This is a genomic window from Ensifer sp. SL37, from assembly GCF_026672675.1.
In the GTDB taxonomy this organism is placed as follows: Bacteria; Pseudomonadota; Alphaproteobacteria; order Rhizobiales; family Rhizobiaceae; genus Ensifer; species Ensifer adhaerens.
The window spans coordinates 1-115343 of sequence record NZ_JAPPRN010000002.1; the positions used below are offsets into that span (position 1 = coordinate 1).

Below are 115343 nucleotides of genomic sequence, written 5' to 3' on the forward strand. Positions count from 1 at the left end.
AAAGAAGGCGAAGGTCGAGAATGGCATGCGTTTCGCCCAGAGCTGCATCCTCGGTCGCCTGCGCAAACAGACGTTCTTCTCGCTTGCCGAGGCAAACGCTGCCATCGCCGAGGTGCTGGAACGTATCAATACCCACGTCATGCGTCGCCTCGGCGTCAGCCGCAAACACCTCTTCGACACCGTCGAACGCGCCGCGCTCGCCAGCTTGCCTGCTGAGCAATACGAGTTCGCCGAATGGCGCTTTGCACGAGCTTCGACCGATTATCATGTCGAGTTCAGGAGCTTCTTCTATTCCGTCCCGCACACCCTCATCCGCCAGCAGGTCGACATCCGGGCGACAGCGCGGATGATCGAGGTCTTCCATCGCGGCAAACGTGTTGCGGTCCATCAGCGCCGCTATGGCGGGCCGCGCTATGGAACGGACCCGGCGCACATGCCGAGTTCCCACCGCCGCTATGCCGAGTGGACGCCGGAGCGCTTCCGGCGATGGGGCGCGTCGATCGGTCCGCAGACCGAAGGGCTGATCACCGCCATCCTCGCCAGCCGGCCGCATCCCGAGCAGGGCTTCAGAACATGCCTCGGCATCCTGCGCCTTTATCGCGACATCGGCCGCGAGCGCGCCGAGGCCGTTTCGGCGCGCGCCGTCGAGATCGGCGGCCTGACCTGCAAGACCATTGCCTCGCTCATCGCCACCCACAAGGCCGCCAGACATTCCACCGAACCCGCCGCCGTCATGGAACACGCAAACCTGCGTGGACCCGGCTACTTCCATTGAGGAGACACCTGATAATGCTGACCAATCCCGCCATCGACATGCTGCGCGAACTCGGCCTGACAGGCATGGCCAGTGCCTATCAGGAACTCGAGGCGCAACCGGAAGCCAGACACCTCGAGCATGGCGAATGGCTCGCGCTTCTTCTTGAGCGCGAGGGTAACCGGCCGATTGTTACCGCGGAGATTTCGCCTTGACGCGAGCGATAAGTTCTTCGTCGTCGACAAAGCTGTCGAGGAAGTCGTTCCAGGTTTCGGGCGAACGGCGAGCATCGGAGAGCATCTGGTTAAGCTCGTCGATGCCATCGTCGGTCAGTGCGGTGATTGTCTCATCGTCACCGTGCACAACGCTGATGATGTTTCCATAGGTCAGATTGTCGGAGTTTCTGACGATGGCCAGAAGGAGTTCTGGATCCTCTTCGAGCATTTCCGCGACATGGTTGATGGTGAACACATGGGTTATCGTTGCCATCAGGCGGCCTCGGCACATGTGATGATTGCAGGCCGCCAGTTCCACGGCAGCAGTTCATCGAGCCGATTGATCTTGTGATCATGGATACGGTCGAGCACGTCGGCCAGGTAGGCCTGCGGATCGATGCCGTTCATTTTTGCTGTCTCGATGATTGTCATGGCCCGTGCCAGGGTCTCCGCGCCGGTGTCGGCGCCAGCGAAGAGCCAATTTTTCCCGTTATGCAAATCTTTGCATAAAAGAAATTATGCGAAGCTTGGGATTATGCGCAGGTATCGTGGCGGAAGCAGCACGGCGGCCGTGTCCGCCACAACGATCTCAACATAATCAGAGCGACTGTAGAAAGGTCATCAGTTCGTCGGAAGCTCGGAAGCGTGCGGCAGAGGCGCCGGCGGGCTGCAGCTTCATCAGCGCTGCTCTTTCATCGTGAGGTCGGCTTCAACGTACATGTGCGTCGTTGCAGTGTCCTCGTGACCGAGCCAGAGGGCGATGACGGTGATATCCACGCCGGACTGCAGCAGATGCATCGCCGTCGTGTGGCGGATAACGTGCGGCGTTACTGCTCGACCGATGAGCGCCGGGTGCCTGCACCCAGCCACTTCGACCGCAAGCTGTAGCCTTTGCGTCACGTTCGAGCGTGTCATCCGGCCACCACTGCGGTTTGGAAGAAGCATCGCATCGGCAGGCGGCTCACCGAGCCGCCGACGCCAGCTACGAAGCAGCGAAGCCGTTGTTCGCCACAGCGGTACTGATCGATCCTTGCGACCTTTGCCATGTAAATGGACAGCCGGTTGTCCTTCGAGCACGACATCGCCCCAGCGCACGCCGATCATCTCGGAAACACGCGCGCCTGTATTGTAAAGGGTGCTGAACATGGCGCGGTCCCTCTGGCCAGCCCAAGTTCTAGCGTCCGGGGCCTCGATGATGGTGCGGATCTCATCTCTCGACAGAAAGCCGACCATGGGCCGGTCAAATCGCTTTTGCGGGATTGCGAGCGCCCGTTCGATGGTGGCCAGAGCATCGATGTCGTGGTGTCCAGCGTATTTTAGGAAAGTCCGTATTGCCGCGAGGCGCGCATTGCGACTTCGCACGCTGTTGCCACGTTCGTTCTCGAGATGATCAAGAAACGCCAGGAGCAACGGCGCGTCGAGGTCCAACAGCGCAATCGCGCTTGGTGTTCGGTGCAGTCGCTGTGCGGCAAATCCCAGGAGCAGCCTCAGCGTATCGCGATAGGCTGCAACCGTCTGACGACTGACGGCACGGTGTTGGCCAAGATGCTCGAGAAAGAAGCGCTGGACGAGGTTAGAGAGGGACGGCGCCTTGCGATCAGACATGGGCGTCCTCCCCGAGGGCGAAGCCTTCGAAACGCGATCCGGCGATAGCCATCAGATCGGGGATGCCAGTCATGTACCAATAGGTGTCTGACACTTTGGTATGACCGACATAGGTCGAGAGCGCCGCGATGGCGTTGTCGATGTCGCATCCGTCTGCTTGCCAGCGCTCCAGCCGGCGGCAGATGAAGGTGTGCCTCAGATCATGAATGCGAACGTGGGGATAGGAACCGCGCGGCACGATTCCGGCTGCGAGGCGAAGTCGTTGAAAGACGCCGTAAACGGTTCGCTTGTTGAGGCGTTGCCCACTTGCGATGGTGAAGAAAGCTTGCTCCTCCTCCAGCCTGACGAAACGCTCTCGAATATGCAGATATGAACCAAGCGCGTTGGCAACCGACAGATGAAACGGCACATGCCGAGACTTGCGGAACTTGGTCATGCGCACCGTTGCACAGCAGGCTTCGATATCGACATCGCAGCAGCGCAGGTTGATCGCCTCCGAAATGCGCAGGCCGGTTGCGGCGATCAATCCGATCAACGCCTCGAACACGACCGATCGCAGTTCACCTGCGATTGGAGCGCGCGGGCCGCGGCCATTAGGCCGAGGATCTCGTCGTCGGTATAGATATGGGGCGTCAGTCTCCGCCGCGACTTTCCGAATATCTGCGTTTCTGGAAACTCTGTCGCCGGATCCAGGCGCGTCATGTAGGCCGCAAAAGGCTTCACGACTGCCAGCCGTCCAGCCCAGGTGAAGGGGAGACTGATGCGCGACCGCTCCTTTGTCCAGCGGATGACAAGGTCGTTGGTCAGTGTGCCGCAGTCCTGCTCGTCGGCGAAACCTGCAAAGGACCTCAGCAGCCGAGCGTCGGGGCCGCTGCCCTGAAGCCGAGCATCGAGCGTTCCGCCAGATAGGCTGCGACATGCTCCGTCATTGTTGTCTTCATCGCCGTCACGCCCTCCCTGGCCAAGGAAGAGCGACAGCCGACAGCCGGTCGAAATCGATCTTGGTATAGATCTTTGACGTGTCGAGGCTGCGATGGCGTAGGATATCGGCAATGTGCTTCATCGGTGTGCCCTCACGTAGCAGTCAGAGGTGGCTCGGGAAAATTGGACAGGTCGTTAAGTGGAATTTCTGGCTGAGAGCGGCGAGAGTGCCGTAACAGGAGAATCACTTGAGCAGACGACCCCGCCGAAACCACAGCGCAGCCTTCAAGGCGCGTGTAGCCCTTGCTGCGATCCAGGGGGAGAAGACGTTATCGGAGCTTGCGCAACAATACGACGTTCACGCCAACCAGATCACGACGTGGCGAGATCAGGCGCTTGCGGGCATGACGGCGATCTTCGACACGGGATCAAAGCCGTCGGAGCCTGCGGTGGATGTAAAGACGCTGCACGCCAAGATCGGGGAGCTTTCGCTGGAGAACGATTTTTTATCCGGCGCGCTCACCAAGGCGGGACTGTTGGGGAGCGTAAAGAAATGATCGACCGCGATCACGAACTGTCCATCACCCGCCAGGCCCGAGCTTTGGGGATCAGTCGCAGCATCGTCTACTACATGCCACAACCGGCGTCGCCGGCGGATCTTGCGCTGATGCGTCGGATCGACGAGCTGCATCTGGACTACCCGTTCGCGGGCAGCCGGATGCTGCAGAAGCTTCTGACGCGCGAAGGCGTTTGACGTCGGCCGACTGCATGTGCGGACCCTGATGAAACGCATGGGGATCGCGGCGCTTTACCGCAAGCCGCGCACGTCAGCACCCGGCGATGGGCACAAGATCTATCCCTATTTGCTGCGCGCTCTGAAGGTCGATCGGCCCAACCAGGTCTGGGCAACGGATCTGACCTACATCCCGATGGCGCGCGGGTTCTGCTATTTGATCGCCATCATCGATTGGTTCACGCGCAAGGTTCTGTCGTGGCGGTTGTCGATCACCATGGACGCTGCGCCATGCGTCGAGGCTCTCGAGGAAGCGCTGGCCTGCTACGGCAAGCCCGAGATCTTCAACTCGGATCAGGGCAGCCAGTTCACCAGCCACGACTTCACAAAGGTGCTGCTCGACCACAAGATCAAGATCAGCATGGACGGCAAGGGTGCCTGGCGGGACAATGTCTTCGTCGAGCGGCTGTGGCGGTCGGTGAAATACGAAGAGGTCTACCTCATGGCCCACCGCACAGAATTCCTGACACTCCCAGGGTCGCTGTTGCACGAAAGCTCGCCGTCATTCTTCACAGCATGTGGCGTTCGCAAGCTCCATTCAAATGGGCGACCGAAAAAGAAGTGCTCGTTTAATCGCGTCTACCGTCTGCCGCTGAAACGCAGGCAGGCGGTCACGGTGTCCCGAGCGGGGACGAAGGTTGACTGAGTACGCATCTGCCAGAGTCGCTTCAAGCACGGGGTAGAGATTGTACCGTCCGCCTCCTTAGTTCGCATTTTGTGGCGGCAACGCCGACCACGGACAGAAGCATGGCCCTGCTCGTGGATAGCGAATTGACAGAACCTGCCCGATCACAGAAGCGGCATATGTTCGGAATGCTTGGAGACGGCAATCTCAGCCAGAAGGGCTTCAGTCGGCCAGCTCCCTTCCAAGAGATGCGCCGGCGCTCTGGCCTGGACGACGCCCGTTCGACCCTTGGGGCATGCGTATTTCGGGCGGATCGTGACGATCACCTCGTAGCGCGCCGGGACCCGGTCGAGCCGTTCCGTCCGATCCTCGCCGATCCGAACCATGGTGCCGCAACCGCAGGGACAAACGATGCTCTCGGGCTCGATCACGCGCTCGACCCGCGGCAGGTGTTCGGGCAGTGCACGGGCCTTACGCTCCTTGCGAGGAGCCGCCTTGTCCGGATCGGATGCGCTGGCTTCGATCTTTTTCTCGACGGCGGCGATCCGCGCCTGTGTTTCGGCAATTGCCGTTTCAAGGTCTTCCAGCGCCAGTTCCATCTGCGCCGGATCGAGCTTTTCCGATTTCGGCCCGAACTTCGTGCGCCTGTAGTCGTGAACCTGCCCCTCAAGCTTCTCGATCAGTTCCTTCAACTCGGCGATGAAGGCGTCCTTTTCGGCCACCACAGCCTGCTCATGCTGACGTGCAGAACGCTCGACCGACAGCTCGAACTGCATCGCCGCAAACGCCTTTACCACCTCTGGCGGAAGGTCCGGAAACAAGCTGAGATCAAGGGGTGATGACATGCGCCCTTATAGCAAGGCAGCACGAAAAAGCCAAACAAAACAATGCAAAGACGGCCGGATATTCACCCTGCCGCCGACGGCGCGATCACCCGTTGCACTATCACTCGCCGCCAGTCGAGCCCCTCGAACAAAGCCTCGTATTGCCCCCTGGAAAGGCGCATCGTCCCATCCTGCACCTTGGGCCAGGCAAAGCTTCCATGTTCAAGAATTTTGTAGGTCAGCACCATTCCTGTGCCATCCCACACCAGGATCTTCAGACGATCCCCGCGCTTCGACCGGAAGATCACCGTCACCCCGGAATGCGGGTCGAGCTTCAACTCGGTCTGCACCATCAGAGCCAGCGCCTGATGCCCACAGCGGAAGTCCACCGGCCGCGTTGCAATCAGGATCGGCAGTCGTTGGCCCGCGACGATCATGCCGTCCCTCGCATGGCTCGCACCAGAGCCGCCACACGTTCAACCGGCACATCGTTAGGAACCCGCATCACAACGTCTGAGCCAATCTCCAACGTCAAAACCTGCGCCTGCGGCCCGTCGGAGGCCAGCTTCGGAAGCGACAAACGATTGACAGGCTCAGGTGGCTCCGCAGCGATTGCCAGAGGCACGAATGCCGGCTCGATACCATCGTGCTCCGACAGCGTCGTTGTCGCTGCAAACGGCAGCACCAGAATGCCGTCACGCACTTGACGTCGCCAATCGGAAAGCTGGTTTGCTACAACGCCGTGACGGCGCGCGACATCCACTACTCGCACACCAGGCTCAAGGCTTTCCGCCACGATCCGAGCCTTCACATCATCCGGCCAACGCCGGTTACCGCGCCGCGGCTCAACAACCTCATAGCGACCAACAAATCCATCATCTGCCATGCAAATCTCCAGATAGTCCTGGAAACCTTCTCGCACACGCAGCAAGCCTCAAAATACAGCCAATCCAATGGGGCGGAGACGGCGCTTACCCCGAGCCCTTTGGGTCCGAAAGTACTGATCGAAGCTGCTTGGGCTCGCTGCCGGCTTCGAAATGCAAACCAAAGCGATTTCAAATCTTATTTGCCTATAGGCTAATACTTTATCAAAAGCTTACCAATCGAATACCAATATCAGAAGTGGTGGTGGACACTTACAGGTCATGAAGTCTTTGATAGGACCGAACAACGAAGGAGCGGTTGATTATCGAGCGCCTCCAGTCTTCGCGGCGAGCGAAGAACGGTTTGCTCAAACCGCTTTAAATGCGCGGTGCAGGCTCAATCATCGCGGCGTCAGACAGAAGCCTGGCCGACAAAGGATCCTTCAATGCGAAAAGCCGCGATCTCTGACGCGCGAAATCCTCATGCTGGAGACCGCGGCACCATTTTCGGTCTGTTCGGGCTGAACGGCTTGGACGTTTTCGACAACGGGAGAACGCCGATCCCGCGCATTTCGCCCCAAGAATAATTCGGTCGTGGTGGATGGCCTATGCCTCCTTAGAGCAAGCGTAATTTTGGCCAGGTGGCCTTGGAGTAAAAATGCGGAATATAAACATCAAGAAATGGAGTATTTTTGTTGCTTCGGTTGACTCTGGTAGTTTTACCAATGCAGCGCGTCGTTCAAACGTATCGCAACCTGCTGTAATAAACATCATAAGTGAAATAGAGGAAACGATTGGTTGCGAGCTTTTCGTCAGAAAAGGGAAGGTGCGAAGCTCAGAGCTCACGCCGCGCGGCGAAGAGGTTTATGAGTACGTTGTCAAGGCGATATCGACGTACGAACAAATCTTGAACACGATGACTGATGCGACGGGTAAGAAGAAGGCAATGACGATACTCATTCAGTCACCCTACACATCGATCGTATCCACTGAGTGGCTGACGGGTCTGTTCTCAAGCTATCAGGACCGGCAACTTTCTGTGCGTTCTGCGGACTGGCAGCAAATCACAAACGCACTCGAAAGCCGGGACGAGTGCGTCGCTTTGATTGAAGGCGATACTCATCCGAAAAGTGTTGAGTATTTTTCCCTCGCCTCGATCGAGACGATATTTGTCACTCCTGATCCTTCGTTCTGCGATGCCTCGATTTCATGGTCGGATGTGCCGCAAAATACACTGGTCTATTCTGCCGTCAGCCCGACAACGCTTAACAAGATACACGCCAATCTGACGCGAGCGGGATTTGCCAAGGGGAGTTTTACCGAAGTGAATTGCCTTGATATTTTGAAGAGGCTGGTTCGCGAAACATGTGCACCCGTCATCATGCCGAAGGTGATACTTGACAGTTGTCCGAGCATGCGCGGGTTTAAGTGTCTTCAGTTTTCTCATTCGAAGGTGCACACTCAGTTCGGGCTTGCCGTCCCTTACGGACATAGGATGCGCCGCAGCTTCACTGCGGAATCGCTTGAGAGAGTCCTGGTTAACGAACCCTAGTTGCGAGCGCATGAACCTTCATGCGACGCCTTGGAAACGGATACGATTTTTGGAAAGAAAGGTGATGATGTATGACGGATTTCAAAAAGTTCCCCAGCCATATGAACTTCGTGCGGGACGTATTCAGCTTCTCGTTCGAGGAAGCTTCGAAGATTAGCGGCCGATTTCGCACGAACGCAGAGTTGTTGGCGGCCCTCGACACCACATTGGAAGCGATAACGAATTCCGAATTGCCTGAAGCGGAACGTCGAGTGATCTACCGATTGATAGAAGAAGAAAAAAGCGTCATTTCCTATTCCGTGGTTTCAAGAAATAGCGTTGTCCCAATCTAACTGGAGCGTGAGCATCCAAAGGAATGCCTGCGACGTGGGTCGCACCATAAGGCGTTTTAGCCAGCGAACCCGAGGATCTGCCGGCTAAGAGCCTGATGCCAAATGGGGCGACACCTCGACTGTGGCGCGAAACGTCGCATTTGAATTGTAATGACGCCGTCAATGATTTCTGGACAGGAGCTTTGCCCGACATGACCGGCGATGCGCCGCCCGGCCGGATCGGTCGAGCTATGACGGAAACTGGGTGATGACGGCTTGATGAGGGCGGCGTATCGAGGCGGGTGACAAGCCTGCCAGAACCTCATGAAAGAGCGATACGCCATGAAGACAGATAGCACTGTTGTTTCCTTTCCGCATCCCGAGACGCTCGATGATCCCCTGACATCGGTTCTACGCGAAGGCGCGCGCCGGCTTCTGGCACAGGCCGTGGAGGCGGAAGCCGAGGCGTTTCTTGCGGCCATGGCCAGCGAACGCCTGAGCGATGGGCGGGACCGGGTGGTGCGGCACGGCCATGGGCCTGAAAGAACGATCCAAACGGGGATCGGTCCGGTTGCGGTGCGCCGCGTCAAGCTGCGCGACCGGGCTTTGGAGACTTGCGGCGAGGATCGCATCACCTTCACGTCGGCGATCCTGCCGAAGTGGGCACGACGCACGAAGAGCCTCGACGCTCTGCTGCCGGTCCTTTACCTGCGCGGCATCTCGACCGGCGATTTCCAGGAGGCGCTTGCCGCCTTACTCGGCAAGGACGCGCCGAACCTGTCACCCTCGGTGATTGGCCGGCTGAAGGAGGAGTGGCAGGCCGACTATGATCGCTGGCAACGCCGCGACCTGTCAGCCCGCCGCTACGTCTACATCTGGGCCGACGGGGTCTATCTTCAGGCACGCATGGAGGACGATGCCGCTTGCATGCTGGTCGTCATCGGCGCGACGCCGGAAGGCAAGAAGGAACTTGTCGGCTTTCAAGTCGGCGTGCGCGAAAGCACCCAGAGCTGGCGCGAGCTGCTCGTCGGGCTGAAGGCCCGCGGGCTTTCGATTGCGCCAGAAATTGCCGTGGGCGACGGCGCGCTCGGCTTCTGGAAGGCGCTGGAGGAGATATTCCCTTCGACCCGCCATCAACGGTGCTGCCAACACAAGCTCCTCAACATCCTCAACAAGGTGCCGAAGTCGGTGCAGCCGAACATGAAGGCCGATCTCAGGGAGGTCCGCGATGCCCCGGATCGGGCAACCGCCGAGGTCGCGATCGCCGTCTTCGTCGACAAATACAAGGCCAAATATCCCAAGGCCGTCAACTGCCTGACGAAGGACCACGAGGCATTGCTGACCTTCTTCGACTTCCCGGCCGAACACTGGGACCATCTGCGCACCTCGAACCCGATCGAAAGCGTCTTCGCCACCGTCAGGCACCGCACGGTGCGAACCAAGGGAGGCCTGTCCCACAACACAGCACGGCTCATGGTCTTCAAGCTCGTCATGAGCGCCGCCAAAACCTGGCGCCGGCTGAAGGGCGAAAATCAGTTGCCAAAGGTCATCGCCGGCGTCAAATTCACCGACGGTGTCGCCGAAACGACGACCCCTGACCATCGCGCCGCCTGATCGGCCTCGTCACCCATTTCCCGCCATAGCTCGGATCGGTCATCTGCAGGTTATTTCTGGCCGGCGCGAACCTTGTCGGGAGGTGATGTCGTCTGGACGATTATCGAGGACCAAAAGGGCCTTGCCACTTTGCGGATGGCGGAAAAACTGGCTTGATGGCAGGGCGACGACCTTTGCGAGCAATAGCCCTTCATCGATGACGCCCAACATCATTGGCTGTGACCTCAAGCAGGCAAGCGCCCGAGCGACGTCACCGTCAACAAGAAGTAGCAGGGTTTCAGTCCCAATCTCGTCGTGTCCGACGACGATCTGGATCGGCTGGTTGATCTGTTCTGCCAGGCGGGAAGGGTTAAGAAACACAGTTCCGACGCGAAGCAACGCTCCATGGCGACCCTGAAGTTGGAAACGGGGCGTTGCCAAGCCACAGGCGCACGGGCCGGGTTGCCAACGACCAAGGTCTCCGAGGTCGTAGCGCGATATCGGCTGGCCCTCCCGAGCAAGGGAGGTGAAAACGAGGCGGCCCGTCTGCAGGTTCTCCACTGGGCGGTCCGCGTCTTCGGCAAGGATCTCCAGCCATTGTGTATCGAGCAGATGGAACGTGCCGTCCGGGCTGTCGGTGCAGGCATGCCCGAGCGGGCCCGCGTCGACCGATCCGTAAATAGCGGAACGGATGAGCGAGACGCCAAATCCGCCGAAGTAGGAGCGCTGCGCTTCATTGACATGCTCGCCGCCAAGAAGGAGCTTTTCTACCCCGCGATAAGCGCGCAGTTGTCTTTCCTCGCTCACAAACAGACGGTGAATAGTGCTCGGCATACCGATCAAGGTGTTGATATCGTGAGCGACAATAAGATCTGCCAGGCGGCTATAGTCGCCGTCGGTCGGCCCACCCATCGGGAACTGGGTCACCGACAGCTTGTCGAGAATGGTGAAGAAACTTAGCATGCCCCCGTAGAGGTTTCCGCCGTACAAGAGATTGATCGCGCGATCCTTAGCCGGATCGATCCCCGCGGCAAACAGACCGTCGGCTGCGGCCTGCATCTGCCTGTGATAATCGCGATAGCTGAAGCCGGCGAGCCTAGGCTTACCGGTGGTGCCGCCGCTTCGGAAAAATAATTGTGATTTTGGCCCTATCGGCAGCAGCGAAAACTCGGCCTTACCGATAACAGGTTGGTCGTCGAGGTTTATGGGTGGAGCTGGCGCCTTTTCGAGGGCTGCGTGACGTGGCAACATTCCCGGCGGCAACGTCACGGAAACTCTGCGAGCAAGGCGTCCAAGCGCGTAGACCCCGTCGTGTGGTTCGCCCTGATAGCTTTCGTGCATCGTACCTGGCGGCACCACACGGGTTACGCCGCCGGCGAGCAAGGCAAGTGTCAACGACACTTGGTCGCTTGCCGTGGCGACAAGCCCGCAACTTTGCAAGTGCGTGCGCCAGGTTTGAAGACCAGAGCAAAGGTCGCCGCGCGGCATGGGGCGCAGCTGGACGGTGCGAAGAAGCGGTGAGGGGGCAAGCTCCCGTTGATGAACCCAGACGACGCGCCAACCTTCACCCTCCCAAACGTGCCCGGTTTCGCCGGCGAAGCTTTGAGCAAGTCGCGCCACGGCAACTTGCGTGGTAACCTCGGCGAATTCCTGCTGCGTTCTTTCGGTCGGTGGCCACACCGGTGCGCGACGCATCAACGCTTCGGCCAAGCGATACCCGATTTCCAGCATTATCTGCGGATCGTCACTGTCAACGAGTACGCACTGTGGGCTGGAGCAAGCGCGCTGGTCGATTTGGCAGATATCGTCTGCCAAATCGTCAAATTGGCTGCCATCGACGGCGTCTGGTACCACGTAGGCAAAACTGATTCGATGGCCCCAGTCGATCCACCGGCAGCCAGCGGGTACCTGCTGGCGGATAAGCGTGAGCGCAGCATCACCGCCCCACGCTGATACGCCGTCGGCTCGCGCAAACAAGCGATGGATCTCGTGGTGCGGCAAAGGCAAGACGCTGACGTAGTCTGCCAATTTGCCGCTCTGATCAAAGCTTAAGAATTCGGCCAGCAACTGGGCCATGAAGTCCTGGTCGTCATTGCTTGGACGCAGCCAGTTTACATTGCCCACAAGCAAACTTTCCAGCACTGCAAAAAATGGCAGTAGTTTGCTGTTGGAAGGCGTGATGTGCACGATGAGGCCGAGCGGCCGCCAGCCTTCGAAATGTGGTTCGGCATATGAGTTGCGGCGAATTGAAAGGCGGAACTGGCCTATTTCGCGCTCGAGCTTTGTTTCCAAGGCTTGCCGCTGACAGAACGAGACGAGCATCCGACAGGTGTCACTGTCGAGGTCGCGAGCGGTCGTGCCGCGTTGGATTGCATCTGCAAAACGGCCGGCGCAATCCAGTACTGTCTCGACCTCCGGCGCGTTGGCGAGAAGACGGGGCAAGTTCTCTTCCAGAGAGCTTAGCACTTGGAGGCTATCGGCTGCAGCGCCTAGCCTTCCTTGAGCGAGATACATTAACGGCTCCTGTGAAATCGATCTGAGAAAATCTGGTCTTGTTTCGTTGGAAACAAAATGGCTTTCAGCATCCGCGCAACGGGCTATATTGTCGGCAACGCATTCGTTCCGGCGTTGCTGCGCTCCGGTTGCCGTGGCGCCTATTGGATGAGCTCGGAGGCGGCGAGTGCACAACTGCGGCTTTTGCTGGTACCTGCACGACCAAGGAGTTCGAACCAATCCGTCTGTATGCCACAGCCACATGTCGCGCCCGGGCGCAATTTCGCCAGATCGCTCATGACAACGCTATGTGCCGGGCTCGATGTTATGTAAGGTGACACCAAATGCAGGAAGCCTGCTTCTCCGTAAGGCTGGCGCATCATTGTGGCCGTGTGGCGAATGAAAGCGCGTGAATAAACCGGTACATGGAAGTGGTGGTATTGGCACTCGACATAGGGCACGGGGTGCTCGACGGCACCATAGCCGTCTCGGCACCGTTGGCTTGGTAGACCGAGTTGTTCGTAAAGCCTTTGATGCAACAACGCTTTCGATATTGCTTTGTCGGCGTGGGTTTTCCATCCCCCCCCCAGAAAAACCAGGGATCCGGGATGCAGCTTGAGGGCCGGAAGGCCCATATCCCGCATTCGCTCAAGGGTAAACCATAAGAACGCTGGAAAGCCGAAGATGCGAACGGGCAGGCCTTCGGCAGCGTAGTCAATCAACGCCTTAATGGTGCCAAACGGGTCGAACTCATTGCCGACCCCGTTGTGACGAAGCGCATATGCTACTCGATTTACGGGTGCAAACTTGCACAGGAACTGATCGGTATAGGCTGTGCCGACGGTAATGGCGCCAGCCGGCTCATAGCTCAGCAGCAAGTAGTTGCAGGGCTCGTTGTCCGTGACCCAGCCGTAGCGGCTAAAAATGCTGCCCACCATAGATTGGGCGCGTAACATGCTGGGGCCATCATAGCGCATTCGGCTCTTCTGTCCTGTGGTGCCGGAGGACGTAAGTTCCAGCGCATCCTTTCCCGTCGCACTTATCAAGAGGTGCCGCTTGAAGTAGTTGGTAAAAATCGGTGGCAGAAAGGACCAGTCGGATGGGAGTGCTGCCTCCCGGTCGAAATCATTGGCATCGAGCCACTGGCTGTAGCCGGGGGTGTGAACGCAATGATACGCTGTCAGTTCGCGCATGGCGGCGTCGAAGAGATGAACGCTCTCTTCGTCTGCGCGATACGGGTCTTCAAGGGCGCACAGCGCCTCGACGTTCGGGAGTAAAACCATATTTGCTCCTATGGCGCTCAGAAAAAGGCAGACATCGTCATGCAACATCGTAACGCAGATGATGCTGCCAGCGCAGCTTGTTGACCTGCGGCAGCATCCCGATGAAGCGGCTTTCGTGCAGTGCGATTGCGATTGGGCAGTGCAGATCAAGTTTCGGCGTTCGGTGCCCTCGCACCATGAGGGCAAACCATTGCCGTTGCGGGCCAGGGGTCAGACCGGTGCAATAGTAGCCGGCGCGTCCAAGCTGCTTCAGTGCGAAAGGTGTGTCTCGGGCAAGAGCCAATCTGACGTAAGTCAATCGCCCGAAAGGTAAGTTTGCGACGTCTTGGACATGATGCGAACGCAGGTCCGACAGGGTTACGTCTATTCGCCGCTCTCGGCTTTCGATCGCAAGAGGCGCGACGGAAAAGTGGTTGTCTTCGGCAGGCGTGCTGCCAAAATTGCAAGAGAGCGGGGCAATCCAACCAGAATAATCGCCGGGCCAATCGATCGCCGGAATAGGGCGAGGCTGCAATGCCAGGCAACCGAGTATTATGCTTTCGCGATTTTTGCCGCCGAAAGGCGAATCGACGTAGTCAAACATCAACGCGGTCGTTTGAAAACCGAGGTTGCGCGCTAGGCGCTGGCTCTGTCCGTGGGAAGACACTTGTTTAATCGTAAGCGTTGCATAGCCTTGCCTGCGGGCGCGCTCGCACAGACTATGGGCAAGTTGGGTCGCTATGCCGTTGCCGCGAGCGGAAGGGTGGACCGTGTTCAGCGCGAACTCCACCTGATCAGGCAAGTCAATCTGATACCAAAGCGCTGCATGGCCTATCACGTGTCCGTTGGACACCGCCACCATCGACTGCCAGCACCTGGTCGCGTTTCGGCGACGGATCATGGCCGGCAGATAGACGTCGGGATATACATAGTTATCACCGTATACAGTGCGGAACAATTGGCTTATCCCCTCTGCATCGGTCTCCACAAAACTCCGGATCTCAAAATCGCAGACGCCCGTGCTCATGCTTCGACCTCGTAATACGGGCGTTGATCCACGACACGCACCAGCTTGCCTGACCTGGCATGGGTGAACATCGCAGAAGAGGGCAAATATCTTGCACAAAGTGCTATTTGCCCGCTGCTTTGTGCGTTCGCAAGAGCCGGGAAAGCGAGGCGAAGGCCATCAATCAAGGTGTCTTCTTTGATCGAAGGGGGGCCGACATCATCGGCGATTTGCAAGGTCAATTGATCCAGATCGTCCTGGCGTGTTAAAACCATTTGCCATGTCGTGGGGCCGACCAGTTGATTGAGGGCCTTGTCGATCATATCCGGGAACAGGGAAAGTGTGCCCACGCGAATGCGGTGGCCTCCACCAGCCCTTCCGCGCAGGGCAAATTTTCTGACAGCCGTATCGAGTGGACTGCGCCAGCAGGCAAGATCGCCCGTGGGGTAACGAACGATCGGCATCAGCAAGCGTTGTAGGTTTGTGACGACCAGTACACCGACACGATCGACGTCATCAATGACTTCACCAGTCGTCTCATCGACGATCTCGACCAAGATATCCCCGTCAAACACCCAATGTTCGTCCACCTCGCAATCAGGGAGACAAGCACCAATCAAACCTGCGTCGACGCTAGCACACCCGATTGAGGTAATGCAGGCCTTCGGGAAAGCTTTCTCCAATACCTCACGCTGATTGGCAAAAAGACTTTCCCCGCCATACATGATGCAACGGACCCCAAAGACAGAGCAGCCGGCCTGGTTCAGCCAGTTGGCGAAGCGCACCAGCTGTACCGGGACGCCGGCGAGTACTGTGATATTATACTCATTGATGGCCGACGCCAAAGACTGATCGTCAACTGCGCCAGTGAATGGAAACTCGCAGATCGGCACGGATGAGTAACGAAGGGCGCCGTGGATAAACAAGAGGCTCGCGTAAAGGTCTCCGGCGAAGAACAGATTGGCGACCCTGTCGCCTGCCTGGAGGCTCTTGCTCATGCCCTGTCCAAACTGCCGCACGAAGTGCTGCCATTCCTCACGAGCATAGATCGATAGCTTGCCGTCGCCTGACGAGCCTCCTGTCTTAAACACAAGGCCGTCCAGAACCGGACCTGTCAGTACGGGCCAATTATCGATGTTCGAGGAGCCCTGCCAGAAATTCTGTGGATCAATTAGCGGCAGGGCACGCAACTGCCACCCCGTCTGCGGCAGGTTGGCATAGAGCTGGCGATAATAAGGTGAATTTTGTCGAGCATATCTGACGATCGCTGCGAGCGGAGTTGGCATTGAGGCGGTCTCCTGAGAATTCTGGCACTGTCGCCAAGCGCGGAAAGACTTCTAAGAGGTGGGATTGACCCCCGGTTAGTCCGGCAATTTTCCGGTGTGCCGTTCAGACGATCTGATAACGGTTCGACGCCCGATAGGCTGGCAAAGCACTTATAAGAAAATAACCCGATCGCGCCACGTCGTCGGCCGTCTTAGAGGCGGATGGTTCTCGGGCGAGCAGTCGCGGCCAGGCGCATGCTGGTCTTTGCGTCGGGGGACCGCTCTTTCTGGCGCCGGGTGGCCGTCGGGCGTGGCAACGGGGAAGGTAAACGCGCCGTCTTGGTCTGCTGGAAACGCGTGCGAAGCGGGCAGATCTGACCGATGGGGCAGCCAGACGTCGCTCTTCGAAGGCGTCTTAGAATTCCCTATTTTCGCATAAGTAAAATAATCTTTAGCGTTTGGGATCGAATCGAGGTTTCAAGCTAGGCTCTCATGGACCCCGCAGCTGACATTTTGTTTATGCTCTCGTCGTTCAATCTTCGCGTTCAATTTGTCCGCAAGGCGCTGCTTTATGGGCGAGCAGGGGTGACTTTGTTTCCCCAGGACATTCGCTTTAGCGAAGTCTATGCATGCGCGCTGCTGCTTGACGGGCAAATAGACGAGGCGGCGACAGTGCTCGCGGCGGGCGGCGAGGTTACGCGCAACATGTCTTACTTGAGGGCTCGGGTAATGTTGCAGGAAAATCCCAGTCTTAACAACGCTCAGGTGGCGCTTCGCGCCTATCTTCACCAGGGAGATCTGTCTTGAGCACAATTGGCCGAGTTGACGCGCCGCTTTCTTTATCCAGGGCGGCAACCCCTGAGGCGGGGGAGGTTGCCAGTGAGCAGGCGGCGCCGAAACTGCACGCCGTTTCAAGGGTTGATCGGCGCAAAAAGCCGTCCGCAAGGTCGGACGATGCGGCCGGTTTTCTGGGGTCGGGTGCCGTTGATGGCGCAGCTGCGCTTGGTCCCGAGATTGGCGTTCCTGCGGCGGTAAAAACAAGGCATGAAGAGCTCATGCTCTTGGCGGGCGAAATGGGTTCTGCCCAAGCAGCGACGCATATCGGCTTTGGATTGTTTCTCAGTCTCGCAAGCATCTTGTCGCAACCCAATTGGGTGCGAGCGATGGGCTGCTACGACCAGCTTATGCGGCTTCAGATCGTCTCGGTGAAAGAAATGGTACAATGATCATCGCTCAGCCTCGCAAAACACGGTTTGCCCCAAATCGAACAAGGTCTCTGATGCGTTGCGCTGGACTGCTCTCATTCCTGTCTTGGCTCGTGTTTGCAGCTCCTGCTGTCGGGCAGCAGAACCTCGTGGTCGAAGTCGGCAAGGGGCTGCGGCTGGGCAGGGTGGCGAACGCCGAATCCGTTTTTGTAGCCGATCCGAGCATCGCCGATATCACCTCCTCGCCAGGAGAGGCAGTGTATGTCCATGGCAAAGCACCCGGCGAGACGACGATCATTGCTGCAGATATAGCCGGCAAGACGTTATTCCAGTACAATCTTGTGGTTGTCCACAACCTCAGCGAAATTCGTCGCGCGCTGAACAAGCGGTTTGCTGGCGAGGCTGTCACTCTGAGCTCGGCGCGAGGGAGTGTTTACGTTTCGGGGACCGTCAGCGATGAGCGCACGCACCAGGATGTCCTCGCAACAGTTCGCGCGGCAGTGCCTGACGGTGCCCTGATCGACGAGATTTCTGTTGCGCAGAGTCAGATTGTTCAGCTGGAAGTTAAGCTTTTGGAGGTCCGGGCCGACCAGCTGGAGCGCCACGGAATAAACTGGTCAATTCTCGCGGCCGCAAACACCAATAAGCAGTCTGGCAACCTGACCAGCGTCGACTCGGTCATCAGCCTGCTGATCGCCAACGGGGTCGCGACCGTCGCCGCAGAATCGACACTTGCAACGGTCAGCAACCGCAAGGCCAACTTTTCTGTTGGCGAGGAGCTTGCAATGCCGGTGTTTGCCGCTGGAGATGGTTCCGATGCGCGCAACTTCAGTGTCGATTTCAAGTTTGTCGGCATCGATCTGAGCTTCACGCCCGTCGTTCTGCCAAGCGGAAAAATAAGCCTCGAGATCGCTTCCGAGGCATCGAGCGCGCAGGCGACGGCTCGCCAAATCAATGGCAATAGCTTTCCGAACTTGGTAGCGCGCAAGTTTACCACAAATGTGGATCTCGAAAGCGGCCGCAGCTTCGTTGTGGCGGGTCTTTCCCGTCTTGATACGTCTGCCAACATACAAAAGCCGCGCGAAGGTTTCGGTGCAAACGCATTGCGAACGGTCATCGGAAAGGATCAGATCGAATCGGCCCAACGTGACCTGGTGGTTGTTGTCACGCCTCGCGTCGCAGAGCTGCAGAAGCCGAGTGTCAAGGAGCTTTTGCCATCATCGCAAACCAACCTGGAGTTCATTCTCGACAAAAAGGTGCACGCAAACCGGCGATCGGGATCTGCAAGTGTTAAGCTGGTTGGTCCGGCGGGGTTCGTTTATTGATGTTGAGACATCGCGCAGACGCGCTACTCGTTCGCCGGACCGCTTTGATCTGGAGCCTCATCGCAGCACTTTGCGCGTCCAGCGCTTTGGCGGAAGCTCCGCGGCTGCCGCGCGCCGGTCAGCGGTACGATTTTGTGAGCACGAGCCAGGATCTCGTCGCCGTTCTGCGGCTTATCGGACGAAATCTCGGGATCGCGGTGGATATCGATCCGACCATTTCGGGAAAACTGAGCAAGACCCATCGCACGGACCTTTCAACCAGCGCGTATCTGGAGGAACTCGCGGGTGAATTTGGCCTGGTATGGTTCTTCGACGGTTCCACCCTCCATTTCAGCCCCAGCAGTGCGGTCAGGACTGAAGTCTTTGCGCTTGAGTTCACCAATGGCGCCAGCGTTATTAAAGCGCTGTCGGGACTGGAGGTGTATCAACCCCAATTCATCCACCGCTACGACCTCAAAAATCATGTATTTCTTGTTTCCGGCCCTCCATCCTACGTAGATATGGTGAAAAAGGCCGTCGAGGCGGTTGAAAAGGCAAGCCGCACCGAAATTACCATCTTGCGGGGAGGCGGAAGCATTGTTGCTGCGGAAGCGGCGGTGCCGGAGGTTGTGACGAGCAACGGGGCTGGCGTTAATCAACCATGAGGCTATCGAAACTGATCCCCCTGTTGGGGCGGCAAAAAGACATTTATCTTGTTTCTGTCTTTGCGCTCGTCCTCGTGATGTTGATACTGCCACTCCCGGCAGTGTTGATGGACGTGCTGATCACGGTCAATATCAGCGCCTCCATTATCATCATCCTGATATCGCTCCAGCTTCATAACCCGCTCCAGTTCTCGACCTTTCCGTCGCTCCTGCTGGTCAGCACGCTTTTCCGCCTGGGAATCTCGATTTCCACCACCCGACTTATCCTCATCGATGGCAATGCAGGGGAAATTGTCGCGACTTTCGGCGAAGTGGTGGTCGGGGGAAACCTGGTTGTTGGACTGGTGATATTCCTGATTATCACGGTCGTGCAGTTCCTGGTGATCACCAAGGGTGCGGATCGGGTGGCAGAAGTCGGCGCTCGGTTCACGTTGGACGGGTTGCCAGGCAAGCAGATGAGTATTGACGCTGACCTGCGTGTTGGAAACATCGACCAGTTGCAGGCACGTGAGGCGCGGCAAAGCCTGGAGCGGGAAGCCAAGCTTTTCGGTTCCATGGACGGAGCCATGAAGTTCGTCAAAGGAGATGCGATTGCCGGTCTGGTGATCATTGCAATCAATCTTCTTGGTGGGATCACGATCGGCATGGCTCAACGCGGGCTAAGCTTTGGCGATGCTCTGGAGCTCTATGCGCTGCTGACGGTTGGCGACGGCCTGATTGCCCAAATTCCAGCTCTGCTGATATCTGTCGCGGCGGGCAATATCCTCACGCGTGTCGTTAATCCTGAGGGTATCGATCTTGGAACAGAGATCAGCCGCCAGGTGTCGGCAAACGGCAGAACCATTGTTATTGCCGGCCTCCTGATCGCTATGTTCGGTCTGGTGCCCGGATTTCCGACCGTCATCTTCGTGCTGATTGGGTCTGCACTTGCCGGGGGTGTCCTTTGGGGCAAGCGCAAACGAATCCAGGCCTCCGCGAACGCAGATCGAGACTGGTATTCGAAGTTTGAGGCCATCCGCAGACAGTATCGTGAATATCAGCTGCGCACCGGGTCGCAAGAGACTGTGAAGATCCGATTGCCCCCAAGCATACGCACGGGCGACGTCTCGCTCTTTTGTGCAACCATCGATCACGTCAGACGGATTCTGGAGGAAGAGTACGGTGTTCTGACGGGCTATTGGCTCTTGGAAATTGCCGAAGCGAGCGTGGATAGGTATGAGATTTTCATCCAACAGGAGATGGTTGGGGCCGGACAGCTAAAGCCGACCGAAGTATTTGTAAAAGCCAATCAAAGCTACCTCGAAATTCTCGGCATATCGTGCACATCTCACTTCGGCGCCCGCGAAGGCGCGTATGTCTCCGAGGCGTACGTTTCCAAATTGCGAGAAGAAGGCATTGAATATTGGAGTGCGACTGAGCAGCTCTGCTTGCACATAAAACGGGTTGTCGCGGAACAGCTGGAAAAGTTTGCATCTGTCCAGCATATCGCCAACATGCTTGCAGAAACTGGTCGCAGCCATCCAGCCTTGGCCAGTGACCTGCGCGATAATGTGTCGAACAGCCAGATCAGCGCAGTGCTGAAGATGCTCTTGCGAGAGCGCTTGCCCATCGTCAATCGCGTTCGAATCCTCGAGGCCATCTTGGAGTGGTCGCTAAAGCGACCGGATCCGTACTACATCTTGCAAAATGTCCGCGTCGAGATTTCCGACCTGATCAGCAAACGCTTCGCGCCGGATGGGTTCCTGCCGGCGATTGTCATAGCACCCACGTTGGAGTCGTGCCTTCGTGAAGGCATGCGCAACACCACCGATGGGAGTTTTGTTCTCGTCGAGCCATCAATTTCGACACATATGGCGAACCAGGCCAAGAGGATCGTAAGCGACGGCTTCATCCTCGGCCGCGATCCAGTCTTGCTCTCTCAAAAGGACATTCGCCAGGTCATCAATTCCATTCTTGCAGAATATGGCATCTACATACCCGTGTTGTCGTATCAGGAAATCGATCCAAACGTGGTCATCTATCCTGTAGGATATCTTTCGATAGAACCGGACGCGACGTCTACGGGCATGTAACGAGCGGCTGTAAACCCAGCGTCCCGGTTGTTGACCGCATCTTCGCATTTGCGCTTCACCGCAGCGTCCTTCGAGGGCCTTCCAACGCAAGGCCGTGATGGGTCTTTCGAACAAGAGTTGTGCAAATAAAGTCAGCTGCTGTGGTCGCACTTGTATCAGGCCGATGTGAGCGCACCGAAAGGCGAATCAATGGATGGACGTTGTTTGTTTCACCTTATTTGGCCATAAGTAAGGCCCCCTCTAGGCTCGCTGGCTAGAACGGTCTTCATGGGGCGCACGTAGAACTCATCTCGAATGGGTGCTTGCCCATATGAGGGTCTCGATTGTGAAGCAAGCGGGTCCAAAACGAAGAGATGAAAATACATAGTCTCCTGGCGAGAGTGCGGCCACAGGTTGAGCGGCAGGTGGTCGCGCTGTCTGGGCCTGGTCCGCGGTTTGTGCTGTTCTTTTCAATAAGCGATGGGAGGGCCCGTGCCGAGGTTTCTACCGCGACAGGGCAGGATTTTGCTGGTGCTTGGCGGCGCGGCGCGCGGGATGTCTATCGCTCGGCGCTCGCAAAAAAGATCGCCGTTCGGTGGCTGCGCGTCGATTGGGTGGAGGCCGTCGAGAAGACGACATGGGCGGATTTGCGTCTAAGGCTCGTGGCGACCAAGCGCAATTACTTCCGCTATGGGATCTCACTGGACCCTTCGTTCAGCCGAGCGTTCCTCGAGATGGAGCTGAACGCCAATGCCATGCTCTATGAAGGGGGCGCGACGAGCCACGCCGTACTCAATACTGCCAATTTTAGGCGCTATGCGAAAACGCGACATGGTCTGTTGAAGGTGGGGTTCGAGGCCGAGGGAGACGTTTTCGTCTTCTCGACGCGTGGCGCCTTTGCCACCGGTTCTGATCAGGATGTTCATTTGATCCACGGTGTCGGGCCGAATGCCGGCCGGCGTGTGCTTAGCCAGCTAAAGCCTGTGGATGTGCGCCTGTTGATCAAGAGCGCCAGTACCTACCTTTCCACGCAAGTTCTGCCAGACGGTCGATTTCAGTATGGCTGGCATCCATGTTTCGACCGCCCGATCCCGACCTATAATGTTTTGCGCCACACCAGCACGCTCTATTCGATGATTGAGGCATGGGAGGTGACGCAATGCAGCGACCTTAAGGCTGCGATCGACAGAGCGCTTGAATACCTGACGACGGTGATCATAAAAACCGTTGACGCGAACGGCGTTGCGGTCTCTGTCCTGGTCGATCAAGACGCGGATATTAAGCTCGGTGCGAGTGGCGTTTGCCTGTTGGCGCTCGTCAAGTACAGCGAACTGACAGGTACAAAGCGCTACATTGACCTGTTGCGGCAGGTTGCGGAAGGGATCGTGTACATGCAGGATCCGTCGTCCGGAAAGCTTCGCCACATATACAATTATCCTTCGCTCAGTCTGCGAGAAGAGTTTCGTACAATATACTACGACGGCGAGGCTGCTTTTGGCTTGATGCGGCTTTACGGGTTTACCGGGGAGGAGCGGTGGCTGGAACCGGTACGCAAGGCTTTCACCTGTTTTTTGGCTGGCGACCACTGGAAGGCGCACGACCATTGGCTGAGCTACTGCGTCAACGAGCTCACGCTCCATTGCGCGGAAGCAAAGTACTTTGAGTTCGGCCTCAAGAATTTCGTCGGGCATTTGGATTTTGTTCTCAACCGGATCACGACATTCCCGACGCTGCTTGAGTTGATGATGGCGGCGGAAAAAATGGTCACTCGCCTGCGGCTGCTGCCGGAGTTTGCCCATCTCATGGAAGCGGTTGACCTGGAAAAATTCTACGCAGCGCTGGACCACCGCGCGCACTACCTTCTCAATGGCTATTTCTGGCCAGAAGTTGCCATGTATTTTGCCAATCCGGCCAAGATCCAGGGCAGCTTCTTCATTCGGCATCATTCGTTTCGCGTGCGCATCGATGATGTCGAACACTATTTGTCCGGCTATGTTGCATATCTGGACTATTTGGAGCGTTCGTCGGGCCAACAAAGTTCGCAAGGGGATTTGCGCATGTCAGAAACAGCGGTCTGATGGGGATGGTTTCAAAACCCGGACCCGAGTGGACGGCAGATCGTCTGTGCGAGGCGACGCGCGGAGAGTGGATTGTGCGTCCTCCAGTAGGATTTAGCGCAACGGGGTTGTGCATTCATCCCCCAACGATGCAGCCCGGCGATATGATGGTGGTCCGATCTGGCGAACCGCAGGATAAAGGCGCGGCCCTGGAGGCGGTTAAAAGGTTGCGGCCGCCGCCGGCTGGCATCATTGCAAGTTCCATCGACGACAAGGCCTTGCCGGGCCTACCCTTGCTTCGGGTGGCAGATACGGGTGGTGCGATCCTTGCGATGGGAGAATACGCGCGCCTTAAATTTTCTGGCAAGGTTTTGGCAGTGACGGGAAGTGCGGGCAAGACAACGACAGTTGCAATGCTGCGCCACGCGCTTGTTCCTTGGGGCGGCGCCGAGCAAACCCGTCACAACGCCAATTTGCCCCACGGCGTGGCTTGGAATCTAGCTTCAATGGGCTGGACTGTGCCCCACATCGTTCTTGAGCTTGCGATCGGTCGGATGGGGCAGAGCGCCCGAATGGCGCGTCCGGATATTGCAGTTTTCACCAATGTCTTGCCCGCCCATCTCGGCGAGCACAGCTCTATCGCCGACATTGCCCGAACCAAGAGTGCAATTTTCTCAGGTATGTTGCCGGGCGGTATTGCTGTTCTCAACCGGGACATGAGCGCTTGGCGGATCGTCTACGAGGCTGCCCGGGCCAGAGGGCTGCGCGTTCTGCATTACGGCTCGAGCGATGAATGCGAGTTTCGTCTTGTTGATTATTCTGCCCGCAAGCGCGAAGTGACTGCGTTGGTCCACAGCGAAAAATTCACGTACGAGTTGGGGGCCGGCGGGTCCCACATGGCGCTCAATAGTTTGGCTGTGCTCGCTGCGCTCTACGGTCTTGGGTATGCCGTCGCACCTGCACTCGAGCAGCTTCGGAGCTTCTCGGCGCTCGAGGGACGTGGCACCGAGCACGTCATTCATGTCGGCGGAAAACAGCTTACGATCGTTGATGATGCATATAATGCGAACCCAGGCTCCATGGCAGCCGCCATTCACTACCTCGGGGAGCGCAAGAACGCCGGCCGCAAAGTAGCAGTGCTCGGAGAGATGGCCGAACTCGGTCCAGGGACGAAAGAATACCACAACGCCCTTGCCACCCTCGTTGAGCAATATGCTATCGACAAGGTCTATGTCGTGGGACAGCACTATGAAGGGTTTTGGCCGTTGATATCTGCCTCCAGGCAAGGGTGCTGGGCACACTCGCTCGATGAGCTCAAGAGCGTTTTGTTAAGCGACCTCACCGACGGTGATATGTTGTTGTTCAAGGGGTCGCATAGCACGCGCATCCACAGTGTGGTGGACTGGATCAAGCGTCTATCTGAAACGCCTAGTCAAGAGAGATAGCTTTTCCTTGGAGGCCTGGGAGCCAGGACGACAGCCTCCAGCAAGCACAGATAGTTCGTACCGTACGGGGTTCAGGCGTCGTTGCATCGTCTGGTCAATAGGATAGCTGTATATGGCCGCAAGCTTTGTTCGAACGAGACTGGCACGCGCATTGCGTTTTATGAAATGGTACGGCTTGCGCGGCCTGTTTGTCATGTTCGGCGTGCCGTGCTCCTCGGGAGGCGTTCTCGCCGATCAGCCCACGCTTGGCCCGTTTGAGCGCACAAATCCGCGTGAACTGGTGATGGCGTATGGAGCGGAGAACTTTAGCGCGACGGAAGCGCTCAACGGTTCGTTCAGTTCGCGTGAACATTGTGCCGACACAAACAATTGCCTATGGCTTGAAGTCGGGGGCAGGGGCGACTGTATCCGTTACTACCAACATGGACTGAAGGAGACCGGAAACAGGAGCGTGCTCGTCTACTTCGGTGGTGACGTCCTGATGCGGACCTCGAAAGGCGTCAGATACATAGCCTCGTCATATTCCTCCTCTTCGCCCGCCAAACTCACTTCAGACATGGTGGAATGGTCAAGCCAAGCGAACATCCCGGCAGTCTACATTGCCCGGCCCGGGATTTATGGTTCATCTGGCGATCACAATAAACGAAGAGATTATCGGGAGATCTCGCTGATGTCACGGGCGCTCGATTCGATAAAAGAACGATATCGGATCACGTCATTCATTTTGACGGGGCATTCTGCCGGCGGGCAGATCGTTGCAGCGCTCCTTAACGAGCGGTCCGACATTTCAGCGGCCGTGATTTCGTCGGGTCTTGTTTCCGTCAAGCAGGTCTCTTCCTTCTGGGAGCACAAGCGGCAGATCCCGGGAAAGATTCTCTACAATGCCAAGAGTTTTTACGATCCCGTTGAGGGCGTTGATCAGATCAGGAAAGACCACCCGCCCGAGATTTATGTGATCTCGGATCCGGAAGACCGCGTGGTTCCATTCTATAGCCAGCTTTATTACGTACGACGCCTCAGGCGATCTGGCCTGCACCCTGAGCATATCTATGCGCAGGCTCCGTTGCCTAGCCGGCACGTTCTGGCCCCAAACGCCAAGTTGGCGGCAGCTCTGCTTGCACAGGGCAAGACGGCTATCGAAATTCGCAAGGCGCTGCTGGAGTTTGAACTTCGCACAGCACACGAGTAGCGACCTTGAGAATGCAGGCTCCGCCAAAGAATGATAGCGCAGAACCGTGTGGGGTTCCAAGTCCGAGAGATATTGGCCCTTGCCACAGCCTGAGGCTTGGCATGACGAAGTTGACGTCGATCGGTGTCCTCGGCTGGTGACGCAAGCAAATGACTTAGCCCCCAGAGACTTGGGGGACAGCTCGTCTAGGTGGATGTCTCACCACCGACAGGGTCCTTGCCAGGGGCCGAGCGCTGAAGTGGGTGTAGTTGCCTGTCTGGCGGCTGTCTGTCTGCGCCGAGCGGATGAAGGGCATAACTGGCAATTCGTGCTCGCAGCCGCCTGTCTTTAAGGTTCATCGCGTTGCGCGGGCGTTGCTGGTTGCTCGGCGACGCTGTCGATCTGTCGCCACGCGTGTGCGAAACCTTTAGCCGTGCTATGTGCGCGCAGAGGGCGTCGGCGTCTCGCAACATCAACCTCGTCTTGGCGCATTCCTCGTTTGTGCCGTAAGTTTCGAGAGCCTTGAGAACGACCATGATGTAAGACCTTTGCGTTTGGGCCTCCCGCTCAATCGTTGCAAGGTCTGCCAGGCCCGGCGTTTGCTTCGCCGCGAGACTAAGGGCACATAGTATGGACGGCTCTTCTGTTAAAAAGATGTGTTTCTCCATGCGGGTCGGATTGTCCACTCCGCTGATTTTCCACCACGTGGAGGTGTCTTGAGCGCATTTTTCTGTTCCGGGGATTAGGGGCGCGATACGGTCGTATACAAAGGAGAGCATCTCTCCCAAAACAGCAGCGGTTGCAGCAAGCCACGCATAGGGCACCTAAAACCTCCCCGATCCATTCAGTCTGCAGGAAACCGCCACCGAAAAAACCTCAACCCCATCTGGCAACAACCCGTACCAAGTCGTTGGCTAATAGTTAAATTAGTTGTGGTGCAGGCTGTAAGAGGGCCGTCTTGCGGTCGTTGCGCTGGAGGAACGAGTGCGCACGAAGGTGGAAGAGTGACTGCGGTCCCGCTTGTAATAAACAGCGCACGCACGGTGCTCGAAGATGAAAGCCTACGCCCTGTTTCTTTTTTGCATATAAGGTTCCAGGCTGCGAGGCTTGCGCGACCTTCCTAGAGGCGCAACTGGCCGGTGTCCTCTTTGTGGACGCCGGTTTTTTCTTAGGATGGCGCTAAAGGCCTGCTCTACGGTTTAATGTGTTGCTGTCAGCCTTCGCCGAGAGGGGCTTGGCCGAATGCCTCTCGTTTGGCGCTTCTGTAGATGAATGGAGCCGCCATAGGTTGGCTCCGCGGCGAGATAGCGGATTAGGCAACTCCATTTGTACGGCCGCGGCGATCAGGGTTCGATGGAGCCATCGGTTACAATGCAAGCAGGCGGCGGGCGTTGATAGGGTTTTTATCGCGCGCTGCCCAGAGGCGGGCGCTAGCAGAAAACGGTGGGGTCTGGGCTGCCATGTGGCTTGGGCGCCTGACGAGTTCAAGTCCGCGCGCCGGGCATGGCTATGGGAAAGGGTTGGGCTTGTCCTGGGGCTTCCCGCCGTCGGGCATATGAAACGGCGGATGTCAGTGACATGCGAGCCCAAAATCCCAAACGCCTATTTGTGTATAAGCAAATGCTTCGTTAAGCAATAACCATAGGAGTGCAGTTTATGATATGTCCACGTCACATGCGGGTTCGACCCTCTGGCGATAGAGTCAGCAATTCGAACAGGCTGCAGAGTGTCTTGCGCTTCGATCTTCATAAGACGCAGTGTCGAGTTGGTAATCCGGCTCAGCGCTGTGGGGGGTGTCACGTCAATTCATCTGCCAGGTGCAGTGGTTACGGCGAGTAAAGCAATATGATCGTCGTCAAGGTCGTTAGCGCGGAAATGCAGGATCGCTCCTTTAGCCTTGAGGCGGGTTCGTTCACTGTGGGGTCGAGTTTGGATTGCGACGTAGTGTTGCTGGACTTGCCCGTGCAGTCGCAACATTTCATGCTGCATGTTCAAAGTGGGGCCGTTGAGGTCGTCAAGATCGCCGAAGGACCGCTAGAGATTGAGCGCTCTTCCAAGGGAAGGGAGAGCTTGCACGTCGGTGGTCGCGTTGTTTGGGGTGTCGATGACAAACTATGGATATCTGGCATGTGTCTGCAGTTGCAAGGTGTTGCGTCAGAGCGCGCAACGGCTCGTCGCGTTTCGCGCTACCTGAAGCGTTCTGACGTTCCGCGGCTTGGTCTCGTTCTTGCCTCCGCATGCATGCTCGTAATCCCGTTCTTGGGCGCCCATCGATCGTCGGCAGGTGGAGAGCAGGGGCCGCAAGTCCCCGCACCCACGGCAACGCAAGGCGACCTCTCGTCGGAAACGGCGGTGCGCCGCAGTTTGGCTGAAGTGAATGTGCGCTACGAGAACCTGAAGCTCGTCTCCGGTACCTGGAGCGCGACATTGCGGGTGGCCGATGAGACGGGGCGCAGCGACGCTGAGCGAAAGGTGAGGTCGTTGCCCTTCTCTTTCAGGGCTGAAATTCTAGTTGATGAGCAACTCAAGCGTGCTGCGGCCTTGGTGCTGTCTCACACTTTGACCTCAGCCCAGATCGTTTCCATGGCAAACGGGGTCTTGACGGTTACTCTTCCTTCCGGAGAAGGCAAGGCCGGCTATGACACATTTCGTGCGCTCAGGAGCGACGTTCCTGGATTGGTCACGGTGCGGTTCAAGTCGGCCTCTTCTGCAGAGCTTGACCAAATCCGCGGCGCAATTGCAGGGGTTTGGTTGGGGAAGTATCCCTATGTGTTGCTCAACGACAGCACAGTCGTGCGGCCCGGCAACCAATTGGCGGAAAAAGCCGTACTCGTCAGCATCGATAGCGACTTCATAACTGTGAATGTCCACGGATCCGAGCAGAAAGTGTTCATCAAATGAGCGACGGGTGGCCAGGACCAGAGGCACTTACATCCTACGCGTCATACTGCGGCAGGATAGCCAAGAGAAAAGTTGATCTTTTTCGAAGAAGCCATGAACGCATGTTTAGTCCGGCAAGCCGCGAATGGGCACCGCATTCTTTCCCGAAGAAGCAGCTGGGCTGGTCAATAATTGTCTGTAGGGAAGTCAAATGAGCATCTCGCTAACGTTGTACAATCAGCATTCCACGACCGCCTCGGCGCAAGGTCTGAATGGCTTGGGTGATCGTCTGGCCGAAAGCTTGCGATCGCAAGAGGAAGGTATCGTCGGCAGCATAAAGGGCGCGCTCGATCCGTCAGGTCCTCTCATGAGTTTGCCAAAGCCGGTTCTTGAGCAATTCAGGAAGTGGGATCAGCAGTTTACCGACCCCGACCAGATCAAGATGATCGAGACCGTCAAGCACAAGATCCTGGAGCTGCATGCTGAACGAAGGGAGGTCGTTCGCAGTGAAGTTGAATCCAAGGCCGACAGATTGCGTCTTGACTTGTCACTCAAGGCGATTAGCAAGACGATGGCTGGCGTTCAACAACTGCTCGCGGCTCAGTAATGAAGACTGCCAGGCAGAAGGCACCTGGACGCCTAAATGGTCGTTCGCTCTCAGGGGCCAAGTTTGCCCTGCTTTTGTCCGCATTGCTCACAATGAGTGGGTGCAAGGTCGATTTGCATGCGGGAATCGAGGAGAGCGAAGCCAATGAGATGTTGGCCATGCTTCTGGCCAACGACATCTCGGCCTCCAAACAGCAGGAGAAAGACAACAAGTCTACTTTGCTTGTGGACGAGGCACAGTTTGGCAAGGCAGTGGAATTATTGAAACGTGCGGGCCTGCCTCGTCGCAAATTTGCAAAGATGGGAGATGTGTTTTCCGCTGACGGTCTCATATCGAGTCCACTTCAGGAGTGGGCACGATTTAATTTCGCGCTCACGGAGGAATTGTCAGCGACAATTTCCTCAATTCCAGGCGTGGTGTCGGCAGATGTTCACGTCGTGACTTCCAGAAAGGACACGCCTTTCTCCGAGCCCATACCACCAAGCGCCTCAGTCCTCGTGTTGATCGCTCGAGACGCAATCACTGCAGAGCTTGTTCCGCAAATCAAGCAGCTCGTCGCTTTCAGTGTACAGGGGGTCGAGTATGATCGCGTCGCAGTTGTCGTATCCGCCGTCGATCCGTTGCCGATCGTCAATCCGGAGCTGATCGATGTCGCCGGTATTGCACTGCGGTCGAGCAGCTTCAATCGAGCCATGTTGGCGGTGACCGCCGCTAGCTTGCTGAGCGCTGTTTGCGCGGCCCTCGGCGTGACGTTTTTTTTCCGGGCCCGCAATACCAGGAAAACAGCATGACATGCGGTTTTGACACGCAGCCTTCGCAGTTCATTGCCGTTGAGCGTGCGCACGCCGAACTTGGTCTGGCGAACATTGAGTTCACGAGGTTGATGCTGTCCGATCGATTTCTCAGGAGCGAGCTCGACGAACGTTTTCGTGCGTTGTTGGAGCCTCTTCCAAGTGGAGTAACGGACCATTTTGCGGACTTTTGCTGTCAGGTGACGATGAGCTCTCCCGAGGAGCGTACGCGGGTGACCAAGATTATGACAGTCCTTATCAATCGCCGCTCAATACTGAGCAGCACCGATGCGCAGCTGCTGCGCGACGTCGCAAATTGGTGTGGCATTGAAGACATGGCCTCCCTTGTTCGGTTCGCAGGCTTGCCAAGTTTCGACCGGATAGCCGTCCTTTCAGTCGCATCTCTGAAAGCCTTCGACGAGTATGCCCAGACAATGCTGAGCTACCTGCTTGGCATTCTCCCCAGCGCCTATCTACAGCGTTTGAACTATCGCCCTTCTGCCGAGTGCTTGCCGAAACCGGCGTACCTGTCTGAGGAAGACGGTGATCGACGCAAGGTTGTCGACTACGCATTGGAGGCCTTCCGCCGTGTAATTGGTGAGGGGTCTTCAAATGCGGTCTATTAGCATCGATAGCGGTGTCATCTTGCCTGCAGACAACATCGTTGAGGCCGATCTCGTAGAGGCGCTCGTTTCAGCCGAGCGGCTCGGACAAATGGCCGACAAGCGAGCAAGGGAAATTGTCCGTCGCGCCATTTTGAAGGCCGTGGAAACGGAGAGATCTGCTCGCATATCAGGCTACGCCGCCGGGCTTACCAGGATCATGGCGGTTGCGGAGGAGTTGGAGCAAAGCCGGCTACACTTTCTTGAGAATACGCAAGCCATTTTGCGCGAGTGCCTCCTGCGTGTTCTGAGCGAGCTGCCGAGGGCCGAAGTATTAGACAAGACAATGAACACCGTCCTGCGTGAACTTCGCGGGGTCCCGGATGTCGTGATCATGGCCCACCCGGCCAACGCGGTGGAGTTGGAAGTTGCTCTTAAAGCATACGGTGCCCTGCTTGGGACAGAAGGCTTCATCCGCTATCAGGCCGATGAGTCACTACCGCAAAGCGATTGCCTGATCTACGCAGGCTCACAAGTCATTGACGTCAGCATACCCGTTCTGGTCGACGAACTTGTCTGCGCGTTTCAACTTGGAAACGCGAGGTAGCAACAATGTCGGGTGACCAATTCGAAAACAGCCCGACCGCAACGCCGCTGTTCCGGCGAAAGGGTCGTGTGTGCAAAGCTTCCGGTCCTCTCATAAAGGCAGCTGGCAATTTCAGCATTGGAGAAATCTGTTCCATTTCTCGGCGCGACATGGAACCTATTCTTGCCGAGGTGGTGGGCTTTGACCAAGACGAAGCTATTTTGACGCCCTACGGGCGTACGCGTGGCATTTCTCATAACTCGACGATCGAGTCCGTTATGCCGGAGTTTGAGGTGGGCGTCGGTGAGTGCCTCACAGGCCGGGTGCTCGATGCTCTTGGTCGGCCGATTGACGCCGGACCCGACCTTTCGGACACCACCTCCTTTGCGTGCGACCGCTTCGCGCCGCATCCGATGTCCCGAGTGCCTATTAGCAAACCGTTTAGCCTCGGGATTAGAGCGATTGATGGTCTACTCACCTGCGGCGAAGGGCAGCGCATGGGGATTTTCGCTGGCGCGGGAGCGGGAAAATCGACCCTTCTGTCGATACTTGTAAGAAATGCCCAGTATGACCGTTGCATAGTCGCGTTGATTGGAGAGCGAGGCAGAGAAGTCCGTGAATTTATCGATCACCAGCTTGGCGCCGACGCTTTAAAGAACTGTGTCGTCGTCGTGGCCACTTCGGATCGGGCGGCAATTGAGCAAGCCAAAGCCGCTTTCACGGCAACGGCCATCGCCGAATATTTTCGTGATCGCGGTGAGAAGGTACTCCTCATCATGGACAGTATCACGCGCTTTGCCAGAGCCTTGCGGCAGATCGGTTTGTCGGCGGGAGAACCTCCGACCCGCCGAGGCTACACGCCATCTGTTTTCGAACAACTCCCGCTCTTGCTGGAGCGGGCGGGGCCGGCCGAAAGAGGCTCTATCACAGCGCTTTACACGGTGTTGGTGGAAGGCGACGACATGAACGAACCGGTTGCCGATGAAGTTCGCTCCTTGCTTGATGGCCACATCATTTTGTCGCGTAAGCTCGCGTCGGCCGAGCACTATCCGCCTATTGACGTTGCAGCGAGTGTGAGCCGCGTGCTCGACCGGATCGTGGCCCCTCATCACAGGAGGGCCATTGAAAGGCTCAGAGATCTGCTTTCCAGATATGACGAAGTCGAATTGCTTCTACGAATGGGTGAGTACACCCCGGGGCTGGACCCGCTGGCCGATGATGCCATCAACCGAAGGCGGGCAGTAGAGGCGTTTCTCCGTCAAAGAATTGATGAATATTCGAGCTTTGACGAAACCTTAGAGGCATTGCTGGAGGTCGTCGCCCGGTGACCGAACTCGCTCTGGTGCTTCAGGTACGCGACCGTCGATTGAAACGGGCCCGCCGAGAAATGTCGGAGGCCAAAGCCGCGCTTGCTCGCGCAAACTCGAGCGCCGCTGAAGCGAAAAAGGCAATCGATGACTTCCGCGAGCAAGTGCGCACACTTGAGATCGACCTTCTGACATCACTGCTCAATACGTCCGTTACCATGCATGAACTAGCGGCCGTCGAGGAAACGCTGCGCAAAACGGAAAAGCGCGCCAGACAGCTCGCCAAGGAAGCCGAAAGGCAAAACCAGGCGAGGCAACATGCGTTGCGTCTTGCCGAGAGGACTGAATCTAAAATGCAGGCAGCGCAAAAGCGCTTTCTCAGATGCGAAGAAATGGTGGATAGCAGTCGCATTGATGAGCAAATGCTGAAGGTTTTAAGGGAAGAAGCGGACAACGAGGATCTAGGTCAGCTGGTCATGAAAGGGGGCGCCAGTGATGCTTGAAAGAGCAAGCATTATTTCGCTACGGCCCGAGATTGCAGCAGCGATGAACAGTCTGTGCGCTGCGACCTGGAATGTGCCGCTCCATCACGGTTCGATTGCAGAAGAAATTTCCGACCCATATGCGGGTCTGAGCCTTGCCTGGGGCGGCGCTGTCGACACATCTGCGTTGCAAATCGAGATCAGGTGTTCAGGATCTTTTGGACAGCTTGCGATGGCGGTGGAACGCCGTTTTCTGGACACCTTGAGCGATGTCTTTTTACCCGGTTGGCGGACTGAGGACCCTGAGATATTTCTCGCGCCATGGCGGGCGACGCTTGTCGTGAGCCAGTGGGCTAAGGAATTGGGTGTGGACACTGAGATCGACACGATCTCTGTTTTACAAAGCAATGAGCAAATCCAATGGGCGTCCGCCCCAACGACCCTGGCCGGACGGGCGTTTGTGGAGGATACGAACTGCAACCTCGCCTTGGACCTTGTCGGCCTGGCGTCACAGGCCAGGCTGACGCCGCTGCCGGCCTTGAGCCGATATCGGCGCAGGACAATAGATCCGGGTTTCATCTGCAATCTTGGCCTTCCGTCCCGTATCGTTTTGGCGAGCCGCTATCAGGCCCTTGCGATCGGCGATGTCATTTTGCTTGCGCCGATGCTCGACAACACTATTTCCGCGACAGCAAGGATTCCGGGCGTGGCTACATTTTCCGCTCACATCGGCCCGCAGGGCGAACTGACGTTGGCCGATGCAATCACTGAACGAAGAGAGCCGACCATGAATGAAAGTGATGCCGAATACAGCATGTCGGATGGAAACATATTGGACAATGAGCAGCTGTTTGGGCATACCCTCGAGGAGCTGCCCGTCAAGCTCGATTTCCTGTTGGCTTCGCAGCGCGTCACCTTGGGCGAACTGCGCGAACTTGACGCCGGGAGCACCGTGGACCTGCGGTTGGACTTGAACGCGCCTGTTGTCATCACAGCGAACGGTCTGCGTATGGGATGCGGCCACCTGGTCCAGCTCGGAGATCACGTCGGTGTGCAAATAACGCAGTGGCCAGGTTCGAAAGCCGTGCAAGATGGATGAAACCTTCCCGGCGGTTTTGCCTGCAGCAATTGCGGTCATGGCAATTGGGCTGTTGCCGATGCTTGTCGTTATGGGCACGGCCTTCACTAAGATTTCGATCGTGCTGATGCTGGTGCGCAACGCCATCGGTGTTCAGCAGGCCCCTTCAGGTATGGTGATCAATTCGATCGCCCTGACACTCACCATATTCATCATAGTGCCGCTTGGTGACAGCGTCATCAGGGAGATGCAAAGCGCCAATCTCAAGCTAACAGAATGGAAGGATGTCGTTGGAAGCTATGACATTCTGGCGCGCAATTTCTCGCAATATCTTGCCCGCTTTACAAGCGAACGGGAGCTTTCCTTCTTCATGGATGCTGCCCGCAAGCTGTGGCCGGAGACGCTGCATCACCAAATTACCCGCACCAACATCTTCGTGTTGCTGCCCTCCCATGTCACCTCCGAGCTGACGCGCGCTTTTGAGATCGCGTTTCTTCTATATCTGCCTTTTGTCATCGTGGACTTGATCGTGTCCAATATTCTGTTGGCCATGGGGGCGATGATGGTGCCGCCAACGATGATCTCTTTGCCGATCAAGATTCTGCTCTTCGTCGCTTCAGACGGCTGGGCGATTCTGTTGCACAATCTCGTCTTAAGCTATGCGAAGGGCTGACCGTGTCTCCGGAAGATGTAGTGTTTTTGGCAAACAGCACGGTCGCAATCGTATTCTACCTGTCCATGCCGATCATTGTCGGCGCGACCGTGGTCGGGTTGATCGTCGCGCTTTTCCAAACCGTGATGCAATTGCAAGAACAGACATTGGCCTTCACGGCCAAGCTTACGGTTATCGTGGTCGTTTTCGCTGTGTCTGGTACTTGGATGGCCAACAAGCTTCTCAATTTTACGCAAGATATGCTCGCCAGGATCGTGGCCCTTTAGCGGAGTTGTCGATGTCTCAACTTCGCGAAATACTGGTGGGGCTAAACGAAGCGGTGATGGCCCTGGTGCTCTTGAGCGCGCGCATCTCTGGCTTCCTTGCGGCGTCACCGTTATTTTCACGGCATGTCATGTCCCGATTTGTCCGGGCCGGGGTCGCCTTGTCTTTCTCCCTGGTTTGTGTTCCCCCGGTGGCCGAGGCTCTATCGAAATCAGTTCCGTCCGGAGCGACCTACCTACTGCTCATGTTTAAAGAAGTGGCTGTGGGCTACTTTCTTGCAATGTTGGTGTGGTTACCCTTCCGCGGGCTGGAAGTTGCGGGCGCGATTCTCGATGCGCAAAGCGGAATAGTCCAGTCTGAAAGCCTGGATGTCGTCACTGGGACCCAAGCAACTCCGACGGCTATTGTGTTCTCGCAGATCTTTGCATGCTATCTTTTTTCCACGGGTGGTTTTCTGGTCGCTGTCTCATTGCTGTTGGAGAGCATGGCATTTTGGCCGCCAAGCCAACTCTTGCCTGATCTCTCGGAGCAATCTGTTCGTGTGCTGCTGGAGGTTACCGCGTTCAGTTTTTTTCAGGCCGCAGCAATTGCACTTCCAATCTCTGGTTTCATGTTCTTGGCGGACGTTGCTATTATTTTTTTGGCTCGCATAGCGCCGAGCCTGAATTGCTTGACATTCGCGTCTCCAATAAAGTCGGCAAGTATTCTTGCCTTGCTGATTGTATATTTGGAGGCAGTTCTTCCTCAATTCATTTCTGTGTGGACTGACGGCATTGCAATAATTCGGCGGTCGTTGGTATGAGCGGCGAAAAAACAGAGCAACCAACAAAAAAGAAAATGGACGACCAGCGTAAAGCTGGTCAGATACCACAGAGAAAGAATGCTGTAGAGGCGATCTTGTTGTTTTCTGCTGTATTTTTGCTTTGGGCATTGCTTCCAATGTTCGCGGTATATGCTATGTTTGGTTTGAGAACGGCTTTCGATTCGATTCGATTGGACTTTGATAACGCCCTGAATCTCAGTTTTTTATCTTTTCGTGATTTGATGAGGCTAAGCTTGATATATTGTGGATCTGTAGCCTTGGTTGCTTCATTTTCCGGAATTATGTTTAATAGGTTTAATTTTTCATTGCGATCACTGTCTCCGAATATTCAAAAACTCAATCCCGTCAACAACATAAAGTCGATTTTGTCGATATCTACGTTATACAACATCATAAGAATACTTGTATTGTTTTTATCAATTTCTTTTGCGCTTTATATTGTGACGTCCATGCACGCTAAAGATATAGCCAACATGGCTGTATGTGGCAGATTGTGCGTAGTTGGTCTAATTTCCAAACTGTTGATACTGGTTTTTATACTGATAATTGTTTGCGTGTCTATTATGGCGGCAATAGACTATTTTTCTCAATCTATCATGTTCAAGAATAATAACAAAATGTCTAAAGACGACATAAAAAGAGAATACAAGGATCAAGAAGGTGATGCGTTGATTAAATCGATGCGGAGATCAAATGCGCTTAGCGACGGTGCTCTTCCAAATCTAAAAGATGCTACCCATGTCATTTATAGTGATGAGCATATCGTAGCAGTGGTTTTTTTTCCTGAAACTGGCGGCGCGCCGTTCGTTGTAGCCAAAGCGAAGGGACCAAAATCTGTAAGACTGCTTGATGAATTTAAACGATTGAAAGTGCCCGCTTTCAAACTCCCAAGTGTCGCCCTGGATTTCTACTTCATGGCTATTCCCGGTCAATACCTACCGCCACGCTCGGCCGCTGGGGTCGAGAAACTTCACCGAACCCTATCCAGCTCTCAACGCCCTGAAGAGGATTGATGCATGATTTCTGCGGCGCTCCGTAAGATCGTCCTACGTACATTTTCGTTGGCCAGCATTGTTGCATTGGCAGCATGCGCGAGCGCCAACAGCACAAAGACGAGTATGTTGGCGGAGATATCCGTTGGAGAGCAGTTTCTGGAGAATGGACAGTATGAAAGGGGCTATTCGATCCTCACAGCTGTTGCGGAAGCAAATCCTTCTTCATCTGTCGCAGTACTTGCATTGGCGGATGCATATTATCGCCAGAATGCCGTGTTGAAGGCCTCTGGGTTTTATCAAAAAGCGATAGAGCTTGGAGCTACTAAAGGAGGCCGGCTTGGCCTCGCCAAAATCGAGTTGGCTCGAAACAACGCGCAATCGGCTATTGAACAGCTGAAAATGGTATTGGCGAGTGAGCCGGAAAGCGCGGATGCCTTGAACGGAATGGGAGTAGCCCATGACCTCGTCGCAGATCACAATGCCGCGCAGGCATTCTATCGTAGGGTCCTGTCGCGTGACCCCTCGGATAAAAGGGCACTAAACAACCTGGCTCTATCGCTCGCTCTTAGCGGTAAGGCCACCGCGGCACTGCCGTCGATCAGCGAGCTGTCCCGTTCAAATCTAAGCGACAAAACCGTTCGACAGAACCTCGCAATCATTCAGTACCTGTCTGGAGCGACCGCGCAAGCCGTCAAGACAGCTACAATTGATCTCGAGCAGGCTGATGCCGAGAACAATTTTCGTGCGCTAGGTTACAGTCTTCCAAGACCTGGTATGTAGTCTCATGAGGTCCAGGTCGCTTTGGATTGAGGTTGGGACGCAGCGGTTCTCGCAAACTGGTGGCATTTGCAGGGGGCTGCACAAGGGGTGGCGGTTGGCGCTGATCGCCAGCATTATCGCTTTGCTTTCCTCCACGGCGGACGGCTTTGCCCGAAATCGCGGGATGTTTCTGATCGTCGTCTCTAAAGCGCAACAGTCACTCGTTGTCTATGACGGTGATACGGTGGTTGCGACATCGGCAGTTTCGACCGGGAAGGCCGGCCATGAGACGCCAACGGGTATTTTCTCGATCCTGGAAAAGCGACGCCGTCATGCGTCGAATATCTATTCCAATTCCCCCATGCCGTTCATGCAGCGGCTGACCTGGTCCGGGATTGCGCTCCATGGATCCAAACATGTACCCAGTTATCCCGCGTCGCACGGTTGCGTGCGGCTGCCAGATGGTTTTGCGGCAGCGCTTTATAAAATGACGAAGCCGGGTGCGCATGTTTTGATTTCTGACCGGCAGATAAGCCCCTCCGAGGTCGAAGGCGCCGTACTCTTTCGTAAACCTCGCACTTCCGTACAGCAGGTGATCGGTAAAGTGGAGGGCGCTCCTGTAGAAGTGGCCATGGTCGAATCCATGGTGCCTGGCGTGGCGAAACAAATGACGTCGGTTCACGAACCGATCCGCATTCTGATCACGCGCCACGAAGCGCGAGACACCGTACGTGAGGTGCAAGTCGCTCTGCGGTTGCTCGGATATGGGCCCGGTGCGCTCGATGGCTATGCAGGGCCTGCGACTGTCGCAGCGCTGCGCGTATTCCAGGTAAGAGAGGGACTTGAAAGTGATGGAAAGCTGACGCCTGCCTTGTCGGCGATGATCCTGCTCAAGGCAGGACGAACGCCGCCGTCAAACGGCAAGATCCTCGTTCGGCAGGGGTTCAGACCTCTTTTCGAAGCATTTGCTACAATTGAAAGACCGCAAGAGGCTTTGGGCACCCACTTCCTCCAGTTTCGCTTACATGGGCAGGAAAGTGTTGGAGGAAAATGGTTCGGGGTTTCGCTTCAGAACGATCTGCTAGCCTCTACGAAAAAGGGCCTTGGAATATTATCGGAGGCCGACCCCGCGGCATTTGACGGCATACAACGAACGCTCTCGCGAATTACAGTATCCAACGATATCCGCGAAAGGATCGAAAGCCTTTTGAGTGAAGGCTCTTCACTTTCAATTGCCGACGCGGACGATGGCCTTGAAACCGGTCAGGGCACCGATTTTATTACTCTTACCCGGTCTCGCTCCGAAGACTAGATGTGAGCTTCCAGGAGGTTGTCGATTTCGGACCGGACCGAGGAGACTGGAATTACCAGGCTTCAGCATCCAGCGGAGGGTCCGAATGAACATCCACAAGAGTGCTCGTTCGACGCGGTCTCGGCGAGAGGAGTTGGCGCGCGCCGTTGTTGCAGGCCGTGTTTCCGTGGCCTCTGCTGTGCGGACTATGGCGTTACGGTCAAGGTCGTGAGCGTCGGGTGGCGTGCTTCCTTAGTCGGCGCTGAAAAACCTCCCAACGCCCTGGAATTAGGGGATTCCCATCTGTTTTGAAGTATTGGAAACTGCCGGAAATCGTCGGTGATGTAGCTGATTTCTGGTGTTTTTGGTATGCGGCCAACTCGTCCCTCTTCCGGTAGAAATGATCTTTTTCGCGACCGTCTGGACGCGATCATCAACCCGCGCCACGCGCTGGTGCGATTGTCTGGCGTGATCCCATGGGCACGATTTGACGAGGCGTTCGGAGGGTTCTATCGGCCGGTCGGCCGCCCCGCCAAGCCGACGCGGCTGATGGTCGGGCTGCATTACCTGAAGCATGTCCACGACTTGTGTGACGAGGAGACGGTCGAGCGCTGGGTGGAGAATCCGTATTGGCGTGTGCCTTGAGCCGGCGTTGTGTGTGTGCCGGCGCAACTGTGTTGAAGATGGGAGTGGGCCTCCCGGAGCCGACCTGCAGGGGCTGGCTTCAAACCACTCCATGCTGCTGCGCTCAAGAGGCGTGGTGGTGAGCGATGGAGAAAAGGCGGCGCGCGACGCCGTCAGGTGTGTGACGAGAAGATGAGCGAAAGCGAACCGCTGACGACATATCGAAATGGGTTCAGACGCTGTCAAAACGGGCGTGGGTTAGTGGCGCCCGGAAGAGCATGGACGGCACCTGTTAGAGCTGGCTCGGGAAATTTGAACAGCGGGGATAAGTGGAATTTCTGCCTGACTTTGGCATAGATGCCGGAAACAGGAGAGACCATGACGAGACGACCGCGCCGGAACCACAGCCCGGCTTTCAAGGCGAAAGTGGCGCTTGCCGCGATCAGAGGCGAACAGACGCTGGTGGAACTGTCCCAGCAGTTCGACGTGCACGCCAATCAGATCAAGCAGTGGAAAGACCAGCTCCTTGAGGGGGCGACGGGCGTTTTCGGCGATGAAGCCAAGACAGAACCGACGACACCCACAGTCGATGTCAAAACACTACACGCCAAGATCGGCGAGCTGACGCTGGAGAACGATTTTTTGTCCGGTGCGCTCGGCAAGGCGGGATTGCTGGGCGGAAAGAAATGATCGACCGCACGCACAGACTGTCGGTCGTGCGCCAGGCGAAGCTTCTCGGCTTCAGTCGTGGCAGCGTCTATTATTCTCCGCGTCCAGTGTCGGACGGCGATCTGGCGTTGATGCGCCGGATCGACGAACTACATCTCGACTACCCGTTTGCCGGGAGCCGGATGTTGCAAGGGCTTTTGAAGGCGGAAGGACTGCAAGCGGGACGGTTGCACGTCGCCACGCTGATGAAGAAGATGGGCATCGAGGCGATCTACCGTCGCCCGAACACCTCGAAACCGGCACCAGGTCACAAGGTCTATCCCTATCTCCTGCGAAAGCTGGCGGTCACCAGGCCCAATCAGGTCTGGGCGATGGACCTGACCTATATTCCGATGGCGCGCGGCTTTGTCTATCTCTGCGCTGTCGTGGACTGGTTCAGCCGGAGGGTTCTGTCGTGGCGGCTGTCGATCACGATGGAGACGGCCTTTTGCATCGAAGCGGTCGAGGAAGCACTTGCTCGGTATGGAAAGCCCGACATCTTCAATACGGATCAGGGCTCGCAGTTCACCTCCGTCGACTTCACTGCCGTGCTGAAGAAGGCTGAGATCGCCATCTCGATGGACGGCAAGGGCGCGTGGCGGGACAATGTCTTCGTCGAGCGGCTCTGGCGGTCGATCAAATACGAGGAGGTCTACCTCCACGCCTACAAAACCGTGTCCGAGGCCCGCGTTGGCATCGCTCGATATCTGTCCTTTTACAACACCCGACGCCCACATTCATCCCTTGACCGGCAGACGCCGGATCAGGCTTACTTCAACGCGCTGACACCGATGATGGCGGCAGCATAATCGAGGCGGAAATCCACTTAGCAAAACGCCCGAAACTGTTCAGACAAACCGAGCCAGCTCTGTTTACGGGCCATGCGGCAGCCGGTGTATAGGCGGCATGATCTCGCCACAGGCTTCAGCACGGAACAAGGGAACCTGGCATGGGATGCCAAGGGAAATCCGCAAGTGGCCCAAACCATGAGGGAGAATACCGAAGCCCATGTCAGGGGCGGAGTGACCCGTAGTAGTGATGAAACGTCTGTAATGGACGCGGAGCGAAGGGGGCACGTCGCCCGGTCCGGGATTATGCGTCAACCGGTTCTTCCGGGAGGAGCGCGATGATGTCGGACAAACCATTGCCGATCACCAAGCGGATGGTCTGGGAGGCCTACAAGCTGGTGAAGGGAAATGGAAAAGCGGCGGGCGTCGATGGTCAGAGCCTCGATGCCTTCGCTGCGGATTTGGAGAACAACCTCTACAAGCTGTGGAACCGGATGGCATCAGGAAGTTACTTTCCGCCGCCGGTACGGCGTGTGGAGATTCCCAAATCCGGTGGAGGCTCGCGACCTTTGGGCATTCCGACGGTCGCGGACCGCGTCGCACAGATGGTGGTCAAGCAACACCTCGAGCCGGGTCTGGAGGAAATCTTCGACCCGGACTCCTACGGGTATCGCCCGGCGAAATCGGCATATCAGGCAGTCGAGCAGGCGCGTCAGCGCTGCTGGTCGAACGACTGGGTTCTGGATCTTGACATCAAAGGCTTCTTCGACACGATCGATCATGGGCTCTTGATGCGAGCACTTCGGAGGCACTGTCAGGACGACTGGGTTCTGCTCTATGTGGAAAGATGGCTGACGGCGGCAGTGCAACTGCCCGACGGAACGCTCGAGGCACGGACGCGAGGCACCCCGCAAGGGGGCGTCGCAAATCCGTTGCTCGCCAACCTGTTCCTGCACTATGCGTTCGATACCTGGATGCGCCGGGAGCATCCGGACATCCCGTTCGAGCGCTATGCCGACGATGCCATCTGTCACTGCCGCACGCGGCGGGAAGCGGAACGGCTCAAGGCAGAGCTGGAGCAGCGGTTGGCGGACTGCCATCTCACGCTGCATCCGGAAAAGACCCGAGTGGTCTACTGCAAGGACAGCAATCGGCGCGGCTCCTATCCGCTCATCCAGTTCATCTTCCTCGGCTTTGCCTTCCGGCCCCGGATGGCGAAGAACCGGTGGGGCAGGCTGTTCACATGCTATCTGCCCGCCGTTAGCCCACAGGCACTGAAACGCATGCGGGAGCGGATCAGGTCATGGCGCTTGCCAAAGCATGCACCACTTCGTTTGGTAGATATCGCACGTAGCCTCAATCCGGTCCTGGAGGGCTGGTGGCGATACTATGGGCGGTTCTACCCAACCGAAATGTGGAAGTTGTTCGTGTACTTCGATGAGCGGCCTGCGGCGGCTGAACAGTATGGCAAAGCGTAACCCTGGTCTCTTCGTCCACTGGAAACGTCTTGGTCACGCGATGGTTGGGTGACAAGAGCCGGATGAGCGGCGACGCTCACGTCCGGTTCCGTGAGGGGCTGGGGGTGAAACTCCCCCGGCCCACTCGACAGTTCTTCTGCGGCGTTGAGTTCTTCCAGCACGAAGCGCCGATCGACGCGAGCACGATGACGCGCTGGCGCAAGCGGATCGGGCCGCAGGGGCTGGAGGAATTGCTGAAGGCGAGCGTCGAGGCGGCGCTTCAGACGGGAACGGCCAGGCCGGAATCTTTGGAGCGGGTCAATGTCGATACGACGGTGCAGCCGAAAGCCATTGCTCATCCGACCGACAGCAAGCTGTATCTGAAGGCTCTGCAGATGCTGGTCCGGCAAGCGAAGAAGCATGGCATCGAGCTCAGACTGCGGATTGAACTAAGCCGCTAGTCGCGGCAATTGGTGGCCTCTTTGAGAGATGTCTCCTGTCTGAGAGGATTTGGGTGTTGCAAACCCACCCTTCAGACAGGAGATCCAGATGGCCGAGATGAGCCCTCTGCGTCGCCGGATGATCGAGGACATGACGGTCCGCAATCTTTCTCCGGCCACGCAGCAATCCTATCTTTATGCAGTCGCAAAGTTTAGCCGCCATTTCGGCCGATCACCGGCTCGGCTCGGCCTGGACGAGGTCCACGCCTTCCAGGTTCACCTTGTGTCGACGGGCATCTCCTGGTCCGGATTGAACCAGATCGTCTGCGCCCTCCGGTTCCTCTATGGCGTGACGCTCGGCCAGAATACGATCCCGGAGCATATTCCGTATGCGCGCGAGCCACGCCAGTTGCCGGTTGTTCTTTCGAGCGACGAGGTGGTCGACTTTCTGCAAGCCGTCTCCAGCTTGAAGGCGCGGGTGGCTCTGACAACGGCTTATGCCGCCGGCCTGAGGGTTTCGGAGGTCTGTGGTCTTCGCGCCAACGATATCGACAGCTCAAGGATGGTGATCCACATCACGCGTGGCAAAGGCGGCAAAGCCCGCTACGTCATGCTGTCGCCGGAACTGCTCGGGATCCTGCGCAGCTATTGGCGGTTGGCGCGGCCCAAGGACATTGTGTTTCCTGGGCGCGATCCAGACAAGCCGATCGCGCCGTCGGTGCTGCATTCCGCCTGCCGTTCGGCGGTTGCGGCGGCGGGTCTTTCCAAGCACGTCACCGTCCATACGTTGCGGCATTCCTTTGCCACTCACCTGCTCGAGAACGGGACCGATATCCGCATCATCCAGGTCCTGCTCGGTCACGCCCACCTCTCCACGACAGCGCGCTATACGCAGGTCTCTACCGACACGATCCGGTCGACGGCCAGTCCGCTCGATCGGTTACGACTGGAGGTGACACCGCCGGAATCGTGATCGGTTGCGTCCCACCTTCGAAGTCGCCGACATCTTTCGGCGACATGGGAGCTCCTACAGACGTGAGAACGCCGGTCATCTTGGCCGCGGCAAACGACGCGTCATGGGCGCGATCGAAGCCTGCCGGACGCCGAGGCTCGGCGGTCACGTCGATGCCTGCGACGATTGCGGCAGGACCCGCATCTCCTATAATTCCTGCCGCAATCGCCATTGCCCGAAGTGCGAAGGCGCGGCCCGCAAGGAGTGGGTCGCTGCACGCGTCGCCGATCTGTTGCCGGTCCCGTACTTTCATGTGGTCTTCACGCTCCCACCGGGCATCGCCGAGATCGCTTTCCACAACAAGGCGGTCGTCTATGCATTGCTGATGCGCATCGTGGCCCAGACGCTGCAGACCGTTGCCGCCGATCCCAAGCGGCTGGGCGCCGAGATCGGCATCGTCGCCGTGCTTCACACCTGGGGCCAGGCCATGACCCATCATCCCCATGTTCATTGCGTCGTGCCCGGCGGCGGTCTCTCGCCCGACAGAGCTAGGTGGGTGGCATGCCGGCCGGGCTTCTTTCTGCCCGTGCGCGTACTGTCGCGGCTGTTTCGGCGGCTCTTTCTGACGGCCCTTGCTAGAGCCTTCGCTCACGGTGAACTCCGCTTCTCCAACGAACTCAGCCATCTCAACGATGACGAGGCGTTCACCCGCCATCTCGCGCGTGCGCGCCGCGTCGAATGGGTCGTCTATTCGAAGCCACCGTTCGGCGGCCCCGACCAGGTGCTCGCCTATCTCGGCCGCTACACCCATCGTGTTGCCATCGCCAACAGCCGCATCGTCGAGGTCGATGATGACCACGTTGCCTTCCGATGGAAGGATTACCGTGGCAAGGGTCGCGACCGCGAGAAGATCATGCGCCTTGACCCGCACGAGTTCATCCGGCGTTTTCTTCTACACGTGCTCCCGGACGGCTTCCACCGCATGCGCCACTTCGGCTTTCTCGCCAATAGCCACCGACGGGATCGTATCGGCCTCTGCAGGCAGATCCTCGATCAACCATCATCAGCAGGGGAGCGGTCGCAGGCAGGCAAATCACAGCCCGGGCAATCCCACGAATGCCCTGACTGCCGGCGTCCCATGCGTAGGACAGGAATCACTGTTGCGCCTGTTTCGCCGCCCCGGCCATCATCTTTCTGGTGCGATACATCATGAACTCCGACAATCCGCACCCCCTCCCATATGCCCACAAAACCAAGCGCCGCGCCGGCGCGCGATACCGCGTGGCCCTGGCCACACCGAAAGACCGACAGTGTGCATTGAGAGCGCAAAAATCGCTTCCTATCGTCCGGCAAGCTGCTCGCGAAGGTCGCCAGATCACCACAAAAATCGGCGGTGCGATTGCCGTCCACGACGAATCCGCTATCGTCATCAAGCGGCGTGCTTTACTATTCCCATAACGGCGCCAAACAACCCGCGCCTTACTTCAATCCGGCTTATGTGAGGTCGCTCGAGCTCGCCGCGACGACGGATGCGACCTCACATAACCCTCCAGATTCCGACCATCGCGCGCATGCATTCCAATCTGATGCCGCGCACCGTTCCGATTTGATCGCGCGCATGTGAGGCGACCAATCGTTGGAGGTTAAATGGGACTACGAACATATCCTGGTCAAGCTGGTGTCGATGAGATCGCTGTGGACGGCTGACGATTGCCCCCCACGCAGCGAAGCAGTCCGGCGCCGCGCTTCCCAACGCGCCGTAGGGGCCGGTCTGCTTCGCGGGCGGCGTGTCCGACATTCTTTTGGCCAGGATAGTTTCCACGGTTTTGGGGTCCGGCCTTTCAGGTCTGGATTTCGGCTGGTTGACGCAACCGACGCATGGATTCGCCGCTCATTTCAAGCCTGTGGGCGTTGTGAACAAGACGATCCAATATTGCGTCGGCATAGGTGGGGTCGCTGATTTTTTCGTGCCATCGGGCTACGGGGAATTGGCTGGTGACGAGCGTCGAGCGTCGGCCGTATCGTCCCTCAAGGATCTCCAGCAGATAATGGGGAGCATTGCCGTCGATGGGCTGAAGTCCGTAGTCATCGAGGATGAGAAGTTCGACGGCGCCGAGACTTTTCAGGCGCGTTGCGAGGCTGCCGATACCGCGGGCCTGTTCCAGGCTCTGCAGCAATGCCGGCATCCGGACGTAAAGGACCGAATGATTGTCGCGGCAGGCCTTGTGTCCCAAGGCACAGGCTAACCAGCTTTTCCCGATGCCGGTCGGGCCGACAATGGCACAGTTCTCGTGTTTTCTGATCCAGTCGCCGGCAATCAGCAGGTCGAGTATGGTGCGATCGTATTCGCGCGGTGCACGCCGAATGATATCTTCGGGAACAGCGGGATGGTGCAGTTTCGCGTTACGAAGTCGGAGCGCAAGACGCTTGTTGTTGCGCCAGGTGGCTTCCTGATCCAACAGCAGCGCCAGCCATTCGCCATGACTGAGGTTGTCGCTCTCGTCGTTATCGGCCAGTCTTGCGAAGGCGTCTGCCATACCGGCAAGACCCAGCTGCTGCAGCTGGTTGAGGGTGGGATGTTTGAGCATTTCTAGTCCTTTCAGTGGTAATATCCGGAGCCGCGGATGTTGGAGTGCTGGATCGGTTCCTGCTCGAGGCGCTCGGACCTGGGGACGCGGTCGAGTTCCTTTTCGAGGATGGATTTGATGCCGGGATAGTTGAGCACCTGGAATTCCAGTGCGCGCTGCGCAGCCGCTTGGAGGCGATCGGCGCCAAACCGTCTTTCCAGGCCGATGATGCCGACACAGGCGCGGTATCCCTGTTCCGGATGCGCGCGCTTCTCAATGATTCGATCGACGAGAACGCGCAGCATGGGCCCGATCCGCTTGGCTTCGCTGCGGATCTTCGCCGGCGTCCATTCGCGATAACGCTGATGGTTTGGCGGCATATGCACGGCAACCGTCGTGTGGCGGCCGTTGCTGCTGCCACGCACATGCGCAGCAATTCGGTCCCTGCCGAGGAATATTTCCACCGTGCGAATGGTGTATCGAACCTCGACCTCGCTGCGCGCAAAGCGGTAAGGGACGGAATAAAAATGCCGATTGAGTTCAATATGATAATCGATGCCAACACGACACCGACGCCATTCCGCATGCACCCAGGGCTCGGCAGGTAGCGGCTTTAGATTCGGGGCATCAAGTTCGTCAAACAACGCGCGCCGCGTCTTGCCGTACTGGCGTATCACCCGTTTGTCATTGAGCCGGGTGATCAGATCGGCAATTGCCTTGTTGAGATCAGCGAGGCTTGCTGCGCGACATCGCACTTGACTACTCAGCGACATCGCTGGTGACGCGCGGGGCCGACCGGAGGATGGGCGTAGCCCGTCCGTAGGTTGGCCCCGCGCGGCGCGGATTTTTCCGCGCCTTCGGCCGCGACGATTGCCTTAAGTCCTGGATCTTCAACTGCGAGGAAGAGGACCTGGATGCCAGGCAAACCGATCACGGATCAGCAAGCGAGACTGTATATGAGATTGAACAAAAAACATCCTCGGGAAACCGCCGCGGCGATGTCTGGCTTTAGCGCCAGCACCGCCTTTCGGCTCGACAAAGACCCGCGCCTTCCCTCCGAGAAAAAGGCGCAACGCGGCCACGGCGGCGGTACCGGCCCGATCCTTTCACCGATCTCTGGGAAAGCGAGGTGGTTCCGCTTCTCGAGCGCGCGCCGAACTTGCGTCCGGTGACCATTCTGCGTGACCTTTGCCTGCGCTACCCCGAGCGCGAGCTGACAGCGGCACGGCGCACTCTTGAGCGGCGCGTGCGGGAATGGAAAGCCGCCCATGGGCCGCAACAGGAAGTGATCTTCCGCCAGAACCATCCACCCGGTCGCCAGGGCATGTCAGACTTTACCGACTGCCGGTCGCTGGGCGTGACCATTGCCGGCGTGCCACTTGACCATCGGCTGTACCACTTCGTTCTGGTTTACAGCGGCTGGGAACACGGTGAAGTCGTTCTGGGCGGCGAGAGTTTTACTGCTCTGGCCAGCGGCCTGCAGAACGCATTGTGGAGCCTGGGTGCTTGTCCGATTGAGCACCGCAGCGATTCGTTGTCGGCGGCTTTCACCAACCGTGCCGACGAGACGCAAGAGGACCTGACCCGGCGTTACGAGGCACTTTGCGCCCATTACCAGATGACGCCGACCCGCAACAACCGCGGCGTCGCCCACGAAAACGGCAGCATTGAAAGCCGCAATGGTCATTTGAAGGACAGGCTCGAACAAGCGTTGCTGTTGCGCGGCTCGGCCGACTTCGCCACGCTCGACGACTACCGCCGCTTCGTCGCCGAGCAGATCAGCAGGCATAATGCCTTGCGCCGACAGGAACTGGCCGTCGAGATGGATCATCTCAGGGCGTTACCGCAACGCAAGACCACCGATTACGATGATGCCGTCGTTGTGGTGACGTCGTCTGGCGGCTTCACCTTGCGCAGGGTCTTCTATACCGCCCCCTCCACCTATATCGGCCACCGCCTGCGGGTCCGGCTCTACGACGATCGCCTGGAATGTTATCTCGCATCCAGCCATGCCTTTACCCTGCCGCGCGGACGTCCACCGTCCAGTGGCAAGAGCGGCCAACACGCACATGTCGTCGATTACCGCCATGTCATTCACAGCCTTCGCCGTAAGCCGCAAGCGCTGGCCAATCTCGTTTACCGCGACCAGTTGTTTCCCCGTGCCGCCTTTGCCCGGACCTGGCAGGCCATGAACAAGAGGCTCGATCAGCGCACCGCCTGCAAAACCATGGTCGGCCTTCTCTGGCTTGCCCATTCCTGCGCATGCGAAGCCGAACTCGCATTGGCATTGGAGATGATCCTCGACGCAAGGAAGCTGCCCGATCTGGCCGCCTTGCAATCCCGCTTCGATGTCGCCGGCAATAGCGTCCCCGACATCGAGGTCGTGCTGCCCACAGCAGCCGACTATGACCGCCTTCTCACAGCAGGAGCAATGCAATGAACACCTCATCCGTCGATGTCGCAAAACTGCCGCTCATGCTGGCGAACTTGCGGCTTCCCACCTTCGCACGCCTCTGGTCTGAACTCACTCAACGGGCCGACCGCGAAGGCTTGCCGGCCGCACGGCTGTTGGCCACGCTTTGCGAATTGGAGATGGCCGAGCGCGTGCAACGGCGCATCCAGCGTCATCTCGCCGAGGCCCGGCTACCAGCCGGAAAAACCCTCGACAGCTTCGACTTCGCAGCCGTTCCCATGATCTCAAAGGCTCATGTCATGGCGCTGGCAGCAGGCGATGCCTGGCTCGCCAAAGGCGGCACGATCCTTATGTTTGGACCGCCAGGATCAGGCAAGACCCACTTGAGTGCGGCCCTCGGTGCTGCTCTCGTCGAAAAAGGCTTGCGGGTTTTGTTCACGAGAACCATCGATCTCGTTCAAAAACTCCAGACGGCCCGGCAGGAACTCGCATTGACAGCCGCCATCGACAAGCTCGACAAATTCGATCTGCTCATCCTTGATGACCTGTCCTACGTTCACAAGGACCAAGCCGAGACCAGTGTGCTGTTCGAGCTCATTGCCGCCAGGTACGAACGGCGATCCATCATGATTACAGCAAACCGGCCATTTGGAGCCTGGGATAGCCTCTTTCCCGACAAAGCCATGACCATCGCCGCCATCGACAGGCTCGTGCACCATGCAACCATCTTCGAGATGAATGTCGAAAGCTTCCGACGCCGAACAGCCACAGAGCAACGGCACTCAGCGACAGTGGCCACCAGCGCCAGCGACATCGATCAGCGACATCGCTCTTGATCAAAAGAAACGGATCAGTCACTACCTAAATGTGGCCGTAGAATCAGTCACCAGCGATGTCGCTCGCTATGTCATCTGCGATGTCGCGCTATAGAGGCTATAAAAGGTTTGGTTTCGCAGCCGACCAAGAAGCCAACGCTCTACGATTCCGACGCAATTTTCGACTTTTGCCTTGTCTCGAGGTTTTCGCGGGCGTGCAGGAAAAACTGCCGTGCTGTAATGGCGCCCCATATCCGCGTAGGAACGATTGACCATCGGATCGAAGTGACAAGCCTTGATCACCGCGCATTTGGTGTTGTCGCTGACAAGAAGCTGCGTCACCCCACCAAAAAACCGGTAGGCCGCGTTGTGCGCCTCGATCCAGTCAGGCAACTGCTCGGTCCACGTCGCCAGCGCGAACGATAGGCTGGACGCGGGAGTGTCAGGAATTCTGTGCGGTGGGCCGGTTTCATCAGTTGAAGAACCGCTCGCCGAAGATGACGGCGAACTGTGTCTTTGCCTTGATCCACTCCCTCGGCGCGCGCTTCCACTGCTCGGCCGCATTGTTGAGGACCAGATATAACAGCTTCATCGCGGCTTCGTCACCCGGGAAATGGCCGCGCGAGCGCACTGCCCGACGAAGTTTCGAGTTCAACGCCTCGATGGCGTTCGTCGTGTAGATGATGCGGCGGACGCCCTCTGGGAAGGCGAAGAAGGGAACAACGTGTTCCCAATTGCGCCGCCAGCTTTGAGAGATGGCAGGGTATTTCTGGCCCCAATACCCTTCCTCGAAAGCCTCCAGCGCCTTCATTCCAGCCTCGGCATCTCGAGCACGATAGATGGCTCTCAACGCCGGTACGACGGGTTTGCGATCCTTGTAGGACACGAACTCCAGAGAATGCCGGATCAGGTGGACGATGCAGGTCTGGACGATCGTCTGAGGGAAGACGGTACCGTAATGGCTTCGGGAAAGCCCTTCAGGCCATCGACCACGGCGATCAGGATGTCCTGGCAGCCACGGCTTTTCAGCTCATTCATCACGCGCAACCAGAACTTTGCCCCTTCGGTCTGCTCGATCCAGAGCCCGAGGATTTCCTTTGTGCCGTCCGCCAGAACTGCGAGCGCGACATAAACGGCCTTGTTGCGAACGAAGCCTTCGTCCCGGATCTTGACCCGGATGGCATCGAAGAACACGAGGGGATAGCACAGCTCGAGCGGGCGGTTTTGCCACTCGCCAACGGCCTCCAGAACCTGGTCGGTCACCGCCGAGATCAGGTCCGGCGACACGTCGATACCGTAGATTTCTTCGAGGTGGCCCTGGATTTCCCGCACCGTCATGCCGCGCGCGTACATGGAAATGATCTTATCATCGAAATCGGGAAAGCGGCGCTGATATTTGGCGATCAGCTGCGGGTCGAACGTACCGGCCCGGTCGCGCGGGATGGTCAACGTCATCTTCGAGGTACCGGTCAGCACCGTCTTTTTCGAAGATCCATTCCGCCGATTGCCCGACGGTCCTTCGCTGCGATCGACGGCGAGATGTTCATCAAGCTCGGCGTTGAGAATACGCTCCGACAGTGCCTTCTTCAGGTCATCCAGCAAGCCGTCCTTGCCGAAAACATCGGATGGATCACGACCAGCAAGAAGTTGGTCCAGAAGTTCTTTTTCGATAGCCATGTGATGATTCGCTCCTTTTCATCATCATGGCCCACCGCACAGAATTCCTGACACTCCCCTGGACGCCCCCATCACCGCGACGAAGATATGTGCGTCCCGCACCACGCCGGTTTTGCGGTCGACAACTGCCACCTTGTCACCGGCATAGTCGACAAACAGCTTCTCGCCCCCGGCATGGCTTTGCCGCATCACCAGAGGCAGCCGGCCATGCCAGTTTCGGAACAACTCACAGAATCTCGAATATCGAAACCCGTCTGGATCCCGAGCAATGTACTCCTCCCAGAGCACCTGCAACGTCACATGCTTGCGCTTCAATTCGCGCGCGACAGCAGACCAGTCCGGCTCGGACTGCTTCTGACGCCCAGCCTTCTTGCCGGGCGTCCCGTAAAGGCGCTGCTCCAGCTCGCGGTCACTGATCGTATCCGGTAAAGGCCATGTCAGTCCTTCCCGGTGCAATCGCTTTAACGTGTCGCGGACCGAAGTCTCCCCGACGCCCAGTTGCTGGGCGATGACGCGGCCCGAAAGACCAACATCCAGCCGCAGTTTCAAAATCTCTCGCACCTGGCGCATCAGGAGTCTCCTCGTCGGCAATTCACTTCTCCATGGCGTTGCTTCCACCTGGAGAAATAACCCAACGATCAGGCCCCACGACATCGTCTTACTGCGCGCGATTATCTCGGAATGCTGCGCGGAGACTTGTCGGAATGGTGCGCGTCATCATCTCGGAACGGTGCGCGCGATCAAATCGGAATGGTGCGCGCGATGAGCCCGGAATCTGGAGGGTTATGTGAGGTCGCATCCGTCGTCGCGGCGAGCTCGAGCGACCTCACATAAGCCGGATTGAAGTAAGGCGCGGGTTGTTTGGCGCCGTTATGGGAATAGTAAAGCACGCCGCTTGATGACGATAGCGGATTCGTCGTGGACGGCAATCGCACCGCCGATTTTTGTGGTGATCTGGCGACCTTCGCGAGCAGCTTGCCGGACGATAGGAAGCGATTTTTGCGCTCTCAATGCACACTGTCGGTCTTTCGGTGTGGCCAGGGCCACGCGGTATCGCGCGCCGGCGCGGCGCTTGGTTTTGTGGGCATATGGGAGGGGGTGCGGATTGTCGGAGTTCATGATGTATCGCACCAGAAAGATGATGGCCGGGGCGGCGAAACAGGCGCAACAGTGATTCCTGTCCTACGCATGGGACGCCGGCAGTCAGGGCATTCGTGGGATTGCCCGGGCTGTGATTTGCCTGCCTGCGACCGCTCCCCTGCTGATGATGGTTGATCGAGGATCTGCCTGCAGAGGCCGATACGATCCCGTCGGTGGCTATTGGCGAGAAAGCCGAAGTGGCGCATGCGGTGGAAGCCGTCCGGGAGCACGTGTAGAAGAAAACGCCGGATGAACTCGTGCGGGTCAAGGCGCATGATCTTCTCGCGGTCGCGACCCTTGCCACGGTAATCCTTCCATCGGAAGGCAACGTGGTCATCATCGACCTCGACGATGCGGCTGTTGGCGATGGCAACACGATGGGTGTAGCAGCCGAGATAGGCGAGCACCTGGTCGGGGCCGCCGAACGGTGGCTTCGAATAGACGACCCATTCGACGCGGCGCGCACGCGCGAGATGGCGGGTGAACGCCTCGTCATCGTTGAGATGGCTGAGTTCGTTGGAGAAGCGGAGTTCACCGTGAGCGAAGGCTCTAGCAAGGGCCGTCAGAAAGAGCCGCCGAAACAGCCGCGACAGTACGCGCACGGGCAGAAAGAAGCCCGGCCGGCATGCCACCCACCTAGATCTGTCGGGCGAGAGACCGCCGCCGGGCACGACGCAATGAACATGGGGATGATGGGTCATGGCCTGGCCCCAGGTGTGAAGCACGGCGACGATGCCGATCTCGGCGCCCAGCCGCTTGGGATCGGCGGCAACGGTCTGCAGCGTCTGGGCCACGATGCGCATCAGCAATGCATAGACGACCGCCTTGTTGTGGAAAGCGATCTCGGCGATGCCCGGTGGGAGCGTGAAGACCACATGAAAGTACGGGACCGGCAACAGATCGGCGACGCGTGCAGCGACCCACTCCTTGCGGGCCGCGCCTTCGCACTTCGGGCAATGGCGATTGCGGCAGGAATTATAGGAGATGCGGGTCCTGCCGCAATCGTCGCAGGCATCGACGTGACCGCCGAGCCTCGGCGTCCGGCAGGCTTCGATCGCGCCCATGACGCGTCGTTTGCCGCGGCCAAGATGACCGGCGTTCTCACGTCTGTAGGAGCTCCCATGTCGCCGAAAGATGTCGGCGACTTCGAAGGTGGGACGCAACCGATCACGATTCCGGCGGTGTCACCTCCAGTCGTAACCGATCGAGCGGACTGGCCGTCGACCGGATCGTGTCGGTAGAGACCTGCGTATAGCGCGCTGTCGTGGAGAGGTGGGCGTGACCGAGCAGGACCTGGATGATGCGGATATCGGTCCCGTTCTCGAGCAGGTGAGTGGCAAAGGAATGCCGCAACGTATGGACGGTGACGTGCTTGGAAAGACCCGCCGCCGCAACCGCCGAACGGCAGGCGGAATGCAGCACCGACGGCGCGATCGGCTTGTCTGGATCGCGCCCAGGAAACACAATGTCCTTGGGCCGCGCCAACCGCCAATAGCTGCGCAGGATCCCGAGCAGTTCCGGCGACAGCATGACGTAGCGGGCTTTGCCGCCTTTGCCACGCGTGATGTGGATCACCATCCTTGAGCTGTCGATATCGTTGGCGCGAAGACCACAGACCTCCGAAACCCTCAGGCCGGCGGCATAAGCCGTTGTCAGAGCCACCCGCGCCTTCAAGCTGGAGACGGCTTGCAGAAAGTCGACCACCTCGTCGCTCGAAAGAACAACCGGCAACTGGCGTGGCTCGCGCGCATACGGAATATGCTCCGGGATCGTATTCTGGCCGAGCGTCACGCCATAGAGGAACCGGAGGGCGCAGACGATCTGGTTCAATCCGGACCAGGAGATGCCCGTCGACACAAGGTGAACCTGGAAGGCGTGGACCTCGTCCAGGCCGAGCCGAGCCGGTGATCGGCCGAAATGGCGGCTAAACTTTGCGACTGCATAAAGATAGGATTGCTGCGTGGCCGGAGAAAGATTGCGGACCGTCATGTCCTCGATCATCCGGCGACGCAGAGGGCTCATCTCGGCCATCTGGATCTCCTGTCTGAAGGGTGGGTTTGCAACACCCAAATCCTCTCAGACAGGAGACATCTCTCAAAGAGGCCACCAATTGCCGCGACTAGCGGCTTAGTTCAATCCGCAGCTCAGACAGAGCTACACGCGTCTGGCAAAAGCAGCGGCGGTGCGCGCCGGCCGTTATGCCCATGCCCGGCAATTCCGCCGCATGCGCCGCGAACTGAAGCGCCTGCGCACCTTCCTTGGTCGCGTTTTGCGCGATATCGGCCGCAAGATCGCCGGCAACGTCGAACTGGAGAGGACCTTCGGCCGGCTGTTCGGTCTTGTCGAACGGCTGCTGGCGCAAAAAACCGAAGGACAAGAACAAGCTCTATTCGCTGCATGCTCCCGAGGTCGTCTGCATCTCGAAGGGCAAAGCTCGCACGCCATACGAGTTCGGTTGCAAGGTCGGTATCGCGGCGACGAACCGCGAAGGGCTGGTGCTGGCGGCCATGGCGTTCGAAGACAATCCCTATGACGGGCACACGCTCTCACGCACCGTCGATCAGGCTGTTGCCATGGGTGGTATCGATCCGGATCGCATCTACGTCGATAAGGGCTATCGCGGTCATGATTACACCGGATCGGCGTCGGTGATGATTGCCGGAAGCCGGCGCGGGTTGACGCCGACCATGCGACGGGAGCTGAAACGACGATCGGCCATCGAGCCCACCATCGGCCATATGAAGACTGATGGTAGGCTGGACCGCAACTTCCTTCTCGGGCATGTTGGCGACGCCATCAATGCACTGCTCGTGGCCGCAGGTCACAATCTGCGCCTCATCCTGGCCAAACTGGCTCTTTGGCGTGCCCTCATCACGGCCGCGCTTATCGTTCTCATGGCGAAATCGGATACTTCTCAAGATCTTCCCACCGCCAGAAGATCAATGACTTAGCCTTTGTTCAGGGCCGACCAGATAGCCAACTACCGGCAGACGCCGTAGCATCAACAGGTTCATGAGACGTCAAAATTATTATATTTTGATTACGTCAACGCTGGATCTCGCTGAAAATCTTTGGACAGCACAATAAAATTTTGTTTAGAAAGGGACAATCCGGCAGCTTTCCATAGAAAAAGAAGCATAATGACCGCCGAATCGGACAGATTACGTAGCGCGCAAAGCGGATCATCAATAAAACAACGTCTCTCGCGAATATATACTCAGAGACGGTGGCTGTCCTCAGGAAAAACGAAGGCCTGAGAGACTTATCAATCTACTGCGATGAACCCTTAAGCTTCCAGCCGTGGAGGTGGCAAACCGGAGCCTTCGGGAAACAATGGGTGACAAGACGCGCGGAGACGATGTCGACCCCCGCAGGTGTTGCAGCTTAAACTTAAGGGTGCAGCTGGCCTGAACAGAAATGCTATTGATCTACGCCAACCGGGAGGGTTTTTGGGATGCAGTTCTTGTCGGCCTGTTGGAACGGACCCTGACGCCGGCAAGTCAGTGGGTCAAAGAGCCAGATTCTCGCTCGGCCATCTCTATGACGACTATGCCCGAGAATAGAAGAGCTATGACGGAAACTGGGTGATGACGGTTTGATGAGGGCGGCGTATCGAGGCGGGTGACAAGCCTGCCAGAACCTCATGAAAGAGCGATACGCCATGAAGACAGATAGCACTGTTGTTTCCTTTCCGCATCCCGAGACGCTCGATGATCCCCTGACATCGGTTCTACGCGAAGGCGCGCGCCGGCTTCTGGCACAGGCCGTGGAGGCGGAAGCCGAGGCGTTTCTTGCGGCCATGGCCAGCGAACGCCTGAGCGATGGGCGGGACCGGGTGGTGCGGCACGGCCATGGGCCTGAAAGAACGATCCAGACGGGGATCGGTCCGGTTGCGGTGCGCCGCGTCAAGCTGCGCGACCGGGCTTTGGAGACTTGCGGCGAGGATCGCATCACCTTCACGTCGGCGATCCTGCCGAAGTGGGCACGACGCACGAAGAGCCTCGACGCTCTGCTGCCGGTCCTTTACCTGCGCGGCATCTCGACCGGCGATTTCCAGGAGGCGCTTGCCGCCTTACTCGGCAAGGACGCACCGAACCTGTCCCCCTCGGTGATTGGCCGGCTGAAGGAGGAGTGGCAGGCCGACTATGATCGCTGGCAACGCCGCGACCTGTCAGCCCGCCGCTACGTCTACATCTGGGCCGACGGGGTCTATCTTCAGGCACGCATGGAGGACGATGCCGCTTGCATGCTGGTCGTCATCGGCGCGACGCCGGAAGGCAAGAAGGAACTTGTCGGCTTTCAAGTCGGCGTGCGCGAAAGCACCCAGAGCTGGCGCGAGCTGCTCGTCGGGCTGAAGGCCCGCGGGCTTTCGATTGCGCCAGAAATTGCCGTGGGCGACGGCGCGCTCGGCTTCTGGAAGGCGCTGGAGGAGATATTCCCTTCGACCCGCCATCAACGGTGCTGCCAACACAAGCTCCTCAACATCCTCAACAAGGTGCCGAAGTCGGTGCAGCCGAACATGAAGGCCGATCTCAGGGAGGTCCGCGATGCCCCGGATCGGGCAACCGCCGAGGTCGCGATCGCCGTCTTCGTCGACAAATACAAGGCCAAATATCCCAAGGCCGTCAACTGCCTGACGAAGGACCACGAGGCATTGCTGACCTTCTTCGACTTCCTGGCCGAACACTGGGACCATCTGCGCACCTCGAACCCGATCGAAAGCGTCTTCGCCACCGTCAGGCACCGCACGGTGCGAACCAAGGGAGGCCTGTCCCACAACACAGCACGGCTCATGGTCTTCAAGCTCGTCATGAGCGCCGCCAAAACCTGGCGCCGGCTGAAGGGCGAAAATCAGTTGCCAAAGGTCATCGCCGGCGTCAAATTCACCGACGGTGTCGCCGAAACGACGACCCCTGACCATCGCGCCGCCTGATCGGCCTCGTCACCCATTTCCCGCCATAGCTCGAGAATAGAACTGCGCCCCCCTCCCGGTCGTGAAAACAGCGGCCAAAAGCCACGACTGACACAAAGTTTCCGTTCTGCATCAATTCGCGATAGACCGACCGCTGCGCGCACCCCTCGGCAACGCTATCGGAGATTGTCTTTGTCAAGTGCGGTCTACCGTCCGGATGCACGCGATCGAGATAGGCTCGAAGTGGAAGCCCACATTTAGCCTCTTCTGATCGCAGTCCAAAAAGTTTCGCTAGCGCCGAGTCGGCATACACGAGATCATTTGTCATATCCCATGTGTAAACGCCTGCATCCATCATACCTGTGTCGGCAACATCTAGAGCGAACATCTTCCCGGACTGCATAAATACGCCCTTACGCCACGCCCTTTCGGCGAGTACCAATGTGATGCCGGAACCAAATGGCTAATTTAGCTTAGTCCTAATATTAAAGCCTGCGCAATGACGGAAAGTACAACTCAAGGGCGCAATGTCGCGCAACCAACTGATTTTGCTGGGCAACGCCGAAATCGACCGGCATTCCTCAGGGCAACGACCTACGCATCTGCGACTGACTCATGCCGAATTTCAACAATACCGTGTATTCTCAAGGAGAATAACGACATATACGGTTGATATCACCTAAGTCGCTTTGCCTTGATCAGCTTCGCAGCAGACCTTCGCTGGCAATCGATCGCGGGGCGGTGGCAGAGTCGAAATCGGCGTTCGGAAGCGGATCGGCGTGTCGCGAAAGAAATTTGCGATCAGGACGATTTGCGTTCCGGACCGCGTCTTTCCGAAGGACGGAGAATATAGAGTTCCTAGCTGAAACGCAGGCCGCAATGCCGTCAGGCATGCCGCGGACGCCGTTGCGCTCATCGTAAGATGACACCGAGTTTGACGGCTAGACCGTCTGCCCAGGTAGGCTCATTTGTGGATCGCCGCAGCTGAGGGAACTGGGATAGCATTCCGTCTGCATTCGACCGGCGGTCTGCTTGGGCTCCCAGTACGCCGGAAAGACATATCCAAAGGCAGTTCCTAACAAAGTGGAAGGGCCGAATACAAGATTTGGCCCTTGTGAAGCATCAGGGGGTCACAATGTTGAACCAGAAGGGGAAGTTGTCGAGCAGACCAAGAAACTCGACAAAGGCCTTTTCGTTGCCGTCTATCTGCAATTTGCCCTCGTCAATAGCCTCTTTGACGGTGGTTTTCTTCAGTTGGATGTCGTCAAGAAGGCTTTTCGTCAGTGTCAGCTTGACATCCGCCTTGTCTGCCCACTCGTCCGCATAGTTCAACGTCGCGTTTTCGACTGTCAGAGCATACTGCTTTTGGATGTCCGTAAAATCGAGATTGAGCGTGATGTTCTTGCCGGCGGCCCTTTGGCCGTTCAAACGAATGCCGAGATAGTCAAACAGCATTTCCGGGTCCATCGCTCGTATAACATCAGGGCTCGCGGCGTTCGCAACGGGCAAGTCGGGTACCCCGTTTCGAAGCTCGTGCGCGCCTTGCAAGTATACAGAACGCCATGGTCCAGATTCTGCCTGATACCCCATTTGCTCGTAGGTGTCGGCCAGAAATTCCTTGGCATTTTTATTGTCGGGTTCGGCAAACACAACATGCTTGAGCGCCTCGGCGACCCAACGATATTCACCATTGTCAAAGTCCCTTTTTGCCTTCTTGAGGACTGCTGCCGCGCCTCCCATGTACTCCAGATACTTCCTGGCGGCAGGCTCGGGCGGCAATTTGTCCAAGCTCGAGGGATTGGCGTCATAAAAGCCCATGTATCGCTGGTAGACGGCACGCGAATTATGCCGGTAAGTTCCGTAGTATCCGCGATTGTACCATTCCTTTTCCAACTCCGGCGGGAGCTTGATCATATCTGCGATCTCCGTGTCGATGTATCCCTCGTTCATCATCCGCACGCTCTGATCGTGAATGTACTTGTAGAGATCGCGTTGCTTCTTCCAATACTCCTTGATCTTGACCGTTTCCCACATCGGCCAATGATGGCTCTGGAACTTTACATCGACTTTGTCGCCATACAGATCGATCGTTTGGTTGAGGCAATTGGCCCACATAAGCGCGTCGCGAACCTGAGCACCGCGAAGCGTTAAAATGTTGTGCAACGTGTTGGTCGAGTTCTCCGCCATCCACATTGCCCGAAAGTCCGGGAAGTAGGTGTTCATCTCCGCTGGCGCTTCCGTGCCCGGCGTCATTTGAAACACCATCTTGACCCCATCGACAGTGAGCTCCTCGCCTGTCGCCTTGATCTCGCGGGTAGGCAAAATCAGTGTCGACGTGCCAGACGAGGTTGTCTGTCCAAGGCCGCCGTTGACACCACCCTGCGCATTCCGCGGCAAAAGCGAGCCAAACATATAGACCGCGCGGCGGCTCATGGCGTTTCCGGCGATGACGTTTTCGCTGGCTGCATGTTCGGTGAAATGTTCCGGGGCCAGTATCTGCACCTTGCCAGCCTTGACGTCCGCCTCGTCTACTATGCCGCGGACGCCTCCGTAGTGATCGACGTGCGAATGGCTATAAACAACGGCCACGACGGGCTTGCGACCAAGGTTCTCGGAGACGAGGTCATATGCCGCCTTGGCAGTTTCCACCGAGATCAGTGGATCGAACACAATCCAGCCTGTGTCGCCCTCGATGAACGTTATGTTGGACAAATCGTATCCTCGAACCTGGAAAATGCGGTCCGAGACCTTGTACAAACCGTACTTGACATTGAGCTGCGCATTGCGCCAGAGGCTTGGATTGACGGTGTCTGGAGCAGCCTTGTCATCCCCTATGTAGGACTTGTACTGCTCAAGGTCCCAGGCAACGACGCCCTTGTCGTCCACGATGGTCAGGTTCTCAGGCTTAGCAATGAAGCCGCGATCGGCATTTTCGAAGTCCGTGCGATCGCTAAAATCCAGGTAGTCCGCAATCGCCTTGTTTGCCGCTTTTGTGGCCTCGGTCGCCGGCTTAGGCTGGGATTGGGCATTGGCAACGGGTGCCGTCGCCAAGACGATGGAAGCGGTGGCTGCCAACCAAGCGGACGAGCCTATTGAGCGGATTAAAAATCTCATGATAATCTCCATTGCGTAAACTCCGGCGCGTATCCCGGGTAAGAAGAAGTGCAATCGCTTTTAGGGGACGGCCTGCCCGACATTGTGCTTTCGTGCCTCACCTAGAACCTCACAACGAGCCCAAGGATCGGACCTTTCTGCACAATGTCGAAAATTAAGTGATTATCGCTGTAATCCGCACCCAGAATACGGAAGCCGGCAACGGCTGAAACCGTATCGCTGAACCGGTATCCCATGGCTGCTGCCACGTCCCAATCCAGGCGAGCAGCGCCTGTGCCGATGAGACCCCAACCCGTCAAATAGAGTTCCTGCGTAATGGCGTATGTCCCGCGAAAGCCGGCCAGTCCGTCAACCCAGGTCGCACGGTCTGTTCTTGAAACACCATCGAGAAGCCCGCCGCGGAAAGACAGTTCACTTTCAACAGACCAGACCCGTAGACCGCCTACAATATCGAGCCGCGAAACATTATCCTCAAAAACTGAGTAGCCGACGCCAAGAAATCCCGCAAAGGTTTCGCTCTTGAGTTGTGCGTCGGTAGCAAGTATGCCCTTCGGTGTCCCGGTCTCACCGGAGATTTTCGTATACATTACATCGCCGAATATGCTGTAGGGGTCGTAGCGCGCCTCGCCGATCGCCATTGCTCCAAAATCGAGGTGATCGGTTATATCGCGGAAGCTGGCGTCGGCATGCACTGTCGGTAAGCCGAACTGTGCAATGTCCCCGGACAATCCCGCCGCCCAGAAGTACGGTGCGAATGAAATGGACCACCCGCTCTCGACAGTCTTTTGCTGCGCCTGTGGCATCATCGGCGAATAAACGTCCGCGGCCCTGATCGATCCTGCGAGCAGGAAGCAGCATCCAATCGATGAGAACGTAAGAATGCACCAGGATCTCATCACATGCTCCACGTAGCTCGATCGACGATGTCGAGTGTGAGTTTTCCGTCTTTGAGGGGCAGGCCTGCGGTCAGTTGCGCGGCACTGGCGGTTCGGTCATGCATCTGGCACAGCAGCAACAAGCCTTCGAGCACCGGATCGGTAGGTGCGACTGGCCTTGGCCCCCTCCGGGCGCTGTCGTTGCCTTCGGGTCGCTGCGCGATCAAAGCCTGTGTCATCCTTGTTTCTCCGGTTGCGCTGTCGGCTTGGGCTGCGCTATCTGGTCTTGCGCAGGCCTTTTCTCACCCATGAGTTTCTCGAGAAGAACGCCAAGAGCTTCCGCAGCCGAATATTGCAGATTGAAGTAATCGTATTTCGCCGTGATCAACGATCGTTCGATGCGAACGACATCGCCCTGCACCGTCACGAGGTCGGTCAAGGAGCGCTGATTGAGCTTGAACTGCTCTTCGTAGGTGGTGCGCAACGCCCTGGCGCTTTCCAATTGCTTCGCCAAAATCGTCTGACGCTCTTTAAGCGCAGGCGCCTGACTTTGGAACACTGCCACCCTTTCGGTCGCCTGCCGGCGTTCGGCGTCAGCCGCCGATCGGGCGCTATCGGACGCCAGCTCCGCCGCCTCGACGCGCATCAGGTTGCTGGCGCCGTTGTAGGTCGGCGTCTTGCCGCGCAATCTCGCCCCGACAACCAGCCCGCCGAAATTATCTTCGCTGCGAACGAACGCTTCGCCCGCAAGCGTTGGGTAAAGCTCTGCCTGGGCGGTCTTGGCGGCATGGCCGGCAGCCTCGCCCCTTGCAAGCAGCGCGACCACGGTACCGGCGCTGCATCGACGGCTGCGCGCAGATCCGAGATCTTGCCAAGCTCGATCACCGGAAGGCTCGCAAGCGTGCCGGGCTGAGTGCCGACCCGGGTCGCATAGACGCTGCGCGCCTGCACCAGTGCGCCGTCGGCTTCTTCCAGCGTCGCGCCGGCTTCTCCGACATGAACGTTGGCAAACTCGACATTGCTCTTGTCGCCAAGCCCACCTTGCGCCAAGCCCTGCGCCAGCTCGGCGATGCGCTCGAGTGCACTGAGATTGTCTTTTGCAAGCGCCAGCAGCGCCTCTGACCGGATGACACCGATATAGGCTTGCGCCGCCTCCAGAGCGACGCGTTCGCGCTCAACCGCAAGCTCCTCTTTGCTTGCCGTCTCCAGTGCCCGCGCCTTGGCGACATCCGCTTTCGTGCGCCCCCAATCAAGCAGCGGCTGGCTGACGACGAACTCGGCGCCGGCCGCACCATCGTCTCCAAGATCGCCGGTGCCGTAAACGCTTGGCATATAGCCGGAACGCGCGATGCCGACATTGACGCCGGCCAGCTGCAGGTTGCTGGAGGCGCTCTTGATGCGCTCGTTCAGCGCCAGGGCGGCTGCGACCGTGCCAGGCAAGGTGCCGGGAGCCTTTGCGGCCAACATGCCATATGCGCCCGCAGGTCCTGAACCGGGCTTTGCAGCGCCCGCAGGCGACACCGACCCGACGTGTTCGGCGCCGACCTTGCCCTGCCCGCCCTTTGCACCGGCAGCATCGCCTGATTGCACGACGGACGTACAACCGGCTGAAGCAAGCACCAGGCAGGTGAAGACGGCATAGCCGAGCTTGGCTGGCGCTGCGGAAGATCCGAAGAAAGTCATAGCGCGCCCTCACGCGGATAGGCGCAGGGTGCGCTCAGGGTTGCACCACAGTGGACTTTACCGTGAATGACCAGTCGGCAGCCGACGGCATTGCGCAAGCGGAACCCGGGCGCGGATGTGCGGCGGCGAAACCTGGAAAAATGCGACCGCCGGATCGAAGGCCAGCCAGACCAGAAATGGGACAGGCGGAAAGAGGCATCCTTGGCGACCAGGAACACCGGGCCGAGAGATGAGAGGCTTTGCAGAAGGCATCCCGCAGCAGGCACGCCGTGCCCTTTTCCCGCAAGCACTGACTTAATTTCCATAAGAGCGTCGCATTCGTGTATTGAATTGGGCGATTCGCCCCCCTCCCTTGAGAGTGGGAAGTTCATTCGCTTATACTCAAATAACGCCCATGCACCGCACGCACCCACGACGGCCGTCCAAGCCTTCCCTTTGGACCATGCGGGCAAGCAAAAAAAGGCACTTCAGGCCTGATGTCGGTTGCAAACAATGTGTGCCACACGGCCAGAACCTTGAGGCTGAGGCCAGAGCCTGCAAACCAGCTGCGACCTGACGGGTGCCATTCTGTCCTTCACATGCAGACGCCGGCGGGGACTGGCCCCGCCGGCGTCTGTCTAGCAGTTCACAAACCTCTGATCTTAGACGACGTTGACCGTGCCGAGATCCTGCTCGACCCACAGCGTTGCCGAACCGCTGGTAAAGACATCGAAGGTCTCACCATTCGACGTCACGCTTCCCCCGGCGGTAAAGCCGCTGGCGTTGAGTGTATCGCCGCGGTCACCGTGCACGATCAGGAGATTGGTGGTATCCGACATATCGAGCACGTCCTGGGCGGTGACCGAAAGCGTATTGCCGCCGGTCCCGGTGATATCGATGTGCTCGATGCCCGTGACAACACCCGATGCGATGGCATCGCTGGCAAAGTCGAGATGAAGCCCGGTCCCGTCCAGCTTCAGCGTATCGACACCGGCCTTGCCATGAATGCCGGCAAACAGCGTATCGGGCACAACGAAGATATCGTCGTTATTGCCGCCCGACAGCGTCTCCGCACCACCGGATCCGTCAATCGTGTGAAACACCGCATCATCCTTCGGGGTCAGCAGATTGCCGTCGCTGTCAAAGCGCTGCTGATAGATGTCGTAGGTGCCATATCCTGCGGCAACTCCAGTATCTGCCGTCCACGTCACGACCCAACCGCCGTCCGGCAGAGCCGCAATCGCCGGCTCTGCATTGGCAGCAAAATTCGTTCCCGTGGGGTCCAAAGTCGCAATTTGCGTGCGCGGTGACCCGTCAGCATCGAATGTTTGAGTATAGAGCGAGTACCCTCCATCGACTGTAGTGGAATCCAGTCCAACTCATGACCCAGCCGCCATCCACCAAACCCTCGACATCGGCACCTGCAACGGGGACGTTGCTTGAGCGAAGATGTAGCGGTGACCCATCCGGGGTTCCGTCCGAATTATAGACTTGGTACCCGATGAAGAGCGTTTCACTCCACGCAACAATCCAGCGGCCATCTGCCAGGAGTGCACCTTTTGGGTCCGGGAAGCCCGTATTGTGATTGTGGACTAGAATCGCGGCGCCGCTTAGATAGCGTCCGTGCAGGTGGTGTAATTTCGGAGGCGATTTGAGTGGAAGTTGCGGTGGAAATTACACTGCGGTTTCCGCAAGACGTCAGGTGGGCACCGGGCCCGTCGGAGAAGGTGGAGAGCTATGACGGAAACTGGGTGATGACGGCTTGATGAGGGCGGCGTATCGAGGCGGGTGACAAGCCTGCCAGAACCTCATGAAAGAGCGATACGCCATGAAGACAGATAGCACTGTTGTTTCCTTTCCGCATCCCGAGACGCTCGATGATCCCCTGACATCGGTTCTACGCGAAGGCGCGCGCCGGCTTCTGGCACAGGCCGTGGAGGCGGAAGCCGAGGCGTTTCTTGCGGCCATGGCCAGCGAACGCCTGAGCGATGGGCGGGACCGGGTGGTGCGGCACGGCCATGGGCCTGAAAGAACGATCCAGACGGGGATCGGTCCGGTTGCGGTGCGCCGCGTCAAGCTGCGCGACCGGGCTTTGGAGACTTGCGGCGAGGATCGCATCACCTTCACGTCGGCGATCCTGCCGAAGTGGGCACGACGCACGAAGAGCCTCGACGCTCTGCTGCCGGTCCTTTACCTGCGCGGCATCTCGACCGGCGATTTCCAGGAGGCGCTTGCCGCCTTACTCGGCAAGGACGCACCGAACCTGTCCCCCTCGGTGATTGGCCGGCTGAAGGAGGAGTGGCAGGCCGACTATGATCGCTGGCAACGCCGCGACCTGTCAGCCCGCCGCTACGTCTACATCTGGGCCGACGGGGTCTATCTTCAGGCACGCATGGAGGACGATGCCGCTTGCATGCTGGTCGTCATCGGCGCGACGCCGGAAGGCAAGAAGGAACTTGTCGGCTTTCAAGTCGGCGTGCGCGAAAGCACCCAGAGCTGGCGCGAGCTGCTCGTCGGGCTGAAGGCCCGCGGGCTTTCGATTGCGCCAGAAATTGCCGTGGGCGACGGCGCGCTCGGCTTCTGGAAGGCGCTGGAGGAGATATTCCCTTCGACCCGCCATCAACGGTGCTGCCAACACAAGCTCCTCAACATCCTCAACAAGGTGCCGAAGTCGGTGCAGCCGAACATGAAGGCCGATCTCAGGGAGGTCCGCGATGCCCCGGATCGGGCAACCGCCGAGGTCGCGATCGCCGTCTTCGTCGACAAATACAAGGCCAAATATCCCAAGGCCGTCAACTGCCTGACGAAGGACCACGAGGCATTGCTGACCTTCTTCGACTTCCCGGCCGAACACTGGGACCATCTGCGCACCTCGAACCCGATCGAAAGCGTCTTCGCCACCGTCAGGCACCGCACGGTGCGAACCAAGGGAGGCCTGTCCCACAACACAGCACGGCTCATGGTCTTCAAGCTCGTCATGAGCGCCACCAAAACCTGGCGCCGGCTGAAGGGCGAAAATCAGTTGCCAAAGGTCATCGCCGGCGTCAAATTCACCGACGGTGTCGCCGAAACGACGACCCCAGACCATCGCGCCGCCTGATCGGCCTCGTCACCCATTTCCCGCCATAGCTCCTCGCGAAATAAACCCAATCGTTCGGGGATGGATCGCATACTATGGGCAATACTCGCGCTCGGCACTTTATCCGATGGCGCGATACATCAACGAAACCCTCTATGTTTGGTTCAAACGGAAATATAAGCGCTTCCGCAAACGCCTGGGGCAAGCGCGCCTCTTTGTTGCAAAGATTGCGCGTGAAAACCGGAAGCTGTTCGTACACTGGCAACTTGGTAATGGCACGGAGCTCGCCTGAGGGGAGCCGGGTGAGGTGAGAGCCTCACGCCCGGTTCTGAGAGAGGCTGGAGGTGAAATTCCTTCGGCCTACTCGCCCCACAGTCCAGGTGCTGAAGGAAGCCGGCAAGGAAGCGACCAGCACGTCGTATATGTTGGCCTTTCGCAGCGGCGAGGACAGTAAACAGCCGATCGTGCTGTTCGATTATCAGCCCGGCCGCGGGCAGGAGCATCCGCAGGCCTTCCTTGGCGACTACCGCGGCATCCTGATGAGTGACGGTTATCAGGCCTGGCGCACGTTGAAAGGCGCCACGCATGTCGGGTGCATGGCCCATGCCAGGCGGAAGTTTGTCGATGCTCTCAAGGCGCGCAAGAAACAAAGCGGCCTGCCTACGCAGGCGCTGAAGTTCTTCGATCAGAGGTGGCTCGGTTTGTTTGGACAGGTCTTCCCGGTTTTTAAGTGGAATCTGGAGGGTTATGTGAGGTCGCATCCGTCGTCGCGGCGAGCTCGAGCGACCTCACATAAGCCGGATTGAAGTAAGGCGCGGGTTGTTTGGCGCCGTTATGGGAATAGTAAAGCACGCCGCTTGATGACGATAGCGGATTCGTCGTGGACGGCAATCGCACCGCCGATTTTTGTGGTGATCTGGCGACCTTCGCGAGCAGCTTGCCGGACGATAGGAAGCGATTTTTGCGCTCTCAATGCACACTGTCGGTCTTTCGGTGTGGCCAGGGCCACGCGGTATCGCGCGCCGGCGCGGCGCTTGGTTTTGTGGGCATATGGGAGGGGGTGCGGATTGTCGGAGTTCATGATGTATCGCACCAGAAAGATGATGGCCGGGGCGGCGAAACAGGCGCAACAGTGATTCCTGTCCTACGCATGGGACGCCGGCAGTCAGGGCATTCGTGGGATTGCCCGGGCTGTGATTTGCCTGCCTGCGACCGCTCCCCTGCTGATGATGGTTGATCGAGGATCTGCCTGCAGAGGCCGATACGATCCCGTCGGTGGCTATTGGCGAGAAAGCCGAAGTGGCGCATGCGGTGGAAGCCGTCCGGGAGCACGTGTAGAAGAAAACGCCGGATGAACTCGTGCGGGTCAAGGCGCATGATCTTCTCGCGGTCGCGACCCTTGCCACGGTAATCCTTCCATCGGAAGGCAACGTGGTCATCATCGACCTCGACGATGCGGCTGTTGGCGATGGCAACACGATGGGTGTAGCGGCCGAGATAGGCGAGCACCTGGTCGGGGCCGCCGAACGGTGGCTTCGAATAGACGACCCATTCGACGCGGCGCGCACGCGCGAGATGGCGGGTGAACGCCTCGTCATCGTTGAGATGGCTGAGTTCGTTGGAGAAGCGGAGTTCACCGTGAGCGAAGGCTCTAGCAAGGGCCGTCAGAAAGAGCCGCCGAAACAGCCGCGACAGTACGCGCACGGGCAGAAAGAAGCCCGGCCGGCATGCCACCCACCTAGATCTGTCGGGCGAGAGACCGCCGCCGGGCACGACGCAATGAACATGGGGATGATGGGTCATGGCCTGGCCCCAGGTGTGAAGCACGGCGACGATGCCGATCTCGGCGCCCAGCCGCTTGGGATCGGCGGCAACGGTCTGCAGCGTCTGGGCCACGATGCGCATCAGCAATGCATAGACGACCGCCTTGTTGTGGAAAGCGATCTCGGCGATGCCCGGTGGGAGCGTGAAGACCACATGAAAGTACGGGACCGGCAACAGATCGGCGACGCGTGCAGCGACCCACTCCTTGCGGGCCGCGCCTTCGCACTTCGGGCAATGGCGATTGCGGCAGGAATTATAGGAGATGCGGGTCCTGCCGCAATCGTCGCAGGCATCGACGTGACCGCCGAGCCTCGGCGTCCGGCAGGCTTCGATCGCGCCCATGACGCGTCGTTTGCCGCGGCCAAGATGACCGGCGTTCTCACGTCTGTAGGAGCTCCCATGTCGCCGAAAGATGTCGGCGACTTCGAAGGTGGGACGCAACCGATCACGATTCCGGCGGTGTCACCTCCAGTCGTAACCGATCGAGCGGACTGGCCGTCGACCGGATCGTGTCGGTAGAGACCTGCGTATAGCGCGCTGTCGTGGAGAGGTGGGCGTGACCGAGCAGGACCTGGATGATGCGGATATCGGTCCCGTTCTCGAGCAGGTGAGTGGCAAAGGAATGCCGCAACGTATGGACGGTGACGTGCTTGGAAAGACCCGCCGCCGCAACCGCCGAACGGCAGGCGGAATGCAGCACCGACGGCGCGATCGGCTTGTCTGGATCGCGCCCAGGAAACACAATGTCCTTGGGCCGCGCCAACCGCCAATAGCTGCGCAGGATCCCGAGCAGTTCCGGCGACAGCATGACGTAGCGGGCTTTGCCGCCTTTGCCACGCGTGATGTGGATCACCATCCTTGAGCTGTCGATATCGTTGGCGCGAAGACCACAGACCTCCGAAACCCTCAGGCCGGCGGCATAAGCCGTTGTCAGAGCCACCCGCGCCTTCAAGCTGGAGACGGCTTGCAGAAAGTCGACCACCTCGTCGCTCGAAAGAACAACCGGCAACTGGCGTGGCTCGCGCGCATACGGAATATGCTCCGGGATCGTATTCTGGCCGAGCGTCACGCCATAGAGGAACCGGAGGGCGCAGACGATCTGGTTCAATCCGGACCAGGAGATGCCCGTCGACACAAGGTGAACCTGGAAGGCGTGGACCTCGTCCAGGCCGAGCCGAGCCGGTGATCGGCCGAAATGGCGGCTAAACTTTGCGACTGCATAAAGATAGGATTGCTGCGTGGCCGGAGAAAGATTGCGGACCGTCATGTCCTCGATCATCCGGCGACGCAGAGGGCTCATCTCGGCCATCTGGATCTCCTGTCTGAAGGGTGGGTTTGCAACACCCAAATCCTCTCAGACAGGAGACATCTCTCAAAGAGGCCACCAATTGCCGCGACTAGCGGCTTAGTTCAATCCTGCCTGTGGTTAAGCCGCTTCGGGCAGCGGTGTCGGGGTTAAGTAGGCCTCATCCGGAGTCTTGCCGTCAAGGCTCGAATGTGGCCGTCTCTGATTGTAGAAGTCGAGATACTTTCCGATCGATGCACGGGCCTGGCGGACGCTGTCGTAGGCCTTGAGGTAGACCTCTTCGTATTTCACCGACCGCCACAGCCGCTCGACGAAGACATTGTCCCGCCAGGCACCCTTGCCGTCCATGCTGATCTTGATCTTGTGGTCGAGCAGCACCTTTGTGAAGTCGTGGCTGGTGAACTGGGCTGCCCGAGCTATGACGGAAACTGGGTGATGACGGTTTGATGAGGGCGGCGTATCGAGGCGGGTGACAAGCCTGCCAGAACCTCATGAAAGAGCGATACGCCATGAAGACAGATAGCACTGTTGTTTCCTTTCCGCATCCCGAGACGCTCGATGATCCCCTGACATCGGTTCTACGCGAAGGCGCGCGCCGGCTTCTGGCACAGGCCGTGGAGGCGGAAGCCGAGGCGTTTCTTGCGGCCATGGCCAGCGAACGCCTGAGCGATGGGCGGGACCGGGTGGTGCGGCACGGCCATGGGCCTGAAAGAACGATCCAGACGGGGATCGGTCCGGTTGCGGTGCGCCGCGTCAAGCTGCGCGACCGGGCTTTGGAGACTTGCGGCGAGGATCGCATCACCTTCACGTCGGCGATCCTGCCGAAGTGGGCACGACGCACGAAGAGCCTCGACGCTCTGCTGCCGGTCCTTTACCTGCGCGGCATCTCGACCGGCGATTTCCAGGAGGCGCTTGCCGCCTTACTCGGCAAGGACGCACCGAACCTGTCCCCCTCGGTGATTGGCCGGCTGAAGGAGGAGTGGCAGGCCGACTATGATCGCTGGCAACGCCGCGACCTGTCAGCCCGCCGCTACGTCTACATCTGGGCCGACGGGGTCTATCTTCAGGCACGCATGGAGGACGATGCCGCTTGCATGCTGGTCGTCATCGGCGCGACGCCGGAAGGCAAGAAGGAACTTGTCGGCTTTCAAGTCGGCGTGCGCGAAAGCACCCAGAGCTGGCGCGAGCTGCTCGTCGGGCTGAAGGCCCGCGGGCTTTCGATTGCGCCAGAAATTGCCGTGGGCGACGGCGCGCTCGGCTTCTGGAAGGCGCTGGAGGAGATATTCCCTTCGCCCCGCCATCAACGGTGCTGCCAACACAAGCTCCTCAACATCCTCAACAAGGTGCCGAAGTCGGTGCAGCCGAACATGAAGGCCGATCTCAGGGAGGTCCGCGATGCCCCGGATCGGGCAACCGCCGAGGTCGCGATCGCCGTCTTCGTCGACAAATACAAGGCCAAATATCCCAAGGCCGTCAACTGCCTGACGAAGGACCACGAGGCATTGCTGACCGTCTTCGACTTCCCGGCCGAACACTGGGACCATCTGCGCACCTCGAACCCGATCGAAAGCGTCTTCGCCACCGTCAGGCACCGCACGGTGCGAACCAAGGGAGGCCTGTCCCACAACACAGCACGGCTCATGGTCTTCAAGCTCGTCATGAGCGCCGCCAAAACCTGGCGCCGGCTGAAGGGCGAAAATCAGTTGCCAAAGGTCATCGCCGGCGTCAAATTCACCGACGGTGTCGCCGAAACGACGACCCCAGACCATCGCGCCGCCTGATCGGCCTCGTCACCCATTTCCGACCATAGCTCTGGCTGCCCTGATCCGAGTTGAAGATCTCGGGCTTGCCGTAGCAGGCCAGCGCTTCCTCGAGAGCCTCGACGCATGGCGCAGCGTCCATGGTGATCGACAACCGCCACGACAGAACCTTGCGCGTGAACCAATCGATGATGGCGATCAAATAGCAGAACCCGCGCGCCATCGGGATGTAGGTCAGATCCGTTGCCCAGACCTGGTTGGGCCGATCGACCTTCAGAGCGCGCAGCAAATAGGGATAGATCTTGTGCCCATCGCCGGGTGCTGACGTGCGCGGCTTGCGGTAAAGCGCCGCGATCCCCATGCGTTTCATCAGGGTCCGCACATGCAGTCGGCCGACGTCAAACGCCTTCGCGCGTCAGAAGCTTCTGCAGCATCCGGCTGCCCGCGAACGGGTAGTCCAGATGCAGCTCGTCGATCCGACGCATCAGCGCAAGATCCGCCGGCGACGCCGGTTGTGGCATGTAGTAGACGATGCTGCGACTGATCCCCAAAGCTCGGGCCTGGCGGGTGATGGACAGTTCGTGATCGCGGTCGATCATTTCTTTACGCTCCCCAACAGTCCCGCCTTGGTGAGCGCGCCGGATAAAAAATCGTTCTCCAGCGAAAGCTCCCCGATCTTGGCGTGCAGCGTCTTTACATCCACCGCAGGCTCCGACGGCTTTGATCCCGTGTCGAAGGTCGCCGTCATGCCCGCAAGCGCCTGACCTCGCCACGTCGTGATCTGGTTGGCGTGAACGTCGTATTGTTGCGCAAGCTCCGATAACGTCTTCTCCCCCTGGATCGCAGCAAGGGCTACACGCGCCTTGAAGGCTGCGCTGTGGTTTCGGCGGGGTCGTCTGCTCAAGTGATTCTCCTGTTACGGCACTCTCGCCGCTCTCAGCCAGAAATTCCACTTAACGACCTGTCCAATTTTCCCGAGCCACCTCTATCAGCTCTATCGGATTGAAAGGCAGGTGCGCAACGAAACGCCGGATGAAGGCGAAACGCGAGATCATTACATCCGCCGCTCCCGTCAGAAACACAGCGTTCCGGTTCTCAATGCCCTCAAGGAATGGCTCGATGCAATCGCGCCAAAGGTCGTGCCCGACACCAAGCTCGGCGATGCGATCTCCTATACGCTCAATCAGTGGGAATATCTGACGCGCTACACCGAAGACGGCACAATGCCGATCGACAACAATTTGCTGGAACGGGATATCAGAGTTTTTGCCACGGGAAGAAAATCATGGCTCTTCTGCGATACCGTTGACGGGGCCAAGGCCAGCGCCGCCCGTCTACAGTCTAATGTTGACCTGTCGTGCTTGTGGTGTCGAGCCGTTCGCATGGTTACGTCACGTCTTCACGGGAGTGTCAGGAATTCTGTGCGGTGGGCCATGATGATGAAAAGGAGCGAATCATCACATGGCTATCGAAAAAGAACTTCCGGACCAACTTCTTGCTGGTCGTGATCCATCCGATGTTTTCGGCAAGGACGGCTTGCTGGATGACCTGAAGAAGGCACTGTCGGAGCGTATTCTCAACGCCGAGCTTGATGAACATCTCGCCGTCGATCGCAGCGAAGGACCGTCGGGCAATCGGCGGAATGGATCTTCGAAAAAGACGGTGCTGACCGGTACCTTGAAGATGACGTTGACCATCCCGCGCGACCGGGCCGGTACGTTCGACCCGCAGCTGATCGCCAAATATCAGCGCCGCTTTCCCGATTTCGATGATAAGATCATTTCCATGTACGCGCGCGGCATGACGGTGCGGGAAATCCAGGGCCACCTCGAAGAAATCTACGGTATCGACGTGTCGCCGGACCTGATCTCGGCGGTGACCGACCAGGTTCTGGAGGCCGTTGGCGAGTGGCAAAACCGCCCGCTCGAGCTGTGCTATCCCCTCGTGTTCTTCGATGCCATCCGGGTCAAGATCCGGGACGAAGGCTTCGTTCGCAACAAGGCCGTTTATGTCGCGCTCGCAGTTCTGGCGGACGGCACAAAGGAAATCCTCGGGCTCTGGATCGAGCAGACCGAAGGGGCAAAGTTCTGGTTGCGCGTGATGAATGAGCTGAAAAGCCGTGGCTGCCAGGACATCCTGATCGCCGTGGTCGATGGCCTGAAGGGCTTTCCCGAAGCCATTACGGTACCGTCTTCCCTCAGACGATCGTCCAGACCTGCATCGTCCACCTGATCCGGCATTCTCTGGAGTTCGTGTCCTACAAGGATCGCAAACCCGTCGTACCGGCGTTGAGAGCCATCTATCGTGCTCGAGATGCCGAGGCTGGAATGAAGGCGCTGGAGGCTTTCGAGGAAGGGTATTGGGGCCAGAAATACCCTGCCATCTCTCAAAGCTGGCGGCGCAATTGGGAACACGTTGTTCCCTTCTTCGCCTTCCCAGAGGGCGTCCGCCGCATCATCTACACGACGAACGCCATCGAGGCGTTGAACTCGAAACTTCGTCGGGCAGTGCGCTCGCGCGGCCATTTCCCGGGTGACGAAGCCGCGATGAAGCTGTTATATCTGGTCCTCAACAATGCGGCCGAGCAGTGGAAGCGCGCGCCGAGGGAGTGGATCAAGGCAAAGACACAGTTCGCCGTCATCTTCGGCGAGCGGTTCTTCAACTGATGAAACCGGCCCACCGCACAGAATTCCTGACACTCCCCCGAAGGGCGGTTCCCGATGAAGGCGGTGGCGGAGGCCTTACACGTGTCGCGTTCTAATCTCTCCGAACGTCTGAAGGGCAAGTCCAAGCCTCGCGGACCCTACCTCAAAGCGGACGATGCCGAGCTGCTGCCTGCCATTCGCAAGCTGGTGGATGCCAGGCCAACTTATGGCTATCGGCGGATCGCTGCCCTTCTCAACAGGCAGCGGCGGGCCGCCGATCAGCCGATCGTCAACCGCAAGCGGGTCCACCGCATCATGGCCAACCACGCCATGATCCTTGAGAAGCACACCGCCGTGCGCAAGGGCCGCGTCCACGACGGCAAGGTCATGGTGATGCGGTCGAACCTTCGTTGGTGCTCCGATGGCCTGGAGTTCACCTGCTGGAATGGCGAGGTGGTCCGCCTTGCTTTTATCATCGACGCGTTTGATCGAGAGATCATCTCGTGGGCGGCGGTCGCCAATGCCGGGATCTCCGGTTCTGACGTCCGCGATATGATGTTGGAAGCAGTCGAGAAACGCTTCGGTGGCACGCGTGCCCCACATGCCATCGAACATCTGTCCGATAACGGCAGCGCCTACACAGCAAGGGAAACCAGGCTGTTTGCTCAGGCCCTCAATCTGGTCCCGTGCTTCACGCCGGTCGCCAGCCCTCAATCAAACGGTATGTCGGAGGCTTTCGTCAAAACCCTGAAACGCGACTACATACGCATCTCACCCATTCCCGACGCCGACACAGCGCTCCGGAACATCGATGGATGGATCGAGGATTACAACGAAATCCATCCGCATTCAGCGCTGAAAATGGCATCCCCAAGGGAATTCATCAAAGCATTGTCTCAATAGCTGACTTGTCTGGCGAAATGGGGGGCACTCCACGCCGGACCAAAATCCGCTCACCGGACGCTCACTCGCAAACGGCCACCTCGCCAAAGACATCGATGCCCTGATGCCATGGGCCTATGCCGCCCGCATCAACGCCTCACAATGAGCTCGTCAGATACTATCCGGTGAGCTCACATCCGGCCATCAGGCAGCACTACCAAATAGCTGAAACTGAAAAATCAATGGGGCGTAGACGGCGCATACGCCGAGTTCACTCGACTGCATGTAAAGTGCAGCGAAGGCGCAGAAGCGAGGTGGATATCGTCGCCTCTGATACGCCACGGTCTTGTCTGCAATGTCAGGTAAGCGGCGCGCAATGGAAAGCGCATCCTCACATCCTATCTGTTGCATCAAGTCTGAGTGAAGTCGGGACGATGCTATCTCGGGATGAGTTTCAAGGGTCGAGGCAGAGACGACTACTCTAGTCATAATGCACGATTCCGTTCGCAAGGACGCTAGTTAGCAGATGTTAGCAAGTGGGTGTCGTTGAAGCCTGCGAACGGTACAACCTTTCTTATTTAGCCATTAGTTAAAGTCTATGATAGCGAGCTTTTGGCTTCACCTTTCGGAGATCGGGTGGAGTTAGGGGGTCATTCGGGTGAACCGGCTGAATGACCCCCTTTAAGGACAAGCGGGCAGAGGAATCGTCGATCAAAATCGGTCTGTTTGAGCGGCCATTCGGTCTCAGCATCTTCGGTTGCCAACCAAGGCCGGAATGGTGCTTTTCGGGAAGCCGGTAGCGGTCGCCCCGGATGTTCACCACCGTCGAGGTGCCGAAGGAGACGATCTAATATCGCTGTGGCTACGACAGGATCCCGAAAACCACTTCCCCATTCGCCAACGGAGCGATTTGAGACAATCAGACCGAGCCCTTTTCGTAGCGACCGGACGCAACGTGGAAAAACAGCTGCGCGGCAGTCACCTCAACGGGCAAATGACGCGGCTCATCGAAGTACCCTTTGCAAAATACTGTCGGTCATCCTCTGTTTCGGGCCGAGTCACTAAAAGTTTAAATTATACGTTAGGTGGAGTTTTCTTAAAAGCAGCTGACCGCAACTGCGCTTTCAAGCTGCCGACAGGCTCCATTGTGACCATCCAGTCGACGACCTCGCTGCATGGCGGGGTCGTGAGTGAGCCTTCATAGGCCCAATAGTTGAGGGAGGTGGGCAGAAGGCCGGCTGGATCGACATCGCCGAGCGCGGCTTCCTCGCCAAGACCTTTCGGAAACTGCGCAGCGAGGTTCGCGAAGGTCGGATTTGCCGACCCGGCCGTGAGAAACACGGCGAGCACGCCGAGCGCACCTGTAGGAGTGTGTCTTTGGACGAAATGCACTTCCATTGGGAAGTCCTTGCCGTCAACCAGATGTTCGCTCGGTGCGTGGAATGGTATTGTAGCAGATCATAGGATCGGTCGCCGCGCTCGAGCGATCTCCGGCGGCGATAACCTGTATGTATGGCCATTGTTGAGGATCGAGCCGCCGATTTTCCAGCTGGTAACCAGGCTCGGTATATTGGCTCTGATCGAGGCGGTGATGTCGATCGGTGATTGTTGCGAGCCGGCCGAACAGGCACTGCTTTCTTGGCTGAGCGAACTCCAATTCTCCGGACCCTTGCCACTTTCATAGCTCCAGTGCACACCCTCGGCGGCGTAAGCTGTCTTGACGCAGAGCGGGCAGGAGGCGAGCAACGCCAGGCCCTGAAGGAAATGACGCCTTTCCATTGGGTTCCTTTCGAAACAGCGCGGGCCGAATGCGCGAAAATTTGTTTTCGAAGTTGTGCAACTACTCCCCAAAAAAGAGGAAGCGGTGTCCCGCTACTATAGAGTTCGGCTAATAGTTGAATAAGGTAAGGACCGAGTGTGCCACTGTCGACCGGGCCCGAAAGGATACTCCAGCTCGCAGTATGGTATCACTTGGGGGCGAGCAGGTATTTGATCTGGAAAACCCGGAAGGCGAAGGCTTAAAGTATGCACCTTGCGAAGGCGACACGCACGGTCCGGAGCGAAGCCCAATTTCGCCGCTCCAAAACCTGCAACGATCCCCAGACTTGAATGTTCTGGTTGATTGCGGAGAGGGCGGGTTTGGCCGAACGGTTCCGCTATCGGCGTGGGCCATCAAAGCTCCGTTTTAACGACGGTCGTTGCTTGATGGTTATGTCCCTGACAACTGAAAGTGTCAAAAGATCGAACGAGGCCGCCGATGCGAAGGTATCGCGCCCGGTTGGGTGCAGCTCGTTTGCGTTCGCGAGCCGTTGCCGATGCAGTTTGTACGAATTCTTGTGTGACGCTTCGGCGAAGGTTGAGAAAAGTGGTCGAGCGCTGAACCGGTGAACGCGCCAACCTGTTGAGCCCGAGCCTTTCAGTTGCGTAGACTGCACCACGCCGGAAACTGGGAAAACAGAAGGGGCCAGGAAGGCCGCAAGCGGCTCATCTGTCCATGCATGCTGTTTTTCTGAATGCATCAGAAGCCAAACGGGGAGTTCCTTACAAGAAAACAGCTTGTTGCCGCACGCCCATTCGAACAAGGAGCTGACGGCTTATTGCTCCATTAGAATAAGTCTATGCTAGCTGATCGCCCAGCCGCCCCATTGCCCCGGGTTGGTCAGGGGTCGTTCGGGATCGATCGACCGAATGACCCCGCTTTATCAAGCAGTCCTATCGCTTTGGTGTCTATCAAAGCTTCGGAGACTTTCTAGGTATTGATGGCACAACGGGGTCCTACGCGCTCTCGCAGGGCCTTAGTGTCACCGATACGTTGTGTCGAGTAAGCGGGCTTATGCTAACCCGCCAGCCATAGCGGCCGGATCAAGCATTGCCGTTGTCCGAAGGTGCTGGTTAAGCCTAAGGGATTGCGAGTAGGATGCCGGCGCTATTCCCAGGCCCAACCCGTAAAGAGACGCGAATGGAAGATTTCGATTCGGCATTAGCTACTTCGGTGATTGGATCCGACAAGGGGGAGCTCATCTCGCTTTACGGGGGAGCGTTTGAACTCATCGGTTGCTCCACGATGCTGGCGCGGACCTATCCTGTCGCGGCATCGACGACCACGACACTTTGGGACATTTACTCAGAGCTCTTGATTGCTGGCCTCAGAACTGCCGTCGAATCGGTCGTCAATCAGGGTCTTGCCAACATCATCGACATACCTGCCCCCTCCGGAACGCGTCGGCAGCTCGTTGTTTTCTGTGCGCAACGTGGCCTTGGGGTAATCGAGACAAGAGATACCGCGGCTCAGTTGGCGCCACCGTCCAAAAGCGATGAACGGGTCCTCCTTCTCCATCAGGCGATGCACGACGTTCTGACAGGATTGCCAAACCGCCGGCAATTCAGTGAGCATCTCGACCGCTGTCTTCCGTTGGGAGGCGGAGATAGATTTGCTTTAATGCAAATTGACCTCGATGATTTCAAGCCCGTCAATGACACGCTCGGGCACGCTGCGGGCGATGCCGTGCTCCAAGAGACGGCACAGCGACTTCGTGCCGTGCTTGGTGAGCGAGACATGGCCTATCGCCTCGCAGGCGACGAATTCGCAATCATCCTGCGCAAGGGGCGGTCTGATAAAGCCAAGCGCATGGCCGAAATGATCGTCGACTCGTTCAAGGACCCTTTCATTATCGACGGTATTGACGTATTCGTCGGGGCGAGCGTCGGCATAGCCATAGCGCCCGACGATGGGAACGACTGTGATCAGATAATGAAGGCGGTTGATATTGCGCTCTACGCTGCAAAGAATGATGGGCGCGGGCGCGCCAGATGTTTTAATCGCTCGATGCTCATCCTCTTGGAGCAGCGTGAGATGCTTCGGCGTAGTCTTCGCGTCGCGCTGCAGGGAAAGCAATTCTTAATTGAGTACCAACCGATCGCTGAAACAGGCGTGATTATCGGCTTTGAGGCTCTGCTTCGATGGCAACACCCATTCGCAGGGGTCATCCCGCCTGGCGTCTTCATCCCCATGGCGGAAGCGGACGGCCTTATGGGGGAAATTGGTGAATGGGTCCTCGAGCAGGCTTGCAGGGAAGCAGTTACCTGGCCTGAACACTTCACAGTCGCTGTGAACGTCTCTGCGGCCGAATTTTTACGCAAAGGTTTAACGGATCGGGTGGCTCATATCCTCGATTGCGCTGGCCTGCCTTCCGAGCGCCTCGAACTGGAAATCACTGAGTCCGTCTTGCTTGAGCGCACCACCAAAAATCTCGATACGCTCCACACCCTGGAGGTTTTGGGCGTCCGCATCTCGCTGGATGATTTCGGTACCCGATACTCTTCCTTGGCGTATCTGAAGAACTTCCCCTTCGATACGATCAAGATCGATAGATACTTCATCAAGGAAGTCGAAACCGACCACAAAAGCCAGACCATCGTCCGCACGATTGTTGCTCTAGCACATGGTTTGGATATGCGCGTCACGGCCGAGGGTGTCGAAACAGCGGGGCAAGCGGCCTGGCTTCGCAGAATAGGATGCGATCGGCTGCAGGGACATCTATTGAGTGCCCCGATGCCTGGTTCTTCGATTGAGGATTTCCTTCGGCATTCATCCCTGGTCACGCCGTAGGAGCTCAACCACCGTGGTGTTTGGGGTATGAAAGCATTTCTAGGCGCGCGCCGCGCTAGCTCGTCTTTCGAAATGCACTTTGTCGGCCTTAAGAACACGGTGAATCCGCTTGGTTTCACGTCGACCCCGATACCACCTTAAAGGTGGCCGGCTTTCTTATCCTGCATCTGCGACAAGTGCGGTGAATCGGTCCGGTCAAGATTGACCGATGTGCTACTTCTTCGCCTATTAGCTGAAATGGATTGTAGTTGGAGTTCAGCCGCCCCTTTGGAGCGTGGGGGGGTGGTCAAGGGACGGTGGCGGTCGGAGCGAGCGCGGCGCCAATATCGGCGCGATCACCAATGCCATGCTCAAACTGCTCGACCTCTACGGCGCCGCCGAACTCCAGGCCGCCGTCGAAGATGCCTTGCAGGCCGGAGCCTCTCATTCGAGATCGGTTCGTGCCGTGCTCGAACGCCGCCGGATCGCGCGTGGCGCTCCACCGCCGGTCGAAACAAGGCTGCCAGAGCATGTCCGCAAAAAGGATACGGTCGTACAGCCCCACAAGCTCGACCGTTACGATCAACTCACATCCGCAGGCAACGACGATGAATAATCCCGGCATCCTGTTCAACCGCGCCAGGGCGCTGCGCCTCAATGGCCTGATCGCCCACTGGGACGAAATCGCCGACGCGCCGTGGCTGGCCGCCGTGCTTCAATGGGAGGAAGAAGAGCGCTCCGACCGCTCATTGCGGCGACGCATGCGCGCCGCCAGGCTTGGCCACTTCAGGCAACTGGCCGATTACGACTGGAAATGGCCGCGTCGTATCGATCGCACCGCCATCGAGGAGCTGATGACGCTGTCCTTCGTGAAGGAGGCCGCCAACATCGTCTTTATCGGCCCTAACGGCGTCGGCAAATCCACGCTCGCTCTTAACGTCGCCTACCAGGCGCTGGTCGCCGGACATTCGGTCCTCTTGCGCACCGCCAGCGAAATGCTCGGAGAACTCGCCGCCATCGACAGCGATTCCATGCTGCGCCGAAAGCTGCAGTACTATGCGGCGCCCGATGTCCTGGTCATCGACGAGGTCGGATATCTCTCCTATTCCAACCGTCACGCCCTCCGACCGGCCGCCGTCTCAAGGCGGACGTGGCGATGCCCGCAACCGCACATTGTCCTCCATCCGGAGAAAAATACAGCAAATTCAATTGGAAGACTTTACCCGCGCACAGGTCTCATTAGATATGTACCATTGATTTCGACTAATAGCTGAATAAGGTCCCGTAGTGGTCGTTGTATTCCAACGTCGACGGGGCCATGTTGGCGCCGACGCCGATACGGCCCTTGTCGAGGAGATCGCCGTCACGCCGGCCAACGTCAATGACGGCAAGGCTGGTCCTGATGCTCTCCCTGACAATCCTGGTGAGGTGTTTGCCGATAGTGCCTATCGGGGAAACCATTTCAGTGATGCGGTGCGCGCCAAAGGTGGCACAGAGCGCGTCATCGCTACCGCCATGTGGGGGCGCGACGAAGCCGAAACGCTGGCACGTCTGGATGCCTGGAACCAACCGATCCATCGCATCCGTGGCCGGATCGAGAAGATCTTCGGCACCTGGAAGCGAAGCTATGGTCTTCGACGCATGCGATGGCTTGATCGTAGACGTCGCCGGATAGGCGACGAAACAACACGCCCTCCGACCGGCCGCCGTCTCAAGGCGGACGTGGCGATGCCCGCAACCGCACATTGTCCTCCATCCGGAGAAAAATACAGCAAATTCAATTGGAAGACTTTACCCGCGCACAGGTCTCATTAGATATGTACCATTGATTTCGACTAATAGCTGAATAAGGTCCCGTAGTGGTCGTTGTATTCCAACGTCGACGCCGGCGGGGACAGGCCCCGCCGGCGTTTGCCTGATCGTTCGATCTTTGGCCTTAGACGACGTTGACCGTGCCCATGTCCTGTTCGACCCACAGCGTTGCCGAGCCGCTGGTGAAGACATCGAATGTCTCACCGTTCGAGGTGACACTGCCGCCTGCCGTGAAGCCAGTGGCATTGAGGGTATCGTTGCTGTCGCCACGCACGATGAGCAGATCCGTGGTGTCGGACATATCGAGCACGTCCTGCGCGGTCACCGACAACGTATTGCCGCCGGTCCCGGTGATATTGATCGTCTCGATGCCGGTGACAACCCCCGGCGCGATGGCATCGCTGGCGAAGTCGAGATGAAGCCCGGTGCCATCGAGCTGCAGCGTATCGACATTGGCCTTGCCGTCAATGCGGGCAAACAGTGCATCCGGTACAACAAAGACATCGTCGCCGTTGCCGCCTGTCAGCGTCTCAGCGCCACCGGATCCGGTGATCGTGTCAAATACCGGATCGTCCTTCGGGTTGAGCAGATTGCCATCACTGTCAAAGCGCTGCTGATAGATGTCAAACGAACCACCGGTTGCTTGGTGCGTCCATACCACGACCCAACCGCCATCCGGCAGCGCCGTGAGAGTCGGTTCTCCACTAAATACGCCTGGAGAGCCGGGCTCTACATCCGCAATGGCAGTGCGCGGCGTGCCGTCTGCGTTGAATACTTGAGCGTAAATTGAAATACCGCCATCTAGCGACACGTCTCGCCAACTCACAACCCAACCGCCATCTACCAGAGCTTCGATATTAGGACCGCCATTAGGCGTCACAGTGCCGGTGGGAGTATGCACCGCTGGGCCATCTGGCGTTCCATCCGCATTAAAAACCTGCAAAACATTGAAGGTGCCTTCCTTCCACGACAAGACCCAGCGTCCATCCGCTAGCAGCGTGCCATCGGGATCCGCGTTGGCAAGGCCTAAGGTTGGATGACTGTGGACGAGGGCCACTGCGCCGTCCGCTGTCCCGTCCGCATTGTAGATCTGCTGGAAAAGGCTTGAGCCGTTGTTCCAAATTGACACCCAGCCACCATCGGGGGTTGCAAATGAGTTCATATCAATTACGGGCCCACCGCTTCCCGTCACCTTCACGCCGCGCTCGCTGCCGTCCGGGTTAAAGGCCTGATGTTGGACAATTGAACCATTGTCAAGCCAGGAGACGACCCACCCTCCGTCCGTTAGAGTAGTTACATGCACGTCCCGACTCTGCGCCAAGACGACGTCATGTGAGACATTAGCCGCCCCACCACGCGCTGTTCCGTCGGCATTGTAGACTTGCTGGAAGACACCAACGGGACCTGGGAAAGTCGACATCCACGTCACCACCCAGCCACCGTCCGGCAGGCTCGTGACAGACGATGCCTCGTTCGCCATCGCTCCAGCTTGCCCGACAGGGTTATGCGAACTAGGTTCAACCTCAACAGCGCCGCCAACTTTCTTGCCGGCGCTGTCGTAACGTTGCTGGAAAATGCTATTGTCAGACCCCGTCGACGTAGACCTATCACCGTCGCCGAACCACGTTACCACCCAGCCACCATCCGCGAGAGCCGTGACACTAGGATCCTCTTCGTTAGCAGATGACGAGCCAGCTACCACCTCTCCTCTACTTGGCCCACTCGGATCGGACGTGAGCGTCACATCCCTGAATTCCGAATCGAGCACGGCGCCGGTTGCCGGATCCGTGGAGGTGACCAGGATCGGTTTTGAGCCGAGGCTGCCCAGGGCGTAGGGCGGTAGGGTTACGGTCCAGTCACCGTTGGCATCGGTGGTGGTGGTAAAGACGTAGCCATCGAATTCCAGGGTGATTTCGGAAAGGGGTTTGGCCCGACCTGTGACCGGGGCTCCGTCCAGCGCCTCGGTCTCGGTGATGGTATCGTCGCCCTCGACCACATTGATGGTAATGTCTGCATCCGCATCAGCATCCGCATCAGCGTCTGCATCCGCGTCGGCGTCTGCGTCCGCATCAGCGTCTGCGTCCGCATCAGCGTCTGCATCCGCATCCGCATCAGCGTCTGCATCCGCGTCGGCGTCCGCATCCGCGTCTGCATCCGCGTCGGCGTCTGCATCCGCGTCGGCGTCCGCATCCGCGTCTGCATCCGCATCCGCATCAGCATCCGCATCAGCGTCGGCGTCCGCATCCGCATCAGCGTCCGCATCTGCATCTGCATCCGCATCAGCGTCGGCGTCTGCATCCGCATCAGCGTCTGCATCCGCATCCGCATCAGCGTCTGCATCCGCATCCGCATCAGCGTCTGCATCAGCATCAGCGTCCGCATCCGAGTCAGCATCGGCGTCATTATCATCACCGCCACCGCCACTCAGGGCGAACGCCAGGCCGCCGGCAGCAGCAAGGGGAAGCAGCAGAAACGCAGGATTGAATGCGCCGGAGCAGCTCGACGCGGAGAACGACGGGGCCAGGATGCCTTCCGACATGTCCGCAAAGCTCACCTCAACGAGGCAACCGCAATCCCCCGCTTCCGCGTCATCGCTTTCCTTCTTTTCCGTCAGGAACAGTTTCGGGCGACCGTCTTCGTCCTCGCGGAAGAAATTCACCAGGCGGATGGTTTCACCGTTTGCCAGACGCAAGATCAGGTCTTCACCCCGGCGCTCAAAAGCAGCCACTGCATCCTTCGACAAACAAAACGCTACGTCGGACATATGCCCGACATCGATCTTCGCAGAAGACCCTTGCAACACGACTTTCTTTGCCTTATCAGAGCCGGCAGGCATCACTTCAGCATTGATGTACATATAGCTTTCTCTTTCTTTTCATGGGGATACGCAATTAAGTTCACCCCCAACGCTAGGGGCCTATCAGTTTACTAAACTAATAGGCGAATAAGCCTTTGCTTAACGGCGGGCCTGCCGCTACACTCACCAACAAGAGGTCGCGCAGCGTGCAACTGCGATAAGGCCGCCACGGTCGAACTCGCGTTTACAACCAGCATCCATGGATACGGGCGTCGGTGGTGATGCTCTGCGCTTGCAGGCGCTGCCTGCCTCGCGCCAGCTGTGCCTGCCTTCAGGCTCTGGCCTGACCGGCCGGCCGCCGCAACAACGGCTGCCGCATCCGTTGCTCAGCGTCGCGCCATGCCAGCCCCGACCGGACCCGTCTCCGCCGCGACCGGATTGCATCCTCGTTTGTGCTGCCAGGGATGGGGGAGAAGGCAGGCCCCAGCCCATGCCAACGATGCCCTGCTTTGCCACGACGGCCATCGAGCTGGCCGCTGGCTTTCGCAAATGCCATACCAAACGGCGCTGTGTCGCCGATGGCGCAGGGATCAGCGTATCCACCCCTATCCACCCAGCGCCAGACCCGCTTTCAGCGCGGGGAGCAATATTCTTAGCTAAACGTGCTGTTGTGTGCGCACGGTAAGCGCACGGGACAGGACATCGGCACCAAGCAGATCGCCGCTTGGTGGAATGTGGCAGTGCTGTCAGATGGTCGCGTTCGCAAATGCTTTGAATGGACACTGCATCAAAGGGGTCGGTTCCGGCTGAGGGCGGAATGACACCCTAAGCTTTTTCACCAATGGGCCAAAGGTATTCTCCGGTCAGTAGGATATGCGCCCAACCGAGCGGGGAGATATGCGCCAGCAGCTCCGGCAGCACATCGAGCCCTTCGTTTCTCCGATCCTCGATGGCGTGGCCGAGATGTGCGGTATTCCAGTAGATGATGATTGCTGTGAGCAAATTCAGCCCAGCGATCCGGTAATGCTGACCTTCCGTCGTTCGATCGCGGATTTCCCCTTGGCGTCCGATACGCAGGGCGTTTTTCAGGGCGTGATGAGCCTCACCTTTATTGAGGCCGATCTGCGCACGGCGTTGCATATCGGTATCGAGAATCCATTCTATTATAAAGAGAGTGCGCTCGACACGACCAACCTCCCGCAACGCGGCGGCCAGATCATTTTGGCGAGGGTAGGACGCGAGTTTGCGCAACAACTGGCTCGGCTTGATCTTTCCGGCGGCCATTGTAGCGGCGCAGCGAAAGAGATCAGGCCAGTTTGCGATAATCAGTTCTTCGCGGATTTTGCCGCCGACCAGACCGCGTAAATCCTTGGGCATTGTCACCGGATTGAACACATACAGCCGTCTCGATGGCAGGTCGCGGATGCGCAGAACGAGGCGATGGCCGAGCATGGCGCTGGTCCCGAACAGATGATCGGTAAACCCCGCAGTATCGGCGTATTGTTCTCCGATCTGACGGCCCGCTTCATTCATCAGCAGGCCATCGAGGATGTATGGCGCTTCGCTGACTGTTGCGGGAATCATCTGTGAGGCGAATGGTGCAAACTGGTCATTGACGTGGGTATAGGCTTTCAGCCCAGGCTCGTTGCCATACTTGGCATTGACCATGTTCATGGCCTCACCCTGCCGCGCGGACGGGAAGAACTGCCCATCGCTTGATGCCGTCGTTCCCATGCCCCAGACGCGGGACATGGGCAGCTTGCCCTGTGCGGCTACGACTATCGCTAGCGCCTGATCTAGGGCCTCGCTTTCGACATGCCAGCGTGCGAGGCGCGAGAGCTGCCAGTAGTCGTGCGTGTTGGAGGTCTCCGCCATTTTCCGAAGGCCAAGATTTAGTCCTTCGGCAAGCAGGACGTTCAGCAAGCCAACCTGGTCGCTGCATGGCGCTCCAGTTCTCAGATGAGGAAAAGCATCAGAGAATCCAACCGCAGCGTCAACCTCCAACAGAATATCGGTGATCCGTACGGGCGGCATCCGACGATAGAGATCAAGAACCAGTTCCTCGGCATCTTCAGGTACGTCGGCGATCAGCCTGTCGATCCGTAACACCCCATCTTCAATACTACCGTGAGGAATGGCACCATCGCGAGCAGCACGGGCCAGGCGCTTCAGTCCGTCAGAAAGCCGGATTTTACGGTCGGCAAGCCAAGCGTGAGGATCGATTGGAACCGCCATTCTCGCATTTGTCTGTGCCGAAGCCATTGGGACAAGAACCTGCTTGAGATCGCCGTAGCGGCGGGAATGATCCAGCCAAACATCACCGGATCGGAAGCCGTCCCGCAAGTGAAACAGGACTGCGATTTCCCATAGACGATTGTCGCCCTCATCTCGTGCACGCAGATATCGATGCCATTTCGAATTCGGACGCAGGAAGGAAGTAACCGGCGTCGTTGGGGTGCCTGTTGCGCCAATCACGTGTGCGGCGGCAATCAATGCCTCGGCTACGGGCGCGGCTTTGAGCTTCAGACATCGTAACATTCGTGGCGCGTATCGACGGAAGCGATGATACCCTTGCCCGACATACGCCAAAGGTTCATCCGTCAAGGCGCTGGTAAGTTGCGTCCCTGCCGCGACCAGTTGTTCAAGTCGCCGCCATTCGGTCGATCGTGCCAGGACATCATCCAACGGGATGCCGTCATCATGTGCTTCCAGCAGCGACGCTCCCAACGCGGTGAATGCGCGAAGCGTATCAGTGACCGCCACCTTGGAACCGGCAATCCGCTCGTCATGGAGCCGTTTCGCCTCTCGCCGGGTTTTCCCGACGATACGGTCGTGGGTCTCGATAACGGCGTCGGCGATCGCGGCTTCCCACTCGACGGCGCAGACGGCGATGATCGCCCATCGCCGATCCGAACTGATGTCGCGCAGGCCATCCGTGAAGTAACGCTCGCCCTGCCGACGCAGACGCGCGATGCGGTGTGGCGGGATACCTACGACGATCTGAGGATCGATCTCCAGACCGCGCAGGAACTCCAGCCGATCAAGCAAGCGGTTCGCTGACGCGGAATTGCTGCCGACCTCGAACTGGCGAAGCCAGATGAAACGGCTGATGTTTCCGTCCACCATTTCGGTCAGAAGCCCGTCCAGTCGCTCGCGCGCATTAAAATCGAGCCTTTCCGCTATCCGTGCCTCGATGCGTCGCTCGACCGCAACGAGAGCATCGGCGCACAGACGCTCGATCGTTGACACCGCCGGCAGGATGGTCACCATTCTCCTGCATTGCGCGACGAAGCGCTGCGCCAGATCCTCGTTCGACCTCGCATCCTCGGCCTGATCGAAAAGCCAGTCTCGCAAATCACGTGCGCCACGGCCCGCGAACGCCTTGTAGCCGTAGATCTCGCGTAAGGCTTCCATATGCTGCTGGCGGGTCTGGCGGCGAGTGGCATAGGTGAGAATCGCGTCAGCCGGAATGCCGAGTTGAGCGCCGATAAAAGACAAGACCTCTTGCGGGATCAGCTCTCCTGGCGCGAGCGCCCGACCGGGATAGCGAAGCGCACATAGTTGTAAAGCGAACCCGAACCGGTTCTCCGGCCTGCGCCGTTCCCGGATATGTTCAAGGTCGTCGTCGGCCAGCGTGTAGTGTCTGAGCAACGAGAGTTCGTCGGTCGGCAGATCGAAGAGCACCGAGCGCTGTCGTTCGGTGAGAATATGTCGCCGTGGCATGCCGTAACTGTCCCTAACAATCAGGCCTTGTAAATCAAGGCCTTCCGGCACCAAAATCCACGGGGGTTCAATTGGGACAACGTGCCGCCATCTACTGCCGCGTTTCGACAGCTGATCAGTCGTGCGAACGGCAGGAGCGCGACCTGGCCGCGTTCGCAACTCGTGCTGGCTACGAGGTGGTGGCGACCTTTAAGGAAACAGGCTCCGGTGCGAAACTCGACCGCGCCGAACGCAAGAAGGTCCTGGCTCTCGCCCAGGTCAGGCAGGTCGATGCGATACTGGTCACCGAATTGTCGAGATGGGGACGATCGACAATCGACCTGCTCAACACGCTGCGGGAACTGGAAAGCTGGAAGGTTTCCGTCATCGCCATGAACGGCATGGCCTTCGACCTGTCGTCGCCGCATGGGCGGATGCTGGCGACCTTCCTCGCCGGCATTGCGGAGTTCGAACGTGACCTGATCAGTGAACGGGTCAAATCCGGCCTCGCCGCAGCAAAAGCACGCGGCAAAAAGCTCGGCCGTCAGGCTGGTGAGCGACCGAAATCAGATCGGCTCGCATCGAAGGTCATGACCCTGAACGCCAAAGGCCGGAGCTACCGCTGGATCGCTCGCGATCTCGGTATCAGCAAAAACACCGTCGCTGACATCGTCAAGCGCAACAGACTTTCCCTGGCTCCAATGATAGAGACCTCACCATGAACAAGCGATCAGGGCGCACCCCAGCCGATCCATATCGTAAGGCCCGCTTCAGGGAAATTGCACGGGAGATCGTCGCGAAGGACCGCCACAACCGGAAATACGGGCTTTCCGTCGATACCGCAGGTGCGATTGCCAATGCGCTCGAGAGGGCATACCGAGAGGGAATCCATGACGGTGAAAACGGGCCTGCTCCCGTAGTCGCGCAATCAGACAGCGGACCGGTGAAATGGGCGCTGATGCCACCCCGACCGAGAGACGCCTTCTGGACCATTTGCCTGTTCACCCTGTCGCGTGGCGACCGACCGCCCTCTGGCGGACGCCTTGTTCCTGCCATCACCGAACGTGGAACGCCAGGGTGGATGCTCGACTTGCAGGAGCGGACTTATGAGAAACTGTTCGGCGACAGAACGATCGCCCCGCTCATGCGCCTCGGTCTCATCGAAGAAGCGTCCGATGTTCCCGCACACCGGGTCGTCTCGAAACGAGGCGAGGAAACCTGGGGCCAGTTTGTCCAGAGGGGCGGTCACTACCCGGACGACCTGACCAATAACTAGCCAAAACTGAAAAATAGCGCTTAGGGTTCGCGGTAGGGACGCTCATTGCTGAGCGCCCCCCGCACAGATCCGTACGAGCGGAATTCCCGCATAAAATGTGGCCGGCCACATTTCGTGCGTAATGTGGCGCCGGAAGATATGTTGCGCTCAAGCGCGGCGCCCAGCGTTTCCGCCGCGAAGGCGCTTTCGAGCGCCACATAACAAGGCGTCTATAGGGCGCGAAGGAAGTCCATCAGCCCGGGCTGGTCTCGCCAGCGTTTGGGTGGTTTTGCGTCGCTAGCAGGCGCGCACTTGGCCAGGGCTTTGGCCTTCATCTCGAAGTCGATTTCGGCATAGATGTTGGTGGTGTCGAGCGAGACATGGCCGAGCCACCCTCGGATCGTGTTGATGTCGACGCCGGCGCGCAACAGGTGGGTTGCCGTGGTATGTCGTATGGTATGCGGGCTGACCCGCTTTGTTGCCAATGCCGGGAACCTGGTCAAAAGCTTTGCGGCATGGCGTTCGACCATGGTGTGGATCCCGAAGCGAGTGATCGGCTGGCCCAGCCGATTCTGGAAAACGGGTTCAGTCGTTGACCGTCCGCCGATGAGTTTGGCGATTTCGGCGACGGTCGCCGGCCACAGAGGACAAAGGCGTTGCTTTCCCCCCTTTCCGCTGATTCTGACGCAAGCGGCACGGATGTCGAGGTCAGAGATCATTTAGGTCGACAATTGCGGCAATAGGCGCTGGACGTCGGCCCCGTCGCGGTACCAGGAAACGAGGCGATGAACGGCAAAGCTGGCGCGCAAGTCGTGAAGGCGCGGTTGATGTCGTGGGTTCCCGTCGTCGCGCATGACGCCGGCCTGGACACGGAGCCGGCAGAAGGCATTCTCGGCATTCTGGCGCGTGATTGCATCGCCGCGGCGGGAACGGAAGAGTGGCGCGTCGGGGTCGCCGCGGCGCCCGTCGACATACGGCGTCAAGACACGGCTCAAATCGCTACCAATGGGCACCAACCGGGTCTTGTAGAACTTGCTCTCTCGAATGCAGAGGATCCTTGCGTCAAGATCGACATTGGCTAGGGTCAGGGTGAGCGCTTCGCTGATGCGAAGTCCGGCGCCGTACAACACAAGCAGCAGGACCCGATAGGTTCCCGGGTCGATCAGGTTACGAGGATGATCGATTGCCGGGATGGCGTCGAGCAAGCGACGCAATTCGTCGCGAGAATAGATGTGAGGGACAAAGACCTGCTGCGGTTTGGGAATACGCCGTGGCAGCAGCGACCGTTCCTCGGTGTAGCCGCGGGCGATGGCAAATCTATAGAAGCCGTGAAGCACGCTGTGCTTGCGTTCCCAGAAACGGGTGATCGGGCCATTTCCGGCGAGAAAGGAGGCCACCTTGACGGCGCTGACGTCGCGCATGGCGACATCGCCCATGGCCCGGCAAAACGACCTGAGGGTGCGGGCTTCCGTCCGAAAGCGCATACCCATTGCCTGCTTATGGTCAACATAGCAGGCAACTGCCTCGGCGAGCTTCATAGCAGCCCCCGCAGGTCAAAATCTGCGACCTCGCGCAGACCGGTCAGGTCGACCTTGGCATAGATGCGTGTCGCATAGGCGCTGCGATGGCCGAGATGATCGCCGATCTCCTTCAAGCTAAGCCCGGTCGCGACCAGACGGCTGGCGCAGGAATGGCGGAGGCAATGCGGGCCACGGTGGTTGGGGACCTGAATGCCGAGCTGCGCCAAGCGGCTGCTGACCACATGGTACATGCCGCCGGGCGAAAGCGCGGAATGGCGCCTTGAGCGTCAGGAAGAGCTCGCGGCGCGCGCACCGCGGCCTGACGCTCTTGAGATACTGAAGGACAGCGTCGCCGACAGAAGTCACCAGCGGGTAGAATTGTGTGCGCCATTGCTTTCGTCGATTAACGGTGATGACTTCGTTCGTCCAATCCAGATCGTCAAGGCGCAACTGCCGCACTTCACCGCTTCGCAGACCGTAGATGGCGAATAACATGAGGATTGCACGGTCCCGGATGTCGCGCGCGTCTTCTCCGCCGGTGCTGGCGAGGAGCCGTTGCACATCGTCCCAGGCCGGGCCACCGGGCAGCCCTTCCTGTTTGAATAACCGCGGCGAGTCGATGGCCGCGGCGATCCCGCGGCGACACCACCCACGCTCCTCGGCATGTCGGAAGAAGGACCGCAGTGCGTTAGCGCTCGAGGTGACGGACACGCAGCACCAGCCTTCCTGGCCTTTCAAGCCGAGGAATGCATCAATATCGGCGATCGTGATTTGCGCGATCGAGGCCTTGCTCGGACGAGCCGTTTTAAGAAAGCAGTCGACATGCCAGCGTCGGTTCTGAACCGTCACCGGCGCCAGGCCGCGTTCATCACGCAAGTGCGTGACAAAGTCCTCGACGTCGGCCGAGAAGCCATCCGGCGCGTCGCGCGGCGTCTCGACCAAACGCCCCAGGAAGCGGAGCCAGGCGGTGGCCGTCTGAACGAACAGCTGTCGTGACCACCGTTCATCTCCCGCCCGACCTTGGGCAAGCTGGTGGGCGGCCCACCTTTGGGCCGCTGAGAGGATATCCTGAGGCGTGACCGGCCTGCCAGGTGCAAGATCGATCCATCGGGCGACAATCAGCAGTTCTCTGGCAATCCGCAGCAACGTGGCATGCGCAACCCCATCCACTGTGGCGCGATGCACGAGATAGCGCTGTCGCTCGTCAGCTGCCGGACCGGCTAGATGCCGTGCCAGAACCTTGGGGTAATTGAAGAGGGCGTCGAACATGATCGGAACTCCGGGTTTATGAGGAGGTCCGAACACTATCGGTCCGTTTGTTATGTGGCGCTCGAAAGCGCCTTCGCGGCGGAAACGCTGGGCGCCGCGCTTGAGCGCAACATATCTTCCGGCGCCACATTACGCATACGGCTCCTACCTTGGGTGAGTGACGGCGAAGCGCGCGTCAGGCCATGGATGAAGGATGCGCGGCTTAGGAATCCAACCGTCAGAGATGCGGGTAATTCGCGTCCATGTGGTTTTATCTTTCTGGCTCCGGCGTTTGAGCGCCCTTCGCCAGAGGTCGATCACATGAAGCCGGAATTGCCCGATTGCACGACGGTTGGTGGGCACCGCAAAATATCTGATATGCCCCTCGACTACCTGACGCAGCCACCGTCCCTGTTCTGGGATAGATTGGTGCCTGCGGCGGCGTAGCTCCTCTTTGACCTCCTGAAGTTTCACGCGCATGCGGTCGCTGCGGGTCTTCCGTTGTAACTGGAAGAGCCCTTGGCGTGACTTTCCGCAGATGAACGTAAATCCCATGAAGGTAAAGGTTTCCGGTTTGCCGAGCCCGCGTTGCTTGCGATTGACCGCAGCGAAGCGACCGAATTCAATCAGCCGGGTCTTGTCCGGATGAAGCGACAGCATGAACTCCTCAAGCCTCGCGCGCATCGCAGCGAGGAAGCGACGAGCGTCGCCCTCGCGCTCGAAACCGACGATCAGATCATCAGCATAACGCACGATGATCATGTCGCCGGTGGCCTCGCGCTGTCGCCAGCGTTTGGCCCACAGGTCGAGCACGTAATGCAGGTAGATGTTCCCGAGCAGCGGTGAGATCACTGAGCCCTGTCCCGTTCCCCTGTCATCTACGGTCACGATCCCGTCTTCGAGGATGCCCGCCTTCAGCCATTTGTGGATCAGGCGGATGATGCGCTTGTCGCCGATCCTGTGTTCCAAGAAGCGAACCAGCCATTCCTGGCTGACCGCCCCAAAGAAGTTCTGGATGTCAGCGTCAATTATCCAGTTCACCTTCCGTTTGCCGTGCACAGTGCATCCATCGCATCGTGCGGTCCCCTTCCGGGTCGAAACCCGTAGGAGTAACCACAGAAGTCACCTTCGTAGATGGCGTTCAGCACCATGACCGTGGCTCCTTGGACGATTTTGTCTTCCAGAGCGGCAATCGCTAATGGCCGCTGTCTCCCGTCCGCCTTCGGTATGTACGTCCGGCGGGACGGTTGCGGGCGGTACGCTCCCTTGTTGACCCGTCTGTGCAGGTCCTCGAGCCGGGGCTCAAGGTCTGTCTCGTAGTCTTGCCACGTCACGCCGTCCACTCCGGAGGCGGCCTTACGCTTGAGCGCATAGTACGCTGTCCGGAGTGAATCGACGTTGATGTGGTGGAAGAGCGCGGTGAGCTGTTCCTTCTTCCTCCGCCTTGCGGCTTTTCGTACGCGGTCCAGCGACTGGGTCATGCGAGCCAGGGTCTGTGTCCGGTGCATGTGTTGCTGTTCCGCGTTCCCCTTGGTCCCCAGCCTTGGCTCCACCGACTCCGCCGCTGGTTGCCCAGCTTTGTTCGTCGGTTTCTCAGCTACTATGCCAGAGTCAGACTTCTCCGTGTCGTTCATCAGCGGCTACGGCTCCTCGCCTTCCCGCTGCGGACCACGCCCTCCATAGAGGAGGTCGGGGCCGACCCGGAGATCTCCCGGTTCCCGCGCAAAGAGCTTCCATGCATGCCAGGGTCTACGACCGCGCCGGATTGGTCAGGTGCTCGCAATAGCGCACCTTCCCATGTGGCCTTCCGCCATGACAAAGGCGTCGGCATCCGAGATGAGGCGATTTCGCGGCTCAATGGCTGGCCTGCATGCTCCCCTACCGACGCTTCGCCGACGTCCTCACGAACGCCTGCGCACGACTCGGGGCCGATGTGGACTGCTATTCCTTCATCGTGACGGACTTGCACCATCTGCTCCTTGCCAGTCTCCCGGCGCACTGTCATTTCGCCCTCAACCGGATCCGACCCCCATCTGCGCGTTTTTGATGTCGGCGGCGGGCGGACTTTTCTGCGCGAGCCGTCGCTTCCTCGTCTTTCCGCCGGACAATGAGCCGGGCATGAAACAGCGGTTTGCCGCGGTGTTTGCAGCCGGGGCCGGAATATTCGACCCGCACCTCTTGTTCGCAAACGTCACCGGGCATCATCGTGCTGTAAATTGTATTCCAGTCAATCAGCCGGCCATCAAGCGACGTGAGCCTGACATTGGACCAGGCCATACGCACGATGAAGTCCGCCCCGGCGGACACGACTTTATGGAGCGCCGGAGCGCGAGCATAGGCGCGATCGCCAAGAACGATGTCGCCCGGATCGATCGGCACGCGTGAAAAGCTTTCGCCACCGTGAACATCAGTGAATTCCAGATGCGTGAAGCGGGCGAGAGCGGGCTCATATGTCGCATGAAGCCGGAAATCCGTGCCAGTGCTGCCGGGCTGCGAGATGGAACTACCATCAACAATACGTAGGCGGCGCGCAGCTGTGGTGCGTGCCGCGTCTGAAGCATTGCGGAGCAGCGCTCCGGCGATGTCCCCCAGCCAATCGACCGATCCGCGCAGTCGCTTCAAAAGAGCAACGTCGGAAATCGCCGCCACATCATTCAGACCAGCCCAGGCGGCGGCTGAACGCAAGCTCATGCCGCCGGGCCCGTAAGCCAATGCCAGCCGCAGCAAGGTCGCGGCGTCACCAACACCACGTCGCCGCACAAGCGCACCCGAAGTACGCGCGGTCGCGCCGAGATCAATGACACGCTCCAGCTTCGACAGCAGCCTGGACCAATCGGGATCGATGGAATCAGTTGTTCGCATCTACCTTATGAATCACAGACAGATTCAGGCCGTCTAGCCCTTAAGTTAGCGCATATGGGGGCGTTACCGCGCCCTCGTTCTGCGCCGCCTGGTGCTGATCTTCTGTCTCGTGGCCGCACTTCTGGCGTCGATTGCCGTCGATATGGCGCTTGGCCCCGCAAACTATCCGCTTTCGGACGTGCTGACGGCGCTCTTTCGCGCCGACACGGTGAGCGACCAGCTGCGCGTGGTCATCTGGGACATCCGTATGCCGATCGCGCTGATGGCGGTGACGGTCGGCGCCTCGCTGTCGGTCGCCGGCGCCCAGATGCAGACGATCCTTGCCAATCCGCTGGCAAGCCCCTTCACGCTCGGCATTTCCGCTGCTGCAAGTTTTGGGGCCGCACTCGGTCTTGTCGCCGGCATCGCGATTTTTCCGGTTGCGGTCCACTACATGGTGCCGATCAACGCCTTCCTGATGGCGATGGTGAGCTATGACGGAAACTGGGTGATGACGGCTTGATGAGGGCGGCGTATCGAGGCGGGTGACAAGCCTGCCAGAACCTCATGAAAGAGCGATACGCCATGAAGACAGATAGCACTGTTGTTTCCTTTCCGCATCCCGAGACGCTCGATGATCCCCTGACATCGGTTCTACGCGAAGGCGCGCGCCGGCTTCTGGCACAGGCCGTGGAGGCGGAAGCCGAGGCGTTTCTTGCGGCCATGGCCAGCGAACGCCTGAGCGATGGGCGGGACCGGGTGGTGCGGCACGGCCATGGGCCTGAAAGAACGATCCAGACGGGGATCGGTCCGGTTGCGGTGCGCCGCGTCAAGCTGCGCGACCGGGCTTTGGAGACTTGCGGCGAGGATCGCATCACCTTCACGTCGGCGATCCTGCCGAAGTGGGCACGACGCACGAAGAGCCTCGACGCTCTGCTGCCGGTCCTTTACCTGCGCGGCATCTCGACCGGCGATTTCCAGGAGGCGCTTGCCGCCTTACTCGGCAAGGACGCACCGAACCTGTCCCCCTCGGTGATTGGCCGGCTGAAGGAGGAGTGGCAGGCCGACTATGATCGCTGGCAACGCCGCGACCTGTCAGCCCGCCGCTACGTCTACATCTGGGCCGACGGGGTCTATCTTCAGGCACGCATGGAGGACGATGCCGCTTGCATGCTGGTCGTCATCGGCGCGACGCCGGAAGGCAAGAAGGAACTTGTCGGCTTTCAAGTCGGCGTGCGCGAAAGCACCCAGAGCTGGCGCGAGCTGCTCGTCGGGCTGAAGGCCCGCGGGCTTTCGATTGCGCCAGAAATTGCCGTGGGCGACGGCGCGCTCGGCTTCTGGAAGGCGCTGGAGGAGATATTCCCTTCGACCCGCCATCAACGGTGCTGGCAACACAAGCTCCTCAACATCCTCAACAAGGTGCCGAAGTCGGTGCAGCCGAACATGAAGGCCGATCTCAGGGAGGTCCGCGATGCCCCGGATCGGGCAACCGCCGAGGTCGCGATCGCCGTCTTCGTCGACAAATACAAGGCCAAATATCCCAAGGCCGTCAACTGCCTGACGAAGGACCACGAGGCATTGCTGACCTTCTTCGACTTCCCGGCCGAACACTGGGACCATCTGCGCACCTCGAACCCGATCGAAAGCGTCTTCGCCACCGTCAGGCACCGCACGGTGCGAACCAAGGGAGGCCTGTCCCACAACACAGCACGGCTCATGGTCTTCAAGCTCGTCATGAGCGCCGCCAAAACCTGGCGCCGGCTGAAGGGCGAAAATCAGTTGCCAAAGGTCATCGCCGGCGTCAAATTCACCGACGGTGTCGCCGAAACGACGACCCCTGACCATCGCGCCGCCTGATCGGCCTCGTCACCCATTTCCCGCCATAGCTCGGCGATGGTCGCAGCGCTCTTCATCCACTTCGCCTCGACGATGCGCGGCGTGACCGTCGAGACCATCGTACTGCTTGGCATCGCGCTCGTCTTCACCTTCAATGCTGCGCTGTCGCTGCTTGAGTATCTCGCCTCCGAGCAGGCCCTTGCCGCCGTCGTCTTCTGGACAATGGGCAGCCTGACCAAGGCGACCTGGCCCAAGGTCTGGATCACCGGCGCTGTGCTGCTTTTCGCGGTGCCGCTCTTTGCACGTCGTGCCTGGGCGCTGACTGCGCTCCGGCTCGGCGACGACAAGGCCGCAAGCTTTGGCATCAACGTGCGCCGGTTGCGGCTGGAGGCGATGCTGACGGTGAGCCTGCTTGCGGCGATCCCCGTCTCCTTCGTCGGTGCCATCGGCTTTGTCGGGTTCGTCGGGCCGCATATCGCCCGTATGCTCGTCGGCGAGGACCAGCGCTTCTTCTTGCCGGCCTCCGTGCTTTGCGGCGCTCTTCTGCTGTCCGTCACCTCAGTCGTCAGCAAGATGCTGATCCCGGGCGCGGTGCTGCCGATCGGGGTCATCACCGCACTTGTCGGCGTACCTTTCTTCTTCGTCCTGATTTTCACCAACAGGAGGCGCGCATGGTAAGCCTGTCGCTGGAAAATGTCGGCGCGAACTACGGCCGCCGTGTCGTGCTTTCCGACGTTAACACCGGCGTATTGCGCGGCGGCGGGCTGACGGCGGTGATCGGTCCGAACGCGGCCGGCAAGTCGACGTTGTTCAAGCGCATTGCCGGCCTGACGTCTGGGCCTGGCACCGTGCATCTGTCGGACGCGGCCAAGGGGCCCGAAGGCATCTGCTACATGCCGCAGGACACGGGCGCCAATGCGGTACTCAGCGTCTACGAATCCGTGATTCTTTCAGCCAAGCAGGGATCGGGCTGGAAAGTGAAGGACGCCGAGTTGTCGGCGATTGACCGGGTGCTCGGCGAATTGCGGATCGCTGACCTCGCGTTTCGCGGGCTCGCAGAACTGTCGGGTGGCCAAAGGCAGCTCGTCTCGATCGCCCAGGCGCTGATGCGCAAGCCTGAAGTGCTGTTGATGGACGAGCCGACCTCGGCGCTCGATCTCTTTCGCCAGATCGAAGTTCTCGGCTTCATGAAGCGTTTGTCGGCCGAGGCGGGCATGGCGGTCCTGATTGCGCTGCACGACCTCAATCATGCGCTGCGCTACTGCGACGACACAGTCGTCATCAGCGGCGGCTCGGTGCTGGCAAGCGGCCCGACACGCGACGTGATCACAGCGGAAATGCTGCGTTCGGTCTACCGGGTTGAAGCCCGCGTCGAGGCCTGTTCATTGGGGCGGCCGGTCGTCATCGTCGACGGGTCTCTCTAAAAAAAGCTGGCGGGGGCGCCCTAACGCGATCGCGATATCTGCTCGATCGATGGCCGCTTCTAGCATTTTCCGACGATGCCTCCAGGGTCCGCCCTGCACGCGCGTTGGGCGCGTTCAGCGATTGATGAGATCAAGGCCACGACACGCGAGCTTGGTCCGCAGGCGCCATGGGGCCGTGCATTGACGGGTTGAGACGCCTCCATGTTGTTTATCTGCGTGTTGTCTAATAGTCGATCGTATTCACGATCTGCGCGTCTGGCGCGTTCAGTTGATCCCCTGGCCAGGTGAAAGCCCGCCATTTTGCCGTGGCCGAGCTGGCGGAAACGTCGCGGGTGACGATCTACGCAATCGAGCCTTTCCAGATAGAACCTTCTCATTGGTGCGCCTGTGTAAGGAGTGGCGAACGCCGGTCGTCTTCATGGGTTGCCGGTGAAGAAGGCGCCTCTGGCTTATTCAATTATTAGTCGCGATCCGTGTTAGCCGACTGCAACCGCGCGTGACTTGCGCGCGTGCCCGGGCGGTGTCGGCGCGCTAGCTGATGTGGGTGAGGGCGGGTTTGGAGGATCGGTCGCGTTATCACCGTCAGCCATTGCGGCTTTCGAGATCACGACGGCCTACAGCTATTCGGGGAGATTTCTGGACAAGAAAGGGCTGCGCAGATTCCGACGAGGCTGCCGATCGGGTGGCCGAGATTATCGCATTCTTTGCAAGGCGCGTGGCGTAAGGCTGGGCGACTGGCGGTGTGACTGCGGCAGAAGCTTGGTCTCTTCAAGGGGATGGGCTGGGTGGACCAGGCGAAGGTTGGGTGCGGGTTATGGGTCAAGCAGAGGGTGGATTCGGCTGAAGAGAAAGAAACTGAAATTTACGTATTGACTCAAAATAGGAAATTATTTTGACTGAAATGGTCGCAGATGGAATCAAGTTGCAAGAAAGGAATGTAATATGAAAAAGTTTGTTCTTTTGACTGCTGCGTTTTGTGCTCTGTCGGCTGCTGCGACTAACGTTGCATCAGCTTCGGAAGAGTATTGCATTACGGCCGGTGAAGCGCAGGTATGCTTGATCGAGCCTTGATGTATTACGTTTCTATCTGGCGCGGTCTCCTTTCTCTCGAGAAAGGAGACCGCGTTTGCATTTCCAGTTCGATGAAGGGCGTGAGAGAGATCGCCGATTGAACCGGAGCGCATCTGGCAAAAGGTCACGTTCCAGGCCATGGCGCGTGACGCTGCTCACTTGGTCGGTGACGAGGAGCTGGCTCTCTCGATGCAAGATCTGCCATCGCTTCGCACGCGGCGACCGCATCATGCCGGGGTAAGCGGCCAACCAGCTTCAAATTCAAGTAGCGGCTCCAGCGCCCCAACCTCATTCAAAAGAACTCGAAATAGGGTGAGACGAGACGCCGCGTGCGTCTGAAGTCCCGGTAACCGTACTCAAGAGGACGCAATGCAAAACAGACGACAGATTCTGAAATCCGGCGCCATAGGGGCCCTTGGGATCGGCGCCGTGGCTGTCAGCGGGTCCCGGTTTTCCGCGATCGCCGCCGATATGGTCACGATGCCCTTAGAGAATGGCGTGCGAAAGCTCGTCACCGTGCCGGGCAAGCGGCAACTCATCGAGCTGACTTCGCGTCCTCCCCAGCTGGAGACCCCGTTTCCGGTCTTTAATGAGGGTGTAATAACACCAAACGACGCCTTCTTTGTGCGGTATCATCTCGCCAACGTTCCTCTCGAGATCGACCCTGAGGCCTTTCGGCTCGAGATCAAGGGCCATGTCGACAATCGTGTCGCACTCTCGCTAGCCGAACTTAAAACCGGTTTTGCTGCAACTGAAATTGTTGCAGTCAATCAGTGTTCAGGAAACAGCCGTGGCTTTGTCGAACCGCGCGTTGCTGGTGGACAACTCGGCAATGGCGCCATGGGCAACGCGCGCTGGCGAGGCGTACCACTCAAGGCCGTACTGGACAGGGCCGGCGTCAAGCCGGGAGCGGTGCAGGTCTCATTCGCCGGTCTTGACGGCCCGGTTATCCCCGAGACCCCAGACTTTGAAAAAGCACTCGACATTGACCACGCGCGCGATGGAGAGGTGATGTTGGCATATAACATGAACGGGCAGGACCTGCCTTGGCTGAACGGCTACCCTCTAAGACTGATCGTGCCAGGATATTACGGCACCTATTGGGTCAAACATCTCAACGCCATCACGGTCCATGACACACCATTCGACGGTTTTTGGGTAAAGTCGGCTTATCGTATCCCACGAAATGATTGCGCCTGCGTGGAGCCTGGAAAGGCACCAATTGCAACGGTTCCAATCAACCGCCTCAACGTACGCTCGTTCATTACGAACCTCGAAAGCGGTGCTCGCGTTAAGGCCGGGAACATCGCGTTGCGTGGTATCGCCTTCGATGGCGGCTCAGGCATCGCTGATGTTTCTGTCTCGGCAGACGGGGGCCAGACCTGGATCGGTGCAACACTTGGCGAGGACCTCGGAAATTACTCTTTTCGCGAATGGAGGGCGACGCTGCGCCTTGCCATCGGCAGGCATGATCTGTTGGTTCGTGCGACGAACGGTGCAGGCCAGACCCAACCCATGAAAGCGAGCTGGAATCCCTGCGGCTACATGCGCAATGTCGTTGAAACGACGCATGTCGTAGCCGGTTGAGGAGATGGGATATGTCTCAACATGATCGATTGATCCTTATCGTCGGCGTCGCGCTTGCGTCCTGCTTGATCTTCATAGGCAGCACCGCCTTGGCCGCGCCGAAGACGTACGAGTTGCCGGGCGAAACAGCCGAGCTCAAGCCAGGTCTTCAACGTGGCTTTGAGGCTGCGATGAACAACTGCCTTTCGTGCCACTCCGTCGACTACATCAACCACCAGCCGAGCAAGAAGGGCCAACCCTTCTGGGAAGCCGAAGTTCAAAAAATGATAAGGGTCTACCACGCGCCGATCGATGAGGCAGACGCCAACGCGATCGTCGACTATCTCGCAAATACCTATTGAACGCCGAGTTAGTTACACCTGCCATGTTTTGCCGCGCTCATCGGTCCAACAGACTTGGATTCCAGACCTCACCCAAACGGGTGAATAAACAGGAGCAAGCGGCTTTGCGTTGTGCCGGCACGTCGAGCCGTTTGGGTTGCACGACAACCTACCCACACGATCTGCACGCTGCGTGCAATTAAGAAGGTGACTATTGGTGTCATGTTATTTATCGCGGTCCTTCAGCACGAAATCTGCCTGCCTGGCGTATCAAAAAATGCTTTCGATCAGAGTGTCATGAGAGGCCGACTATGAAATTGGATGTCGGACTCTTGGCTCTTTTTCTGTTGACGGTCAGCCGCACTGCGGCAGCACAAGAGACGACAACGCTGGAGCAGATCGAGATAAAAGCAAGTTCATCAAAAGGAACGATTGGCATTGTGCCCGAGACCTCAGCCGGAGGACAGAGGGCGCACGCAGGGCATGTCGGCTTGCTCGGCAACAGCGATTTCATGGATACGCCGTTCAGCATCGCGAGCTTCGCTGTGGAGATGATAAAAAACCAAGAGGCGCAAACATTGGCCGATGTGTTGGCGGCCGATCCATCTGTACGTAGCACTCATGCCTCTGGCGGGATGCTCGACACCTTCTATGTCAGAGGGTTCCCTCTCAATGAGGGCAACTTTGGTGAGATCGCTTTCGATGGGGTTTTTGGGGTAGCACCAACCTACCGCGCTTTCACGGATTACGTTGAACGGGTCGAGGTGCTGAAAGGTCCCACTGCGATGCTCTATGGCATCTCTCCCAACAGCAGCGTTGGCGGCACCATCAATATTGTCCCCAAGCGTGCAGGGGATGCCGACCTGACACGGGTCACGACGGACTATCTTTCCGATCGATACGGTGGAGGCGATGTGGATTTTAGCCGCCGGTTCGGAGAGGAGCGTCAGTTCGGTGCTCGCTTCAACGGGAGCATTCACGGTGGGGACACTGCGATCGATAACCAATCGCGTGAAGTGGCGGTGGGCGCGCTTGCGCTCGACTATGAAGGCGAGGCTTTCAGAGCCACGCTCGACGTCATCGGTCAACGGGTAGGCACCGCTGCGACCATTTTTTCCGCTTGACGGTATCGACATTCCGGACGCACCGGATGGCCGGTCCAATGTCCAAGAGCCCTGGGAGTGGTCGATTGGAAAGGATCAGTTTTGGCTTGGGCGTGTCGAGTATGACCTCGCGGACAACGTCATGGTATTTGGCGCCTTAGGGGGCGGCAACTCGCGTATAGAACGCCTTTTCGATACGCCAACCATTCTCAGTTCGGCTGGAGATGTCGGCATTACGCCGCAGAACTTCATCTTCGATGTAAACCGGTTGACGGCCGAGGTCGGGGCGCGGGCAGCCTTTGATACCGGCGAGGTTGAGCACACGGTCACCTTCCAGGCCAGTGGACTTCAGCAGAGCCTCGCCCGCGGGTCGCGCTCCGGAAGCATACAATCAACGAACCTCTTTTCTCCGAGCGATCGCCCGGAGCAGCATGTACCGCGTCCAGACCATGTGCCAAAGGTATCGCAGAACGTATTTTACGGCTTTGCGCTTTCAGACACGATGTCGATGCTGGATGAGCGGATCCAATTGATGCTGGGTGGCCGCTGGCAGCATATCGACACGGAAAACTACGGTTCCATCGCAGGCAATGTTATCGCCTCATCTGATCAGGCGGCAGTCACTCCGCTTGTCGGCATCGTCGTCAAGCCATGGGAAAACGTCGCGATTTACGCCAGTTATGTTGAAGGCCTCAGTGTTGGCGATAGCGCCCCCGCGACGGCCGTCAATGCCGGCGAAACGCTTGCACCCTACAGATCCAGACAATATGAAATCGGCACGAAGCTCGAACTTGGCCCTATAGCGGCGACGATCAGTGCGTTTCAGATCGAAAAACCTTTCGGCCAACTCGAAGCGCGCGCAAGTGGCCCGGCCTTCGTCGAAGGCGGTGAGCAGCGCAACCGCGGATTGGAGGTCAACATCTTCGGCGACGTGACATCCGAACTCCGCCTGCTTGGCGGTGTCACCTTCATTCAGGGCGAACTCACGAAAACCAACAATGCCGCGACCCGAGACAAGACACCGATCGGCGTTCCGACAGTGCAGATCAATCTTGGCGCTGAATGGGACACACCCTTCATCGAAGGCCTGACGTTGACCGGTAGCGTTATCCATACGGGCGATCAGTTCGTCAACGCGGCCAATACTCAAGAAATCCCCTCCTGGACCAGGTTCGATCTCGGCGCGAGATATTTGACGACGATCAACGAAGCGCCTGTCACATTCCGAGCCGAGGTCGAGAATGTCTTCGACCTCGACTATTGGTCCGGTGTCGCGAGCTTCGGCACGATTTCGCAAGGCGCTCCTTTGACCGTGAAGGCCTCGATGACGACCGATTTCTGATCGGTCGTCGAATTTTCAGGTTCTTTCCGGCGGCGATTTCCTTCGCTAACCGAGGGCAATAAAAAAAATCGCGCGTACGGAACTCGCCGCGGTAACCGGTAAGCAACCGCCCCAGCGGGGCCATTCCATTCGGTTAATGTGTGGGGCGGGGGCCACCTGTGAGCGCGCCACATCCCGAGGCGCATCCCCTTGTTTAACTGGCTTCGTGCGCTCGATAATCGACCGGGACCGTTGCTCAATCACCTCGTCTCTCGGTGCCTGAACACTCGGGACAATTTGGGTAAGTAGCGGCTTCCGGCCCGCCGAGCTATGGTCGGAAATGGGTGACGAGGCCGATCAGGCGGCGCGATGGTCTGGGGTCGTCGTTTCGGCGACACCGTCGGTGAATTTGACGCCGGCGATGACCTTTGGTAACTGATTTTCGCCCTTCAGCCGGCGCCAGGTTTTGGCGGCGCTCATGACGAGCTTGAAGACCATGAGCCGTGCTGTGTTGTGGGACAGGCCTCCCTTGGTTCGCACCGTGCGGTGCCTGACGGTGGCGAAGACGCTTTCGATCGGGTTCGAGGTGCGCAGATGGTCCCAGTGTTCGGCCGGGAAGTCGAAGAAGGTCAGCAATGCCTCGTGGTCCTTCGTCAGGCAGTTGACGGCCTTGGGATATTTGGCCTTGTATTTGTCGACGAAGACGGCGATCGCGACCTCGGCGGTTGCCCGATCCGGGGCATCGCGGACCTCCCTGAGATCGGCCTTCATGTTCGGCTGCACCGACTTCGGCACCTTGTTGAGGATGTTGAGGAGCTTGTGTTGGCAGCACCGTTGATGGCGGTGAATTAGCCCCCGAAAGGCCCGGACATGCTCCCCCACTTAGCTAAGTGGGTAGGAGTAATGTTGGTAATATGACTAGCAGCAATTTTAAGATGGAAGTTCTCTCCGGGCCGGAGCGTCGGCGGCGCTGGAGCACGGCAGAGAAGCTGGCGATCATCCATGAGACCTATGAGGCGGACGCGACGGTGAGCATCGTCGCACGTCGGCACGGCATCCAGCCGAACCAGTTGTTCGCCTGGCGCAAGCTGGCGTCCCAAGGGGCACTGACGGCGACGGCCGCCGAAGAGGAGGTCGTTCCGGCTTCCGAATACCGGGCGCTTCAGGCCCAGGTGAAGGAGTTGCAACGCCTGTTGGGCAAGAAGACTATGGAGAGCGAAATCCTGAAGGAAGCCCTCGAAATCGCCGGTGGCCCAAAAAAACATCTGTTGCGCTCGCTCTCTCTTCCGAGGGGGATTTTGGAATGAAGACCGTCTGCGAAACTCTAGGTGTCGCCCGCTCGAATATCGCTGCGCGTGCCGCAGGTTCCCCTTCCAGAGCCAGAGGACGCCCGCCTCTACCTGATCGCGAGCTGGTGGAGGACATCAAGGCCGTCATCGCCGATACGCCCACCTACGGCTATCGGCGTGTCCATGCCATCCTGCGTCGGAATGCCCGGAAACTGGGGCGTTCGTGGCCCAATGCCAAGCGGGTCTACCGGGTGATGAAGCTGCACAATCTGCTGCTGGTGCGTCATACCGGAGCGGTCGATGATCGCCTTCACGACGGCCTGGTCGCCGTCGAGCGTTCGAACATCAGATGGTGCTCCGACGGCTTCGAGATCGGCTGCGACAACAAGGAGAAGGTCCGTGTCGCCTTCGCCCTCGACTGCTGCGACCGTGAAGCAATCGCCCATGTCGCCACCACCGAAGGTATCAAGAGCGAAGACGTGCAGGACCTCGTGATCACCGCTGTCGAGAACCGCTTCTACCGCATCAACATGCTGTCCGAACCCATCGAATGGCTCACCGACAACGGCTCTTGCTTCATCGCCAGGGACACCGCATCCTTGCTGCGCGAGATCGGCATGGAACCGTGCACGACACCGGTGCGAAGCCCACAGTCGAACGGCATGGCCGAGGCGTTCGTCAAAACCTTCAAGCGCGATTACGTCTCGGTGAATCCAACCCCCGACGCCGAAACCGTCATGGCGCAACTGCCGTTCTGGTTCGAGCACTACAACAATCTTCACCCGCACAGTGCTTTAGGATATCAATCGCCGCGCGAGTTCATCAGCTCGCAATCTCAAACCTGAGCATGTCCGGTCTTTTGGGGGCAACTCCAGGCGGGTCGAAGGGAATATCTCCTCCAGCGCCTTCCAGAAGCCGAGCGCGCCGTCGCCCACGGCAATTTCTGGCGCAATCGAAAGCCCGCGGGCCTTCAGCCCGACGAGCAGCTCGCGCCAGCTCTGGGTGCTTTCGCGCACGCCGACTTGAAAGCCGACAAGTTCCTTCTTGCCTTCCGGCGTCGCGCCGATGACGACCAGCATGCAAGCGGCATCGTCCTCCATGCGTGCCTGAAGATAGACCCCGTCGGCCCAGATGTAGACGTAGCGGCGGGCTGACAGGTCGCGGCGTTGCCAGCGATCATAGTCGGCCTGCCACTCCTCCTTCAGCCGGCCAATCACCGAGGGGGACAGGTTCGGTGCGTCCTTGCCGAGTAAGGCGGCAAGCGCCTCCTGGAAATCGCCGGTCGAGATGCCGCGCAGGTAAAGGACCGGCAGCAGAGCGTCGAGGCTCTTCGTGCGTCGTGCCCACTTCGGCAGGATCGCCGACGTGAAGGTGATGCGATCCTCGCCGCAAGTCTCCAAAGCCCGGTCGCGCAGCTTGACGCGGCGCACCGCAACCGGACCGATCCCCGTCTGGATCGTTCTTTCAGGCCCATGGCCGTGCCGCACCACCCGGTCCCGCCCATCGCTCAGGCGTTCGCTGGCCATGGCCGCAAGAAACGCCTCGGCTTCCGCCTCCACGGCCTGTGCCAGAAGCCGGCGCGCGCCTTCGCGTAGAACCGATGTCAGGGGATCATCGAGCGTCTCGGGATGCGGAAAGGAAACAACAGTGCTATCTGTCTTCATGGCGTATCGCTCTTTCATGAGGTTCTGGCAGGCTTGTCACCCGCCTCGATACGCCGCCCTCATCAAACCGTCATCACCCAGTTTCCGTCATAGCTCCGGCCCGCCCTCGATAACGCAACGCAACTTAACCTATTTGCGCATAAGGGCAGCCTGGGAGCCTTGAAGCCCCCGCAATCGTCCAGACGACGTTGCGATGGGCCTGTATTGGCTTGAGCTAAGGTGTGAGCCTGCCGAGCAAGCCAATATCTGCCGTTTTTTGCGGTGTGAGAAATCACCTGAATGCGGCCAGGCGCAACTGAAGCCGACAACTCTCCCTTGAGGGTTGTCTGTGAAAAGTGAGTAGAAAGGTACTTGAATGCGCAATGTCATGAATATTACGGCAATCGTGCTGGCAGGGCTGGTCGTAGCCACCCAAGCACAGGCCGGTGGTGCAAAGCCCTCCGCTTCTGACACCAAGCGAAAGGCCGGCGTCCTCGAATGCGAGGTCGCAGGCGGCATTGGTCTGATCCTGGGCTCGAGCAAGAAGGTTAGCTGTACTTTCGAGCATGCCAGCGGTTGGGTTGAGGGCTACAGTGGAACGATCAGCAAGCTCGGCCTTGATGTCGGCGTGACGTCAAAGTCCTATCTGGCCTGGGCGGTCGTTCCCTCCGGTCGGCTGCAGCCCGGCGAATTCGTCCTTGAGGGCAGTTATGTTGGCGCTTCCGCCGGCGCCTCGGTGATCGTTGGACTGGGCGCAAACGCGCTGGTTGGCGGCTCGAACAAGAGTGTTGTGCTTCAACCGTTCAGCGCTGAAGGCACGCAAGGGCTAAATGTGGCAGTCGGGATCAGTCAGCTGAACCTGAAGCGCGTTGGCGAGGCTGAGACACCAAGACCCGCGCAGAAGCCGAAAAAGCACAAAGCCAAAACCGGACATTAGTCTTGGACGGCTTGGACTTTCGCCCGCAACGCGCGGAGCGTACTCGTAATCTGAAAGCGAACGAATACGGGAACTCCGTTTGTGCGGGCCTGTGAGGGGTGGGGATGGTGACGTCCCCATCCACTCGACAGAGTGCAGGGGTTGCCAACCCGAACCGACGTCTCATCGTCGGTGACGCTGAGGTGGCCCAAAAGACCTTGGATTGCGGATCGGTCCGCAGATGTTGGCTGTTGACCGGCACGCGCGTCTTGCCGGTCAGCGATGCTCAGGTCGTTTCTGGCCAAATTTCGAAACGTGTCGCTGTCTGCCAAGGCGCATCGGTTCGTGCCTCGCACCCGGGTCACGAGCGCGGGATCGATCAGACCGCCGGGCCATACAGATCGCGATCGACATTGCCGACCGTGGTGCCCTTGACGGACAAATTTTTGGTTGCCGCCTTGCAACTGCCACAGGACGCAGCCGAAGGCTGCGCCCGCCAACCTGGTCGTGCACAAATTGGAGCACTGATTGCAAATGCCGGTATATCGTGCGTAGATGTTTGACAGGTTTGCGGCGCCACTGGCCAGATCTACATATCAGCAGCGTATACGCCGCACCAGTAATCCAATGACCAAGTCCTGGTTTGCCCAAAATGAAGGTCGTGGCCTGGAAATCAAAAGGCGCCGATGAGATACGCTGGGCGCTCACGCGGTGCAATGCGCCTGACGAACTCTGACGGACAGCTTGATCGGGATCGGTTCCACCATAGTCGCGTGCGCAACAAACCACGGCAACAGCAGGCATATCTCCTGATTGGGCGCCGCTGCGGTTACCAGCCGTGTCGATATGCTCAATCCCAACGATACGATTGAGCCAAACTCGACGGGAGCAGCATGGGCTGACGGTAGGCCTACCGTTATCGGCGTGGTCGGCATCAAGGGAGCTATGACGGAAACTGGGTGATGACGGTTTGATGAGGGCGGCGTATCGAGGCGGGTGACAAGCCTGCCAGAACCTCATGAAAGAGCGATACGCCATGAAGACAGATAGCACTGTTGTTTCCTTTCCGCATCCCGAGACGCTCGATGATCCCCTGACATCGGTTCTACGCGAAGGCGCGCGCCGGCTTCTGGCACAGGCCGTGGAGGCGGAAGCCGAGGCGTTTCTTGCGGCCATGGCCAGCGAACGCCTGAGCGATGGGCGGGACCGGGTGGTGCGGCACGGCCATGGGCCTGAAAGAACGATCCAGACGGGGATCGGTCCGGTTGCGGTGCGCCGCGTCAAGCTGCGCGACCGGGCTTTGGAGACTTGCGGCGAGGATCGCATCACCTTCACGTCGGCGATCCTGCCGAAGTGGGCACGACGCACGAAGAGCCTCGACGCTCTGCTGCCGGTCCTTTACCTGCGCGGCATCTCGACCGGCGATTTCCAGGAGGCGCTTGCCGCCTTACTCGGCAAGGACGCACCGAACCTGTCCCCCTCGGTGATTGGCCGGCTGAAGGAGGAGTGGCAGGCCGACTATGATCGCTGGCAACGCCGCGACCTGTCAGCCCGCCGCTACGTCTACATCTGGGCCGACGGGGTCTATCTTCAGGCACGCATGGAGGACGATGCCGCTTGCATGCTGGTCGTCATCGGCGCGACGCCGGAAGGCAAGAAGGAACTTGTCGGCTTTCAAGTCGGCGTGCGCGAAAGCACCCAGAGCTGGCGCGAGCTGCTCGTCGGGCTGAAGGCCCGCGGGCTTTCGATTGCGCCAGAAATTGCCGTGGGCGACGGCGCGCTCGGCTTCTGGAAGGCGCTGGAGGAGATATTCCCTTCGACCCGCCATCAACGGTGCTGCCAACACAAGCTCCTCAACATCCTCAACAAGGTGCCGAAGTCGGTGCAGCCGAACATGAAGGCCGATCTCAGGGAGGTCCGCGATGCCCCGGATCGGGCAACCGCCGAGGTCGCGATCGCCGTCTTCGTCGACAAATACAAGGCCAAATATCCCAAGGCCGTCAACTGCCTGACGAAGGACCACGAGGCATTGCTGACCTTCTTCGACTTCCCGGCCGAACACTGGGACCATCTGCGCACCTCGAACCCGATCGAAAGCGTCTTCGCCACCGTCAGGCACCGCACGGTGCGAACCAAGGGAGGCCTGTCCCACAACACAGCACGGCTCATGGTCTTCAAGCTCGTCATGAGCGCCGCCAAAACCTGGCGCCGGCTGAAGGGCGAAAATCAGTTGCCAAAGGTCATCGCCGGCGTCAAATTCACCGACGGTGTCGCCGAAACGACGACCCCTGACCATCGCGCCGCCTGATCGGCCTCGTCACCCATTTCCCGCCATAGCTCGCATCAAGGGGTTTAGAGAGACAACACTCCGAGGGTAGAGCGGCCCGCGGGGCTCAAGCAAATGGTTGAACAAGGCTGCAGTGGGCTTTTTGCCGCACCAGAAGTTTCCACAGGCGTGGCGGGCACGGCGCATGCGTTGGCTGCATCCTACCGCGATCTTGGGTCGGACCGGCGACTTTAGCGCAGGCGAAATTCATCGTGATCCGTCGGAACTGCGCTCCAAACTTTTGGCCGGTCCCGGCACTATTCGGCGCACCGAACGGCAAGCGGTCGCCGAAATCCGGTGCTGCCGCAAAGATCGAGCCCGCGCCCATGAACGTCCTCCTGGCTCGGCTGCGGATGCCGTCCTGGGCTTGAGTCGAGCCAAACTCCGCGAGGCAAATCGCCTTGAATTGGGGTGGGAAGGTGCCGAAGCTCTCACTCAAGAGAGAAGTCGAAACGGTAGACGGCTGACAGACCGATCGTGAGTTGGTTCGGCGAGCCTTTTTGATGTACGAGGCTACTGTCGGCGGCTACACCAACCAGATGCTTGTATTCGACAAATGCGCTCGTTTCGATTTTTGGGGTGGCTTTCCAGGTGATGGCGCCGCCGAAACCTACCGACTGCCAGCCGCTCGCGGGCGCGTATGGGGCAAGTCCGGAGCCAAGGGCCTCGCTGCCGTTTACGCCGTAATAGGCGCGGCCAAAGTCCGCCGTCGCATATGTAGCGCGCGGTCCTCCCGAAATCCGAATCTGAGGTGTCACGTCGACGAAAGCATCGACCGCAAGGTCCGCAACGATACCATGATGGCTTCGGATGCCGTGACGCAGCTCTGTTCGAGCCCGTACATTCTCGACTGGATAGAGATCGACAAAACCGCCGACTTCGCCGCCGAATTTCACCTGCGAAAGGCCTTTGAGCTCTTCGGACGTATCTTCGTCGCGACCGGTGATGAATCTGCCAATAACACCTGCTCTGACCTGGTCGTTGTCAAAAAAAGCGAAGCTGGCGCTGTCATTACGAGAGGTGAAACGAGGCCCTTGACCCTGCCGCCCAAGTGATATCACGGGGGAGAAAAGAAACTTGCGATCCTTGGCGCCCTCAAAGGCTGGACCGTGTGCGACGGATCCTCCAAGCGTTAAGGACCAATCTCCAGACCAGAAATGGGTTGCCTCCGCGGCAACCGTGATAGAAGCAGGCATCAGACCTGCGAGGCAGGCAAGTAGCCGAACCGACGGCATCATTCAGATTATCCTTTAGAAGTAAGATCAGAGCTTGGGCAAACCGCCCGCTAGATTATCGAAGTGTGCGGTTTGGGAGATAGTCCCCTCCACGAACGTTCACCATCGACCGGCTAACGGATGAGGGTCGTCCAACGCGTCTCGTCGGAATGCCCGTGCCATTGGAATCACCAGGGGGCAGCGACACGCTATGATAGACTTCTGCTAATAGCTGAATAAGGTGTTTCTCACTGGAGAAACGGGGCTGGCAACAATGTAGCGTCAGCAGCCGAGATTGCGCCTTGGTCTTTCAGGGATGGATGCACTCGTTGCCGCGTCGCTTTGCATCCCATCGGCATGCCCCCTGCATGCCCTTTGGCGCGAGGGCTCTTGAACAGCATAACAAGAAACTATTTCACTATACCCTGAGGTCAAAGCGTCTATCCGCCCGCTGATCAACCAAAGAAACCTTGCTGGATGCGAGGCGGAGAATTTTAGATGGATGGCGTCAATAATTACACGATGAGGCCGCGCGCAAATGCCATGACGCGGAGTGAGGCACAGGAAGCGCAAGCGGCTGCTAGGCGCGCTAAAGAAAAGCCGAAGCAGCCGCCGCAGCTTGAGACCATTGCGGCCAACAATGTCGCGTGCTTGACCCGCGGTCGGCCTCTTGATGAGCTTGAGATAGCGGAAACTCAGAGGCAGGCGATCAGGAATAGTCCGCAGGGACGGTTAGACTACCAAAGCGGGCAGCGGCCATCTCGCTCCGGCGCTGCGAGCAGCTCTGGGACATGCAGCCTTCCTGGCGCATCTGCTGACGGTCAAGGCGTCCCGGAAGGCGTTACTTCTGCAACTGACGCCTACTACCAAGGCTGGGACACTCAGGCGCGCTTCTTTCAACACGGGAAGGGCGCCAACATCTTTGATAAACACGGCGAGATTACAACCTCCCAGAACCAGCGGCGTTTTACTTTTTCCGACGGCAGTTACGTCGATGTAAAAACCCATGAGCCGGCACTGACAACGAGTGACGACAGCAATTTCATGGTTGCGTCTGCATTTTTTGGAGGCTCTTTCGCCGGTGTTGGAGGTCCGCTTGCTGCCGCGATTGCCGACAAGTCGCGTCCTTATGATGCTGCCTGGCAGGGCTACACGGCAGATTACTACAATGTTGACGGCACCAAGTACGGCACACAGCACTTTTATGGATGGACCAAATCCAGCGATGCATTCCATGCTGTATCTGTGGATGGCGAATATGACCCATCAGCATTCCCCAATTTTGCGGATCGTCCGGAGGATTACAGCTGGTATGGCTGGAAAACAGGGGATGCGCCGCTTCGCGACGAAACGTGAACCGCGCGTTTCTCTCGCATAAGTAACGGGCGTTCAGCAGGCGCCTGAGAGCTTGACGGACTAAAGGCAAAAAGACACCACCGCGGTGGTTCCCTGAGCGCGGGAAACGTCACATGCGAATTTCCGCGCTCCCTTTGTGAATGAATGTTCTGACGGACAAGGTCTCCACTCAAACACGGTGGACATGAAATTATGGAAGAAGGTGATCGATGCGTTCTCTGATTCTCGCGGCACTCGTGATTGCGTGCCCCACATTTTCCTCCCCTTCTTACGCCGGGGCGCCACCGGAGGCCGAAAGCGCCCATGCGATACACTTGGGCAACCAGAGCGCGACGTCGACACTCGTGGTCTACACGTCGCCGACATGTTCGCACTGTGTCGACTTTGAACGGCGCATCCTGCCTGAGCTCAAGAAGCGCTATGTTGCAGACGGCACATTGAGGATAGAGTTGAGGCCGTTCGTTCGAAACAGTGTCGACGCCGTCATCTTCATGGTGCTGGACAATGTTTCGCAGTTGCGCAAGGAGTCAGCGCTTTCCGCCTTCACCGCAAGATTTGAGGAGATCAAGCAGTCCGATCAAAAGGAAAAGATACTGCGATCTATTTCTTCCGAGGCTGGAATCGATGGTAGCGCCTTCAACAAGGCCGTTGCCGACACCGCCCTTCTGGCGGATCTAAAGGGTGCGACAGCGGAAGCGTCGAAGAAATTTGGCGTGAAGGGAACGCCGTGGTTCATTCTGGACGGGAGATCGGTGTCGTACGACGGAACGGTGGAATCGTTGTTCAAGCCGCGGCAGAAGAGCGGGACGTCTGGGGCGCACAGATGATCAGACAACGTGCCTAAGCTTCGGCCGAGGGAAAGTGGCGAACCCCAAAAATGAACTATCGCCGTGTATCTCCTCGATGGATTCGAGGAGATACTCATCGTGAGTTCGAGGGTTTTGGAGCCTGTCCAACTGAAATTTGAGCGATGAATGAGCCAATTGAACGCGTACCGCCTGCCGACCTTGTCGGCGAGCGGACGTCTTATGGCGGACTGGCGCTTACGGACCGGCTGCGGATACCCAGTCGCCCAGACGAGGGAGCCGAGTCCGCCAGAGACGTGCGCGGCCGAGCTTCACACGGGCGATCGTTTCGATCGAGTTGCGGCCGGTCGTGCCGATTGCGTTCTCTGTCGATAAATCAAGCCCTTATTGAGCTATTAGATTGGATCCATGCTAGCGAACTGGAGCCGCCTCCTAGGCGGTCAGGGGTCATTCAGGTGAGTTCGGCCATCATTCCTCCTCAATGTCGAACCGGCTGAATGACCCCATCAGAGCAAAATTCCTCTCGGTCCTGGTGTTGCCGATGCCCCTGAATAGGGGCACTACTTGATGGGCACTGTTCGGGGGGGCATGCTGGATTTGAGGCTCGGCTACTGTCTTGCGAACCTGCAATACGAAAGTCTTGCGTTGTCCTGTCGTTTAGACCGCTACGTGGGCTTCATTAGAATGGCGAGCGAGCTCAATCGTTTGGCATGGCGATTTGATAGATATCCCAGTTCTCGTCTTGCCGCTCGATCCTGACATAGTGGTCTTGGACAGCCGTCTTGGCCTGCGAGGCCATCAAGCTGGTGGCAGTGGACCGCGACTTGCCAGGGGCATGTTCTTGTCAAAGCTTCTGGCCTTTCTGTGAGCGAGCTTCTCGGCGGGGAGCAGGCTGCAACACTTCACGCGTCTGATGTGAGATCCGTGACGAACCTCATAAGCCTTGCAATGTCGTCCTCAATCTGGTGTGGCTTAAATGAGCTCACGGGCGCGTTCCTGACTTTAGGCGGAGCTCTCAAGAAGACAAACGTTCTGTTTCTTGACGGATGCCTCCTAGGCAGGAAAAAGCGTGATACCTTCATCAGTTCCATTCCTTTTCAAGAGAAGAAAAAGACGGCGGAAGATCAGAAAAGGAGCCGCTTACGGCCCAGGCGTGGACGGCAGTGATCGTGCACAGTTTGGCGGTACTCCCGCCTCCAGCGTCGCGCTCCAGAAATGGAGGGAAAGCTGCCTATGTCTGACCCGTTGGGCTCGAAGCCGTTGGCGAAGCAGCGCTAATCCTTGAGAGAAGCTTCTGATAAAAGAGGCCTATGCCGATCAATACACCGCCGAGCCCAATGAAGGACAGCGCCCGTAGGAAGCCTTCGAGGCTGGGCATGTCGATCAGGAACACCTTGAGGACCGCGACAAAGACAACGACCGCCGACGCTATGCGGATGCTCTTGGCGTGGAAGCGCGACCCAACGACCAGCATGAAGACACCGAGCAGCAACCAGACCGCTGAATAGGTATAGGTTTCTCCCTGGAAGAAGCCCTTCCAGTGCGCGATACTTTCCCCCTGCCAAAGGCGGCGGACCGTGAGGCTCGACCAGGCAAAGACGAGAACGGCGCCGCTGATCGCGAGCGCGGCAATATATGGCCACGGCCGCTTGCCGCGCGCATACCGCGCAAGGCCCGCATAGCCGAGGCCCGGGAGCAAGTATCCGATAAGCAGCAGGTCGAAGAACGGTATCCGTCCCAGGAGTTCTGCGCTAAAATAGGGGTTAAGCCCAAAGAGATGCGTCGAAAGCACCGACAGCATTGAGAGAACGCCGAGCCCCATGCCACCATAGCGGAACACTGGACTTGGAGACTTCATGTCGAATGTCATGAAGATTGCCGAAGCGCCGATCGCAAGCAGCGTATAGATAGACTGTTCGCCAAGCGTCGGCACGGAGCTATCGAGCACGCCGCCGTTCATCGCATGTCGCACGAGGATTGCGACGGTGAGCAGCACGAAGAGGCTGGCCATCGCCTGGAGAAAATTGCGCGCACGTAGATCCGGCCAGGAACGCAGAGCGTAAGCGGAGGCTGAGAGGAGCGCGGCCGGTATGCCATATCTTGGGAAAAGTGCGTTGAACACCGGCATAGTGCCGAGATCGGCGGCGCCGACAATTGTCGGTTCCCACGCGATCCGTCCAAGAACAACCTCGGCCGCGGCGCAGGTCATCCAAGGCAAGATTGGCCATCTGCGGATGCGCGTTGCGAGCGCATAGGTCGATCCGAGGACGGCAGTCGCAAGCGTTGTGACCAGCCCGTTGGTGAGCGCGTGAAGAGCGAGAACGAAGAAGGCAAGTGAGCCGGCCACCAGCAATCCGGCGGCCTTGTCGCACGCCTTTGCTAATGCGTGGTCCCGGTAGATCCACTCGGCAAGGCCGAACAACGCGACACCCGCCACGAGCGAGAACAGTCCGTGCGGCAGGTCGAAGAGATAATTGCCAGTCATCAGGAACGACATGGCTGTCAGCGCGACCGCACCAGCCGCGGCAATGCCAGCCCAAAGGATGGAGTACTGTGGATGGTCGGTGAGACGGCGTGACAGAACGCCCCCCCGAGCAAAACGAAGAGCGCAGA

At 58.4% G+C, this 115343-nt stretch carries 85 protein-coding genes and 24 pseudogenes (1 of these 109 running past the window's edge); 63 read left to right on the forward strand and 46 right to left on the reverse strand.

What is annotated here, in order from left to right; genetic code table 11:
* The coding region (locus tag OVA00_RS07735) for a Mu transposase domain-containing protein (RefSeq protein ID WP_442780467.1) at positions 1–775 on the forward strand (775 nt) is incomplete at its 5' end.
* 14 nt (positions 776–789) lie between these two features.
* A pseudogene (locus OVA00_RS07740) lies at positions 790–930 on the forward strand (AAA family ATPase); the annotation flags it as partial.
* Between the two features lie 16 nt (positions 931–946).
* On the opposite strand, the gene OVA00_RS07745 reads toward OVA00_RS07740, so the two are convergent.
* The 4 genes and pseudogenes from OVA00_RS07745 to OVA00_RS07760 all read right to left on the reverse strand — a co-directional run bounded on the left by OVA00_RS07745 (position 947) and on the right by OVA00_RS07760 (position 3121).
* Positions 947–1243, reverse strand: a complete 297-nt coding sequence (locus tag OVA00_RS07745) for a hypothetical protein (RefSeq protein WP_268088517.1) — start codon at positions 1241–1243, stop codon at positions 947–949.
* Positions 1243–1455, reverse strand: a pseudogene (locus tag OVA00_RS07750) (transposase domain-containing protein); the annotation flags it as partial. The gene OVA00_RS07745 and the pseudogene OVA00_RS07750, both read right to left, overlap by 1 nt.
* Positions 1456–1647: 192 nt before the next feature.
* A complete protein-coding gene (locus OVA00_RS07755; RefSeq protein ID WP_268088518.1) occupies positions 1648–2574 on the reverse strand; it encodes a tyrosine-type recombinase/integrase in 927 nt (308 codons plus the stop codon).
* Entirely contained in the window at positions 2567–3121 is a 555-nt protein-coding gene (locus tag OVA00_RS07760; protein ID WP_268088519.1) for a tyrosine-type recombinase/integrase, read from the reverse strand. The genes OVA00_RS07755 and OVA00_RS07760 overlap by 8 nt, the downstream gene beginning before the upstream one ends.
* A gap of 622 nt (positions 3122–3743) precedes the next feature.
* Here OVA00_RS07760 and OVA00_RS07765 point away from each other — a divergent pair.
* Positions 3744–4739: pseudogene (locus tag OVA00_RS07765) on the forward strand (IS3 family transposase); the annotation flags it as partial.
* Positions 4740–5083: 344 nt separating this feature from the next.
* Here OVA00_RS07765 and OVA00_RS07770 read toward each other — a convergent pair.
* The 3 genes and pseudogenes from OVA00_RS07770 to tnpA form a co-directional block, all read right to left on the reverse strand.
* Positions 5084–5758, reverse strand: a pseudogene (locus OVA00_RS07770) (IS66 family transposase zinc-finger binding domain-containing protein); the annotation flags it as partial.
* Positions 5759–5820: 62 nt separating this feature from the next.
* Positions 5821–6174 (reverse strand): IS66 family insertion sequence element accessory protein TnpB, encoded by a 354-nt coding sequence (gene tnpB / locus OVA00_RS07775; protein WP_268088520.1) that lies wholly within the window; start codon positions 6172–6174, stop codon positions 5821–5823.
* Positions 6171–6623, reverse strand: a complete 453-nt coding sequence (gene tnpA / locus OVA00_RS07780) for an IS66-like element accessory protein TnpA (protein WP_268088521.1) — start codon at positions 6621–6623, stop codon at positions 6171–6173. The genes tnpB and tnpA overlap by 4 nt, the downstream gene beginning before the upstream one ends.
* Before the next feature lie 635 nt (positions 6624–7258).
* On the opposite strand from tnpA, the gene OVA00_RS07785 reads away from it, so the two are divergent.
* From OVA00_RS07785 to OVA00_RS07795, 3 genes are all read left to right on the forward strand, one after another.
* Entirely contained in the window at positions 7259–8152 is an 894-nt protein-coding gene (locus OVA00_RS07785; RefSeq protein ID WP_268088522.1) for a LysR family transcriptional regulator, read from the forward strand.
* A 71-nt stretch (positions 8153–8223) separates the two neighbouring features.
* Positions 8224–8484 carry a hypothetical protein gene (locus OVA00_RS07790; RefSeq protein WP_268088523.1) on the forward strand — a complete coding sequence of 87 codons (261 nt, stop codon included), beginning with the start codon at positions 8224–8226 and terminating at the stop codon, positions 8482–8484.
* Positions 8485–8805: 321 nt separating this feature from the next.
* Positions 8806–10077, forward strand: a complete 1272-nt coding sequence (locus tag OVA00_RS07795; RefSeq protein WP_268088851.1) for an IS256 family transposase — start codon at positions 8806–8808, stop codon at positions 10075–10077.
* A 39-nt stretch (positions 10078–10116) separates the two neighbouring features.
* Here OVA00_RS07795 and OVA00_RS07800 read toward each other — a convergent pair whose 3' ends face one another.
* From OVA00_RS07800 to OVA00_RS07815, 4 genes are all read right to left on the reverse strand, one after another.
* Positions 10117–12498, reverse strand: a complete 2382-nt coding sequence (locus OVA00_RS07800; protein ID WP_268088524.1) for an acyl-CoA reductase — start codon at positions 12496–12498, stop codon at positions 10117–10119.
* Between the two features lie 212 nt (positions 12499–12710).
* On the reverse strand, positions 12711–13877 hold the full coding sequence (locus tag OVA00_RS07805) for a LuxE/PaaK family acyltransferase (protein WP_268088525.1): 1167 nt from the start codon (positions 13875–13877) through the stop codon (positions 12711–12713).
* Positions 13870–14838 (reverse strand): GNAT family N-acetyltransferase, encoded by a 969-nt coding sequence (locus OVA00_RS07810; protein ID WP_268088526.1) that lies wholly within the window; start codon positions 14836–14838, stop codon positions 13870–13872. Before OVA00_RS07810 ends, OVA00_RS07805 begins: the two co-directional genes overlap by 8 nt.
* Entirely contained in the window at positions 14835–16103 is a 1269-nt protein-coding gene (locus OVA00_RS07815; protein WP_268088527.1) for a phenylacetate--CoA ligase family protein, read from the reverse strand. The genes OVA00_RS07810 and OVA00_RS07815 overlap by 4 nt, the downstream gene beginning before the upstream one ends.
* A 471-nt stretch (positions 16104–16574) precedes the next feature.
* On the opposite strand from OVA00_RS07815, the gene OVA00_RS07820 reads away from it, so the two are divergent.
* The 28 genes and pseudogenes from OVA00_RS07820 to OVA00_RS07955 all read left to right on the forward strand — a co-directional run bounded on the left by OVA00_RS07820 (position 16575) and on the right by OVA00_RS07955 (position 45297).
* Entirely contained in the window at positions 16575–16889 is a 315-nt protein-coding gene (locus OVA00_RS07820; protein ID WP_268088528.1) for a hypothetical protein, read from the forward strand.
* Positions 16886–17308: a hypothetical protein gene (locus OVA00_RS07825; RefSeq protein ID WP_268088529.1), complete on the forward strand. Its 423-nt coding sequence runs from the start codon at positions 16886–16888 to the stop codon at positions 17306–17308. Before OVA00_RS07820 ends, OVA00_RS07825 begins: the two co-directional genes overlap by 4 nt.
* Positions 17305–18612: a pilus assembly protein N-terminal domain-containing protein gene (locus OVA00_RS07830; protein WP_268088530.1), complete on the forward strand. Its 1308-nt coding sequence runs from the start codon at positions 17305–17307 to the stop codon at positions 18610–18612. Before OVA00_RS07825 ends, OVA00_RS07830 begins: the two co-directional genes overlap by 4 nt.
* A 44-nt stretch (positions 18613–18656) precedes the next feature.
* Positions 18657–19256, forward strand: a complete 600-nt coding sequence (locus OVA00_RS07835) for a hypothetical protein (RefSeq protein WP_268088531.1) — start codon at positions 18657–18659, stop codon at positions 19254–19256.
* Positions 19253–21328: a flagellar biosynthesis protein FlhA gene (locus OVA00_RS07840; protein ID WP_268088532.1), complete on the forward strand. Its 2076-nt coding sequence runs from the start codon at positions 19253–19255 to the stop codon at positions 21326–21328. Before OVA00_RS07835 ends, OVA00_RS07840 begins: the two co-directional genes overlap by 4 nt.
* A 380-nt stretch (positions 21329–21708) precedes the next feature.
* Positions 21709–23385: a hypothetical protein gene (locus OVA00_RS07845; RefSeq protein ID WP_268088533.1), complete on the forward strand. Its 1677-nt coding sequence runs from the start codon at positions 21709–21711 to the stop codon at positions 23383–23385.
* Between the two features lie 128 nt (positions 23386–23513).
* Complete coding sequence (locus tag OVA00_RS07850) at positions 23514–24809, forward strand: UDP-N-acetylmuramoyl-tripeptide--D-alanyl-D-alanine ligase (RefSeq protein ID WP_268088534.1); 1296 nt, start codon at positions 23514–23516, stop codon at positions 24807–24809.
* 112 nt (positions 24810–24921) lie between these two features.
* The gene (locus tag OVA00_RS07855; protein WP_268088535.1) at positions 24922–25998 is read left to right on the forward strand and encodes an alpha/beta hydrolase family protein; all 1077 of its coding nucleotides are present in this window, start codon (positions 24922–24924) and stop codon (positions 25996–25998) included.
* A gap of 1824 nt (positions 25999–27822) precedes the next feature.
* Complete coding sequence (locus tag OVA00_RS07860) at positions 27823–28878, forward strand: hypothetical protein (RefSeq protein WP_268088536.1); 1056 nt, start codon at positions 27823–27825, stop codon at positions 28876–28878.
* 190 nt (positions 28879–29068) lie between these two features.
* Positions 29069–29464, forward strand: coding sequence for a hypothetical protein (locus OVA00_RS07865; RefSeq protein ID WP_268088537.1), 396 nt, complete (start codon positions 29069–29071; stop codon positions 29462–29464).
* Complete coding sequence (gene sctJ, locus OVA00_RS07870; protein WP_268088538.1) at positions 29464–30255, forward strand: type III secretion system inner membrane ring lipoprotein SctJ; 792 nt, start codon at positions 29464–29466, stop codon at positions 30253–30255. Before OVA00_RS07865 ends, sctJ begins: the two co-directional genes overlap by 1 nt.
* Positions 30252–30881 (forward strand): hypothetical protein, encoded by a 630-nt coding sequence (locus tag OVA00_RS07875; protein ID WP_268088539.1) that lies wholly within the window; start codon positions 30252–30254, stop codon positions 30879–30881. The genes sctJ and OVA00_RS07875 overlap by 4 nt, the downstream gene beginning before the upstream one ends.
* Positions 30868–31464 (forward strand): hypothetical protein, encoded by a 597-nt coding sequence (locus OVA00_RS07880; protein ID WP_268088540.1) that lies wholly within the window; start codon positions 30868–30870, stop codon positions 31462–31464. The genes OVA00_RS07875 and OVA00_RS07880 overlap by 14 nt, the downstream gene beginning before the upstream one ends.
* A 5-nt stretch (positions 31465–31469) precedes the next feature.
* Positions 31470–32771: a FliI/YscN family ATPase gene (locus tag OVA00_RS07885; protein WP_268088541.1), complete on the forward strand. Its 1302-nt coding sequence runs from the start codon at positions 31470–31472 to the stop codon at positions 32769–32771.
* Entirely contained in the window at positions 32768–33253 is a 486-nt protein-coding gene (locus OVA00_RS07890) for a hypothetical protein (RefSeq protein ID WP_268088542.1), read from the forward strand. Before OVA00_RS07885 ends, OVA00_RS07890 begins: the two co-directional genes overlap by 4 nt.
* Entirely contained in the window at positions 33246–34331 is a 1086-nt protein-coding gene (locus OVA00_RS07895; protein WP_268088543.1) for a FliM/FliN family flagellar motor switch protein, read from the forward strand. The genes OVA00_RS07890 and OVA00_RS07895 overlap by 8 nt, the downstream gene beginning before the upstream one ends.
* Positions 34324–34983: a type III secretion system export apparatus subunit SctR gene (sctR, locus tag OVA00_RS07900; RefSeq protein ID WP_268088544.1), complete on the forward strand. Its 660-nt coding sequence runs from the start codon at positions 34324–34326 to the stop codon at positions 34981–34983. The genes OVA00_RS07895 and sctR overlap by 8 nt, the downstream gene beginning before the upstream one ends.
* Before the next feature lie 2 nt (positions 34984–34985).
* The gene (gene sctS, locus OVA00_RS07905) at positions 34986–35249 is read left to right on the forward strand and encodes a type III secretion system export apparatus subunit SctS (protein WP_326494120.1); all 264 of its coding nucleotides are present in this window, start codon (positions 34986–34988) and stop codon (positions 35247–35249) included.
* Positions 35250–35260: 11 nt separating this feature from the next.
* Positions 35261–36049, forward strand: a complete 789-nt coding sequence (locus tag OVA00_RS07910) for an EscT/YscT/HrcT family type III secretion system export apparatus protein (RefSeq protein WP_268088545.1) — start codon at positions 35261–35263, stop codon at positions 36047–36049.
* Positions 36046–37083, forward strand: coding sequence for an EscU/YscU/HrcU family type III secretion system export apparatus switch protein (locus OVA00_RS07915; protein ID WP_268088546.1), 1038 nt, complete (start codon positions 36046–36048; stop codon positions 37081–37083). The genes OVA00_RS07910 and OVA00_RS07915 overlap by 4 nt, the downstream gene beginning before the upstream one ends.
* A 3-nt stretch (positions 37084–37086) precedes the next feature.
* Positions 37087–37845 (forward strand): tetratricopeptide repeat protein, encoded by a 759-nt coding sequence (locus OVA00_RS07920; RefSeq protein ID WP_268088547.1) that lies wholly within the window; start codon positions 37087–37089, stop codon positions 37843–37845.
* 94 nt (positions 37846–37939) lie between these two features.
* Positions 37940–39136, forward strand: a complete 1197-nt coding sequence (locus OVA00_RS07925; RefSeq protein WP_268088548.1) for a L,D-transpeptidase family protein — start codon at positions 37940–37942, stop codon at positions 39134–39136.
* Positions 39137–39484: 348 nt separating this feature from the next.
* A pseudogene (locus OVA00_RS07930) lies at positions 39485–39751 on the forward strand (transposase); the annotation flags it as partial.
* Between the two features lie 366 nt (positions 39752–40117).
* Positions 40118–41256 (forward strand): IS3 family transposase gene (locus OVA00_RS07935; RefSeq protein WP_192445889.1). Its coding sequence is split into 2 segments (ribosomal slippage): positions 40118–40376 and positions 40376–41256, totalling 1140 coding nucleotides; the frame shifts between segments, so codons are not numbered across the junction.
* Between the two features lie 320 nt (positions 41257–41576).
* Positions 41577–42713 (forward strand): group II intron reverse transcriptase/maturase, encoded by a 1137-nt coding sequence (ltrA, locus tag OVA00_RS07940; protein WP_268088549.1) that lies wholly within the window; start codon positions 41577–41579, stop codon positions 42711–42713.
* Between the two features lie 119 nt (positions 42714–42832).
* A pseudogene (locus OVA00_RS07945) lies at positions 42833–43129 on the forward strand (transposase); the annotation flags it as partial.
* A 112-nt stretch (positions 43130–43241) separates the two neighbouring features.
* On the forward strand, positions 43242–44105 hold the full coding sequence (locus tag OVA00_RS07950; RefSeq protein WP_268088550.1) for a tyrosine-type recombinase/integrase: 864 nt from the start codon (positions 43242–43244) through the stop codon (positions 44103–44105).
* 4 nt (positions 44106–44109) lie between these two features.
* Positions 44110–45297 (forward strand): IS91 family transposase, encoded by a 1188-nt coding sequence (locus OVA00_RS07955; protein ID WP_268088552.1) that lies wholly within the window; start codon positions 44110–44112, stop codon positions 45295–45297.
* Between the two features lie 628 nt (positions 45298–45925).
* On the opposite strand, the gene istB (OVA00_RS07960) is transcribed toward OVA00_RS07955, so the two are convergent.
* Together istB (OVA00_RS07960) and OVA00_RS07965 are read right to left on the reverse strand one after the other, a co-directional pair.
* A complete protein-coding gene (istB, locus tag OVA00_RS07960; RefSeq protein WP_268088553.1) occupies positions 45926–46672 on the reverse strand; it encodes an IS21-like element helper ATPase IstB in 747 nt (248 codons plus the stop codon).
* 11 nt (positions 46673–46683) lie between these two features.
* Positions 46684–47424 (reverse strand): Mu transposase domain-containing protein, encoded by a 741-nt coding sequence (locus tag OVA00_RS07965; RefSeq protein WP_268088554.1) that lies wholly within the window; start codon positions 47422–47424, stop codon positions 46684–46686.
* A 141-nt stretch (positions 47425–47565) separates the two neighbouring features.
* Here OVA00_RS07965 and istA point away from each other — a divergent pair.
* Together istA and istB (OVA00_RS07975) are read left to right on the forward strand one after the other, a co-directional pair.
* Positions 47566–49091: pseudogene (gene istA, locus OVA00_RS07970) on the forward strand (IS21 family transposase).
* Positions 49088–49900 (forward strand): IS21-like element helper ATPase IstB, encoded by an 813-nt coding sequence (gene istB, locus OVA00_RS07975; protein WP_268088556.1) that lies wholly within the window; start codon positions 49088–49090, stop codon positions 49898–49900. Before istA ends, istB (OVA00_RS07975) begins: the two are co-directional and overlap by 4 nt.
* A 93-nt stretch (positions 49901–49993) precedes the next feature.
* Here istB (OVA00_RS07975) and OVA00_RS07980 read toward each other — a convergent pair.
* From OVA00_RS07980 to OVA00_RS08000, 5 genes and pseudogenes are all read right to left on the reverse strand, one after another.
* Positions 49994–50314: pseudogene (locus OVA00_RS07980) on the reverse strand (IS21 family transposase); the annotation flags it as partial.
* A gap of 37 nt (positions 50315–50351) precedes the next feature.
* A pseudogene (locus tag OVA00_RS07985) lies at positions 50352–51556 on the reverse strand (IS256 family transposase).
* A gap of 24 nt (positions 51557–51580) precedes the next feature.
* On the reverse strand, positions 51581–52126 hold the full coding sequence (locus tag OVA00_RS07990; protein ID WP_268088557.1) for a helix-turn-helix domain-containing protein: 546 nt from the start codon (positions 52124–52126) through the stop codon (positions 51581–51583).
* A 545-nt stretch (positions 52127–52671) separates the two neighbouring features.
* On the reverse strand, positions 52672–53859 hold the full coding sequence (locus tag OVA00_RS07995) for an IS91 family transposase (protein ID WP_268088558.1): 1188 nt from the start codon (positions 53857–53859) through the stop codon (positions 52672–52674).
* Between the two features lie 4 nt (positions 53860–53863).
* Positions 53864–54727: a tyrosine-type recombinase/integrase gene (locus tag OVA00_RS08000; protein ID WP_268088550.1), complete on the reverse strand. Its 864-nt coding sequence runs from the start codon at positions 54725–54727 to the stop codon at positions 53864–53866.
* A gap of 109 nt (positions 54728–54836) precedes the next feature.
* On the opposite strand from OVA00_RS08000, the pseudogene OVA00_RS08005 reads away from it, so the two are divergent.
* A pseudogene (locus OVA00_RS08005) lies at positions 54837–55647 on the forward strand (IS5 family transposase); the annotation flags it as partial.
* 710 nt (positions 55648–56357) lie between these two features.
* On the forward strand, positions 56358–57629 hold the full coding sequence (locus OVA00_RS08010; protein ID WP_268088853.1) for an IS256 family transposase: 1272 nt from the start codon (positions 56358–56360) through the stop codon (positions 57627–57629).
* Here OVA00_RS08010 and OVA00_RS08015 read toward each other — a convergent pair.
* The 7 genes and pseudogenes from OVA00_RS08015 to OVA00_RS08045 all read right to left on the reverse strand — a co-directional run bounded on the left by OVA00_RS08015 (position 57580) and on the right by OVA00_RS08045 (position 64470).
* Positions 57580–58011, reverse strand: a complete 432-nt coding sequence (locus OVA00_RS08015) for a PAS domain-containing protein (protein ID WP_326494128.1) — start codon at positions 58009–58011, stop codon at positions 57580–57582. The genes OVA00_RS08010 and OVA00_RS08015 overlap by 50 nt on opposite strands.
* A 719-nt stretch (positions 58012–58730) precedes the next feature.
* On the reverse strand, positions 58731–60734 hold the full coding sequence (locus tag OVA00_RS08020) for an alkyl/aryl-sulfatase (protein WP_268088559.1): 2004 nt from the start codon (positions 60732–60734) through the stop codon (positions 58731–58733).
* An 89-nt stretch (positions 60735–60823) separates the two neighbouring features.
* Positions 60824–61618, reverse strand: coding sequence for a hypothetical protein (locus OVA00_RS08025; RefSeq protein WP_268088855.1), 795 nt, complete (start codon positions 61616–61618; stop codon positions 60824–60826).
* On the reverse strand, positions 61618–61836 hold the full coding sequence (locus OVA00_RS08030; protein ID WP_268088560.1) for a hypothetical protein: 219 nt from the start codon (positions 61834–61836) through the stop codon (positions 61618–61620). The genes OVA00_RS08025 and OVA00_RS08030 overlap by 1 nt, the downstream gene beginning before the upstream one ends.
* Complete coding sequence (locus tag OVA00_RS08035; protein WP_268088561.1) at positions 61833–62423, reverse strand: TolC family protein; 591 nt, start codon at positions 62421–62423, stop codon at positions 61833–61835. The genes OVA00_RS08030 and OVA00_RS08035 overlap by 4 nt, the downstream gene beginning before the upstream one ends.
* 128 nt (positions 62424–62551) lie before the next feature.
* A pseudogene (locus tag OVA00_RS08040) lies at positions 62552–63280 on the reverse strand (TolC family protein); the annotation flags it as partial.
* Positions 63281–63921: 641 nt separating this feature from the next.
* Positions 63922–64470 (reverse strand): hypothetical protein, encoded by a 549-nt coding sequence (locus tag OVA00_RS08045; RefSeq protein WP_268088562.1) that lies wholly within the window; start codon positions 64468–64470, stop codon positions 63922–63924.
* A gap of 617 nt (positions 64471–65087) precedes the next feature.
* Here OVA00_RS08045 and OVA00_RS08050 point away from each other — a divergent pair.
* The 3 genes and pseudogenes from OVA00_RS08050 to OVA00_RS08055 all read left to right on the forward strand — a co-directional run.
* Positions 65088–66359: an IS256 family transposase gene (locus OVA00_RS08050; RefSeq protein WP_268088856.1), complete on the forward strand. Its 1272-nt coding sequence runs from the start codon at positions 65088–65090 to the stop codon at positions 66357–66359.
* Entirely contained in the window at positions 66319–66630 is a 312-nt protein-coding gene (locus OVA00_RS39945) for a group II intron maturase-specific domain-containing protein (protein ID WP_442780468.1), read from the forward strand. The genes OVA00_RS08050 and OVA00_RS39945 overlap by 41 nt, the downstream gene beginning before the upstream one ends.
* Positions 66631–66709: 79 nt before the next feature.
* Positions 66710–67027: pseudogene (locus OVA00_RS08055) on the forward strand (IS66 family transposase); the annotation flags it as partial.
* A 388-nt stretch (positions 67028–67415) separates the two neighbouring features.
* Here the strand turns inward: OVA00_RS08055 and OVA00_RS08060 are convergent.
* The 3 genes and pseudogenes from OVA00_RS08060 to OVA00_RS08070 all read right to left on the reverse strand — a co-directional run.
* A complete protein-coding gene (locus OVA00_RS08060; RefSeq protein ID WP_268088563.1) occupies positions 67416–68603 on the reverse strand; it encodes an IS91 family transposase in 1188 nt (395 codons plus the stop codon).
* 4 nt (positions 68604–68607) lie between these two features.
* Complete coding sequence (locus tag OVA00_RS08065) at positions 68608–69471, reverse strand: tyrosine-type recombinase/integrase (RefSeq protein ID WP_268088550.1); 864 nt, start codon at positions 69469–69471, stop codon at positions 68608–68610.
* A gap of 117 nt (positions 69472–69588) precedes the next feature.
* Positions 69589–69882 (reverse strand): annotated as a pseudogene (locus OVA00_RS08070) (transposase); the annotation flags it as partial.
* Between the two features lie 95 nt (positions 69883–69977).
* Here OVA00_RS08070 and OVA00_RS08075 point away from each other — a divergent pair.
* The gene (locus OVA00_RS08075; RefSeq protein ID WP_268088857.1) at positions 69978–71249 is read left to right on the forward strand and encodes an IS256 family transposase; all 1272 of its coding nucleotides are present in this window, start codon (positions 69978–69980) and stop codon (positions 71247–71249) included.
* 22 nt (positions 71250–71271) lie between these two features.
* Here the strand turns inward: OVA00_RS08075 and OVA00_RS08080 are convergent.
* Positions 71272–72132: pseudogene (locus tag OVA00_RS08080) on the reverse strand (IS3 family transposase); the annotation flags it as partial.
* 85 nt (positions 72133–72217) lie between these two features.
* Between OVA00_RS08080 and OVA00_RS08085 the strand changes: the two are divergent.
* The 3 pseudogenes from OVA00_RS08085 to OVA00_RS08095 form a co-directional block, all read left to right on the forward strand.
* Positions 72218–72632: pseudogene (locus tag OVA00_RS08085) on the forward strand (IS66 family transposase); the annotation flags it as partial.
* Between the two features lie 57 nt (positions 72633–72689).
* Positions 72690–73894, forward strand: a pseudogene (locus OVA00_RS08090) (IS256 family transposase).
* Positions 73895–73933: 39 nt separating this feature from the next.
* Positions 73934–74776 (forward strand): annotated as a pseudogene (locus OVA00_RS08095) (IS3 family transposase); the annotation flags it as partial.
* A gap of 745 nt (positions 74777–75521) precedes the next feature.
* Here the strand turns inward: OVA00_RS08095 and OVA00_RS08100 are convergent.
* Positions 75522–75764: pseudogene (locus OVA00_RS08100) on the reverse strand (ATP-binding protein); the annotation flags it as partial.
* Between the two features lie 65 nt (positions 75765–75829).
* Positions 75830–76534, reverse strand: a pseudogene (locus OVA00_RS08105) (carbonic anhydrase).
* Positions 76535–77714: 1180 nt separating this feature from the next.
* Between OVA00_RS08105 and OVA00_RS08110 the strand changes: the two are divergent.
* Positions 77715–79364, forward strand: a complete 1650-nt coding sequence (locus OVA00_RS08110) for a putative bifunctional diguanylate cyclase/phosphodiesterase (protein WP_268088564.1) — start codon at positions 77715–77717, stop codon at positions 79362–79364.
* A 286-nt stretch (positions 79365–79650) separates the two neighbouring features.
* Here OVA00_RS08110 and OVA00_RS08115 read toward each other — a convergent pair whose 3' ends face one another.
* A complete protein-coding gene (locus OVA00_RS08115) occupies positions 79651–79929 on the reverse strand; it encodes a hypothetical protein (protein ID WP_268088565.1) in 279 nt (92 codons plus the stop codon).
* Between the two features lie 22 nt (positions 79930–79951).
* Here OVA00_RS08115 and OVA00_RS08120 point away from each other — a divergent pair, with 22 nt between their 5' ends.
* Positions 79952–80617 carry an ATP-binding protein gene (locus OVA00_RS08120; protein ID WP_268088567.1) on the forward strand — a complete coding sequence of 222 codons (666 nt, stop codon included), beginning with the start codon at positions 79952–79954 and terminating at the stop codon, positions 80615–80617.
* Between the two features lie 13 nt (positions 80618–80630).
* Positions 80631–81158 (forward strand): transposase, encoded by a 528-nt coding sequence (locus tag OVA00_RS08125; RefSeq protein WP_268088568.1) that lies wholly within the window; start codon positions 80631–80633, stop codon positions 81156–81158.
* A 121-nt stretch (positions 81159–81279) separates the two neighbouring features.
* On the opposite strand, the gene OVA00_RS08130 is transcribed toward OVA00_RS08125, so the two are convergent.
* Both OVA00_RS08130 and OVA00_RS08135 read right to left on the reverse strand, forming a co-directional pair.
* Positions 81280–84012 (reverse strand): BapA prefix-like domain-containing protein, encoded by a 2733-nt coding sequence (locus tag OVA00_RS08130; RefSeq protein WP_268088569.1) that lies wholly within the window; start codon positions 84010–84012, stop codon positions 81280–81282.
* Between the two features lie 765 nt (positions 84013–84777).
* A complete protein-coding gene (locus OVA00_RS08135; RefSeq protein WP_268088858.1) occupies positions 84778–87675 on the reverse strand; it encodes a Tn3 family transposase in 2898 nt (965 codons plus the stop codon).
* A gap of 71 nt (positions 87676–87746) precedes the next feature.
* Between OVA00_RS08135 and OVA00_RS08140 the strand changes: the two genes are divergently transcribed.
* Together OVA00_RS08140 and OVA00_RS08145 are read left to right on the forward strand one after the other, a co-directional pair.
* A complete protein-coding gene (locus OVA00_RS08140) occupies positions 87747–88376 on the forward strand; it encodes a recombinase family protein (protein WP_268088570.1) in 630 nt (209 codons plus the stop codon).
* The gene (locus OVA00_RS08145; RefSeq protein ID WP_268088571.1) at positions 88373–88930 is read left to right on the forward strand and encodes a hypothetical protein; all 558 of its coding nucleotides are present in this window, start codon (positions 88373–88375) and stop codon (positions 88928–88930) included. The genes OVA00_RS08140 and OVA00_RS08145 overlap by 4 nt, the downstream gene beginning before the upstream one ends.
* Before the next feature lie 209 nt (positions 88931–89139).
* Here OVA00_RS08145 and OVA00_RS08150 read toward each other — a convergent pair whose 3' ends face one another.
* The 7 genes from OVA00_RS08150 to OVA00_RS08175 all read right to left on the reverse strand — a co-directional run bounded on the left by OVA00_RS08150 (position 89140) and on the right by OVA00_RS08175 (position 94404).
* Positions 89140–89628 carry a tyrosine-type recombinase/integrase gene (locus OVA00_RS08150; RefSeq protein WP_268088572.1) on the reverse strand — a complete coding sequence of 163 codons (489 nt, stop codon included), beginning with the start codon at positions 89626–89628 and terminating at the stop codon, positions 89140–89142.
* Positions 89629–90345 (reverse strand): tyrosine-type recombinase/integrase, encoded by a 717-nt coding sequence (locus tag OVA00_RS08155; protein ID WP_268088573.1) that lies wholly within the window; start codon positions 90343–90345, stop codon positions 89629–89631. It lies immediately after the preceding gene.
* A gap of 98 nt (positions 90346–90443) precedes the next feature.
* Positions 90444–90680 (reverse strand): tyrosine-type recombinase/integrase, encoded by a 237-nt coding sequence (locus OVA00_RS08160; protein WP_268088574.1) that lies wholly within the window; start codon positions 90678–90680, stop codon positions 90444–90446.
* Positions 90565–91698, reverse strand: a complete 1134-nt coding sequence (locus OVA00_RS08165; RefSeq protein ID WP_268088575.1) for a tyrosine-type recombinase/integrase — start codon at positions 91696–91698, stop codon at positions 90565–90567. The genes OVA00_RS08160 and OVA00_RS08165 overlap by 116 nt, the downstream gene beginning before the upstream one ends.
* Positions 91699–91842: 144 nt before the next feature.
* Complete coding sequence (locus tag OVA00_RS39950; protein ID WP_442780469.1) at positions 91843–92718, reverse strand: reverse transcriptase domain-containing protein; 876 nt, start codon at positions 92716–92718, stop codon at positions 91843–91845.
* On the reverse strand, positions 92715–93311 hold the full coding sequence (locus OVA00_RS39955) for a maturase (protein WP_442780470.1): 597 nt from the start codon (positions 93309–93311) through the stop codon (positions 92715–92717). The genes OVA00_RS39950 and OVA00_RS39955 overlap by 4 nt, the downstream gene beginning before the upstream one ends.
* A 367-nt stretch (positions 93312–93678) precedes the next feature.
* Positions 93679–94404, reverse strand: a complete 726-nt coding sequence (locus OVA00_RS08175; protein WP_268088576.1) for a hypothetical protein — start codon at positions 94402–94404, stop codon at positions 93679–93681.
* Positions 94405–94591: 187 nt separating this feature from the next.
* On the opposite strand from OVA00_RS08175, the pseudogene OVA00_RS08180 reads away from it, so the two are divergent.
* From OVA00_RS08180 to OVA00_RS39965, 8 genes and pseudogenes are all read left to right on the forward strand, one after another.
* Positions 94592–95011: pseudogene (locus tag OVA00_RS08180) on the forward strand (iron chelate uptake ABC transporter family permease subunit); the annotation flags it as partial.
* 92 nt (positions 95012–95103) lie between these two features.
* Positions 95104–96375 carry an IS256 family transposase gene (locus OVA00_RS08185; protein WP_268088859.1) on the forward strand — a complete coding sequence of 424 codons (1272 nt, stop codon included), beginning with the start codon at positions 95104–95106 and terminating at the stop codon, positions 96373–96375.
* A 33-nt stretch (positions 96376–96408) separates the two neighbouring features.
* Positions 96409–97032, forward strand: a pseudogene (locus OVA00_RS08190) (FecCD family ABC transporter permease); the annotation flags it as partial.
* On the forward strand, positions 97026–97778 hold the full coding sequence (locus tag OVA00_RS08195; RefSeq protein WP_268088577.1) for an ABC transporter ATP-binding protein: 753 nt from the start codon (positions 97026–97028) through the stop codon (positions 97776–97778). The pseudogene OVA00_RS08190 and the gene OVA00_RS08195, both read left to right, overlap by 7 nt.
* A 1440-nt stretch (positions 97779–99218) precedes the next feature.
* Entirely contained in the window at positions 99219–100436 is a 1218-nt protein-coding gene (gene sorA, locus OVA00_RS08200) for a SorA family sulfite dehydrogenase catalytic subunit (RefSeq protein WP_268088578.1), read from the forward strand.
* Positions 100437–100447: 11 nt separating this feature from the next.
* A complete protein-coding gene (sorB, locus tag OVA00_RS08205) occupies positions 100448–100777 on the forward strand; it encodes a SorB family sulfite dehydrogenase c-type cytochrome subunit (protein WP_268088579.1) in 330 nt (109 codons plus the stop codon).
* 290 nt (positions 100778–101067) lie between these two features.
* Entirely contained in the window at positions 101068–101880 is an 813-nt protein-coding gene (locus OVA00_RS39960) for a TonB-dependent receptor plug domain-containing protein (RefSeq protein WP_442780471.1), read from the forward strand.
* Between the two features lie 64 nt (positions 101881–101944).
* The gene (locus OVA00_RS39965; protein WP_442780485.1) at positions 101945–103201 is read left to right on the forward strand and encodes a TonB-dependent receptor; all 1257 of its coding nucleotides are present in this window, start codon (positions 101945–101947) and stop codon (positions 103199–103201) included.
* Between the two features lie 336 nt (positions 103202–103537).
* Here the strand turns inward: OVA00_RS39965 and OVA00_RS08215 are convergent.
* Positions 103538–104020, reverse strand: a pseudogene (locus OVA00_RS08215) (transposase); the annotation flags it as partial.
* A 74-nt stretch (positions 104021–104094) separates the two neighbouring features.
* Between OVA00_RS08215 and OVA00_RS08220 the strand changes: the two are divergent.
* Positions 104095–105314, forward strand: a protein-coding gene (locus tag OVA00_RS08220) for an IS3-like element ISRm1 family transposase (RefSeq protein ID WP_268088580.1) whose coding sequence is annotated in 2 segments (ribosomal slippage) — positions 104095–104431 and positions 104431–105314 — 1221 coding nt in all. Because the reading frame shifts where the segments join, the coding sequence is not laid out codon by codon here.
* A 33-nt stretch (positions 105315–105347) separates the two neighbouring features.
* On the opposite strand, the pseudogene OVA00_RS08225 reads toward OVA00_RS08220, so the two are convergent.
* Positions 105348–106133, reverse strand: a pseudogene (locus OVA00_RS08225) (IS256 family transposase); the annotation flags it as partial.
* A gap of 355 nt (positions 106134–106488) precedes the next feature.
* Between OVA00_RS08225 and OVA00_RS08230 the strand changes: the two are divergent.
* Positions 106489–107049 carry a DUF992 domain-containing protein gene (locus tag OVA00_RS08230; RefSeq protein WP_268088581.1) on the forward strand — a complete coding sequence of 187 codons (561 nt, stop codon included), beginning with the start codon at positions 106489–106491 and terminating at the stop codon, positions 107047–107049.
* Between the two features lie 1015 nt (positions 107050–108064).
* On the forward strand, positions 108065–109336 hold the full coding sequence (locus OVA00_RS08235; protein ID WP_268088851.1) for an IS256 family transposase: 1272 nt from the start codon (positions 108065–108067) through the stop codon (positions 109334–109336).
* Positions 109337–109421: 85 nt separating this feature from the next.
* Here the strand turns inward: OVA00_RS08235 and OVA00_RS08240 are convergent, their stop codons facing one another.
* Positions 109422–109793 carry a hypothetical protein gene (locus OVA00_RS08240; protein WP_268088582.1) on the reverse strand — a complete coding sequence of 124 codons (372 nt, stop codon included), beginning with the start codon at positions 109791–109793 and terminating at the stop codon, positions 109422–109424.
* The gene (locus OVA00_RS08245; protein WP_268088583.1) at positions 109786–110592 is read right to left on the reverse strand and encodes a MipA/OmpV family protein; all 807 of its coding nucleotides are present in this window, start codon (positions 110590–110592) and stop codon (positions 109786–109788) included. The genes OVA00_RS08240 and OVA00_RS08245 overlap by 8 nt, the downstream gene beginning before the upstream one ends.
* Before the next feature lie 474 nt (positions 110593–111066).
* Here OVA00_RS08245 and OVA00_RS08250 point away from each other — a divergent pair, with 474 nt between their 5' ends.
* Together OVA00_RS08250 and OVA00_RS08255 are read left to right on the forward strand one after the other, a co-directional pair.
* The gene (locus tag OVA00_RS08250; protein ID WP_268088584.1) at positions 111067–111924 is read left to right on the forward strand and encodes a hypothetical protein; all 858 of its coding nucleotides are present in this window, start codon (positions 111067–111069) and stop codon (positions 111922–111924) included.
* 209 nt (positions 111925–112133) lie between these two features.
* The gene (locus tag OVA00_RS08255) at positions 112134–112751 is read left to right on the forward strand and encodes a DsbA family protein (RefSeq protein WP_268088585.1); all 618 of its coding nucleotides are present in this window, start codon (positions 112134–112136) and stop codon (positions 112749–112751) included.
* Between the two features lie 1210 nt (positions 112752–113961).
* Here OVA00_RS08255 and OVA00_RS39970 read toward each other — a convergent pair.
* Positions 113962–115343, reverse strand: a pseudogene (locus OVA00_RS39970) (DUF2339 domain-containing protein); it runs 1127 nt beyond the window's last position.

What these genes read in the sequence shown, in the direction of transcription:
- OVA00_RS07880 (WP_268088540.1), top strand. Translation starts at nt 30,868, where the DNA reads ATGCGGTCTATTAGCATCGATAGCGGTGTCATCTTGCCTGCAGACAAC.
- OVA00_RS08145 (WP_268088571.1), top strand. Translation starts at nt 88,373, where the DNA reads ATGAACAAGCGATCAGGGCGCACCCCAGCCGATCCATATCGTAAGGCC.
- OVA00_RS07790 (WP_268088523.1), top strand. Translation starts at nt 8,224, where the DNA reads ATGACGGATTTCAAAAAGTTCCCCAGCCATATGAACTTCGTGCGGGAC.
- OVA00_RS08065 (WP_268088550.1), bottom strand. Translation starts at nt 69,471, where the DNA reads ATGGCCGAGATGAGCCCTCTGCGTCGCCGGATGATCGAGGACATGACG.
- OVA00_RS07895 (WP_268088543.1), top strand. Translation starts at nt 33,246, where the DNA reads ATGCTTGAAAGAGCAAGCATTATTTCGCTACGGCCCGAGATTGCAGCA.
- OVA00_RS07840 (WP_268088532.1), top strand. Translation starts at nt 19,253, where the DNA reads ATGAGGCTATCGAAACTGATCCCCCTGTTGGGGCGGCAAAAAGACATT.
- OVA00_RS07795 (WP_268088851.1), top strand. Translation starts at nt 8,806, where the DNA reads ATGAAGACAGATAGCACTGTTGTTTCCTTTCCGCATCCCGAGACGCTC.
- OVA00_RS08160 (WP_268088574.1), bottom strand. Translation starts at nt 90,680, where the DNA reads ATGTACCATGTGGTCAGCAGCCGCTTGGCGCAGCTCGGCATTCAGGTC.
- OVA00_RS07855 (WP_268088535.1), top strand. Translation starts at nt 24,922, where the DNA reads ATGGCCGCAAGCTTTGTTCGAACGAGACTGGCACGCGCATTGCGTTTT.
- OVA00_RS07745 (WP_268088517.1), bottom strand. Translation starts at nt 1,243, where the DNA reads ATGGCAACGATAACCCATGTGTTCACCATCAACCATGTCGCGGAAATG.
- OVA00_RS08120 (WP_268088567.1), top strand. Translation starts at nt 79,952, where the DNA reads ATGAATAATCCCGGCATCCTGTTCAACCGCGCCAGGGCGCTGCGCCTC.
- OVA00_RS08110 (WP_268088564.1), top strand. Translation starts at nt 77,715, where the DNA reads ATGGAAGATTTCGATTCGGCATTAGCTACTTCGGTGATTGGATCCGAC.
- OVA00_RS39955 (WP_442780470.1), bottom strand. Translation starts at nt 93,311, where the DNA reads ATGAACGACACGGAGAAGTCTGACTCTGGCATAGTAGCTGAGAAACCG.
- sctR (WP_268088544.1), top strand. Translation starts at nt 34,324, where the DNA reads ATGGATGAAACCTTCCCGGCGGTTTTGCCTGCAGCAATTGCGGTCATG.
- OVA00_RS07915 (WP_268088546.1), top strand. Translation starts at nt 36,046, where the DNA reads ATGAGCGGCGAAAAAACAGAGCAACCAACAAAAAAGAAAATGGACGAC.
- istB (WP_268088553.1), bottom strand. Translation starts at nt 46,672, where the DNA reads ATGCTCAAACATCCCACCCTCAACCAGCTGCAGCAGCTGGGTCTTGCC.
- OVA00_RS07910 (WP_268088545.1), top strand. Translation starts at nt 35,261, where the DNA reads ATGTCTCAACTTCGCGAAATACTGGTGGGGCTAAACGAAGCGGTGATG.
- OVA00_RS07965 (WP_268088554.1), bottom strand. Translation starts at nt 47,424, where the DNA reads ATGTCGCTGAGTAGTCAAGTGCGATGTCGCGCAGCAAGCCTCGCTGAT.
- OVA00_RS07920 (WP_268088547.1), top strand. Translation starts at nt 37,087, where the DNA reads ATGATTTCTGCGGCGCTCCGTAAGATCGTCCTACGTACATTTTCGTTG.
- OVA00_RS08135 (WP_268088858.1), bottom strand. Translation starts at nt 87,675, where the DNA reads ATGCCACGGCGACATATTCTCACCGAACGACAGCGCTCGGTGCTCTTC.
- sorA (WP_268088578.1), top strand. Translation starts at nt 99,219, where the DNA reads ATGCAAAACAGACGACAGATTCTGAAATCCGGCGCCATAGGGGCCCTT.
- OVA00_RS08165 (WP_268088575.1), bottom strand. Translation starts at nt 91,698, where the DNA reads ATGTTCGACGCCCTCTTCAATTACCCCAAGGTTCTGGCACGGCATCTA.
- OVA00_RS07810 (WP_268088526.1), bottom strand. Translation starts at nt 14,838, where the DNA reads ATGAGCACGGGCGTCTGCGATTTTGAGATCCGGAGTTTTGTGGAGACC.
- OVA00_RS08155 (WP_268088573.1), bottom strand. Translation starts at nt 90,345, where the DNA reads ATGGGCGATGTCGCCATGCGCGACGTCAGCGCCGTCAAGGTGGCCTCC.
- OVA00_RS07950 (WP_268088550.1), top strand. Translation starts at nt 43,242, where the DNA reads ATGGCCGAGATGAGCCCTCTGCGTCGCCGGATGATCGAGGACATGACG.
- OVA00_RS08050 (WP_268088856.1), top strand. Translation starts at nt 65,088, where the DNA reads ATGAAGACAGATAGCACTGTTGTTTCCTTTCCGCATCCCGAGACGCTC.
- OVA00_RS08185 (WP_268088859.1), top strand. Translation starts at nt 95,104, where the DNA reads ATGAAGACAGATAGCACTGTTGTTTCCTTTCCGCATCCCGAGACGCTC.
- OVA00_RS07885 (WP_268088541.1), top strand. Translation starts at nt 31,470, where the DNA reads ATGTCGGGTGACCAATTCGAAAACAGCCCGACCGCAACGCCGCTGTTC.
- tnpB (WP_268088520.1), bottom strand. Translation starts at nt 6,174, where the DNA reads ATGATCGTCGCGGGCCAACGACTGCCGATCCTGATTGCAACGCGGCCG.
- OVA00_RS08245 (WP_268088583.1), bottom strand. Translation starts at nt 110,592, where the DNA reads ATGATGCCGTCGGTTCGGCTACTTGCCTGCCTCGCAGGTCTGATGCCT.
- OVA00_RS39960 (WP_442780471.1), top strand. Translation starts at nt 101,068, where the DNA reads ATGAAATTGGATGTCGGACTCTTGGCTCTTTTTCTGTTGACGGTCAGC.
- OVA00_RS08130 (WP_268088569.1), bottom strand. Translation starts at nt 84,012, where the DNA reads ATGTACATCAATGCTGAAGTGATGCCTGCCGGCTCTGATAAGGCAAAG.
- OVA00_RS07860 (WP_268088536.1), top strand. Translation starts at nt 27,823, where the DNA reads ATGATCGTCGTCAAGGTCGTTAGCGCGGAAATGCAGGATCGCTCCTTT.
- OVA00_RS08230 (WP_268088581.1), top strand. Translation starts at nt 106,489, where the DNA reads ATGCGCAATGTCATGAATATTACGGCAATCGTGCTGGCAGGGCTGGTC.
- OVA00_RS07990 (WP_268088557.1), bottom strand. Translation starts at nt 52,126, where the DNA reads ATGCGCCAGGTGCGAGAGATTTTGAAACTGCGGCTGGATGTTGGTCTT.
- OVA00_RS07830 (WP_268088530.1), top strand. Translation starts at nt 17,305, where the DNA reads ATGATCATCGCTCAGCCTCGCAAAACACGGTTTGCCCCAAATCGAACA.
- sctJ (WP_268088538.1), top strand. Translation starts at nt 29,464, where the DNA reads ATGAAGACTGCCAGGCAGAAGGCACCTGGACGCCTAAATGGTCGTTCG.
- OVA00_RS08025 (WP_268088855.1), bottom strand. Translation starts at nt 61,618, where the DNA reads ATGAGATCCTGGTGCATTCTTACGTTCTCATCGATTGGATGCTGCTTC.
- OVA00_RS07785 (WP_268088522.1), top strand. Translation starts at nt 7,259, where the DNA reads ATGCGGAATATAAACATCAAGAAATGGAGTATTTTTGTTGCTTCGGTT.
- OVA00_RS08030 (WP_268088560.1), bottom strand. Translation starts at nt 61,836, where the DNA reads ATGACACAGGCTTTGATCGCGCAGCGACCCGAAGGCAACGACAGCGCC.
- OVA00_RS08235 (WP_268088851.1), top strand. Translation starts at nt 108,065, where the DNA reads ATGAAGACAGATAGCACTGTTGTTTCCTTTCCGCATCCCGAGACGCTC.
- OVA00_RS07850 (WP_268088534.1), top strand. Translation starts at nt 23,514, where the DNA reads ATGCAGCCCGGCGATATGATGGTGGTCCGATCTGGCGAACCGCAGGAT.
- OVA00_RS08075 (WP_268088857.1), top strand. Translation starts at nt 69,978, where the DNA reads ATGAAGACAGATAGCACTGTTGTTTCCTTTCCGCATCCCGAGACGCTC.
- OVA00_RS08250 (WP_268088584.1), top strand. Translation starts at nt 111,067, where the DNA reads ATGGATGGCGTCAATAATTACACGATGAGGCCGCGCGCAAATGCCATG.
- OVA00_RS08000 (WP_268088550.1), bottom strand. Translation starts at nt 54,727, where the DNA reads ATGGCCGAGATGAGCCCTCTGCGTCGCCGGATGATCGAGGACATGACG.
- OVA00_RS08255 (WP_268088585.1), top strand. Translation starts at nt 112,134, where the DNA reads ATGCGTTCTCTGATTCTCGCGGCACTCGTGATTGCGTGCCCCACATTT.
- OVA00_RS08150 (WP_268088572.1), bottom strand. Translation starts at nt 89,628, where the DNA reads ATGATCTCTGACCTCGACATCCGTGCCGCTTGCGTCAGAATCAGCGGA.
- OVA00_RS08020 (WP_268088559.1), bottom strand. Translation starts at nt 60,734, where the DNA reads ATGGAGATTATCATGAGATTTTTAATCCGCTCAATAGGCTCGTCCGCT.
- OVA00_RS08195 (WP_268088577.1), top strand. Translation starts at nt 97,026, where the DNA reads ATGGTAAGCCTGTCGCTGGAAAATGTCGGCGCGAACTACGGCCGCCGT.
- tnpA (WP_268088521.1), bottom strand. Translation starts at nt 6,623, where the DNA reads ATGGCAGATGATGGATTTGTTGGTCGCTATGAGGTTGTTGAGCCGCGG.
- OVA00_RS07820 (WP_268088528.1), top strand. Translation starts at nt 16,575, where the DNA reads ATGGACCCCGCAGCTGACATTTTGTTTATGCTCTCGTCGTTCAATCTT.
- OVA00_RS07875 (WP_268088539.1), top strand. Translation starts at nt 30,252, where the DNA reads ATGACATGCGGTTTTGACACGCAGCCTTCGCAGTTCATTGCCGTTGAG.
- OVA00_RS07865 (WP_268088537.1), top strand. Translation starts at nt 29,069, where the DNA reads ATGAGCATCTCGCTAACGTTGTACAATCAGCATTCCACGACCGCCTCG.
- istB (WP_268088556.1), top strand. Translation starts at nt 49,088, where the DNA reads ATGAACACCTCATCCGTCGATGTCGCAAAACTGCCGCTCATGCTGGCG.
- OVA00_RS08015 (WP_326494128.1), bottom strand. Translation starts at nt 58,011, where the DNA reads ATGCAGTCCGGGAAGATGTTCGCTCTAGATGTTGCCGACACAGGTATG.
- OVA00_RS07755 (WP_268088518.1), bottom strand. Translation starts at nt 2,574, where the DNA reads ATGTCTGATCGCAAGGCGCCGTCCCTCTCTAACCTCGTCCAGCGCTTC.
- OVA00_RS07815 (WP_268088527.1), bottom strand. Translation starts at nt 16,103, where the DNA reads ATGCCAACTCCGCTCGCAGCGATCGTCAGATATGCTCGACAAAATTCA.
- sorB (WP_268088579.1), top strand. Translation starts at nt 100,448, where the DNA reads ATGTCTCAACATGATCGATTGATCCTTATCGTCGGCGTCGCGCTTGCG.
- ltrA (WP_268088549.1), top strand. Translation starts at nt 41,577, where the DNA reads ATGTCGGACAAACCATTGCCGATCACCAAGCGGATGGTCTGGGAGGCC.
- OVA00_RS08010 (WP_268088853.1), top strand. Translation starts at nt 56,358, where the DNA reads ATGAAGACAGATAGCACTGTTGTTTCCTTTCCGCATCCCGAGACGCTC.